Raw genomic sequence first — 115,343 nt, forward strand, 5'->3', positions numbered from 1 at the left:
CATAAAAAAATGCCACTGAAATTCAGTGGCATTTTTATTGTTTTAAACTTATATTATTCTTCCCATTTAACACTTTCCATAATATGCTTTATGTCTTTTTTTAAATACTCAGAAGCCGGATAAATAGAATCGTAATTCGGTTTAGCATAGAAGTACAGTGAACCACTTAAGAAGTGCTTAGTGCTATCGGTAACATAGAATTGAGATTGCGAAGCAGCATTACCTCCAATTTCGTATAACATGCCGTAAACTTTGTTTTCTTTATTTTCAAAATCTTTATAAGAGATTTCATCAGCCTTAATCGTGTGTTTTTGTGTGAGGTTTTGAGCATCACGCAATAAACTGTCTAAGTTTCCATTTTTTATAGCTTTATACGTTAAATATATTGTGGCTTTAAGAGCAGGATATTTAATATTTACACCATTAAAGGTCGCATTGGTTTGTACTGGAGTTATAGGATTGGCAAGTTCATTTTTTTCAAAAGAGAACGGTAGCGGAACGGTTGCTTTTTTATATTCAGCATTAGGATACTCTAATCTTAAATAACCCTTAGGTTTAGGTAATGGATCATCGCCACAACTTAACATTAGTAAGCTTAAAATAGGTATTGCTAATCGTTTCATTGGTTTGTGTTTTATTTTTTACATAATATGATTTCTAAATATTTAAATATTAGAAAAAATGTTATGAGTGTTTGCCTTATTATTGGTCATCTAATAAGGTAAGTTTAATCTGTTTTATTCGTTTGCGTTCTAAGGATTCAATAGTAAAAACATAATTATTAAAATTAACTTTACTACCTATTCTAGGAAAACCTCCTGATAGTTCTAATACAAAACCAGCTAGAGTTTCTGCTTCACCTTTTTGAGATTCAAATAAGTCTATGTCAGAATCTATTCCTATTATTTTATATACATCTTTTAAAGGTGTTTTGCCTTCAAAACTATAATTTTTATCATCAAGTTTAGTATATATTAAATCATCATCATCATATTCATCACTAATATCACCCACAATTTCTTCAATAATATCTTCGAGAGAAACTAAGCCAGACGTACCACCATATTCATCTACTACAACGGCTAAATGTACTTTCTTGGTTTGAAACTCAACCATTAAATCATCTAATTTCTTGTTGGCTGGTACAAAAAAGGGTTCGCGTAAAAGGGTAGTCCAATTAAAATTCTTTTTGTTAATATGTGGTAATAAGTCTTTTACATAGAGTACACCTTTAATAGAATCAATACTTTCTTCATACACAGGGATTCTAGAATAACCGTTATCTATAATCTCTTTAATAATGGTTGCAAAAGGCGTTTCTATATTTAGCGCAAATAAATCCATTCTAGGACGCATTACTTGTTTTGTGTCTGTGTTTCCAAAGGATACAATACCTTGTAATATTTTTTGCTCTTCTTTTGTTGTATCGTCGTCATTAGTGAGTTCTAAAGCATGTGATAATTGATCTACACTTAGATTAGAACGTTGTTTGCCAAATTTATTTTGAATTTTTATGGTTACAAAACGCATAGGTAAACTTATTGGCGAAAATATAACATCTAAGACTCTTAGTGGTCTAGACATAAATGAAGAAAACTTCACACTATTTCTACTGGCATAAATTTTTGGAATAATTTCACCAAATAGTAATATTAAAAATGTAGCAGAAACGACCTCAATTAAGAACCTAAAAAGGGCATTTTTTATATCATTAAAAAGCGTTTCACCAATAAAGGCAAACAAAATAACAACCGCAATATTTATAAAATTATTCGCAACTAAAATTGTGGCTAGCAGTTTTTTAGGACGTTCTAATAGTTTTGAAATAATTTGCATTGCAGGCGATTCGTTTTCTAATCCGTCATTAATTTCAGATTTTGTGAGTGAAAACAATGCTACTTCAGCGCCAGATATTAATGCTGAGCAAATTAATAAAACAACAAGCAACAGTATACTTGAAATAAATGAAGTATTATAAGCTATTAGATTTATTAGTAAAACCGTGGGTTCTGGGTCCAAGATAAAGTGAAATTAAAAATTAAAAAGGTAAATCGTCATTACCTTCTGCAATATCCGTGTTTTTCGTTGGTTGCTCTGATTGAGGTTTTGCTGGTGAGGTATTTGATCTTTGTGGTTGATCATTTTTTGGCGTTAAAAACGTAAATTCATCACAGATAATTTCGGTAGAATAACGTTCCATACCTTTATCATCAGTCCATTTTCTAGTTTTTATTTTACCTTCAATATATACTTTATCTCCTTTAGATAAGTATTTTTCGCAAATTTCTGCAGCTTTGTTTCTTACTACAATATTATGCCATTCTGTGTTTGTTATGCGTTCATTAGTTTGCTTACTAACATAAGATTCGCTAGTGGCAATAGGGAAGCGACCAACACAATTTTTATCATCAAAATAATGCATTTTTACTTCATCCCCTAAGTTGCCTATTAGCATTACTTTATTTAATGATCCCGCCATAATATTTTAGTTTTAAGTTGCAAAGTTACTCAATTGAACAATCACTACTTTAAAAGTAATAAAAAAATGTGATTTCTTTAAGGTTCTAAAAATTGAAACGTTCAATAAATTGACTGATGAGTACAGGTGTTGGGTATTTAGATAAAGAATTAATTGGGATAGCTTCCTTTGGTAAGGTTGTTAATTCTAAAATCCAAAATTTTGTATAGAGATGTTGATGCGAAAGTTTATGGATAATGTCTTCGTTATTATATAAGGTGTAGTCAAGGTCCTTTGTATGAAGAAATGGATAGGGTAAATCTAAAAGTTCAAATTGATTGGCATTCAGACTTTTTTTGGTCTCTATCAACGGAAATTGATATAAGTTTTGCCAAATTCCTTTTTTTGTGCGTTTTTCAAAAATAGTTTGTCCCTGTTTATCAATGCATACCAAAAAGTTAAAATACTTAATGGTTACTTTGGTTTTCTTCAATTTTACAGGTAGTACATCTACCTTTTTATTCTGGAGAGCAACACAGGCATCATTAAAAGGGCACGTATCGCAATCTGGATTTTTCGGTTTGCATTGCAAAGCACCAAACTCCATAATAGCTTGGTTATAAATGTCTGGGTTTTTAGAATCTATTAAAGTAGAGGCTAAAGTTTTAAATTCTTTAATTCCTGTGCTTGAGTTTATAGGTGTGTCAATACCAAAATAACGAGATAAAACTCTGTATACATTGCCATCTACAACAGCAGTAACTTCTTTAAAAGCAAAAGATGCTATAGCGCTGGCGGTGTAATCGCCAACACCTTTTAATTTTAATAACGCTTTATAGGTGTTTGGAAAAACACCATTAAAGGTCGCTACAATATGTTTTGCGGTACTATGTAGGTTTCGCGCTCTAGAGTAATACCCTAAACCTTGCCATAATTTTAGAACTTCAGTTTCTGATGCTGAAGCGAGATCAAAAATTGTAGGGTATTTTGCGACGAAATTTTCATAATATGGAAGACCTTGTTTTACTTGAGTTTGTTGTAAAATGATTTCTGAAAGCCAAATATAATATGGATTCTTAGTCTCTCGCCATGGCATTTGTCGCTTGTTGTCTGAGTACCAGCTAATTAATTTATATTTAAAATCCATTTTACATTTTAAGTGTTAAAGCAAAATTAAATGTTTATCATCTTAAATTTTAATTAATTACGTTTGAAATATTGAAATTAAATTACATATATTTGCAATCCCTTAGAATTTAATAGTAACCCTAAAACTAATAGTAATGACAAAAGCCGATTTGGTAGCAAAAATATCTGACAAGTTAGGTATCGAGAAAGGAGACGTTCAAGCAACAGTTGAAACGTTTATGGAAGAAGTAAAAACATCTTTAGAAAGCGGAGATAACGTTTATTTAAGAGGTTTTGGAAGTTTCATCATTAAAACAAGAGCTGAAAAAACAGGTCGTAATATTTCAAAAAATACTACAATAAAAATTCCAGCTCACAACATACCAGCATTTAAGCCGGCTAAAGTATTTTTAGAAGGCGTTAAATCTAATGTTGAGGTTAACTAAAGAAAACATTAAACTAAATATTAATTTAAAAAGCATTATTTATTATGCCAAGTGGTAAAAAAAGAAAAAGACACAAGGTAGCGACGCATAAGCGTAAAAAACGTAGACGCGCTAATCGTCATAAAAAGAAATAAATTGTTAAAAGTAGTTTTATAACTACTTTTTTCAGTTTTAAAGAAACGTTCTTTGATATAGAATTAACAGCATTTAATAGAGTGCTGTATAATTTGTTGGATATTAATCCTGTGTCAAATAATTTAGTAAAATCCATCTATCTCAATGAAGAGTTAGATATAAATTAACATTATGAACAAAGAGTTAATCGTAAGATCGAGTTCAGATATTGTTGATTTTGCCTTATTAAAAGATGGAAAACTTATTGAATTACATAAAGACGAAGAGGATAATGACTTTGCAGTTGGTGATATTTTTATTGCCAAAATTAGGAAAGTTATGTCTGGTTTAAATGCTGCGTTTGTTAACGTTGGCTATGAGAAAGATGGTTTTTTACACTATCATGATCTCGGACCACAATTGCCTTCTCTTTTAAAATTCATTAAACGTGTAAGCACAGGTAAATTAAGGGATTATACCCTTAAAGATTTTCCTATGGAGAAAGATTTAGATAAAAATGGCACCATTGCACATGCCATAAAATCTAATCAATCCATATTAGTACAAGTAGTAAAAGAACCAATCTCTACAAAAGGACCTCGCATTAGTTCAGAATTGTCTATTGCAGGCAGATACATTGTCTTAGTGCCTTTTTCTAACCGTATATCAATTTCTCAAAAAATTGAATCGCAAGAAGAAAAAGATCGCTTAAAAAGACTTGTTAAAAGTATTACACCTAAGGGGTTTGGCGTTATTATACGTACTGTAGCTGAAGGCAAGAAAGTTGCCGAGCTCGATAGTGATTTACAGAATTTGCTGGATCGATGGACAGCAATGTGTAAAAAATTGTACAAAGCACATCACCCAACTAAAGTATTGGGAGAAATGAATAAAGCGTCCTCTATTTTGAGAGATATTTTTAATGATTCATTCTCTGGTATAGTGGTCGATGATGAAGCGTTGTACTTACAAGTAAAAGATTATGTGCAACAAATTGCACCAAACAAAGAGTCTATAGTAAAATACTATAAAAATGGTGTTCCTATTTTCGAAAAATTTGGCATTGAACGCCAAATAAAAACATCATTCGGACGAACCGTATCTATGGCAAAAGGCGCCTATTTGGTTATTGAACATACCGAAGCCCTACATGTTGTAGATGTAAACAGTGGTAATCGCTCTAACAAAGAGAAGAACCAAGAAGATACTGCTTTAGAAGTCAATATGATTTCTGCCCAAGAAATTGCTCGCCAATTACGATTACGTGATATGGGAGGCATAATTGTAATCGACTTTATAGATATGGGTAAAGCAGAGAACAGAAAAAAGCTTTTCAATTATCTTAGAGATGAGATGAAAGATGACAAAGCAAAGCATAAAATATTACCGCCGAGTAAGTTTGGTTTAGTGCAAATAACCAGACAGCGCGTTAGGCCAGAACGTAATATTAAAACGAAAGAAGAAAACCCAAACCTTGTAGGAGGTGATGAAATCGAAGCGCCAATTAAAGTGGTAGAACGAATCAATCAAGACCTAGAGCGTGTTTTCAAAAAAGACTATAAAAAGGTTACACTTAATACACATCCTTTTATAGCAGCCTTTTTAACCAAAGGGTTTCCATCAGTACGTTCAAAGTGGTTTGTTGAACACAAAAAATGGGTAAAAGTTTTACCTAGAGATGCTTACACTTATCTTGAATACCATTTTTATGATAAAGATGGTAACAAAATCAAATAATATCTATTAAAAAAAGCCCAATTGAATTTTCAATTGGGCTTTTTGTATTTAAAGTAAATGCTATACTTATTTGAAACGACGTTTTGTATTCCACACCAATGAACTGGCATTTCCAAATTTTAATGTCTTTGTTCCAACTTTACTTTCTACTACAATTCTGTTATTTGTTTTCATAATCTAACTATTTATTCCTTTTGTTTGGGGTTTTATAAATGGGGTGCAAATGTATGTGCAATGTTAGCTATAGAAAACAATAGAATTAATAACATTGTGTTCTATATTACCCTTAAAGCGTATTTAGAACTTGTTTTTGGTTAAAATTAAATATGTAGCACTAAAAAAAGCCTAACACATACTTTGTGTTAGGCTTTTTTTTGCTAGAAGTAAACTGTTTTTAATCTCTAGACATAAATATTCTTAATATATACCAGAATAATAGCATTAATGATGCGAACAATCCTAAAGCTGCTGGTATATAATCTTCAACACCATAGGTTTTTACTAGGTTAGAGGTTTGGTATAATATAGAGCCTCCTGCGAGTAAACACATACCAACTGAAAACCATAATCCTAAATTAAATCCAAAGAGCGCACCAGCTATAATTAAGCCTATGGCAATAAAGAAGCCAATGGTTAGTCCTGTTTTTAAAAATGAAAAATCGGTCTTTGTTAATAACACTGCGGCAGATAAACCTGTAAATAACGCTAAAGTAACTATGGCTGCTTGTTGAAGAATTTCTGGTCCAGAATCCATATACATTGCTGCTATGGCTATCATAGGTATAAAAATTAAAGCTTCAAAAAAGATGTATATCCCATAAGCTAGGTATTGCATGTTTTTGTCTGAAGTTTTCAATGCCATACTTTCAGCATAGTTTGTTGCTAGCATAAATCCTCCTAACAATAATAGCCATTTATAACCTTGCGTCATAGAGAGCATAAAGTTAACTATAGTATCACTTTGAAATAATAAGTACTCAAACAATACAAATACAAGTACACCTCCTGCCACATGTGTATACGTCTTTTTGTAGAAGGCAACACGATCTGCTTCCGATAGATTTCCGATCAATATTTTTTGAGGTGATTGGTTTGGGATTTGATTTTCCATAGTATTTTAATAAGATTAGTTATATAAATGTAGGTGTTTTCAAAATTGAAAACAAAATAAAAGCTTTGAAAATCAAAGCTTTTAAAGATATTTTATTAAGAAAGTGAACTAAATTTAACGTCGGTTTAAAAAGATACTTACAAAGTAAAGCAAAGTGGCTAATGAACCTAATGCCGCAACTAAATACGTTCTTGCAGCCCATTTAAGCGCATCTTCAGAACCTTTATATTCTTCAGGCGTTACCATGTTTTTGTTTTTTAACCAAGCTAAAGCTCTATTACTTGCGTCGTATTCAACAGGTAAAGTAATAAAAGTAAACAAGGTGGTAATGCCAAAAAGAACAATACCAGCTAAGAAAACGGTATTGCCAAAAACAGTACCAGAAGCTGATAAAAATAAACCAGCCATAATCACTATGTTAGAGAATTTACTACTGATACCAACAGCTGGCACAATAGCAGATCTCATTTTTAACCAGCTATAGGCCGTTGCATGTTGTACAGCGTGCCCAACTTCGTGCGCAGCAACTGCTGCAGCAGAAGCGTTACGTTGATTGTATACAACTTCACTTAGGTTTACGGTTTTATTTGCAGGATTGTAATGATCTGTAAGTTGGCCTGGTGTTGATATGACTTCGACATCATAGATACCATTATCAGCTAACATTTTCTCTGCAATTTCTCTACCACTGAGTCCATTTCTAAGACTTACCTTAGAATAATACTCAAATTTGCTTTTTAATTTTCTGCTTACAAATGTACTTACTAAAAAGATCGCACCTGCAATGATATAATAACCCATCATAATTTTAATCGAATTTTGAATTTACAATTGTAAATATAACAAATAGTAAGCCAAAAATGAGTTAGGAAATATTGTCAGTTAAAATTATGACAGGATTTAATATTATATAGCGTCTACCGACCAGTTGAAAGCTTCAGCGATTTCTTCGTAAACTATTTTACCATCTACAATGTTTAATCCTTTAGCTAGCATTGGGTCTTTTTCACAGGCTTTTTCCCATCCTTGGTTTGCTAAACGTAATACATATGGTAATGTCACGTTTGTTAATGCTAAAGTTGACGTGTAAGGTACAGCACCTGGCATATTGGCCACGCAATAATGAACAACATCGTCTATGATATACGTTGGATCCTCATGCGTAGTTGCTTTTGTTGTTTCCATACAACCACCTTGATCTACAGCAACATCGACCAATACAGTACCTGGTCGCATGTCTTTAAGCATATCTCTCGATATTAGTTTAGGCGCTTTTGCTCCTTTTAGTAAAACACCACCAACAATTAAATCATGATCTTTAATACGTTTTCTAATGTTGTATTCGCTAGAGAATTCTGTTACCACATGGCTAGGCATAACATCGTTTACATAACGTAATTGTTTCATGTTAATATCCATAATGGTAACATGCGCTCCTAAACCAGCTGCCATTTTCGCGGCTTGTATACCAACGACTCCAGCTCCTAATACTAAAACGCGTCCAGGAGGAACACCTGGCACACCTCCTAATAATACACCACGTCCTTTAATTGGTTTTTCTAAGTATTTAGCACCTTGCTGAATTGCCATTCGTCCTGCAACCTCAGACATTGGTGTTAATAATGGTAAAGAACCGTCTTTGTCTTCTACAGTTTCATAAGCTATGCAAACGGCTTTACTTTTTAGCATTGCTTTGGTTAAAGGCTCACTAGAGGCAAAATGAAAATAAGTAAACACTACATGATGCGATTGTATTAAAGGATACTCTTCAGCAATAGGTTCTTTTACTTTTACAATCATATCACTTGATGCATAAACTTCTTCAATTGTATCGAGTACAATTGCTCCTGCATCTATATAATCTAAGTCAGAAAAACCACTGCCAAAACCAGCACTTTTTTGTACATAAACTACATGTTTGTTTTTTGTTAATTCAAAAACACCTGCTGGTGTCATACCAACTCTGTTTTCATTGTTCTTGATTTCCTTTGGGACTCCGATTTTCATTTGTTACGTTTTTTTTAGTTTAATAAATCTAAAAAATGAAATTTGTAATTCATAGACGGATCGCAAACCATCATGCTATGTTAACGCGTTTCCTTTTTGAAGATTATTAGATTAATAGCTTTCGAAAATTACTATTAAAAAATCTGTTGTTCCAAATTTCGACCCTATTTTGAAATCATTTTTACGGAATTAATATATTTATGTTAATATTTTAAAAACTTCTAAAAAGTGTATTCGTTTTCAGTGCAATATGATATTCGACCAAAGTTAAAAAGCTTCGATTACCGTAAAATACCTCATATTGAGTTAGTTAGATTTAGGAAGTAACATAACTTTAGTGACCTTGTTATTTTCAAAAAAGACACTAAGCATTGCCGTTTTGTTAGAATTTACGGTGAGACCTGTGCCTATGTAATAATTATATTGGTCATTTGTAGATGTGCCTAGAATTTTGGGTGTACCCAATTTAGAAATTACCTCTTGTCTAGAGTTGTTTTTTAATAGCTCACGATCAATTAAATCCTCTACGAGTCGGTAACGCTGCATTGGATTTTGTTTCCAAGCGTTTGTCGTAAAACGATTTTCAAAAACATAAATTAATGAGGAGCTTATTACAAAGGATATAAATAGTATAAGACCCACTTGGTTCACTTGATTATTTTTAAAATCAAAAAAATCAATTACCCTTTTACGGTCTTTTTTTGTTGAGGTTTCTTTTTCCGAAGGTTGGTCTAAATACATAAGATCACGCTTTGGTTAGTTCAGCGTAACTCAGAAAATAGAGGTCTTCGCAAGGTGTCATAGCATGTGGATAATTAGGAATTAGTAGTACACCTTCTGAGGTTAAATTCCATGTTTTGTATTGCCAATAACTATCATTGACAAAAGTTTCACATTCTTCATCTGCAACATCATTTTCGGTATTTTGATATTTTTCCTTTAATTTCTGAAAGAAATCAACCTCTGGGAATAGTGATTCTATATCCACAACAACCTCTAATGTTTCAAGATTAAATGTATAACCAACGTTGCCATACGAAGGATGTGCGCCACCACAATACACGCTGTAATGTTTTAAATAGCTTATAAAACTAGTATTAACCAAATTGATGTCATAAGACATCTCAAACCATGTATTGCAATCTAATTTGTCCTTAGCATCTGATAAGTGAATAGCATCTAAAATAGGATTGAACGTATCTCGTTGTGCTTTTGTAAAGCCGTTGCCTAATCTAAACAAAGGCAATTTAGAATAGTGTTCTGTAAACCAAATTAATTGTTTACCCTTATATTTAACAACACTATCTTTTACAAAGTTTAGTTTGGGGTTTCTAAAGTCTTCTAAGGGTTCTTGGCTGGTTTCGGTTAGAACAACTTTGAAAGATTCTTCTTTTATTTTTAAAGTGCCAATGAGTTGGTTTTTCTTTTTCTTTAACTCGAAAACTTCGTTGGCATCAAACACTTTTTCTGGTGTAAAATAGTAATCATCAATTAACGTGATGCTTTCTTTGTTATAACTACCAGAAACAGGAATGCTAATTAATTTAGAATCGTAAAAATAGAAACCTTCTAATTCGCCTGAAGTTGTGTCGTTTGCGTTTGGATAAACTGTAACTTCTAGATGAATAGGATAATTGCCAACAGTACCAACATAACTTTGAGACCAACCTATAATTGGAAGCAAAGTTATGATGATATGTTTTAAAAGTTTACCCAACAATATTTACAATTTTGCCAGGAACCACAATTATCTTTTTAGGTGTTCTACCATCTAATTGTGCTATGGTTTTCTCATGAGCCATAACGGTTTTTTCAATTTCGTCTTTAGGCATGTCCATTGGTAGTTCTAAGGTAAAACGCATTTTACCGTTAAACGAAATGGGATATTTTTTACTACTTTCTACCAAATGACTGGCTTCAAATTTTGGAAAATCAACCGTTGATATAGAACCTTCATGTCCTAGTTGACTCCATAATTCTTCTGCAATATGTGGTGCGTAAGGCGAAATTAAAACCAATAATGGTTCTAATATTTCTTTACTTGTACACTTTTGAGAAGTTAACTCGTTTACAGCAATCATAAAGGTAGAAACAGAGGTGTTAAAAGAGAAATTCTCAATGTCTTCTTCTACTTTCTTTATGGTTTTGTGTAATGTTTTTAAGTTGTCTTTGCTTGGCTCAGTATCCGTTACTTTTAAACCGTTTTCATTGACAAACAGCTTCCAAAGTTTTTTAAGAAAACCATGAACACCAGTAATACCAGCAGTATTCCAAGGTTTGTATTGCTCTAATGGTCCTAAGAACATTTCGTATAAACGTAAACTGTCTGCGCCATAATCTGCTACAATATCATCAGGATTAACAACATTGTATTTTGATTTGGACATTTTTTCGACATCTCTTGAAACTTTAATAGTACCATCATCGTCCGTTATAAATTCTGCATTTTGAAAATCAGTCCTCCAATTTTTAAATCCTTCAATGTCTAACTCATCTGATGAATTAATTAGAGATACGTCTACATGTAATGCACGAGTATCTCTCTTAGGAAATTTGATTGAATCTTTACACTTATCAAATTGTTCTTGACTGATTATTGAAAGAAATTTGTTTTTAAGTTTTGAGTCAATATATATTTCTCTCTCTTCAAGAGGTAGGGATTCAATCTTTTGAATTATTCTATGAGAAATGAATATACTCTTGTTGAAACCAGAAGTTATAGTTGTTGATATGTCAATTTTTTCTTTTATAAATTCATAAACAAAAGCACTAGTTCCCAAAATCATGCCTTGGTTAATTAGCTTTTTAAAAGGTTCTTCAATATTAACAAAACCTCTATCTTTTAATAATTTTACCCAAAAACGAGAGTATAATAAATGACCAGTTGCATGTTCACTACCTCCAATGTATAAATCTACATTTTCCCAATAGTTTAAGGCTTCTTCACTTGCAAAAACACCATCTCTATTGGCTGCATCTTCCATATAACGGAAGAAATACCAAGAACTTCCTGCCCAACCTGGCATGGTGTTGAGTTCTAAAGGAAATATTGTTTTGTGGTCTATCAACTCATTACTAACAACTAAAGACTGAGTGGTGTCCCAAGCCCAAACATCTGCACGTCCTAAAGGTGGTTCGCCTTCTTCGGTTGGTAAATATTTTTCTACTTCGGGTAATTTAATTGGTAAATGTTCAGCCTCTATCATTTGAGGCATGCCATTTACATAATACACTGGGAAAGGTTCGCCCCAATAACGTTGACGAGAAAACACAGCGTCTCGTAATCTGTAATTGGTTTTTCCTTCGCCTTGACCTAATTGCTCAAGTTCGTAGATGGCACGTTTGCTTGCTTTTTTGTAGTTCATGCCGTTAAGGAAATCACTATTGACAATTTTTACGTTGTCTTTAGAGGTAAATGCCTCTTCTAACTCCTCCGAAAGCGGAGAATTCTCACTAGTACCTTTAATATTTGATAAATCAAAAATATTAGGAATTGGAATTCCGAAGTGTTTTGCAAAATCAAAATCACGTTGGTCGCCACAAGGTACAGCCATAACTGCGCCTGTTCCGTAGCTCGCTAGTACATAATCGCCTATCCAGATAGGAATCGGTTCTTTAGAAAACGGATGTTCTGCATAAGCACCTGTAAATACACCAGAAATGGTTTTTACATCTGCCATACGATCGCGTTCGCTTCGTTTTGCTGTAGCTTCTATGTACGCTTCAACGTCTGCTTTTTGTTCTGCTGTTGTGATTTGTGATACTAACTCATGTTCTGGTGCAAGGGTCATAAACGACACGCCGAAAATAGTATCTGGTCTTGTTGTAAATACGTCTATTTTTTCATTGTGTCCATTCACATTAAATGTTACAGAAGCACCAACCGATTTCCCAATCCAGTTTTTTTGAATATCCTTTAATGCATCTGTCCAGTCAATAGTATCTAAGCCTTGTAGCAAACGTTCTGCGTAAGCTGAAATTCGCATGCTCCATTGTGTCATTTTTTTACGCACCACAGGATGGCTTCCACGTTCAGAAACGCCATTTACAATTTCGTCGTTAGCTAAAACGGTTCCTAAAGCTGGGCACCAGTTGACTTCGGTTTCTGCTAAATAAGTTAATCTGTATTTTAAGAGGACTTCTTGTTTTTCAACTTCAGAAAAAGCGTTCCATTCTGCTGCAGTAAAAGGTTCAATATTTTCATCGCAAGCTGCATTTACGGTTGCATTGCCTTCAGCTTCAAATTTTGAAACTAAAATTTTTATGTCTTCGGCTTTATTTGATTCATTGTTGTACCAAGATTCAAATAATTGAATAAAAATCCACTGTGTCCATTTGTAATATTCAGGATTACTAGTTCTTACTTTTCGACTCCAATCAAAAGAAAACCCAATTTGGTCTAACTGTCTTCTGTAGGTTGCAATATTGGTTTCGGTTGTAATTGCAGGATGCTGACCCGTTTGTATAGCGTACTGTTCTGCTGGCAAACCAAAGCTATCGTAACCTTGAGGATGTAAGACGTTAAAACCTTTATGACGCTTATAACGTGCATAGATATCACTAGCAATGTAACCTAAAGGGTGACCAACATGTAAACCTGCACCAGAAGGATAAGGAAACATATCTAATACGTAGTATTTTGGTTTGTCACTGTTGTTTGAGGCTTTAAATGTATGGTTGTCTTTCCAATATTTTTGCCAGTTTTTCTCTATGTTCTTAAAATCGTACATCATTATTTTTTCGCCTTGTATTGAAGTGGCAAATTTAAACTTATTGACTGATAATTAAAGGGAGAAGCGCAAAAAATATACGATCATTTTCGTTCAAAAATCTAGAAATAATTACGTGTGTCGCTGTAATATTTATTAATTTCGTGGTACCGAACTTTAGAGATAAAAAATGAGCGAAAAATTTGAAGCTATTCTATTAGAGCATGAAACTTTAAATAAACTTATAAAGGAAAAAGACCTTAATACGTTTGTTAAGTTTCCATCTATTGATACGTTTAGTGCAGAATTCATAGATTGGTTAAGTCCGCAGTACTACGATGCTTTTGTTGAAATTTACACAACACATTTGGGCTCAAAAAAAGAATCTAAAGTAGTGAAATTGATAAATTCTACTTGGTTTTGTAATGCTGAAACTACAGATCGTATTGTAGCATTTTTGTCTGAGCGTTTAGACACAACTGCAGAATTATCTAAACAATTGAATAAAAAAATCACAGGAAATAAAAATCTCGAAGACATTCTTAATGTCAGTGGATCAATGGTAAATGATGTTTTAAATTACGTTAACAAAGCCATTTTTGAAAAAGAACATCCTGTGATTATAGAAAAGAAGAATGAGATTTTGAACAATAGTTTAGGCGTTTGTGAAGCATTAAAACACTTTAAGGCGTCTAGTGAAATAGAGTTTCAGATGTTTAATGGCATTTTAGATCGATTAAAAAATATTAAACTAAATACAGAGCAACAAGCACGTTATGACGCATGTATTTCTAAATCGAAATCATCATCTAATAAATATGCTATTGTTACCGTTATTATTGCAATCATTGTAATCATAAGAATGATAGCTAGATTTGCGAATTAAAAAATAAAATTTTACAGAATTTATATATGGCATCATCCTTTGACAAATATCAAAAACGTAAACTAATATCTTCTTACATATCTGTAGTGATTAGTATCGCCTTGGTGTTGTTTCTATTAGGCTGTTTAGGTCTTTTAGTTATTAACTCTAAAAAAGTAGCTGATCACTTTAAAGAACAGGTTGTAATGACCATTTATCTTAACGATACGGCAAAAGAGGTTGAAGTAAATCAGCTAAAAAAGAGTTTAGCAATGGCAGATTATACTAAGGATGCTCTGTATATTTCTAAAGAAGAAGCTGCTGATTTTATGAAAGCCGAAACTGGTGAGGATTTTATGGATTTTGTTGGGTATAACCCTTTGAAGAATTCTATAGATGTGCATTTAAAGGCTGATTTTGTAACTACAGAACAATTATCTGAAATTACTGAAAGCCTATCTAATAAAGCGTTTATTGAAGAGATTAGATATGATAATGATTTGGTAGAACTGATGAATGATAACGTTAAGAAAATTACATTTTGGGTATTACTCATTAGTGCAATTTTTACCTTAATTGCGGTATTATTAATTAATAGTTCTATTCGTTTAGCTGTGTATTCTAAACGTTTTATTATTAAAACCATGCAAATGGTTGGCGCAACAAAACGCTTTATTCGTAAGCCTTTTGTATGGAAAAGTGTACAGTTAGGAATAATAGGAGCATTGGTGGCTTTAGCTGGTATGGCAGTTGTTTTATATTACTTAGATATTTCGTTTCCAGAATTAGAATTACTTAAAAACACTGTTTTAATTGTGGCTCTTTTTGTTGGCATCTTCTTGTTAGGTATTCTTATCACTTGGATTAGTACGTTTATTGCCACACAACGATTCTTAAATTTAAAGACCGATCAGTTGTATTATTAAGTCCAAAAAATAAAGCGTTGTGCTTTTCGTTATAACTGAAAACCAACAACAATGAACTCGTCAGTTAGAAATGCCATTATTATTGTTTTGCCTTTAGTTTTGGTGCCAGTTCTGTTTTTTAAATCATGTATAATTCAAAATACACAACCTTCAGACTGTAAGGTGGTTTCTGCAAAAATAGTTGCGCTTAAAGCATATCCAAGTTTAGATATAGGGTTTAGAGGTGACCAAGGTGAACGCTTTTATATCAATAGAGGTGTGGAGTTTGGTTTAAATTTAGATTCTCTTAACGCAAAAGTTTTAAATAAAACCGTTACTTTGCATCTACCAAAGCTGTTATTTGGAGTAACGCGACATATAGCACATTTGGAGATAGATGGTCAAATCCTTTATTCAGAATTTAAAAACTAATGGGAGAGCAAAAAAGAAAAGTAGACTCTAAAACCGAATTTATCTTCGGAAAGAAAAATTATAAATTTTTATTTATAGGCTTAGCATGTATCGTTATAGGATTTGTTCTTATGTCTGGAGGAGGAAGCGATGATCCCAACGTTTTTGATGAATCTATCTACAGTTGGCGACGTATTCGTCTAGCACCAACTTTGGTGCTTATTGGTTTTGGTATTCAGGTTTATGCTATTCTTTTAAATCCCAATAAAGATTCCAAAAAATAACATTCATTTTGTTTACTTTTGCCATGTATCTTCCCTTAATTGATACTTTAGTCCCATGGAAATTATAGATGCTATTATTTTAGGAATTATCCAAGGACTAACTGAGTTTTTACCAGTGTCTTCTAGTGGTCATTTAGAGCTAGGGAAAGCCATTTTAGGCAGTGATGCTATACCAGAAGAAAGTTTAATGTTTACTGTAGTTCTTCATTTTGCTACAGCTTTAAGTACTATGGTTATCTTTAGAAAAGATATTCTAGAGATTATTAAAGGCATCATTACAAGTATTACGACATTAAAATGGACAGAAGAATCTAAGTTTTCTTTAAAAATTCTCATTTCAATGATTCCGGCAGTCATTATTGGTTATAAATACGAACGTGTTTTTGAACAGCTTTTTGGTAATAACATTCTCTTAGTTGGTGCTATGTTAATCGTTACATCATTGTTGTTGTTTTTGGCAGATAGAGCAAAGAAAACACACAAAAAAGTATCCTTAGCCGATGGTTTTATTATTGGTATAGCACAAGGAATTGCGATGTTACCTGGTATTTCTAGATCAGGAGCAACCATATCAACCTCTGTTCTCTTAGGAATTGATAAAACTAAAGCCGCTCGATTTTCATTTTTAATGGTTGTGCCTTTAATATTTGGTAAAATTGCTAAAGATGTCTTATCTGGAGAACTTACCTTTAGTAGTACTAGTTTTAGCTATTTAAGCATTGGGTTTGTCGCTGCATTTGTTTCTGGTTTATTTGCTTGTACATGGATGATAGCACTAGTAAAGAAAAGTAAATTAACCTATTTTGCTATATATTGTGTGCTTGTTGGATTTTTAGCAATAATTTGGACTCAAATCTAATGCAAACAAAAGAGGACTTTTTAAACGGACACGTCTTACTAATAGATAAACCATTGACCTGGACTTCTTTTCAGGCCGTAAATAAACTGCGTTGGGAAATAAGGCATGCCTTCAATATTAAAAAAATAAAAGTAGGTCATGCAGGTACTTTAGATCCATTAGCAACAGGATTGTTGGTGATCTGTACAGGTAAAATGACCAAACAGATTAATACCTTTCAAGGGCAAGAAAAAGAATATACAGGAACTTTTGTTTTAGGTGGCACAACACCATCTTATGATTTAGAAACAGAGGTCACAGAAACCTTCCCAACAGAACATATTACAGACGAATTAATTCATAATGCTACGCATCAATTTATAGGAAAGATAGATCAATATCCTCCAGTGTTTTCAGCGCTTAAAAAGGATGGAAAGCGATTGTATGAGTTTGCTAGAGCAGGCGAGGCGGTTGATATTAAATCGAGACAAGTAGAAATTTCTGAATTTGAAATTACTAAAATTGATGGTTTAGAACTCCATTTTAGAGTGGTTTGTAGCAAAGGGACTTACATTAGATCTTTGGCAAATGACTTTGGCAAAGCCTTAAATTCTGGTGCGCACTTATCTGCTTTACGTCGCACAAGAATTGGCGATTTTAACGTTGATGATGGGTTAACGCCAGAAGAATTTATTGCAAGTTTACCCTCTAACAATTGATTTAACAAGGGTTTAATATTGGTATTTAAACTATTTCGTTATTATATTCGTATATATTTTAAAAATCGCTTACTCCGCTGAACTTACTAGATAAACATAAGGCATTAATCATTACAATTCTTCTTTCAGGCATTGTAGTGCTTGTATTGTTTAGTGCACAATTAAAACTGAAGGGAGATCTTATAAGCGAAAGCTATTATCTGCTAGAACCCGAACCAGAAAAAACAGAAGAAGACATTAAAAAGCTTGAAGATTTAAATGCGGAGTCAACAAATAAGGCATTTAATGAAGATCAAGAATACAAAGACATGATGCGTAACTTTAAATCGGTTAGTGCAAATGATTTTGAGCGTACAACGAAGGCTATAGAAGAGGCAAGAGAAAGCGAAGACGCTGTAGAAGAAACGAAAAGTGTTAGTAAATCGTATACAAATACAGGCGACTATGCTTTAAATACGGATGAAACAAATTCATACAAAAAGCTTCAAGAAGAATTACAACAGCGTTTAAAAAATAAAAAGCAAGCCGATGAGCATGCTAAAAACAAAGGCACCTTAACCTATTCTTTAAAAGGACGAACATTGGCATATTATAAAATACCACGTTACCTCTGCGAAGTAGGTGGTAAAATTGTGGTTAACATTAAAGTTAATGGCTCTGGTAACGTTTATGATGCCTATGTAAATGGTTCTTCTAACTCTAGTAATAAATGTTTAGTAGACCATGCAATTGCGTATGCAAAATCAGTAGAATTTGATCGTTCTGAGCGCAAAGACCAATTAGGTACAATTACCTTTTTATTTAAAGGTAAATAAAGTGTTAGCTCAATAAGTTTACTAAATCACTTACTGTAGATTGCCCTTTGTCTTTATTATACCAGCGTTGTAAATCTTCCTTAAATTCAGCAGTTACTGAACCATGTTCTGCTTTATATGCGTTTACTAAATCTGTTGCAACTGTTGGTCTTGGTCCAAAAGTGTTTAAGACTTCATGTGTTTCAGAATCTAGCATTATTAACTTTGGTATAGCTTGGCCTCCATTTGTTAAAAACTGATTCATTAAAGCTTCATTTTCATCTCTAAGGACCACTTTGTAATCAATAGTATCATTAAGCTCTGCGACTTTATTAATCACAGGCATTATATGTGCAGCATCACCACACCAACTTTCGGTAAGCACTAACCAAGTTATTTTTTTATCAAAGGATGAAATAAAAGATGACGCGTCTTCTGTTATTTTGGTCGTTTTATCCCAACGTTTCATACGTCTGTCATTTAGCATGGTGTATGTTACTAAATTCTCGGTTTTATTTGGTCCAGTAGTTGATTTTTCTTCTACTAAAGTTGAAACTAAATCTCTATATTCAGCATAAGTCATACTATTTTTTAGACTTTCTGAAATAATTGTGTTTATTGCGAGTGTATCTGTGTTCATATAACAAAAATAAAATTAAGATGCATTTATTTGTGCAACTGTTGTTACATTAGTAGTATAAAACATAATTCCTTACAAAATGAATAAAAACAGATGTGGTTGGTGCCTAGGTAATGATTTGTATGAAGCCTATCATGATGAAGAATGGGGAACACCTGTTTATGATGATGATACGTTGTTTGAGTTTTTAATGTTAGAAACGTTTCAAGCTGGTTTAAGTTGGATTACTGTTTTAAAAAAGCGAGAGAATTTTAGAAAAGCTTTTGATGAATTTAACTATAAAAAAATTGCCAAGTACAATACTGATAAAGTTGAAGCTCTATTACAAGATACTGGTATAATTAGAAATAAATTAAAGGTAAAAGCGACGGTAACTAATGCTCAGGCATTCATTAAAATTCAAGAAGAATTTGGTTCGTTTTCAAAATATATTTGGGGTTTTGTAGATGGACAGCCCATTAAAAATGCAGTAGAGAATTATAAAAATGCACCTGCCAACACACCATTAAGTGATGCGATAAGTAAAGATTTAAAAAAGAGAGGCTTTAAGTTTGTTGGTTCTACAGTTATATATGCACACATGCAAGCTACAGGCATGGTAAATGATCATGAAGTTTCTTGTTTTAGGTATCATGAAGTGTAGCAAACAATTATAGATAGTTTACAAACTCAGCTCTAGAAATATGTTGCGCTCCTAAACTTTCTAAATGTTTGGTGTGTAATTGACAATCAATAATTTTGTACTGAGAATTTTGGATAAACGTTATAAAGCCAACTTTGCTAGCGTTACTTACTTTTGCAAACATACTTTCACCACAGAACACGGAATCATTGGTTTCAATACCATATAAACCACCAACTAATTTATTGTTTTGCCAAACCTCTATAGATTTTGCATAGCCAAGCTTGTGCAATTTAAGATAAGCATTAATCATCTCTTTTGTAATCCATGTGCCATATTGATTTTTGCGTTTGGCTTGGGCACAATTTTCTATGACATCTTTAAATGCTTTGTTAATAGTGACTTTAAAAGATGATTTTTTTAATATTTGTTTCATGCTTTTAGAGACCTTTAAGTCTTTCGGGAATAAAACAAATCGAGGGTCTGGTGACCACCAAAGTATGGGTTCTGCAGGATCAAACCATGGAAAAATTCCCTTATTATAGGCATGTAATAAGCGCTCTGTAGATAAATCGCCACCTACGGCTAAAAGCCCATCTGCTGCAGCTTCTGAAATGTCAGGAAATTCTATGTTTTTCGTAAGAATGTGCATGTCTCTTGTTGAAATTCAGCTTATAACAGTGAAATTAAGGCTTTTTTAGCTTTGAAACTAAAAGAATTTTCTGCATATTTGGTAAGATCTTAATAAATTAAATTTTTGTTCATCATTGCTTTTTTTTTAATTTATTTATTGGGATCAAACCTAAAACCAAATTATTAAGTCCTGACTAACCATCAGGACTTTTTATGTTTAAAGCGCAAAAAAAGACCTGCTTTTTCTTAAAGCAGGTCTTTTTTAAGTGAAATTTTTTATAATTAAAAAGGTAAATCGTCGTTATCGCCTTCGTTTAGATCACTTACAGGTTCAAAAGCTTCTGCAGGTGCTACAGGAGGCATCTCTCCACTTGCTGCAGGTTGTAATGCTTCAATTCTCCAACCTTGAATAGAATTAAAATATTTTGTTTCACCTTGAGGGTTTACCCATTCTCTTCCTCTTAAATTGATGTTTATTTTAACTTGCTGTCCTTCCTTGTAGTTGTTTAATAAATCACATTTATCCTGAACAAATTCTACCATAATATGCTGAGGGTACTGCTCTTCTGTAGTGACTACAACTTCTCTTTTTCTAAACCCATTGCTACCAAAAGTCTGAGTCTCTCCAACCAATTTAATACGTCCTTGTACTTCCATTTTTGCTTAATCTATAATTTAAATAATTCTTTTTTATTTCAGGCTACGAAAGTAATAACTTCCAAGCACTTTTTACGTCTCCAAAGCTCAAATAATTTCGAGCCAATTTATGTTTTTCTCTATGCGATCTTGTTTTGATATCTGGATAACGTTCACTAATATCACTCACAAATTGATCAACTTCTTCTTTACTTGGTAATGCTTCAACATTGGCAAGCATTCCAAGATTATTGCCTGTTAAAATCATGCTATTTTTTACGTGATCTGGCATATTATCTACACCTATTCCCATTTTTTGTAAAGGTTTTGGGATTTCAAAAAAGCCTTTTTTTGCTCTACTGTAATAACTTCCGCCTGCTCTAGCTACTAAATCTAAAGCTTCTTGGTTCACTGTTTGGTCAGTATTTAAAACGTCTTCAGAAATATGAAGTTTTACGACTTCACAGATCACTAAGTTTCCGGCGCCTCCTTCCGTTCCTAATTTTACAATTTCATTGACTTTACATTCTAATTGAATAGGAGATTCTGCCACCCTAAATGGTTTAACTATGTCTGAGGCTACCATGGTTAAACCTGCTTTTTCAAACTCATTAGTGCCTTTAGGATACTCTGTACTAGTTAATGACATTTGCTGAACAATATCGTAATTAACCACATTGATAACCACTTCTTTTGTGGCTTCAACATTTTCTAAAGTATGCTTAATAGTATTATCTCTTACACGTCTGGCAGGAGAAAATATTAATATAGGCGGATTTGCACTGAATACATTAAAAAAGCTAAATGGCGATAAATTAGGAAGTCCATTTGTATCCATTGTACTTGCAAAAGCAATTGGTCTTGGTGCTACAGCACTCAATAGGTAACTATGCAAAAGGCTAGTAGAAAGATCCTTTGGATTGTATGATGCCATGTATTTATCTGAGTTTCAACAAATATAATTATATTGAATTGTCAACGAAAGTATTTTATAAACATTAGCATACAATATTATTAACAGTTTTGCATTATATTTAAATTTGAATAAAACTGACTAATGACTTTTAGCATCAACCGAAATATTATCCGCTGGATTATTATTGCCTCCTCATTTATAATCATATCACTCATTCTTTGGAATACTTATACGTTTTTTCAAAATTTTAAGATTGAGGAACGCTCTAAAATGAAAACCTGGTCTGTAGCGCAAATTGACCTTAATAGTATGGATAACCTAAATACAGATGTTAATCCCGTAACATCTCATGTTGTTACCCAAACTATTATTAGTACACCTGTTATTGTGTTAGATGAAAATGGAGATGTCAATAGATATAGAAATATAGATAGTTTAACACTAGAAAACCCTAAAGAACTGAAAGCCCTTGTTGATAAGTTTAAAAATGAAAATCAGCCTATTCCTGTTGTCATGGGAAAAAAGGTAAAACAAACAATTTACTATGGAAATTCACCATTATTGAACAAATTAAAATATTATCCATTAGCGTTGCTACTCATTATTTTTCTTTTTGCAGCTGTGGTGTATTTCTTTTATCGCAGTTCTAAAAATGCAGAACAAAATAAACTGTGGACAGGTATGGCCAAGGAAACAGCACACCAAATTGGGACACCATTATCATCTTTAGTGGGTTGGACGGAGATTTTAAAAACCGAACATGTAAATCCAGAATATATTGTAGAAATAGAAAAAGATATAGATAGACTACAAACTATAACAGAACGCTTTAGTAAAATAGGGTCTGCGCCAACATTAGATAGTATGGATATTGTTGAAGTGACTAAATCCTCTTATGCGTATTTAAAGTCGCGCTCTTCTAAGCTAATTAATTTTGAAATTATAATTCCTGATCGCGAAATACTAGTCAGTTTAAATGAACAACTTTACAGTTGGACTATTGAAAATTTAGTAAAAAATGCAATTGATGCCATGAAGGGAAAAGGTGATTTAAAGTTAGAATTAAAACAGGTAGAACGACAAGTTTTTATAAATATTTCTGATACAGGAAAAGGTATTCCGAAATCATCTTACACTAAAATTTTTGAACCAGGTTATACCACTAAAAAAAGAGGTTGGGGACTTGGGTTGTCTTTGGCAAAACGCATTATTGAGGATTATCATAATGGAAAGATAAAAGTATTAACGTCAGAAATTGATAAAGGATCTACCATACAAATAATGTTAAAGCAGGTTTAAGTTGTTATAAATCAGATTATAGACTTTAAAAATTTTTAACGTTATTTCGAAAAATTAAGTAAATTTGAACATGAATGCGTTCAATTTTTTCACATTAAAGGAAGCCAGAATTAATAACAATTGCCCAGAGTGTTATTCTAATGATAGTTTAGAGCTTATTTTTGAGCAAAAGTTAACAGAGACTAATTTTTATAAGGCAATTACAAATGAGACACGTAGTGAAATAAGATGTCTTAACTGTGAGGTTCAAATTTTTCCTGTAATGTGGACAAATGATATAGAACAAGTCGTAGATTACCACAAAAGAGGTCTTCATATTAAACCTAAATCACTAAAATTAAAACCAATTTCTTGGGCAATAATCACGTTTGTCTTGGTTGTACTAATTGCAATTGTTTTATTGGTAACTGGCGTAATGTCTATTTAAATTACAAGTGAGATGCTATCGCTTTTGCAATGGTCTCAAACTCTTGAGGGTCTAATTTCTGTTTGTGAGAAAAACGCGCATCATCCATACTGTGTAATGGAATTAAATGAACATGAGCATGTGGGACTTCTAGTCCAATGACTGACATGCCAACGCGTTCACAAGGCACTGCTTTTTCTAATGCAATAGCAACTTTTCTTGAAAATTGCATTAATCCATTATACGTGTTTGCATCGAGATCAAAAATTTTATCCACTTCTTTTTTAGGAATACAAAGGGTATGGCCTTTAGAGTTTGGGTTGATATCTAAAAAAGCAAAAAAATCTTCCGTTTCTGCAACTTTGTAAGATGGTATTTCTCCAGAAATTATTTTTGTAAAAAGTGTAGCCATAATTCTATTGTATTGCGTCTTTTATAAATATAAAAAGATTCCTTTAAACCGGAATCTTTTTATGATCTATCTATTTAGATAAGTAAATTAAAATTGAATATTATCGTGATATTTCTAAAATATCAAACTTCATTGTACCACTAGGTACTTGTATTTCTGCAACATCACCAACAGATTTTCCTAATAAACCTTTTCCGATAGGTGAGTTAATAGAAATTTTTCCAGATGCTAAATCTGCTTCACTTTCAGCCACCAAAGTATAGGTCATTTCCATACCATTCATTTGGTTTTTAATTTTTACTATTGATAATGCTAAAACTTTAGAAGTATCTAATTGCGACTCGTCAATCACTCTTGCGCCAGATAAAATTTCTTCCATTTTAGAAATTTTCATTTCTAACATTCCTTGAGCTTCTTTGGCCGCATCATATTCTGCATTTTCACTTAAATCCCCTTTGTCTCTTGCCTCTGCAATAGCTTGTGATGCCTTAGGACGTTCAACATCCTTTAGTTGGTTTAATTCATCTCTTAATTTTTTTAAACCTTCAGCTGTGTAATAAGATACTTTACTCATAATTCCTTCGTTTATTGTCATAAGATGCTGAAATACAATCAGCATAAAAAAAATCTCGCGCTGACGAGATTACTATACAAATATATAAAATATTTACGGCAATGTTCAAATAATTGTAAATTGCCTTATAAATTAGAATATGAAAAAAACACTCTTTGCGCTCAGTTGTTTAGTATTTTTTACGTGCAACAATACAGATGATATAAACAACTGTAATTTCTTGTTTGATGCTAATGTTAATCTCACTGTGAATACTAATTTTCCGCAGTATAGTCAATTACAATTTAACGGCAATGCAGTATATGTTGCTGGGCATGGCAATAAAGGTATATGGTTGTATAGAGCGAGTTCTAATATTCTTTATGCTTGGGATGCATCAGATCCTGGTCATGTACCATCTTCTTGCTCTACATTAACAGATTCTGGTATAGGAGATATTGTTGTTTGTGGTTGTGAAGATGCTAACCAATACAGTTTAGCCACAGGTTTGGGATTAAGTGAAAACTCTCAATCCTGTACGTTACAACCGTACAGTGTTGAGAGTCTTGGGAATAATACTTATTTGGTAAGCGATTAAAATTTTAAAGTTACACCTGCCAAAAAGTTTCTTGTAGCTTGAGGGTAGAAACCTGCGCCTTCAATAGTTGTTGTAGCATTTGGGTCTGACCATGTGTCATCATACGTGTAGTAATATCCATTAGAAATGTATTCGACATTAAAAATGTTATTTACTAAACCAGAGAATACAATTTCTTTAAAAATAGAGTTTGTTTTTAAGGTGTAATTAATGTTAAAGTCATTGATAAAAAAACTATCTAATTTAGAAGAAGTAGCTTCTGTGTTGCTCATAAATTGTTCTCCTACAAATTTGCTTAATACAGCCATCTGAAGATGGTCTATTGGTCTAAAAACAATGGCATTGGCGGCTACTATATCTGGTGAAAATGAAATGTCTGTTTTTCCTAAATTCTGTAATTCGCCATCAAAATTAATGATAGTTTCCTTGTTCTTATTGCTGCTTAATGTTACATTAGGTTGTAATGTTAATTGAGACGTAATTGGTATAATTGCTTCAAGTTCTAAACCTAAACGGTAACTTTTTCCGCTATTGGTTCTAATTGGGTTTCCAACGTCATCTAAACTTCCCGTTAATACAAGCTGTTCGTTATAACCCATGTAGTATGCATTAGCATTAAATGTAAAGTTACCTTTTTGGTGTCTCCAACCAAGTTCAAAATCATTTAATTGTTCTGCTTCTATAGTCGCGTTGCTTTCAAAATCAGTTCTGTTTGGTTCTCTATTTGCCCTAGCATATGAGAAATATAGATTGTTAGCACTGTTTAATTCGTAAGTTATCCCAGCTTTAGGATTAAAAAACGTAAAGTTTTTATCTACAGCAAATTCTACTAAATCTGAAGTTGTACCTGTTGTTTTATAGGTTACGTTTCTCACTTGTAAGTCACCATATAAACTCAGTTTTTCATTTAGTTTATAATTTGCTTTTGTAAAAAGAGATAAGTCATTCTTTTTACTATTTCCATCGTAATAACGGTCTCTAATTTGAGATTGACTCGCATATTCTGCCCAAATCACTTCGCCAAAATGATCACCGTTGTAATGGCTGTAAGATCCACCAAATATTAGATTGATGTTATCATTTTTATAGTTTGCATTAGCATTAAATACATAAAAATCATTATCTAACCATCGTCTTCTAATTAAATCGGTTTCGTCAATGATTTCACCATTAAAATCTAAAGGTTCAAAACCATAATCTGCAAAGTCTTCCCCTTCTTTATATTGTTCAAAATAACCGTTTCCTTTTGTATAGTTAAGCCCAATGGTTGTAGACCAATTGTTAGTGTATCGTTGATTCCAGTGTAATTGATAGTGGTCTTGGCCGTAGTTATCAACTTCGTTATCGTAGGTGTAATAGTTGTATCTTCTGTCTGAATTTCTAAGATTTTCTGCTTCGGCTTCGCTTAAATAATTTTCTGCAATAAAGGCTTCGATACCAGCTTGGTCGCCATTAATCCTAGCTAATGGAGTGCCATACCACGCTTGGTATGTGATCTCTTCTCCTCCAAAGGTTATGGCTTTAATTAAAGTATTATCATCTACATAAGACCCTTGTAAAAAGTAAGATTTTAAGTCTGAAGATGCACGATCTATATAACCATCTGATGCAATGTTTGATAAACGTCCTGCTATTTCAAAATGGTTATTCATTAAACCAGTACTAAATTTAATGGTATGTTTTCTTGTGTTATAACTTCCAAATGAATTAGAAATTTCTCCAGAGGACACTTTAGATACAGCATCAGTTAAGACATTAATACTCGCGCCAAAGGCACCAGAACCGTTGGTAGATGTCCCAACACCACGTTGTAATTGTAAGCTCTCTGTAGATGATGCAAAGTCGCCAAGGTTAACCCAAAAGGTACCTAAAGATTCGGCATCATTATACGGAATTCCGTTAATAGTAACGTTGGTAGATTGTGAACTCACACCTCTAACTCTAATACTGGTATAACCAACACCAGCACCAGCATCTGTAGTTGTAACTACTGAGGGTAAAAAATTAAGTAAAACTGGGATGTCTTGTCCTAAGTTGCGTTTAGCTAAGTCTTCTTTACTGACGTTACTGTGTGTAATTGGAGATTTTGCATCTACTCGAACTGCTTTAACTAAAACTTCGTCTAATTTTTCTACTTTACTAGAGTCTTGTTTTGTTTGGTTTTGCTGCGCTGCTGCGCTGACTGATAACACTAAAAGTGTTAAAAAAAGAAATAAATTTTTCATTACGATTGTTTAAAATCGAATAAAAAGAGGTAATTATTCTTTATAATTAATAATTAAATGTTTTGAGCTACAGGTATAAACAAAGCTAAAAAATGTCTTTTTCTTTTAGAATTTATTCGTTGCATACGAAACAAGAATAAACCAGAAGTAGAAAAATAAACATTGATAACTGTTGCGTCTACCAAAAACAATATACGATTGTTTTCTTTACGCTCGTTTCCTAAACAGCATTACCTGTTCTAGGTTCAATGGGTATGATCTCAGCCGTTTTAGTAGGCAGTGAGCAGTAGCAGTGTGCAGAAAAAACTGTGGACTGAATACTGAGAACTAAATACTAAAAAAAGCACCCCTTTTTTGAGAACGCGGCAAAGATAAGGTAGATTTTAGAATTACAAATTATGAATTGCGTTTTTTTTAAATGGAAAAATAACCATCAGTTATTATGGAATTCTTTATTAGAGTTTTGTACAGAGAACACTTTGAAAATTAATGTATTCATACATCTCGAGACAATGCTTTATGCTGATGAATTACTTGAAGTGAGGTACATTGTTATTCAATTGTTGGTGGTTTGCGATTCGCCTTTTTATCTGCATTAATACGTTTGTCTTTTAAGCGTTTCTTCTTTACACTGCGAGGTACTCTAGTGGCAATACGTATTTTGTCTTCTTTTAGACCATCTTTTATTAGTTCTAAAAAACGTTGAGTTACCAATGCTTTATTTCTAAATTGACTACGACTCTCGTCGCATGTTAAAATTAGAACAGCGTCTCTATTTAATCGGGTTTTAAAATATTCTAATAGTTTTTGTTTCTCTATATCATTAAAAGCCAATGAGTTCTCAAGGTTAAAGTATAATTCGGCCTTAGAAGACACTTTGTTAACATGTTGTCCGCCACTGCCAGAGCTTCTAACATATTTATAGATTACTTCAGATTTTAATATGTTGCTGTCCACTAAAATTTAGTTTGATGAGGTGCTTTTAGTAAATCATTCACAGTTTTTACAGGATTAAAAGTTATGATAGGAACTTCTACAAAAATAGTTGTCCAATTGGCCATACTTCCATTCCATAATCCAGGAAGTTCTAGAGCTTTTAATTCTTTTCCGTTTTTGGTTTTTTGTGAAATAAAAGCTGTGTCAAAATCAACATATTTTTCTAAATCAAATTTTTCGCCTTTATAATTTTTAACACCACAAACTAAATCTACAGGATTAAAGTGCGTTGCATTTTTAAGGATTTCAGCTTGTTTTAAATCATTTAGATTGATTTGTGCAGACTCCACAATTTGTAGAGATTGATTAGATTTAAAATCTTTAACCCAAAAAGGACCACCACCTGGCTCACCTTCATTTTTTACCATTCCACAAATGCGGATTGGTCGGTTTAATTTTTCTTGTAAATATTCGATTTTATAATGATCTGTGTATTTTTTATACTCATCAGAAATTTTTATGTTTAAGTCTGATGTTAAAAACGTTTCAATGGTTTTAAAGGTCGTTTCTGATATTGTTTTGGTGTCTAACGTGTGTAAATATTCAAAAGTTTTGGCTTGTAATTTTAAAAGTATGCCAGCTAATACTTTTTTATATTTCGCGATGTCTTCTTTGTATTTGTTGACAACAACATTGTCAATGTTTTTTACAAAAATAATATCTGCATCGAGTGTATTTAGGTTTTTTAATAAAGCACCATGGCCTGAAGGTCTAAAAAGTATTGAGCCATCTGATAATCTAAATGGCTTATTCTTTGGTGTTACGGCAATTGTATCTGTAGATTGCTGCTGGTATGAAAATGAAATATCAAATGTAACACCCGTGTTTTGTTCTATGTTTTGTTGAATATTTTTAAATTCTTTAGAGAATTTATCCTTATAAATTTCTGAAATTGTGAAATGTAATTTGGCCAAACCATTACTTGAGGCGTACAAAGCGGCTTCATATAAATGTTCTTCAAAAGCTGTAGATATTTGATCGTTTTTGTATTTGTGAAATGGTAATAATCCTTTTGGTTGATTACCAAAATTTAGTTGATCTTCATCTAACATGGCTTTAGCAAAATGCCATACTTTTTCGTTGGTAGTTAGTGTTTCAAAATTAATATTCTTGGCTTTAAGTGATTTAAGAACAAGTTTATAAAATGGAAATTTTTCCATACCAACCATAAAAAGAGATAACTCTCGTAAGTTGTTTTTGTTTATAAACGAGTTTAGGGATTGTTCTTTAGAATTGAATTCACTCACAAACCTAAATAAGAATTTAAACATACGTGATGCGGCTCCAGATGCTGGGACAAACTTTAATAACGATGTTGCGTTCTTTTTAGATTCAAAAAAGTCAATATATGATTTAATACTAGTGTCGTCTAGAGCTAATATTCCGTTATTAATGGTAGCTGCTTTAGAAATATTGGTAAATGGAATACCGGTTTCAAAAAGTTCTATTTGCTTTTTTACGTCATTTAAGTTTAGACTTTTAGATTCTATTTGTGTAATGTCTTCTGTTGTAAATTTCATAATTTGTTTGCTAGTAGGTTATCAATATGTTGCACTGCAGTCTTAAGGCGTTGTTCTTTATTACCCTTTAATAAAACATATGGTTTGTTGTAGGTTTTTAAAGTGGTCTCAAATGCGTTAAACATGCGTTCTCTTTCATTGGGTTTATCTCTTAGGTCATCTGCTTCCCAAGGCGTGTCAATATAAGTTAAAAAGTAAAGGTCGTAAGAATTTTTTAGAGCATATGTATTTAAAATAGGGTTACATGTTCCTAAATAATAGGCTTCACTATATACTTTAGTTTCAAGTAGATCGGTGTCGCATATTAATACGGAATCCGTTTTTTGTGCTAAACTGTTTTCAAGTTTCATTTGCCCTATGGCAATAGGTAAAAGATCATTGGGTTCGCAGGTTTTTCGTTCGTTATTCCATTTGTTTTGCAGGTATTCTCTTGCGTATTCTGGTACCCAAACAGAATGGTAGTGTCTCGCCAATTGTCGTGATAATGTTGTTTTTCCGGTAGATTCAGGACCAAACAATACTACTTTTATACAGTTGCTTGGTTCTTGTCTAAGTGCGTCTTCCATTCTCTATAACCTTGAATTGCTAATATTGTAAAGATAAGGTATTGCAAAGATAACATTCCTAAGCCTCTATAAGCGTAAAGTGGAATTGTAATAAGATCACCAATGATCCAAAGTGTCCAATTTTCTAATTTTTTGGTTGCCATATACCACATTGCAGTAAAGAAAATACCAGAAGTAACAATATCTATATAGTTTGGGATTTTTAATTCATAGTCATATGACTTATAGACTATAAATGTCGCTATCATGGTTAAGAAGAATAAACCTATACCAATTTGCTTTTCTTTTGTTGTTGTTCTCGATATTGGAACAACGGTAGTATTGTTTTTTTTTCGAGACCAATTCCACCAGCCATAAATACTCATAATAGAATAGTAAAAATTCATCATCATATCTCCTAAATATTTATTGATATATAAAAGATAAACCGTGATTACAGTACAAATAATACCAGTTGGGTAAACTAAGATGTTTTCTTGTTTTGCATACCAAACACTCATAATACCAAAAATAAAAGCAATAGCTTCTAGTAGTATCTGATTGGTGGGTGTACTTTGATAAGCGTTTAGGAAAAAATCAAAAATGTGGTTCATAATCACTTCTATTAGTTTTAACCAATTTTATGGTTAATACAGAAATATCAACATCTTCAAATGAGCGCTTTATTTCTTTGGTTAAAAATGGCATTAGATCGTCGTAAGCTCCAAATATTTGAGTGCTTAAGGGATTTTCTAAAACTTTAAATTTTGAAGCTCTTAAGGCTTTTATAAAGTTAATGACATGGTCTTCGTAGTCATTTTGTAAGGGTGAGAGTGTTAAATCTACAGATATGTCCATTTATTATTTTTTTAGTTCAGTTAAGAATGATTCATTGTGTTCAAACGCAGTGCCTATGACTATCATATCTGCACCTGCATTGTAGGTTGTTTCTATTGTTTTTTTATTTCTAATGCCACCACCAACTATTAGAGGAATATTAAGCTCTTGCGCGACTTGCGAAATAATATGAGCATCGATTGGTTGGGTTGCTCCACTGCCTGCTTCTAAGTAAATGAGTTGTTTGCCCAGCAACTCACCAGCTTTAGCTGTGTGAACTATAGATGTTACGTGATTTCGTTTTAATGGTTGGGTTTTACTGACGCGCTGTACAGCAGTTTCCTTTCCGTTTTCAATTAAAATGTAGCCGGTTGGTATAACTTCAAGTTGAGAGTGCTTTAGCCTTGAAATGGCCTTAACATGTTGGCCAATTAGATATTCTGGATTACGACCAGATATTAAAGATAGAAACAAAATTGCATCGGCTTTATGCGTTATTTGAATAACGTCACCAGGAAATAAGACTACTGGTAATGCAGTGTGCTTTTTTATTTCTATTACTAAGGTTTCTGTAAGGCCTTCATTGACCTCGCTACCTCCAACAAAGACATGTGTTATTATAGATGCATTGACTTTAGATATAAAACCAGAAACGTGTTGAGGTTTCATCTTATCTGGATCAATTAATACAGCTAAGAGTTTTTTGCCTTTTGCCTTTGCAGCAACTATATTTTGGTAAATTGTATTCATTAAGGAATAACGTAGGCACAGGTAAACCCTTCAAACTCTAAAAATGCCGTATTGTATCTGTATTTTTTATTTTTGTAATCTATCCAAGCAACTGTGTTTCCGTCTTTCATCATAAACGGAATGACTAAAAAATGTTCTTTAAATAACATGCCAGGTGTAGCAAATAATTTATAAAGCGATTCTTTAATTCCCCAAATCACAGTTAGTTTATTTATGTAATCGTCTTCTGTTGCGCTTAAATAATTGTATTCATAATCAATAAACTTATGCGCAATGACTCCAATTTTATCACGTTGTTTTTCGATATCAATACCAACTTCAGCATCACTTATTATAACACCAGAAAAGGTAAACGAATGTGTAATAGAAATATGTTTACCATCGTTGAGATGAGGTTTTCCATTTTCATCGTAGTACAAATCTTGATCGGTATAGCCAAACGCATGCAGCAAATGCCTAACACTCAAAAATCCACGCTGATGCAATTCGCTTTTCATGTCTAAAACACGATCTAAGCTTTGAGGTTTTAATTCTAAAGGTTGTAATAAGTCGGTATAAGATTCTTCAATCTTCCAGATTTTAACAGTAGTTTGTGAATTTACACTAATAGTTTTGTATAGTGGCATTTAAAATTCTTAATGTTATTGATTATCTTTGCGGTGCCTAAGGTAAATTTGGTGTTTTTAGATAAGCGAATTTAACTATTTAAGCGCTAAACCCAAAGGTGTTTCAAAATATAAAATAAAGAAAATAATATGAGTACAAAAACTGTTGCTTACGTACCAAATAAGGTAAAAGACATGTCGCTTGCGGCTTGGGGAAGAAAAGAAATTAATTTGGCTGAAGCAGAAATGCCAGGTTTAATGAGTTTACGTGAAGAATATAAAAACGAGCAACCATTAAAAGGTGCACGTATTGCAGGATGTTTACACATGACGATACAAACGGCTGTTTTAATTGAAACATTACAAGCTTTAGGAGCAGAAGTGACTTGGAGTTCTTGTAATATCTTTTCTACACAAGATCAGGCTGCTGCTGCCATTGCAGATGCTGGTACTGCTGTGTATGCTTGGAAAGATATGACAGAAGAAGAGTTTGACTGGTGTATTGAGCAAACCCTTTTCTTTGGTGAAGACAGAAAACCATTAAACATGATTTTAGATGATGGTGGCGATTTAACAAACATGGTTTTAGATAAATATCCAGAATTAGCGGCTGGAATCAACGGTTTATCTGAAGAAACTACAACTGGTGTTCACAGACTTTACGAGCGTGTAAAGAACGGAACATTACCTATGCCAGCGATTAATGTAAACGATTCGGTTACGAAATCGAAATTCGATAATAAATATGGTTGTAAAGAATCTGCAGTAGATGCCATTCGTAGAGCAACAGATATTATGTTAGCTGGAAAACGTGTAACGGTTTGTGGTTATGGTGATGTTGGTAAAGGAACAGCAGCTTCTTTTAAAGGTGCTGGTTCTATTGTAACAGTTACTGAAATTGACCCAATTTGTGCATTACAAGCAGCAATGGATGGTTTTGAAGTGAAGAAATTAGAAACTGTAGTTGGAAATAGCGATATTGTTATTACAACAACAGGAAACAAAGATATCGTTAGATCTGAACATTTTGAAGCGATGAAGGATAAGACTATTGTTTGTAACATTGGGCACTTTGATAACGAAATACAAATGGCTTGGTTAAATGAAAACTTTGGAGATACTAAAGATACTATTAAGCCACAAGTAGATAAGTATACAGTTAACGGAAAGGAAATTATTATTCTTGCTGAAGGTCGTTTAGTTAACTTAGGTTGTGCAACTGGTCATCCAAGTTTTGTAATGTCTAACTCATTTACTAACCAAACGTTAGCACAGATTGAACTTTGGAATAACAAAGAAGCCTACGGAAACGATGTGTATATGTTACCAAAACATTTAGATGAAAAAGTAGCGAAATTACATTTAGAAAAAATTGGTGTTGAATTAACAGAACTTAAAGACTACCAAGCAGAATATATTGGTGTAACCGTTGAAGGGCCTTATAAGCCTGAGCACTATCGTTATTAATGTCATTCCTGCGAAGGCAGGAATCTTATTAAAGAAAATGTAATATTAAATTAAACCCTTGCAGAAATGTGAGGGTTTTTTGTTGGTAATCTTGAAACCTAAAAAGGAACAAGAACGTCACTTCGAGTGACCTAAGTACATTAAAAAGAATGATTTTATTTTGGAAATTTAATAATAACTTATTTTTCTTGTAATTTTTTCCTTGATTACTCCATTTTGTAAAGTTATTTTTTCAATATAATTACCGTTGTTGTCATACTTATAATTTATTTGTCTTAACGAATTGTTTCTTAAATCTCTGTATTCGATTAAATGTTTCTTCATGTTATAAAGTTGTGTTCTGTCAATTTTATTATCGCGATAAGAGTTTAATATATAACTTCCATCTGAATTATAAATATATTTAGAAATAAGTCTTTTTTCGAACTTTTCATCTCCTACTTTTCCTTTTAAATACCATGATTTGTGTAGTAAAGTATCTTTGTTAATTATTTTATACTCGTATAATCTACCAGAAATGTACCCATTTTTATTTTTGCTAATAGTTTTTAGCTCTTTACTTCCCCAATACTCATAAAAATTTTCATTTTCAGATAATGGGTAATTAGAATTATGCTTTATTTTTTTCGAAGAAAGTAATCTGCCTTCTATATTATGTTGAAAATTTTCTTCAATTTCTAACTCAAAACCTGAAAAGTCTTTATCAGCATCCTTTCTAATTATGGGGATTTTTACTTTATAATTATTTAAAATTGTATCTGGCAAATGTACAGTTATTATAGTGTCTCGGTAACGAACAGATGTGTCAATATATGTTTCAGTCCTAATTAAAACATCATTGTTATAATCATATTTTGTTATAAAGTCATTTAGAGAGTAGCCATCGCCTTTGCACATTACGAATCCATAGATACTTGTCTCAATATGATTATTTAAATCTTCCTTATTTAGAAGTTTTCCATCTTTATATGTATTCCTTTGAGAAATATAAAAATCTTTCTGTTTATTTGTTTTTTGATATTTAGTGAGTAATTTATTTTCAGAATTATAAGTGTATTTTTCTTGATAGCTATTTACGTCATTAGTGGATATTACACTGTCTTTGGTTCGTTTCCATTGTTTTGCATATTGAGATTTCAATAGTAGATTATCTTTAGCATCAAAAATGTTTTCCTCTTTCAGAAACAGTGAGCTATCCTTTTGAACCCTATATTCTTTCAATAAATAACCATTTTTATTAAATATTCTTTTAACCTTGGATGAAACAACCTCGAACGAAGAGTCTATCTTTATTGTTAATTCATTAATAACTTCAGTTTCTTTAACTTTACCAACCAAAGCAAAATAAGTTTTGTACCCATAACCTTTTGAATAATCTTCATTTGGTTTATTTCCATTGTTATCAAGAATTTGAGAGTAGCTAAGGCAAAAACGAAGCAAGAAAAAAAAGAATAATATTTTTTTCATAATCATAAAACGTCAAGAACTATATTTATCGTATGCTTTCCAAAAAAATCGCTTTTTATTTCTAAAATCCAAAAACTGCTACCTTAAGACTAAAATACTACGACTTTATTTCTTTCGCTTCTTACTTTTCTTCTTTTTCTTAGAACTAGAATCATCCTTTTTAGGATGCACTAAAGTCATTTCATCAATTAAATGGGTTGCACCAGCGTATTTATCAACAATAAAAAGCACGTAGCGTAAATCTACCATAATGTTTCGGCAGATTTCTGGGTCGTAATTCATGTCGCTCATTGTGCCTTCCCAAACACGGTCGAAGTTTAAGCCGACTAAATTTCCTTCGGCATCAATTGCAGGACTTCCAGAGTTTCCACCTGTGGTGTGGTTGGTTCCTAAAAAGCAAACTGGGACTTTTCCATTCTTATCTGCATACTGTCCATAATCTTTAGCGTTGTATAAATCTCTTAATTTTTGTGGCACATCAAACTCATAATCGCCAGGAATGTATTTTTCAATAACACCATCTAAATAACTCACAGGATTGTAATAAACCGCATCTCTTGGCGAATAGCCTCTCACTTGTCCGTAAGTGACACGAAGTGTACTATTAGCATCTGGGAAATAACGTGTATTTGGTAAGGCTTCCATTAATGCTGTCATATATTTAGTTTGTAATGCTGTAATTGGTTCGTTTTTTTGTTGGTATTCCGGATTTAGGCTGTTAAAAAACTCGTCAATAATTGGTTTTGCATACGCAAAGGCAGCATCATTATTTAGGTTTTTTATAACGGTTGCTGCATCGCCTTCAAGCAAACTTAAAGCAGAATCTAAATTAGTAAAGGCTGTTTTGTCGTAGATAGAAGCATCAACGTCTTTGCCATATAAAGGCATCACATTGAGGTAAACCCCTTTATCTAATTCAGCGTTGTAATTTTTATGAATACCTTGTAATTGACCCGTTAAAACTTCCTTACCTCTTTCTAAATTAGCAGGATTAGCAACAAGAGCTTGTTCCACTTGGTAAGCTCTAAAGGTCATTTGCATTAATTCATTAGTTATTAAAAAGACTTCAATAAAGTTTCTACGTTTAATATTTATTGGCGCGAAGTCTTTGTATAGTCTATCAAATTCCGGAAGAATGTTTCCATATTTATCTTCAAGTCCTTTTTCTTTTAAGGCTTTAGTAAATGTAGCTTCAAACGCTTTTCGTTTTTCAACCGCATTACTTTTTTCAATTCCTAAATTTTCGCCAATCCATTTTTTCCAAGCATTCGCAATTCGTGCTTGTTTAGAAGCATATTTAATTCTTACAGCATCACTTTCTTTCATTTTTTGGTCAATGACTTTTAAAGCCGCTTCTCGTATAGCAATATTTGTAGGATTAAATTCTTTTGTAATATGCTCAATGGCAACAGCAGGTAGATACTCGCTTGTTGTGCCTGGAAAACCAAAAACCATTGTAAAATCGCCTTCTTCAACACCATCTAAAGATACTGGTAAGTAATGTTTTGGTTTGTATGGCTTGTTGTCTTTGCTGTATTTTGCAGGTCTATTATTTGCATCAGCATATATACGAAACATAGAAAAATCGCCAGTGTGTCTCGGGAAAACCCAGTTGTCTGTATCGCTTCCAAATTTACCAATACTGCTTGGTGGTGCACCAACTAAACGAATATCTTCAAATCGTTCTGTTACAAAAAGGAAGTATTGATTGCCTTCATAAAACGCCTTTGTTTTTACATCTTGCCAAGCTTCTTTCGGCCACGTTTTTAAAACTGCATTTGTATTTTTTGAGATTATTGATTGTTTCTCAGTTTCAGTCATGCTATCTGTGATACCTTTTAAAGCCACTTCTGTAACATCGTGAATACTGACAATAAACTCAATAAATAAGCCTTCGTTTGGTAATTCGTCCTCAAGAGACATTGCCCAAAACCCATCTTTTAAATAATCGTTTTCTAAAGATGAATGTGATTGAATTTGTCCAAAACCACAGTGATGATTGGTTAACACCAAACCTTGGTCTGAAATGACCTCACTTGTACAGCCACCATTAAAATGGCCAATGGCATCCTTTAAGCTAGAGTTGTTAACATCGTAAATATCTTGAGCTGTTAATTTACTGCCCAAACTTTGCATTTCAGTTTCGTTCATACCTTCTAAAAGTGAAGGAATCCACATGCCACCTTGTTGGGCAGACACTTGAAAAACAAAGCATAATAATAGAATTTTTATAAAGCGCATAGTCTAAATTTTATGAGTTTTTGTAAAGATAGAGAATAAGGGAAATGTTACCTAATGGCTTGGTACAATAAGTGCTGAATTTTGAATCCAGTTAGTAACTAATTTTTTGTTGGTGGTAATTTCTGCGAAAACATAAATATTAGACCTAAAACAGGCTGAAGTTTCGGCTAATTCTATAACCACTTTATCATCGCAGTAACTAGAATGTAAGAAGTAAAGTGTTTTATTTTTAATAAGTATATAACCAACATGATTATCTAGACCAACAAAATAAATACCATCAGAATAAACTGAGTTAACTTTTGTCTCTAATGTAGCAAATGTTAGGTTAGAATAAATTTTTAAGTCAGATTTAGGTTGAAGCATTCGTGCTTCAATTAAACCAGCTTGTTGTGCCATTTTATAACGATTGAGATTAAAATCTAAATGTTTTAAAGTGGTTGAAACAAAATAACCACAGGCAATTAATCCGTCATTTGGTGTGTTGGTGTATCCATTAAAATCCCATTCTGTTCCATACCAATGCGGAACAATTTCATTGATTAAATTTTCATATAAATAGGTTGATGCACTATCAATGGCTTTAGTTGGATTTGTTTGATATAAAGATTTAAAATAAAACCTATCTGTTTTTATTTTATGCAATAGTGATGTGTAATTTCCTTTAGGTTTAAAATTGATATTCAGCTTTATTGAATCTAAACCAGTTTGCGTTTCAATTTCAGCAGGAATATCTATGTCTTGGTCTATTTTTTGAGAAGAAACTATAGGTTTTTCAATTGGTTCATTACACGAGAAAAGAAAAATAACTATAAGTAGAATGGTAGATTTGATGACAAGGTGGATTGATTGATACTTATATAACTCATTTTTTTAGATATTATTATCTTTAGCCAATGCAACATCAATCAAAATTACCAAACGTTGGCACCACCATTTTTACTGTAATGAGTGCTTTGGCAAACGAGTATAATGCTATTAACTTATCGCAAGGGTTTCCTAATTATCCGAGTTCTCAAAAATTGAATGATTTGGTAACCAACGCTATGAATAATGGTTACAATCAATATGCACCAATGGCAGGTAATTTAGATTTGCGTTTGGCGATTGCTCATAAATATGAATTGTTATACAAGAGCACCTATCATCCAGAAAAAGAAATCACAGTAACAGCAGGTGCAACGCAAGCTATTTATACCATAATTTCTGCATTTGTAAGACCAAATGACGAAGTCATTATTTTTAAACCAGCTTACGATTGTTACCAACCAGCTATAGAATTAAATGGAGGAAAAACCATTCCTGTTCAATTATCTGCGCCAAATTATAGCGTTAATTGGGATGAGGTGGCTTCAAAAGTGTCCTCTAATACAAAAATGATCATTATAAACTCGCCTCATAATCCTAGTGGCACCATTTGGTCTCAAGACGATATGCTTCAATTTCAAAAAATAACCGAAAACACCAATATTATTGTATTAAGCGATGAGGTTTATGAACATATTGTTTTTGATAATGGGCAACACCAAAGCGCATGTTTATTTGCAGATTTAAAGCAACGTAGTTTTATAACCGCTTCTTTCGGAAAGACATTTCACAACACAGGATGGAAAATTGGGTATTGCTGTGCACCAGATTATTTAATGTCTGAGTTTAGAAAAGTGCATCAGTTTAATGTGTTTTCCGTGAACCATCCTGCGCAAAAAGGCATTGCAGATTATATGCAAGATGCATCTACGTATTTAGGTTTGAATACCTTTTTTCAGCGAAAACGCGATTTGTTTTTAAGCTTAATCTCAGAATCTCGTTTTAAGTTTCAACCTTCAAAAGGGACGTATTTTCAAGTTTTAGATTATTCTGAAATCACAGATGAATATGATGTAGATTTTGCCAAACGCCTCACTAAAGAATTCAAAATTGCAGCTATTCCGCTTTCCGTTTTTAATGAACAAGATAAAGACGATAAGGTTTTACGTTTTTGTTTTGCTAAAACAGATGACACCCTAAAACAAGCCGCAAACGTATTAAAGCACATATAAATCGTATTTACGTTAACATAGTTTTGCATCATCATTTATATTGATATCAAATTAATAAAAATGGAAACTATGTATATTTTAAAAAAATCAATATTTATAACAACAATTTTATGTTTAGTCGCTTGTAGTAGTAGCCAACGCGTTATTACGGACAATGGAAACGTCTATGAAGTAAAAGGAAAAACGATTAAAAACAATGGTGTAAAGGTTACCGATGATTTAACCAATTCAGAAAAGGAAGCCATTAATAGACAATTAGAGCAAAAAGAAGCTGCCAAAAAAGCATATAATAAAGAGCATGAAACTATAGAAGCTGCTATTGAAAAACAAGAAAACATTCAAAAGGAAGCAAAAAATAAACAGAATGAACTAGAAGAAAAATTAAAAGCCTTAGAAGATAATCTTGAAGAAAAGCAAGACAGCAGAGATCATTATGCTACAGCAAAGGAACGTTATAACGCCAAAAAAGCAAAATTCAAAAAACTAAAAAAAGAAGGTAAATTGTCGCCTAATGATATTGAAGATTGGAAAGAAAAATTAAAAGATTTAAAAGAAGAGGTAAATGACGCAAAAAACAACATAAATTATTAAAATAAGCTGTTACCTTTTGTAATTTTGTGTGTCATATATTATGAACAATAAAAATACAATTACAATGAAATATTATATCATCTTATTATTCTTAGGTTTATCACTGACATCATTTGCTCAAGAGGTACCTAAAGAAGGAAAAATTTATGAAGTTAAAAATGAAAAAATCTTTTTAGAAGGGATTGAGGTTACAGAAACTTTAAGTTTAGAGGAAAGAACGTTAATTTTTAAAGAGGCTGCTTTAATTAGAGAGAAAATACAAGCTGCTGATGACGCTAAAAAAGCCGAAGCGAAAGCAAGAATGGAAGCAGAAGTAGCAAAGAAAGAATTAGAAGCAGCAAAGCAAACTGAAGAGAAAGCGAAGATTGAAGCTGAGAAAGTAAAAAAAGAAGAAGAGAGAGTCCAAAAAGAAGCAGAAATGCTTAAGAAAGAGGAAGAAAAAGCGCTTAAAGAAAAAGAGGAATTAGCTAAAAAGTTAGAAAAAGAAACTGAAAAGGCAGAAAAAGCTCAGAAAAAAGCAGAAAAAGAACAGAAAAAGGCAGAAAAGGCTATAAAGAAGAAAGAAAAGCTTCAGAGTAATTTTGAGAAGGCAGAAAAAAACCTTGAAAAAGGTCAGAAAAAATACGAGAAGTTAAAAAGGAATGGAAAATTATCACCAGTAGATGATTTAAAATGGCAAGATAAATTAGAAAAGCTAAACGATAAAGTAGCGAAAGCTAAAGGAAAGCTGTAATCTAAAAGAAGCGTTTTATAACTTATTAAGCAAGCTAAATTGTAAGCACCAATAGCGTTTACAGTTTAGCTTGTTTTTTTTATGCCATATTTAGATTTCAAATTTGTAATTTTAAACTATGAATTCAGATTTAAAAGTAGCTCTTATTCAAACGGATTTGGTTTGGGAAAACCCTTCAGAAAACAGACGTCTATTAAATAAAAAAATAGACGCGCTGTCAACAACTGCAGATCTTATTGTATTGCCAGAAATGTTTACATCTGGTTTTACCATGAATCCTGAGGCTGTGGCAGAGCCTATGACAGGTAAAACTATAGTTTGGCTTAAAGAAAAGGCAAATGAGCAACAAGCGGTAATTCTAGGGAGTTTAGTAATAGCAGAACATAACAACTATTATAATCGCATGGTTGTTGTAAAACCTTCTGGTCAAATTATTACTTACGATAAACGCCATACCTTTACTTTAGCAGGTGAACATAAGGTCTATACAGCTGGCAATGAAAAAGTGGTTTTTGAATACAAAGGCTGGAAAATTTGTCCGCTTGTATGTTATGACTTACGTTTCCCAGTTTGGGCAAGAAACGCGGAAAATTATGATCTTTTAATCTATGTAGCGAATTGGCCAAAAATTAGAATAGAGGCTTGGGATGCATTGTTAAAAGCAAGAGCCATTGAAAACATGACCTATTGCATTGGTGTTAATAGAGTAGGACGAGATGGCAATAATTTTGAATATTCTGGTCATTCTGCAGCTTATAATGTTTTAGGGCAAAGAATAGATCATCTATCTGAAAATGAAGACGCAACAGAATTAGTTTCCTTGGACAAAGAAGCCGTAAATCGATATAGAGAAAAACTTAATTTTCTAAATGATAGAGATGATTTTAGTCTGAGAACGTAAAATCAATAATCCAATCAAAACTGGCTCTGACTTCTTCAATTGGTTCGGAATAGGTTACTTTTTCGGGTTGAATACCTAATAAATAGTTTCCGGTATCATACTTTTTGTTGTGATTTTCGTCAAAAATTACGCGCAGTTGGTATTTGCTAGGAATCAAATTAAAAAAATCAACGACAGGAGAATCACTGGCATATTCTTCATATTTAACCTCTCCAGAACTATTTATTAATTGTACAATTAAAGGCAGTTTTGCATTTCTCAAATTAACTCTTATGTTACCATAATCTGATTTCAGTTTGGTTTTAAAAGAATAATTAAGCGTGTCTTTGTTTGTTTCACCATAGAAATCGGTAATGGTGTTTGGTAACATTTTAAAATTGTAATTCTGAGCTTCTTGTTTGTTTATCAAAAACTTATACCTGTTGTAAATAGAATCATATTTTATGGTATAAGGAACAGCTAAAGAATCTTTATCAATGATAGTGATTTTTGTGGTGTCAATTTTTGAAAGCGGAATGTTTCCTTCTATAGTGAAGTGGTCTTGAAAACTTAATGTTCCGGTTGTTGATGATTTTAGTTTTAGTGAATCTTGTTTTAAGTTTCTAAAACGATGTTTAAAAGTGTCTATTTTTACGCCATTAGTAACTATGAAAAAAGTGGTATCTACTTCAAATTTAGGTGTGTACCAATAGTATAAAGTGTCGGTTTTTTCGTCCTTAACTTTTCGGGTTTTATAGCCTTCGGGTTTATCACCTAAAACACTTATTCTAATGTCTTCATAGTTGCCTTCATAGGGAAAAATAATTCTAGATTCGCCATCTTGTATCGGTTTAATAGCCTTGAAATTAACCTTCTCTTTAAAGAGTTTCAATTTATACGTTGTGTCTGTTGGTACTGTAATAAAGTCTTCGTGAAATCCTATTTTTTCGTCTTTTTGATTGAATAAGTAATTGGAGTTTTGGTCCTTTAGTGCTATTAATTTATAGGTGCCAGCTTTTATATTGTCTATACTAAACGTGGTTAAGCTATCTAACGTGTTAGTGATATATCTTGGCTTTTCTTTATACACTATAGAATCTGAATAGGTAGAATCTTTTTCATAAAGCATTACTGAAATAAAAGTGTCTGGTTCATTTAATAAGGCATCTTCAACATAGCCTTTTACAGACAGTGAATCTATTACACTTCCTGTTGAAAACACATAGCGATAATACGGAAATGGGTTACTTTCATTATTATCTACAATACTTTCTCCAAAATTAAAAGCATACGTTGTATTGGCTTTTAAGGTATCTACAATTTGTATAGTGATAGTCTTACTAGCTCCAGAGGCTGGTGTTACAATAGGTGTATTGTCCATTGGAGGCGAAATAATAAGTTGTTTTCTCAGATCCTTTATTTTTACATATTCGTTAAAATTTATAATGATTTCATTGCCATTAAAATTTGTAGAATAATTTTCAGGTTGAGATTTTGTGATGATTGGCGGTTCTTCATCTTTTTCACCTCCAGAAGGAGTACCACGATTAGCACAACTTGCAATTGTAATTGCAATTAAAAAAAGACTTAAAATTCGCATTAGGTGACCACGCATCTATTCAAAAATATTTAGCACAAAGAAACAATATTATTACTCAATTTCAATAGGAATTAAATAATGAAACGAAAAAATTAATCAGCAATTGCCATAGTAGCAACACTTAACTTAATATTATTAATATTTAACAAAACTCTAGCACAAGATTCAATGGTAGAGCCACTAGTAATTATGTCATCGACTAACAAGATATGTTTACCTGCTAAGGATTCTTTTTCTGAAATGTTAAAAATGGCACCATCGTCAGTCCAACGTTTATAACGACCTTTAAAAACTTGTGTTGTAGTAGATTTGGTTTTTATTAATACAGAGTCGTTAAAATCTGCATTTAACGCTTTTGCAATTTCTTGACCAAATTTAGTCACTTGGTTATAACCTCTTGAGCGCAGTTTTGTTTTATATAATGGTACTGGTACAATGACATCAATATCTTTGTAATTATTTAAAGTTGCTAGTTCTGAACCTAACCATTTGCCAAAAAATGAACTAATCTCTTCATGACCTCTGTACTTTAAATTATGAAGAATTTGTTGTACGATACCTTTTTTAGAAAAGTGTAATAAAGCCGATGCGTTTTCTAATTTTACTCTACCATATAGTATCTTTTTTACGGCTTCTTCGTTTTCAAAATGATAATTAGTAATAGGTAAATGATGTCTACAAGATGTGCATAAAAGAACTTCATTATCCGATAATGCCAAGTTACAAGCTTCGCAAACCTTAGGAAAAATCAAGTTTAACAAGTATTTCATCACTTATGTCGATAAAAATAAAAAGTAGATTTATTTAATTTTAGTTTTGCATTAAATTAAGAAAATTAATAATGATAGTTAACCCTCAATTATTTAACTACAGATTAATTATAAGTTCTTTACTAGTCGTTTTAACTGTTTTAGGTATATATAGCTATAGCAAATATAAGTCTAATGAATCCTACGAAGCATTTTTAAAACAAGAAAAAGTTTTGATAGAAAATGAATTATCAGAATTATTATCGAGTTACGACGATTTGAGCAAAGATTATAATCTTATGGCTACACAGCTCCAAAAAGCCAAATTAGAAACTAGGATTGCCTTAGATTCATTGAGATTATTAAATAGTGATTTGTCAATTATCACTAGGTTTAAAGATCAACTTATAGTTTTAAAGTCTAAAAGTAAAGTGCTATTAAGTACAATAGACTCACTGAATTCTGCAAATTCTAAATTGCAGACAGAAAATCAATATGCCTTAAAGACTATAAAACAAAATAATGTAGAGATCCATGATTTAGTGGAGCTAAATGATGATTTAGCTGCGGCAAACGATTCGCTACATGTATCAATTGATAAAGCAGCCATCTTAAAGGCAAGTAATCTTATCGCTAAATCTTATAAATTAAGATCGGGTAAAAAACGGTTAACAGAACGCGCTAAGCGTGCTAATGCTATAGATGTTTGTATCACTTTAAATGAAAACCCTTTAACTTCAGAAGGTAAAAAAGACATTTATATTCAAATAGTTGGTCCTGATGGTAATGTGGTTTCGGATAAAGGCGAAGTTACCTTTGGTAATACTTCTTTAATTTACAGTAAAAAAGAAGCCATAAACTATAAAAATGAAAACTTAGAAATCTGTACGGAAATTGTAGCAGACTCTGACGATGAGCCATTTCAAAAAGGGTTTTATTTTATCAGTGTTTTTCATAGAAACCATAAGTTAGGAGGTACAAGTATAGAGCTCAATTAAAAAAAGAAGAAAATAATAAACGATAACGATATAATTTTTTAAAAACCGTTCTGTTAATCAGAGCGGTTTTCTATTTTTGCAGTATTATGGCAAACGACGATCAATTTAAAAAAGTAATCTCTCACGCAAAGGAGTATGGTTACGTGTTTCAGAGTAGTGAAATCTACGATGGACTAAGTGCAGTATACGATTACGCACAAAATGGAGCAGAATTAAAGAAAAATATACGCGACTATTGGTGGAAAGCCATGGTGCAAATGCATGATAATATTGTAGGTATAGATGCTGCAATTTTTATGCATCCTACAACATGGAAAGCTTCTGGTCACGTAGATGCGTTTAATGATCCTTTAATTGATAACAAAGACTCTAAAAAAAGATATAGAGCTGATGTATTGGTAGAAGATTATTGCGCAAAAATTGAGACAAAAATAAATAAGGAAGTAGCCAAAGCAGCGAAGCGATTTGGAGATGCTTTTAATAAAGAAGAATTTGTTTCTACTAACGGACGCGTTGTTGGTTATCAAGAAAAAATAAATTCAATTTTAAAACGATTAGGTCAATCCTTAGAGAAAGAAGACTTAGCTGATGTTAAGGCTTTAATAGAAGAATTAGAAATAGCTTGTCCTTTAAGCGGAAGTAGAAATTGGACAGACGTTAAGCAATTTAACTTAATGTTTGGAACAAAATTAGGTGCTTCTGCAGAATCTGCTATGGATTTATACTTAAGACCAGAAACAGCTCAAGGAATTTTTGTAAACTTCTTAAACGTTCAGAAAACCGGACGAATGAAGATCCCTTTTGGTATTGCACAAACTGGTAAGGCGTTTAGAAATGAGATTGTAGCAAGACAATTTATCTTTAGAATGCGTGAATTTGAGCAAATGGAAATGCAGTTTTTTATTAAACCAGGTACGCAAAAGGAGTGGTTTGATTATTGGAAGGACGCACGATTAAAATGGCATAAATCACTAGGTTTAGGTGAAGATAATTACCGTTTTCATGATCATGAAAAATTAGCGCACTATGCAGATGCTGCTACAGATATTGAGTTTAATTTTCCATTTGGTTTTAAAGAATTAGAAGGGATACACTCACGTACAGACTTTGATTTAAAACAACACGAAGAATATTCTGGTAAAAAATTACAGTATTTTGACCATGAAGATAACGCAAGTTATACACCTTACGTTTTAGAAACTTCTATTGGTTTAGATAGAATGTTCTTAGCGGTGTTTTCTAAGGCCTTAATAGAGGAAGAATTAGAAAACAATACCACAAGAACCGTTTTAAAATTACCTGCTGTATTAGCACCAACAAAAGCGGCTATTTTACCATTGGTTAAAAAAGATGGCTTACCAGATGTTGCTAAGAAAATTGTTGAAGATTTAAAATGGGATTTTAACGTAACTTACGATGAAAAAGACGCTGTAGGAAGACGTTACAGAAGGCAAGATGCTAACGGAACACCATTTTGTATTACTGTAGATCATGACACTTTAGAAGATAATTCTGTTACCATACGTCATAGAGATACTATGGAACAAAAACGTGTAAAGATTGAAGATTTAAAAGAGCTTATAAAAGCTGAGGTAGATGTAAAGCATTGGCTTCAGAAAATGTAACACAAATTACTGCGAAAGCAGGAATCTCATTATAAAAACGCCCAAACAATTACGTTTGGGCGTTTTTTAGTTATTAAAAATATGCCTTTAACTGAACGGTTCCTGTATGAATGGTTTTTGAGGTTTCAGATTTTCTTCCAAAGTAATTTAAGTTAAGGTCTAGATATTTAGTTAGTTTTTTTTGAGTCAATAAATTCCACGTATAATTGTTTCCAGGTTGCAAGCCTTCGAGGATTTGGTAACCAACAGGCGAATTTGAATTACCATCAAATGCATTTTTAAAATAATTGAACTCACCTGTTAATGCTATTTTTTGTGCCTTATTGTACGTAAAAGATAAGCCATAGTTGTGCTGCGTTAAAGCTTCCAAACTGCCAATGCTATTTTCTTTAGAGGCGTATTGGTAAAAGACATCAAACTGTGCATTTTCACTGAATAAATAACTTAATTTGGGTTTAAATTGGTAGTTGTCTATTTCGTAATTTCTGCTCACAAAATTTTGACTACTACTTTCATCTTTACCCAAACTGCCTAAGGCATTTATTAACCAATTAGCTTTAAATTTATGCGTAAAATTTACCTGATGACTTCTGGTTTTGTTTTGCTGAAATCCTATAGAAAGTAAATTACGACTTTTATTATCTAGAAAAGTATAAGACGTGGTAAAGTGTTGTTTTCCTCTGTTAAAAAATAATACATTTCTTAAGCTATAATTTAAGGCGACAAAATCTTCTGTGTTGGCATCATTCTTTAAAGCTTCAAAAGGATTTAAATTAAATGAAGTTTCATTTTTAAAGGTTTTACTATCTACAATAAATGACGCTTGGTCATAAAAATGCGACCAAAATTGTTTCGATTTGTCTTTAGAAACACTCCAGCTTTGCGGATTTATAGTAACCGTTTGCCCAAATCGATTTTGATGGGTTTGCACATAAACTTGATTTGGTAACAAAACTCTTATGTAGCTACCTTGGTCTGCAAATTGCGCGATTTCAAATTCGTCTAATTCTTGTATGTTGTTTTCATTGTAATCTATCCAAGTATATGCGCCTTGACCAGCTTCTACTTCAACATAGGTAAAATCTTGTTGTGCTAAGGTGCCAGAATTGGTTTCAAAATTAGTGTTAAGGACAATAAGGTTTTTAAATAATTTCTGATTATACGTTAAGCGACTGTTTAAACTTTGTTCGTCGTCAATACTATCGTCTTGAGACTTTAAATCTCTATAATTTGCATACAATTGAAGTGTGGTATTTTTATTCTGAATCAATCTCGATTTTAAATAATAGGTGTCGGAGCTGTTAACACGCTCTATATTATTACTACGTAAACTATCGTTAAAACGTTTTATATAGCCTACTTCAGCAAAGACTTTGGTGCTATCTCCAATCCCAATAAAAGCTTCATACGCTTTAAATTTTTGACTTAATGCGGTAAGGGAATCTGTTACGATTGCACGTTGTTCATTAGCTTCTGTTGAGAATTTGATACCTGCCCATTTGTTCTCTTTTCCATACACTAAACTATTAAATGACCGTAAAAATGTAGATGTATTAATAGTGCTTTCATTAGTTAAAACACTAGAATTTGAAAATAGTTTAAAATTTCCTAATCGTAAATTGGTTAATACATTATGTCGGTTTCCATTGAAGTTTTCAGCATAATTTAGATGTTCAAAATTGTAAGATGCAGATCCTTTTTTAGCATGTGAAAGTTGTAAACCTGTTGTAAATAATAGTTGATTGCCAAACACCGTGTTGTCCGCTGTGTTTTCGGATGTATCAAGATTCCAATCTCTATTAAATTCTGCTCTATACAACCGTTGTATGGTATTAAAGTTTTTTTCAATAAAATCAGTATCAACACGTGCAGAAAGATTCCAAAGGCTATCTGATGTGATTAATTTTTGTTTCAATGTAAATTTTCCAGCATAACCATCATTGTTAGCATCATCTAAACTTGAAAATAAATTCTCATCCTTTTTGCTTCCTGCTAATTCAAAATAAACATCTGTTTTTTCACTTGGTTTATACTGTCCATTTATAACGGCAATTTGCAAACGTTCTGGAGCGATGAGTTGTGTAATGGGTTCGTAATTTCCTTGTGGAACACCTGCTAATGGAGCAATATATTCGTAAATATTACTAATGGCATTTGTGTTACTTAAAATATAATTTCCTTGATTTGCGCCAACCAACGTGAATTGTACACTGTATAGTTCGTCCTCAGGTGTATTAGAGAACACAAAAATTTCTTCAGCACCAATGAGTTCTTTTTTATATAAAATACGGTTTTCGGAGTACGATGTCAATGTGGCTGAAGGTGCAGTCATTAAATCTAAATCATCGCCTGCGGCCGCTAAAATCTGAGTTTGTTCTGTAGATAAATTTTGTTGTAACGGTTGGTTTTTGGCATCACTTTCAGAATAGACAGAGACATTGAGTTTTAAAGTTTCGGTATTATAATTAGCACCTCCAAAAACGGTAAATCTAGAATAATTACGTTCGCTAAATTGGTAATCAACAGTAATACGCATTTCAGATGTAATGGGAAATGTAGAGTTAAAAACAATTTCACCAGCATTATAATCTATAATATAATCATTGTTTTCGCCACGTTCTAATGGCACACCGTTAACGTATACGGTTTCACTTCCAGAAACCACCAATACATAGAGTTCGTTATTAGTGCCTCTTAATTTATAAGGGCCTTGGTTGCCTTCTTGTGCTGTAAATTGTGTGGTTGTAAATTGGCCTCTCACTAAGGCTCCAGAGGCAAATACAGAAGTGTTTTCGCTTAAATTAGCATTGACTAACAAACCTTGAACGCGTTTAGAAAAATTAGCAAAATAACTCTTGGTGTTAACTAAATCAATGTCTCCTGCTCTAATGTTCCAATCGTCACTAAATAATTCAATAAAAACTTGGTCAAATTCATCTAAACGTTGGGAATAGCCACTTTCCTGTAACGGAATATTGGCATCTTGTATAGAGGCTCTTAATGATACTTTATCATTTAATTTGCCCGAAATTTGTAAATCTAATTCACTATTTAATACGGAGTTTTGATTATTGCCAATGGTAACACCTCTTGATATACTACCTGAGGTGCTCAGTCCATCAAAAGGAATAAAGTTACTTGGGTTAGGCTGCTTTTGTAACGTATATAATTGCTGCTTTTGTGAAGAGCGGTCTACAATGACGCCATCATCTAATTGTTTATAAACTTTAGTGAGAAATTTAGGATAGCGTAAATATTCTATTTGTACACTGTCTATCGTAGTCGGCTGCTTAAAACGCATAGTGGCCTTGACAAAATCTACACTATACAATGAAGAGTCAATGAGTATATTGTCTTTTGTTTTTACTTTAAATCGCGAAGGGTTAATACTAACCGAGTCAATAGTGATAGTATCTGTTACCACTACTTTTTTTAGTCTAAAAACAGGGTCTTGTTCTTGGGAAAAGCCCCAAAAAGCAGAAAGTAATACTAGAAAAAGTAACGATTTTTTCATTTAGAATAATAACTGTTTTAAGCCTAAAATATTTTATCGTTAAAAGCAGTATAAAATTATAGGGTAAAAGTACAGTATTATTTAATTTAGCAGTTCATTGAATGTTTAACTAAAATGAGATTCTCGTTTTTTCGAGAAATGCCTATGAAAATTGTTTCTTATAACGTAAATGGTATTAGAGCGGCTCTAAAAAAGGGCTTTATAGAATGGTTAATTGCAACAGATGCAGATGTGGTTTGTCTACAAGAAATAAAAGCCATGGAAGATCAACTCGATATAAGTTTATTTACAGAAGCTGGTTATACATACAATTATTGGTTTAGCGCACAGAAAAAAGGCTACAGTGGTGTAGCAGTATTGTGTAAAACCAAACCTAACCATATAGAATTTGGTACAGGTATAGAATCTATGGATTTTGAGGGTAGAAATATCCGAGTAGATTATGATGATGTTTCTGTAATGAGTATGTATTTGCCTTCAGGTACAAATGCAGCGCGATTATCTCATAAATTTGAATACATGGATTTAATTCATGAGTATTTAAATAATTTGCAAAAAGAAAAGCCACATCTAGTGGTATGTGGCGATTATAATATTTGTCATGAAGCTATAGATATTCACAATCCAAAAATGAAGGGTGTTTCTGGGTTTTTACCAGAAGAGCGAGAATGGCTTGGAAATTTTATAGACAGCGGCTTTGTAGATAGTTTTAGATACTTACATCCAGAACGTCAAGAATATTCTTGGTGGAGTTACAGGGCTAATTCTAGAGCAAACAACAAAGGCTGGCGATTAGATTATGCCATGGTAAGCAAGCCATTACAAGAAAAAATAAAGCGAAGCGTTATACTTACAGAAGCGGTACATAGTGACCATTGTCCTATTTTATTAGAATTAGATCTTTAAAAATACATAGCACGTACTTTAATTTGAAATTAATTACATACATATTATGATTAAAAAACTTTCAATACTAACATTAACGATTACTCTATTTACATCTTGTGTCTCCAAACAGATTTACACTGATCTTGAAGATAAATATGCAAACCTTAAAAAGGAAAATCGAGGTTTAACAGATGAAGTAGAACATCTTTCTAAAGATAAAACGCAATTAAATAATGATTTAGAAAAACTACAGATGGCTTATGATCAGGCAATAGAACAGCGAGATAAGCTACAGTCAGATTATGCGGCATCTCAATCAAATCTAGAAACTTTAAAAGCATCATACAAAGCATTAGAAGAAAATAGTTCGGCTTCAATCGCTAAAAATTCTCAAAAAAACAGAGAGCTATTGGCGCAATTAGAAGCTAAGGAACTTGCCTTGGCGGCAGAAAACGAACGTTTAAATTCTTTAAAACAAGAGTTAGAAAGCCGTTCACAACGTGTTGCAGAGTTAGAGAATGTAATAGCATCAAAAGACGCGGCTATGAATACACTAAAAGACGCTATTTCTAAAGCATTAACCAACTTTGAAGGCAAAGGTTTAACTGTAGAGCAACGAAACGGAAAGGTTTACATTTCTATGGAAAATAAGTTGTTGTTTGAGTCTGGGAGTTGGTATGTTGGATCGCAAGGAAAACAAGCCGTTAATCAATTAGGAAATGTTTTAGCAGAAAACCCAGAGATTTCGGTATTAATTGAAGGCCATACAGATAATGTGCCTTATAAAGGGAATGAGCAATTGAGTGGTAATTGGGATTTGTCTGCAAAACGCGCAACAGCTATTGTGAACATACTTAGAGAGAATAATGCTATAAAACCAGAGAATTTAACAGCAGCAGGTCGTGGTGAATATGCGCCAATAGCGTCAAATGACACCTCAGAAGGAAAAGCAAAAAACAGACGAATAGAAGTTATTTTAACGCCTAAGTTAGATGAGATTTCTAAACTTTTGAATGATATATAATCTTTTGCGATAATCACAAGAGATCTCTATTTAATTAAGAATTAGACCTTTTAGGTTTTCAAATCCTTATAGGTCTTCTTATTTTTACGGTAATAGATACGTTTAACTAAAAAAGATTTCTGCTTTTGCAGAAAGTGATATGAAATATACAACACTACCTCATACAGACATAAAAGTAAGTAAAATTTGCCTTGGGACGATGACTTGGGGCAACCAAAATACCCAAGAAGAAGGGTTTGAACAGATGGATTTTGCACTAGATAAAGGTGTTAATTTTTTTGACTGTGCAGAGTTGTATCCTGTGCCTGCTACTAAGGAAACGTATGCAGAAACCGAACGTATTATTGGTAATTGGTTTAATAAAACAGGCAACAGAGATAAGGTTGTTTTGGCATCTAAAATAGCCGGAACAGGTGATTATACAGCACACATAAGAACCAATGGCTTTTGTAAGGAGGCGTTAAATGAAGCCGTAGATAATAGCTTAAAACGTTTACAAACAGATTACATTGATTTGTATCAATTACATTGGCCAGAACGAAACACAAAAATGTTTGGCACAAGAGATTATGTACATAACGTTAATGATCCATGGGTAGATAATTTTAATGAGGTATTGCACAGCTTAGATGAGATTGTTAAATCTGGTAAAATTAGACACGTTGGTATATCTAATGAAGGTGCTTGGGGAACCATGCGTTATTTGCAAGAATCTCAACTACATAATTTACCGAGAGCAATCACAATACAGAATGCCTATTCATTAATCAATAGAGTTTTTGAGGTTGATTTAGCAGAGGTTTCACATAGAGAAGAAATCGGTTTATTAGCATATTCGCCAATGGCTTTTGGCGTATTGTCTGGTAAATACATTAAAGGTACAGCTGCAGATAATGCAAGGTTAAAATTGTTTCCAAGATTTGCGCGTTACAGTGGAGAAAAAGCTACAGAAGCAACCAAGCGTTATCTCAAAATAGCAGAAGACAACAATATGTCTTTAGCGCAAATGGCTTTGGCTTTTGTAAATGAAAGACCTTTTGTGACTAGCAATATTATTGGAGCAACTACGATTTCACAGTTAGAAGAAAACATTGATAGTATTACTATTTCTTTATCAGAAGATGTAATGAAGGCTATTAATGCTGTGCATGCCGAGATTCCTAATCCTGCGCCTTAATATTATGCCTCAATGGGTTTGATTGAAACCAAAAATAGGCTATATAGAATAGTAGCGCTCGTCTTTGACGAGTGTTTTTTTTATAAAAACTTAAATCTTAATCTGTCGATTAATCTGTTCTTGTAACGAAATAAAAGTCTCTGTTCTAGAAACGCCTTTTATACTTTGTATTTCAGAATTAAGAACGTGCATTAAATGTTCGTTATCTTTAGATAGAATTTTAATAAAAATAGACCAGTTTCCTGTGGTATAATGGCACTCAATAACTTCAGGGATTTTTTGAAGTTGTTTCACAGCTTCAGGATTGCTGATGGCCTTATCTAAATACACACCAACAAAAGCCATGGTTGTATAGCCTAGTGCTTTTGGGTTTATTATAAATTTTGAGCCTGCTAAAAGGCCAGATTTTTCTAATTTTTTTAAACGCTGATGAATCGCTGCTCCCGAAATACCGACGTTTCGAGCAATTTCTAAAATAGGTGTCCTGGCATCTTCCATTAATGCACGAAGAATTTTCTTGTCAATCCCATCAATGTAAATTCCGTTGTCGTTGCTCTTCATTTTGTATTGTTTAAATCTGAAAGTCTAAAATAAGAAAATGATGTTAAACTGAAACTATTAATAGTCTAACTTATTCCTTTTGTTAATGAAGTGGTCTTAGTTTTCAATTGTTAACATTACAGATTCAAAGGGTTATAACCTAAATAAGGCACTTCATGTTCCTTAAAAATAATATCATAAGCTTCTAAGGCTTTTAAAATGGGCGTATAGACTTCTTTCGTTATAGGAATTTGTACACCAGGAGTTTTTATTTTACCATTTAGTATAGCTAAGGTGGCAATAGCAACGGGTAAACCTACGGTTTTTGCCATAGCAGTGTAGGTTTGGTCTTGGCCTAATGTGACCATGGTTGCATCAATTTGATGTTTTTTACCATTAAGTTCGTAACCAAATTTGTGATACATCACAATCATATCCTTATCCTCTTGACTCAGCGTCCAACTATCCATTAGTATTTTTTGAAGGATTTGTGCAGGTGTTCCTTTATCTATGGCAACCATTTTTTCTGAATTAAAGATGTCTAATTCTAAAAATTTATCCCAAACAATATCATCTTGATCTATTTTTAAGGCATGTCTAAATTTAAGTTCAACAGAATCTGTTGGACTATAGGGTAAAAACGAATTGACAAAATCTCTATAACTCATGTTAATACTGTCGTCAATAGTATAACTATCATCAGTCATTCCTAATTGTACAAAAACGTTCCATGCTCTGCTGTAGCCAACACGTCTCATGGTGCCACGGTAAAGTGTTTTTATGTGGTCTAAGCCATATACAGATTGGTATTTTAATGAGTCTCTGTTCGCATAAGCTTCAAAACGTCCAAAACCTTCAACATCTAAGAATTCGGTACGTCTAAATAATCTGTGATATGGAATGTATTTAAATTGATCTTCTTGTAAAAATTTTGCAGCACCACCTTGTCCTGCGACAACAACATTTCTAGGATTCCATGTAAACTTGTAGTTCCAAAGATTGTTGTCACTTTCAGGAGCAACGAGTCCTCCAGTAAAAGATTCAAACAAAATCATTTTGCCACCTTTATCGCGTATTCGGTCTATGACTTGCATTGCACTCATATGATCTATACCAGGATCTACGCCAATTTCATTCATAAAGATGAGATTATTAGCAATAGCATCTTCGTTTAAAGCATGCATTTCTGGACTGACATAAGAAGCAGTTACCATATGTTTTTTATATGTAATACAATCTTTGGCGACTTCAATATGAAAGCGTGCAGGTAGCATAGAAACTACGATATCGGCATTTTTAACGGCTGCAATTCTAGATGAAGCATCAAATACATCTAAATGAATAATACTTGTGTTTGGATGGTGGCCAACTAGTTTATTAGCATTTTCTACATTTAGATCTCCTACAGTTATTTGAAGTTGCTCGGATTCTGATTTGTCTAGTAAATATTTTATAAGATAAGAACAGGATTTACCTGCTCCTATGATTAAAATTTTGCGCATTATAACTAATTTTGTTCGTACGAATGTAACAAATAGAACAGCGACTTTAAACCAAAATTGAGATTTAATATGAACAAAAAACTATTAATTGCCGGATCTTTTTTAGGAATAATTGGGATTATTTTAGGAGCTTGGGCGGCACATGGATTAGAAAAATTGGTAGATGAAAATGCTGTTAAATCCTTTGAAACCGGAGTGCGATACCAAATGTATCATGCGTTTTTATTATTGTTATTAGGAGGCACAACTTTTATCAATTTAAAGGTTAAAAAAGTGGTGTTTTATTTAGTGCTTTTAGGTGTTTTTTTATTTTCCGGATCGATTTATGGATTATCAACTAACACAATTTATAGCTTTAATTTTGAGATTTTCGCAATTTTAACACCTTTTGGTGGTTTATCGTTAATAATCGCATGGATTGTTATGTTAATCGGAATATTAAAGACAAAGGACGATAATTGAAAAACTGCGATGTAGTTTTAAAATAAAATCATAGTTTTGTGTTCTAAATCAATTCAATAATTATGGTAAACCATACACAATTTTCGAAAACGATTTCGTTAGATCAATATGGAATAAAAAATGCAAAGGTAAATTTTCAATTATCTTCAGAAGAACTTCATGCTGAAACCATTGCAAAAGGACAAGGTGTAGAATCTTCGTCTGGTGCTATCGCTGTTAATACTGGTGAGTTTACGGGTCGTTCTCCAATGGATCGTTTTATTGTTAAAGATGCTATTACCGAAGACAAAATTTGGTGGGGAAATATTAATATTCCTTTTGATAGCGATAAGTTTCAGAAGCTTTATGATAAAGTAACGAATTACTTGTCTGATAAAGAACTCTACGTAAGAGACAGTTATGCATGTGCAGACGAGAATTACAAGTTGAATATTAGGGTGATTAATGAATACCCTTGGAGCAATATGTTTGCTTATAATATGTTTTTAAGACCTACAGAAGCAGAGTTAGAGAACTTTTCTCCAGAATGGACTATTGTAAATGCACCTGGTTTTATGGCAGATCCTGAAGCGGATGGTACACGTCAACACAACTTTGCGATTTTAGATTTTACACGAAAAATTGCTTTAATAGGAGGAACGGGTTATACAGGTGAAATTAAAAAAGGTATTTTTTCTGCTCTCAACTTTATTCTTCCGGTGTTTAAAGACACGTTACCAATGCACTGTAGTGCTAATGTGGGTAAAGATGGTGATACTGCAATTTTCTTTGGATTATCTGGTACAGGAAAAACAACACTTTCTACTGATCCTAATCGTAGTTTAATTGGCGATGATGAGCATGGTTGGACTAAAGAAAACACTGTGTTTAATTTTGAAGGCGGTTGTTATGCCAAAGTGATTAATTTATCGCAAGAGCAAGAGCCAGAAATTTTTGCGGCTATTAAAAAAGGAGCAATCCTTGAAAATGTAATTATGGACGATAAAGGCAATGTAGATTTTGCCGATACGTCTATTACTCAAAACACAAGAGTAAGTTACCCAATTTATCATATCGACAATATTAGAAAGCCATCAGTTGGTGAAAACCCAAAGCATATCTTTTTCTTAACAGCAGATGCTTTTGGTGTCTTGCCTCCAATTTCTAAATTAACACCTAATCAGTCAGCATATCATTTTATTTCTGGTTATACAGCTAAAGTTGCTGGTACAGAAGCAGGTGTTGTAGAACCTGTACCTAGTTTTTCTGCTTGTTTTGGTGCGCCATTCATGCCATTGCACCCAACAAAGTATGCCGAAATGTTGAGTAAAAAAATGAAAGAAGCAGGTGTTAATGTTTGGTTAGTTAATACAGGATGGACAGGTGGTCCTTACGGTGTTGGTACACGTATGAAATTAAAGTATACACGTGCTATGATTAATGCCGTACTCAATGGTGATTTAGGTGCTTATACATACGAAGATTACCATATTCATTCCGTATTTGGAGTGGCGCAACCAAGAACGTGTCCTGGAGTACCAACAGAAGTATTAAGCCCAAGAGCTACTTGGAATGATGATGAAGCGTATTATAAAATGGCGTTTAAATTATCTAACGCTTTTAGAGAAAACTTTAAGAAGTTTCAAGACGATGCTAATGAGGATATACGTAGAGGAGGACCTCAGCGTTATGCGTTTTAAATTAAGGAATTTGAATGTAACATAAAAAAAGCGATTCTAATTTTAGAATCGCTTTTTTTATATGCTAAATTATGTTTTACTTGCCTTTATTAACGGAGTCAATATATTTCTGTAAAGCCATAGTCATTGATGGTGTTTCTGGTGTTGGTGCAGAAATATCTACACGTAAGCCTTTTTCCTTCACAGCCTTTACTGTGGTATTACCAAATACAGCAATACGCGTTTCATTTTGTTTAAAATCTGGAAAATTATGAAATAATGATTCTATGCCAGAAGGGCTAAAGAATACTAATATATCATAAGTTACATTAGATAAATCGGATAAATCACTAATTACGGTTTTGTAAAACGTAGCTTGTTTCCATTTTACACCTAAATTGTCTAAGATTTCAGGAATGATAGGTTTTACTTTATCCGTTGTAGGTAATAAAAAGGATTCGTCTTTATATTTTTTTATCAACGGAATTAAATCTTCAAAGGTTCGTTTACCAACATAGATTTTACGCTTTCTATACACTACATACTTCTGTAAATAATAAGCTACAGCTTCAGATTGACAGAAATACTTCATAGAATCTGGTACCTTAAAGCGCATTTCATCTGCAACTCTAAAAAAGTGATCTACAGAATTTCTACTTGTAAGAATGATGGCCGTGATTTTACTAAGATCAACCTTTTGTTGTCTAATATCCTTTGAGGAAACGCCTTCGACGTGAATAAAGGGTCTAAAGTCCACCTTAACTTTTTGCTTCTCTTGCAAATCAAAGTATGGAGAGTTCTCTATTTTAGGCTCTGGTTGTGATACTAAAATTGTTTTCACTTTCATACGTAAACCTTGTGTTTTAACCGTTATACTCCCTAATAACCTTATATAAAAGTACATAAGGTCCAATTTCGAGAGCGCAAAGATACAACAAAAAATAGAAAAAATTAAGATTAATTATTTTTTGATAGGTTTTAAAGGAAGTCAAAAAGCCAATAATGTTAATTATACAAACCAAAGAAAACGCTATTATGATTGTAATTTCTATATCAATCTTGGTATATAATAAAAATAGGTTAGCCACCAAAAACACTATACCAGATAGGTTTTTAAATGTTGTTTTCTGAAATACATAATGATCAATGATACTATCTATTTCAAATAAGCTACCAATTAATCGTTCTATTAAAGTTTTAATAATTGCAATGGTAGAGATTGCAAACAGTAATTTTAAAAACGTTACTAGGTCAAAAGTTAAAGGAGATACATAAGTAGAGTAGACAAAGTAAATGAAAATACTAAGTGATACACTTAAGTTTATAAAGAGAAAACTATCAAATTGATCTATAAATTTTTGATCCTTAGAATATATTTTTAAATATTTAGAATTGCCAATGACATACATAAAATCATTAAACCGCAGCGTGTTTAAATATTTAGCCAAAACTATAGTGCACAATCCTATAATTGTAAAAATAGTAAACCAATCAAAAGTTATATAGTCACGCATTTGGCTAAAATAAAAAGAATAGACAGCATTTTCACTATCGCCTTGATAGAAAAGAAAATCATGAATTAAAATTTATATGCAAAATTAAGGAATATTATAAATTTATCTTAATTCTAAAGGTAGGCCTAAAACGGTTCTATCTAAAACGTTAATTTCAACTAATAATCCATTAAAAACTTTACTTTTGTTAAAATTCTAAAACTGCTAAATAGCCTATTTTAAAGTTGATTTGATGTCTGACGCCATAGTAATAATCCCTACATATAATGAGATTGAAAATGTAGAATCAATCATTAGAGCAGTGTTTTCGCAACACAAGGCTTTTGATGTGCTCATTGTAGATGATAATTCTCCAGACCAAACAGCAATACGTGTAAAAGAGTTACAAGATGAATTTAAAAATCAATTGTTTCTACTTGAGCGTAAAGAGAAAAGTGGTTTAGGGACGGCTTATATAGCCGGTTTTGAATGGGTTTTAGATAAAAACTATCAATTCGTTTTTGAAATGGATGCGGATTTTTCTCATAATCCGGACGATTTAAAAAGATTATATGAAGCTTGCGCAAACCATGGCGCAGATATTTCCGTTGGTTCGAGGTATGTTAAAGGGATAACAGTTGTGAACTGGCCAATGTCTCGTATCTTATTGTCTTATGGTGCATCGCGTTATGTGAGATTTATTACACGTATGAAAGTTAAGGATTCTACAGCTGGTTTTGTATGTTATAAAAGAAAAGTGCTAGAGGCCATTAATTTAAAAAAAGTAAAGTTTGTGGGTTATGCTTTTCAGATTGAAATGAAATTTAAAGCGCACAAAAAAGGTTTTAAAATTGTAGAAATACCCGTTATATTTAAGGATAGAACAAAAGGTAACTCTAAAATGAGTGGAAGTATTATTACGGAAGCTATATTTGGAGTGATTAGTTTAAAATTAAAAAGTTTATTTGCTAAATAAAAGATTATGAACAGGCAGACTCTTATAAAGAATGCAAAAATTGTTAATGAAGGTAAAATTGTTGAAAGTGATATTCTTATAGAAGGCCATTTTATTAAAGAAATAGACTTATCTATTAGTGTTAAGTCTGCAGACATGACTGTGATAGATGCCGAAGGCAATTATGTAATACCAGGCATGATTGATGATCAAGTACATTTTAGAGAACCTGGATTAACGCATAAAGCCAATATTGGGTCAGAGTCTAAAGCTGCATTAGCAGGCGGAATTACATCGTTTATAGAAATGCCCAATACCAACCCTCAAACCACAACGGTTGAAAAGTTAGAAGAAAAGTTTGCCATTGCAGCAAATAGCTCACATGCCAACTATTCATTTATGTTTGGAGGCACTAATGATAACTTAGAAGAAATCCTAAAAGTAGATCCTAAAACTGTTGCAGGATTAAAGTTATTTCTAGGCTCTTCTACAGGAAACATGCTAGTTGATGATCCAAAAGTAATTGAGAAAATATTTTCGAGTACAGACATGGTAATTTCCGTTCATTGCGAAGATGAAGCCACTATAAAAACAAATTTAGCGACGTATAAAGCAGAATATGGTGACGATATTCCTATGGAAAAGCATCCAATAATTAGAAGTGAGGAAGCCTGTTATTTATCATCGTCTAGAGCTATAGAATTAGCGAAAAAAACGGGAGCAAGATTGCATGTTTTTCATTTATCTACAGGAAAAGAAACGCAACTGTTTTCAAATAAAATACCTTTAAAGGATAAGAAAATTACAGCAGAAGTATGCATACATCATTTGTGGTTTTCTGATGAAGATTATGCTAAAAAAGGGAGTTTTATAAAATGGAATCCGGCAGTTAAAACCTCAAAAGATAGAGATCAACTTTGGAAAGCCTTATTAGATGACAGAATCGATGTTATTGCTACAGACCATGCACCACATACACTCGAAGAAAAAAACAATCCATATACAAAAGCACCTTCTGGAGGTCCTTTAGTACAACATGCATTAGTTGCATTGTTTGAAGCGCATCATCAAGGGAAAATCTCAGTCGAAAAAATTGTAGAGAAAGCCTGCCATAATCCAGCTATTTTATTTGATGTCGAAAAACGTGGCTACGTAAAAGAAGGTTATTTTGCAGATCTTGTCATTGTAGATCCACAAAGCCCTTGGACCGTAAATAAAAGCAACATCTTATATAAATGTGGTTGGTCACCGTTTGAAGGGAATACGTTTAAAAGTAGAATAACGCATACGTTTGTTAATGGCGAATTAGCTTATAACAATTTTAAAGTTTTAGACGTTAAAGCAGGACAACGATTAACTTTTAATAGATAAAATGTTTAAAATTCTCAGCGTAATAATAATATTAAGCCTTTTGGTAATCTCATGTAATAGTGTTGATAAACCTAAAAAGCCAAATAATTTAATTTCAGAAGCTCAAATGTCTGAACTTTTATATGACGTGTACGTGGTTAATGCGGCAAAAGGTATTAATAGAAAATTACTAGAAAAAAATGGTATTGTACCAGAAACATATATTTTAGAAAAACATAATATTGATAGTTTGCAATTTGCTGAAAGCAATTTATATTATAGTTTTAATACGGAAGTTTATAAAGGTATCATTGAAAAAATTAAGAAAAGAATAGAGACAGAGAAAGAGGCTTATGAAGCCATTAGAAATATTGAAAATAAAAAAGACAAACGCAATTCAGACTCCATAAAACAAAAGGCTAGAAGACATAAAGATTCAATTAAAAGAGTTATTGATAGTGTTGGTTTTAAAGGGCTTAACTCTTAAGGTCTCTGAGATACATCTTACCAATATTTTTTATGGTTGTATCCATAGGAATAAATTGAAAATCAAATAAAGTTTTAAATTTCGTATTATCATATTTCTTAACGCTAAGTATAGATTTAGCGGTAAGTTTAGTTAAACGCCTAGGCTGACGTAACACCATACTTTTTAACCAATCTAATCGCCATACAATATTTATTAACCAGGACTTAGCCTCTTTTTTAGGAGGATTAACATCTAAAGCATTGGCCGTTTTAGTAAAAAAGGATTTATAACTTAAGTTTTCAGAAACAACAATAAAGTTTTCATTTTTAGTGTTGCTATTCATTAATAAAAGCATGGATTTTACGACATCAATTACATCTATAAATCCAGTAATGCCTAGCGTGTAATACGGAAGTCCTTTGTGAATTCTATGAAATAAGCTACTACTTCCTTTGCTATGCCAATAACCAGGTCCTAATATAATACCAGGATTTACAATAACAGCATTTAAACCTTCTTGTGTTGCTCGCCAGACTTCTAATTCAGCACCATATTTTGTAATGGCATATATACTGTTGTCGTAATCGGCATTCCATTCTGTTTTTTCGTTTATAAGCAGTTCCGGATTAGCATGATGACCAATTGTTGCAATTGAGCTAACATAGCACAATTTTTCTACATTAAAACTAATACATAAGTTCACAATGTTGGCCGTGCCTTTAATATTAATTTTGCGTAACAATTTATAATCACTTGGTTCAAAAGATACAAATGCCGCACAATGATACACATGTGTGATATCTTTAAAAGCAGACTGAAGTTGTGGAATATCATTTATGTCTGCTTTAATCCATTCAATTTTATTAAACATTATCTCAGCAGTGTCCGTATAGTAAGAAAAGACCTGTTTTACTTTAGAAAGCGTTTTTTCAGTTCTATAAATTGCTCTTACAGAAGCATTGCTCTGCAACAGCTGAAAAAGTAAATGCGAGCCAACTAAACCTGTACCTCCTGTAACTAATATCATTAAGCGAAGGTACTAAATCTTATGCTTAACCCAATGTTAGAACTTTGTTAATAAGGACAAGCCTAATTGCGTTGCGGATTGTAAATTGAATTAAAATTGTCTTTTGTCTTTAACATCGGAAACATATCTTTGTGCAATTAAAATTTGAAACTAAATAAGCAATGGCAAACAAGTTTGTAGACGAATTACGTTGGAGAGGTATGGTACATGATATCATGCCTGGGACTGAAGAACAATTAGATAAGGAGATGACAACTGCGTATATCGGTTTTGATCCTACTTCAGATGCCTTGCATATAGGGAGTTTAGTGCCTATTATTTTGTTAGTTCATTTAGAGAGAGCTGGTCATAAGCCAGTGGCTTTAGTTGGTGGTGCAACAGGAATGATTGGAGATCCATCAGGTAAAAGTGATGAAAGAAACTTGTTAGACGAAGCAACACTAGCGCATAATGTTGCTGGTATAAAAAATGTATTATCACGTTTTTTAGATTTTAATTCTACTAATGAAAATGCGCCAGTTTTAGTGAATAATTATGATTGGATGAAAGACTTTAGTTTCATTGATTTTGCTAGAGACGTAGGTAAGCGTATCACTGTAAATTACATGATGGCTAAAGATTCTGTAAAAAAACGTCTTAGTGGAGACGAAGGAAATGTTGGGATGTCATTTACGGAGTTTACATATCAATTAATACAAGGTTATGATTTTCATCATTTGTATAAAACAATAGGTTGTAAATTACAAATGGGCGGAAGTGATCAATGGGGAAATATCACAACAGGTACAGAATTGGTTAGACGAATGCATGATGGTGAGGATCAAGCAAAAGCTTTTGCTATGACTTGCCCTTTAATTACCAAAGCTGATGGGTCTAAATTTGGAAAGTCTGAAGGCGGAAACGTTTGGTTAAATGCAGATAAGACTTCGGTATTTAAATTCTACCAGTTCTGGTTAAACACCACAGATGAAGATGCAGAAAAATATATAAAAATATTTACATTTTTAGATAGAGAAACCATTGAAGCACTAATTGTTGAACATAAAGAAACACCCCATTTGCGTTTGTTGCAAAAACGATTAGCAGAAGAAGTTACTGTTTTTGTGCACAGCCAAGATGATTATGATAATGCTGTGAAAGCCTCTAAAATATTATTTAGTAAAGATTTTAAAAATGAAATTAAGCAACTACCAGAATCTTTATTTTTAGACGTGTTTGAAGGCGTAAAACAAGCTGAAATAGCTGAGTCAGAATTTAAAGAAGGTATAGATATGATTGGTGCATTAGCTGCAAAAACTAATTTTTTAAATTCTAATGGTGATGCAAGACGTGCATTAAAAGAAAATGCAGTTGCAGTAAATAAAGAAAAAGTAAAGGAAGATTACATATTGTCTTCTGAAGATTTAATCCATGATAAATACATTATTATAAGTAGAGGAAAGAAAACGAATTTCCTTTTAAAAGTGGTTTAATTAAATATAAACTAACGCATAAGGACCTCACTGTTTTGTAGCAAGTGAGGTCTTTTTTTATCGTTAAATTCTGAAGTATTAGTTAAGAAATTAATTTTTAGGTTTAATAAAGGTTATAAATAAAAAAAGTGCCCAATATAATATTGAGCACTTTCTAACCAATCAATCAACTATTGAAAATCTTTCTTTTTCATAGCACTTAATAAGTCGTTAGTATGTTTTTGTCCTTACAAAAAATTTAAAATAATTTTAAAGTGCCATTAAATTACAGCCTCTAATGTCAGAGTTATCAAACCTTCCAATGATTCCAAAATGACCGTTATTGTAGACTTTTCCTAGATCTTGAGTAGCAATAAACGAGCAAGAATTAATATTTGCTAAATCAATAACATTGATGCCGCCTGTTTTGTTTGGTTGTTGTATGGTAAGTGCGTCTTCAGTATCTCGCGTTAAAATTTTCATCCATGGCGGACATTCAAAAACACCATTTCCATTAGAGTACGCTTGGCTTAACAATTCTGTCATGCCGTATTCACTATGTATATGGTTAACATTAAACCCATTCTGAAGAATTTGATGTAACTCTTGTCTTATAATTTCTTTTCGTCTGCCTTTCATGCCACCAGTTTCCATAACTGTGGTGTGTTTTAAATTAAGTTGGTAGGCTTCAACTAAATCTAATAAGGCAAAGGAGACACCAATAAGTAATGTTTTCTGCTGTTTACCTTCTAAGGATTTTAAAGTATTGGCTAAATCATCAAGATTATTGAGATAAAAGCCACTTTCTGTTTGATTAGATTTTTCAATTAAATCATTTACCATATAGATTAAAGAAGAACCGTCACGTTCTAAATAAGACGGTAATAAAGCTAAAACAACGTAGTCTTCAATTTCTCCATAGAAGTGTTTAAACGCTTTTAAATAACTCGTTTCGTATAGTTTTAAATCTGTAACTAAATGTTTACTTGTTATGCTTCCCGTTGTTCCAGAACTTGAAAACGTTTTTTCAATAGTATTAGACGTACTAAGAACGTCCTTTGTTTTAAAAAACTGAATGGGTAAAAATGGAATATCTGAGACCGCTTTAATATCAGATGGATGTTTGTAGAGTAGGTCGCAAAAAGAGCGGTATACTGGATTGTTTTCAAATTGAAATTGAAACACTTTTAATGCCAACGCTTCAAATTCTACATCAGTTTTTATATTAAAAATGTCCTCTTTAATGATCATTGTGCAAAAATAGACAAAGAAGTGATTTAAACTTTTCTTTTAGCCATAATTTAAAGTTGCCTAATCCATAACGCATAAAAAAAGCGTAACTCTATTCATTGAGTTACGCTTTTTGTTTTATTACAATATAGCTTAGTTAATTACTAATTTCTTAGTAGTAGAAGCATTGTTTTGAGTGATTTTTACGATGTAAACACCAGATATTAAGTTAGAAACATTTAACGTATTGTTTGTTAAAGTTTGGTTTTTAACTTCTTTACCTAAAATATCAAATACCTGTACAGCTATGACTTCGTTATTCGTTGAAGAAATAGAAACAGAACCTGTATTCGTTGGGTTAGGATATAAGCTAAACGTATTTGCGTTGAAGTTGTTAACACTCAATGGAGCAGCAATATCACTAGCATATCTTGGGAAAATTTGGTAAACACCATTAAATTCACCACCTAAACCTGTGATGCTAGAAACTGTAGTTGGGATTGCAGTACCAATAATATCTTCATCACCAAAAGCAACTCTAGCTACTGTGACATCAGCACCATCTGCTACGTCGTAATTTGTGTTGTCAGTAAAAGAACCTGTATCTGAAAACGTTACATTGTTTAATGTAATTAATCTACTTTCATAGACTTCACCATTGTTAATTAATTCTGAAGCACTAACTACTATAGGTGTTAAAACAGTACCAGTAGAAGAAGCGGCAGCAATGTTTTCACTAGGTACAAACTGAAGTGTACCAGCATATTCAGTAAGCTCTCCAGTTAAACCTGTGATACCATCACCGATATTAAAAACTGTAGATAATGTACCTGCAGTATCATCTATTAAGATACCAGCTCCACCATCTTGAATGTACTTTTGGTTTCTAGTACCTTCAGTGACGATATAAGAGATAATAGCTTCACCAGTTAATTCGTAAAAACTACCAACAGTTCCAGCACGTAATGCGGTTATATCAGCGACTTGATTTTCTGAAGCCACAGAAAAAGTTATTGTTGTATTTACAGCAGGACTAATAGGTGTATGACTATTGTCAACTAATTCCATATATACTACATAAGTTCCACCGTTTGCTACAGCAATAGTCTCATCATTAGTATCGTATTTCATAGGTTGTGCAGCACCATTTACTGTCCAATGAATATGTCCATCAAAACCACCAGATGTTGCTCCAACACTAAAGTTTAATACGCTTACAGATAAATTTACACTAGTTGTACCAGGATCAATAATGTCACCATCAGCAGGTGATGTAATTGTTAAAGTAGGTGTAGTAACAGCTTGCTCTACAAATGAGAAATCATCCCAATATACAACTGCAGATCCATAAGATCTTACTTCAAAATAAAAAGCAGCCGCAGTAGCAGGTGCCGTTAAAGTTACAGTATATTCTGCCCATTGATTTCCGTTAGTGTCAAAATATCCGTTATCTGGACCTCTTAATTCAGCCGCATTATCAGTTATGTTAGTATCAGAAGCATCTCTCCAATAACTCCAAATTCTTGCATCAGTATCATCACCAGATTCAACTTTATACCATAAAGAAATAGTATACATGTTTCCTGGAGTAATACCTGAAACAGTTTGGCTTAAATCTTTTGTTCCATCTGCTGTATGTTTAGCAGCATTAGCACCTCCATGAAATTCTGTAGTTTCTTGAGTGATATTCTCAGCTTTTGTCCAACCGTTTGGAGTCGTTGTATCCGTCCAAGTTTCAAAATCTCCGTTTACTAATAAATTCTGTCCAAATGAAATGGAAGATATTAAAACGGCAATAAATAGAAAGTAAATTTTCTTCATAATTGAATTTTTATAAAAGTTTAGATTACAAATATAACAACAAATCTCGTTTTTTAAGAATCTGAATAGTTAATACTTATCAAGTTTACATTAACTTAATATGGTAAAAATCAGGTGCTTTTGAAATACAATGAGTTAAGATAGCAATGTTAGGTAATTGTTATCAATTTAGTATCTTTAGATGGTATACAGAGATATATTTTATATTTACCATTCTTAAAATACAAAACAGAGCTTTGAAAAAGAAAGATATTAAAATACTATTAGTAGATGATGAACCAGATATTTTAGAAATAGTTGGTTACAATTTGTCTTCAGAAGGTTATCAAGTTATTAAAGGTGAAAATGGTCTTGAAGCTATTGAATTGGCGAAGAAAAATAAGCCGCATTTAATTATTTTAGATGTAATGATGCCAAAAATGGATGGTATTGAGGCTTGTGAGCGTTTAAGAGAATTACCAGAATTAAGTGAAACTATCATTACGTTTTTAACAGCAAGAGGAGAAGATTATTCTCAAGTTGCTGGTTTTGATGCTGGTGCAGATGATTACATTGCTAAACCTATTACGCCAAAAGTATTAATCAGTAAAGTGAAGTCGTTGTTGAGACGATTAAAAAATACTGAGGAAATAGCAGAATCAATTGTGAAAATTGGCGACTTGGTAATTTATAAAGAAGAGTATAAAATAACTTTAAACGGTAAGGAAATAACGTTGCCTAGAAAGGAGTTTGAATTGTTATCTTTGTTAGCAACCAAACCGGGAAAAGTTTTTAAGCGCGATGAGATTTTAGATAAAGTCTGGGGAAATGAAGTCGTTGTTGGCGGAAGAACCATAGATGTACATATTAGAAAACTTCGTGAAAAAATTGGCGATAAATCGTTTAAAACTGTCAAAGGTGTTGGTTACAAGTTTGTAGACTAATGCAGAATACTACCATAAAGAAATCTTATAAGTTTGCACTGAGAACAGCGTTTTATATCACGTTGTTTTCAACGGTGTTAATGACCTTTTATGTATATTACTTTCATACCATTACTTGGCAAGTTGCTTTTTATCCTTTAATTTGTTTTCCCTTATGTATGTTAATTATACAATATAGAGTAGAACGCTTTATTTACAAACGGGTTAAAAAAATATACGACGACTTAACACTTCTAGAATCTACAAGCCTACGGCAACAACCCATAACGACAGATATGGGAACCTTAACTAAAGAAATTGATAAATACGCTAAGAACAAAAAGATTGAAATAGAGACCCTAAAGGTTAGGGAAGAATACAGGAAAGAATTTATTGGAAATGTCTCACACGAGCTTAAAACTCCATTGTTTACAGTTCAGAGTTATTTACTCACCTTGTTAGATGGCGCCATTGATGATGAAAAGGTCAAAAAAAAGTACCTCACTAGAGCAAGTAAAGGTGTAGAACGACTTACCTATATTATTAAAGATTTAGATATGATCACGAAGCTAGAAGTTGGTGATCTCAGTCTTAAAAAGGAAAATTTTAATATCGTTCAATTAGTTCAAAATGTTTTTGACCTGTTTGAAATGAAAGCTGCAAAAAAGGACATAACGTTAACTTTTGATATTGATTATAATGAACCAATTATGGTCTATGCAGATAAAGAAAGAATTCAGCAAGTGTTAACAAACCTCATTGTAAATTCTATAAAATACGGACAAGAAAAAGGGACAACAGAGGTAAGTATTGAAAATCTTATAAAAAACAAAGCAATTATTAGGGTTACAGATAATGGAGAAGGTATTGCAAAAGCGAATCTTCAACGCTTGTTTGAGCGTTTTTATAGAGTAGATAAAAGTGGGTCTAGAAAAGAAGGAGGTTCTGGTTTAGGGCTATCTATTGTAAAGCATATTATTGAAGCGCATGAAGAAAAGATATATATAGAAAGCGAACTTGGTGTCGGTAGTGAGTTTTCTTTTACCTTAGAAAAGTCCAAATAAATTGTTGTGGTTGAGTTCAAAATCTTCAAACTTAAACCCTGTGTAATCTTCAATATTAGATAATAGTTCTATGCGAAATTCGTGCTGTTGGCAATAAGGAGCGATGCCTTCATTTTGAAACTTTTTTGCTAAATACTCTTGTTCAAATTGCCCTGGTGTTGGTATAAAAAACGCTTTCTTTTCTAATTTTGCCAAATCCATTATTGTTGTGTAGCCTGATCGGCTTAGTATAATTTTACTTTGGTTAATAGCCATTTCAAGCGCTTGGCTTGTCATAAAATTATAAACCTCAATATTTCCAATAATTTCTTTTTTCTGCGTCGCTTCTACTTTACCTTTTACAAAAAGAACCTTGCCGCTAAATGTAGTTAATTCTGTTAATAGTTTTTCTTCTAGAAATGTACGTTGCGGTTCAGGACCAGATAATAGAACTAATAAATCATAACGGGTTTCGATATCTATTTTTTTAAATCGCGATAATGGTCCTAAGTATTTTAAGGCAGCATTAAAATGATTTACATGCCCTAATTTGCCACTTAAATTGTGGATGCCAATATGATCAGGAACCCAACATTCGTTAAATTTCAGAATTATTTTTTGATGGAGTTTGCTACTTATCCATGTAGTGTTACCACTTAGTACGCGTAGCTGATGCGTCATAAAAACAGATGGAATGGATTTGTGTCTTACCCCAAATCTATTATCTGAAATAATACCAGAAATTCCCTCCGTTTTTACCAATTCGTCTACACGTTTTTTTTCTTTTTTTATGGTTTTTAATACATGCGGAGAATCTTTTAATAATTTGGTTTTAAAACCTTTTGCCTTTTTAGAGTAAGTTATATTATACGACGGAAGCTCAAAAGTAGTAAGCTCAGGGAATTCTTTTTTTAATAACTCAAGCGCAATACCATCACTTGCAATAATGGGATCAAAATTATGTTTTATCAACGCTTTTATTATAGGAATACACCTGGTAGAATGTCCTAATCCCCAATTTAAAGGTGCAACTAAAATTCTTTTTTTTAAATTCAACAGACGTTAGTGTTTATAATTTTGGATTAGATGGTATTTAACAAAGATAAACCTAAAATGTTTGCTTAATTTTACCAAAATATTAATAAATCTATAACTAGTGGGAAGTAAAAATAAACAGAAACGCTTTAGAGAAAATGAAACCTTTCATAATGTATATCAGCCAACTCGCGAGGAATTAGTTGATGCCACCTATAAACTAAAAGGAAAATGGAGATCAGATGTGTTTAAAAACAATAATCCGTTAGTTTTAGAGCTTGGATGTGGTAAAGGAGAATATACGGTAGGTTTAGCCAAACGATACCCAACAAAAAACTTTATTGGTATAGATATCAAAGGTGCGCGTTTTTGGAGAGGCGCAAAAACAGCGATAGAAGAAGAGATTCCTAATGCCGCCTTTATAAGAACTCAAATAGAATTAATTGAATCTGTTTTTGAAGAAAACGAAGTAGATGAGATATGGATTACATTTCCAGATCCTCAAATAAAATACCAACGTACTAAACACAGAATGACCAATTTACAGTTTTTAGAGCGTTACAAAAAAGTACTAAAACCTGGTGGATTGATGCACTTAAAAACCGATAGTGAGTTTATGCATGGCTACACATTAGGACTGTTACACGGATCTGGTGATGAGGTATTATATGCTAATCATAATGTTTATAAATTAGAGGGTAGTCCGGAGGATGTTACAGAAATTCAGACTTTTTACGAAAATCAGTATTTAGAAAAAGACAAAGCAATTACGTATATTAGATTTAAAATAAACTAATCTTGAGCATTACCGTTATTTTCTTTCTAGGGCTTCTTGTGGCAATAATTGGTGTTGTGCCACCAGGACTGCTAAACATGACAGCAGCACGAATTAGTTTAAAAGAAGGCGCAGGCCGAGGTATTATGTTTTCAACAGGTGTGTGTATTGTTGTGTTTATTCAAACTTATTTGGCTGCGATTTTCGCGAGGTATTTATCAAAAAATCAAGATATTGTAGAGATACTTCAGCGTGTAGCATTTGTGATTTTTGTATTAATTACCATTTATTTTCTAGTATTAGCATCAAAACAAAAACCAGCCAAAAAAGAAACGGAAATTAAAAGTAAACATGGCAGATTATTACATGGTATGTTGTTGTCTGCGCTTAATGTTTTTCCTATTCCGTATCAAGCCTATATGACCATTACTTTAGTTTCTTTTGGGTGGATGAATTTTGAAAGACTAAGTATTGTTACATATGTCACGGGAGCGGCAACAGGTACATTTGTGACGTTGTATTTTTATATTTTCTTTTTTGATAAAATTAAAGATCGCAATTTTACGTCTCAAAAAAGTATGAATTTAAGTATAGGAATCATTACTGGTATTGTAGCCTTAATAACATTTATAAACATTATAAGAGAATTATAAATGAAGCCTGAAACTTTAGGATTTTTTGAAAAAGTGTACGAAGTTGCCAAGCAAATCCCTGTCGGTAGAGTTACATCTTATGGTGCCATAGCTAAATATTTAGGTGCCAGTAAAAGTGCGCGAATTGTAGGATACGCAATGAATGGTTCTCACGGAAAAGACGTGCCTGCACACCGAGTTGTAAATAGAAAAGGACTATTAACAGGTAAGCATCATTTTGAAGGTACCAATCTTATGCAACAGTTATTAGAAAGTGAAGGAATTGAAGTCATAGAAAACCAAATTCAAAATTTAGAATCAGTGTATTGGGATCCGGTTAAGGAACTTAAATAGTTGACGTCTTACTCATGTTTTTTATGCATAGAATTAAAGAGGGTATTTAATATTCATAAACTAAATCCATCTATTATACAATTCAATTTAACTACTTCAAAATCTAGATTTTTAGCAGTATCTTTGCGTTTAGAATTAATCTTAATAAGAAAATAGAATCTTTACGTAAAGCTCTAATTTTCATGTCTTATTCGTTAATATGAAATTAAATAAACAAGATATACTTAACGCACTAAAAACGATCACAGCACCAGGTGAAGGTGAAAATATGGTAGATAGTGGTGCAGTAACTAATGTTGTCACCTTTGCAGATGAAGTCATTGTAGATATTACTATAAAAAATCCAAGTCTACAAGCAAGAAAAAAGACCGAAGTAGAAATTTTGCAAACCATTCATAAATTGGTTTATGAAAAGGCTAAAATTAAAGTCAACGTTAAAGTTGAAGCCGCTGCAACGCAACCTAAAAATGAGATAAAAGGAAAGGCAATACCTGGAATTAAAAATATTGTCGCCGTAGCTTCAGGAAAAGGTGGTGTTGGTAAATCTACAGTCACAGCGAATTTGGCAGTTTCCTTGGCGAAAATGGGATTTAAGGTTGGTGTACTAGATGCAGACATTTACGGTCCTTCAATTCCAATTATGTTTGATGTCGCCAATGAACGACCATTGTCAGTCAACGTGGATGGAAAATCTAAAATGAAGCCAATAGAAAATTATGGTGTAAAAGTGTTATCTATCGGTTTTTTTACAAAACCAGATCAGGCTGTTATTTGGAGAGGACCAATGGCATCTAAGGCTTTAAATCAAATGATTTTTGATGCTGCTTGGGGTGAATTAGACTTTTTACTTATTGATTTGCCACCAGGAACAGGTGATATTCATTTAAGTATCATGCAGGCCTTGCCGATTACAGGAGCGGTTGTGGTAAGTACACCACAAAATGTAGCTTTGGCAGATGCTAAAAAAGGTGTCGCAATGTTTCAGCAAGATAGTATTAATGTGCCAGTATTAGGTATCATTGAAAACATGGCTTATTTTACACCTGAAGAGTTGCCTGAAAACAAATATTATATCTTTGGAAAAGAGGGAGCTAAACACTTGTCAGAAGATTTAAAAGTGCCATTTATTGGAGAAGTACCAATAGTACAAAGTATCAGAGAGGCAGGAGATATAGGGAGACCAGCTGCTTTGCAAACAGCAACTCCAATAGAGGAAGCCTTTGAAGCTATCACTAGAAATGTAGTGGAACAAGTGGTCTATAGAAATGAAGACTTACCTGCTACAGAAGTAATAAAAATCACAACAATGGCAGGTTGCTCTGCAGTAAAAAAGAATTAAATGAACTCAGAAGATCTAAAATTAAATGTTGAAAAAGCCTTAGATGAAATCCGTCCGTTTTTACAGAGTGATGGAGGAGATATTAATTTAATATCTATTGATGAAGGTAAGTTGGTAACGGTTCAGTTAGTCGGTGCATGCACATCTTGTAGTGTTAACCAGATGACCTTAAAGTCTGGTGTAGAAATGACCATTAAAAAGTACGCACCTCAAATAGAAAAAGTTGTTAATGTAGAGTAGTTGTGTAATGTTAGTCACATTCTAATTGCATATACATTGTTAACTTAGTATTCAATTTTATTTTCATGATTAAAACAGATATACTTATTATTGGTGCAGGACCTACTGGCCTTTTTACGGTATTTGAAGCCGGACTGTTAAAACTAAAATGTCATCTTATAGATGCTTTGCCACAAGCAGGCGGACAATGTTCAGAAATATATCCTAAAAAACCAATTTACGACATACCTGCTTATCCAGAAATATTAGCGGGTGATTTAACTGATAAATTGTTAGAACAATGTCAACAATTTGAGCCTGGTTTTACATTAGGCGAACGCGCAGAAACAATTGAGAAACAAGAAGACGGTACTTTTATTGTTACTACAAATAAAGGGACGAAACATGCAGCACCAGTAGTTGCTATTGCAGGCGGATTAGGTAGCTTTGAACCTCGTAAACCTTTAATACATAATATTTCTGATTTTGAAGATAAAGGTGTTGAATACATTATTAAGGATCCCGAAATTTATAGAGATAAAAAAGTAGTCATAGCAGGTGGTGGAGATTCGGCTTTAGATTGGAGTATTTTTTTAAGTGACGTGGCCTCAGAGGTAACTTTAATCCACCGACGTAACGAATTCAGAGGGCATTTAGATTCCGTAGAAAAAGTACAAGAGCTAAAAAATTCAGGTAAAATAAATTTAATTACACCAGCCGAAGTTGTAGGTATTGTTGGTGATCAAAAAGTGAAAGCTGTTGTTGTTAAACAAGCACAACATATTGAAAAAGAATTTGAACTTAACTGTGATCATTTTATCCCTTTATTTGGTTTATCTCCCAAGTTAGGTCCTATTGCTAATTGGGGTCTAGAGATTGAAAAAAATGCAATTAAAGTAAATAACGCACTCGATTATCAAACTAATATTCCTGGTATTTATGCTATTGGTGATGTAAATACGTATCCTGGGAAATTAAAATTAATCTTATGTGGATTTCACGAAGCGACTTTAATGTGTCAATCGGCTTATCAAATTATTAATCCTGGTAAACGCTTTGTTTTAAAGTATACAACGGTTTCTGGTGTAGATGGTTTTGATGGTACACGTAAAGAAGCTCCTAAAGCCGTTGTTAAAGCAATTAAGTAATGGAAGACTTAGATGTAAATATTACTATTATTGATCGGGCAGGTGTAGAGCATCAAATTGCAGCACCAACTGATATGGCAATGAACCTTATGGAAGTTGTGAGGTCTTATGAATTGGCAGAAGAAGGAACTATTGGTGTTTGTGGAGGTATGGCTATGTGTGCATCTTGTCAGTGCTACGTATTAAGTGAAACAGACTTGCCAGAAATGCAAGATGATGAGGAGGCTATGCTTTCTGAAGCCTTTGATGTTAAGGATAATTCGCGTTTAGGTTGTCAAATTCAAATAACTGCAGAAATGGAAGGTTTGGTTGTGGAGTTGGCTCCTGAAAGTTAGAGGTTCATCATTCTGTTATGTAATCGGTTAACTTGGTAGGTCCTTCAAGTAAAAAGCGATCTATTTTTAAATTGCCATCTTCTGTTGTTACAATTTGCCATTTAATTAATGAAATCGTTCCATTTTCTATTTCAATACCTGTAATGCTTCTTGGGTGAACGCAACTACCATCATTAAAATAAGCAATATCTCCTGGTTCAGGAAATCGTGGTCTGTGTGTATGGCCAACGATGGTAATGAGGTTGTTGTTTTCTGTAATCCAACGTTTGGTTCGTCGTTCTATTTTAATGAGTTCTTTATAATTTTTTGCAGGACTTGTAGGATCTGCAATACCCATTACATTTAACGGTTTCCATAAAATACGAACCATAAATCGGCTCCATTTCCAAAATAAAAAATTCCACCAATCTGCCTGATGACCATGTGATAAGAAAATGTTTTGTTTTGTTTCGGAATGTTCTAAAACGATACCTTCATGGTAGTTGATACCACAAAACAAATCTTCATCATTTCCAGTTTTTGGATCAAAAAAAGTAGATAAATGTTTCTCAACATATTTTGGGTCGCGATACACCATATCATGGTTGCCCCAAATCATGTGTAAACGGCCTTCATCATGAAATTGTTTCATGAGCATATAAACATTTTTATGCGCGTAGAAAATAGATTCAAATGATAGATTTTCCCATAACTCATCACCATCACCAAGTTCACAGTAATCAAAACCTTCAGAATAATAGTGTCTTAAGGCATGAAAATAGATATTTCTATTATTCGCAAAATCATCAGCAAAACTATTGTCTCCACGATGACAGTCACTAAATAATATAAATTTTGAAGAATCGTTAAACGATATACGTTTGGCATTTTTATAAGCACGATCTAACCTGGTTTTTGATGACATGGATTTACTTTTAACTAAAATAGGAAGAAAATAGAAATGGCAATGCTATTGTATTCGCTTTTTTAATAAACAGTCCTGTAAACAAAGTTTATACTATTAAATCTATGATTAGCAATGATACGTTAACCTTTATCATTGTTGAGTCTTATTATTTAAAAGCATTCAAGCCTGTAATGTCTAAACCAGTAATTAGTAAATGAATATCGTGGGTGCCTTCATAAGTGATTACACTTTCAAGGTTCATTGAATGACGCATAATGCTATATTCACCAGATATTCCCATACCGCCTAACATTTGCCGAGCTTCACGAGCTATGTTAATGGCCATTTCAACATTATTTCGTTTTGCCATTGAAATTTGTGCTGAGGTAGCCGTACCTTTTTCACGCATTACACCAAGACGCCAAGCTAATAATTGGGCTTTAGTGATTTCCGTAATCATTTCTGCAAGTTTCTTTTGTTGTAGTTGAAATTGTCCAATTGGTTTTCCAAATTGCAATCGTTCTTTGCTATATCTCAATGCGGTGTCATAACAATCCATTGCGGCACCAATTGCGCCCCAAGCAATTCCAAAACGAGCAGAATCTAAACAGCCTAATGGTGCGCCTAGTCCAGATTTATTAGGTAATATGTTTTCTTTAGGCACTTTTACATTGTCAAAAATAAGTTCACCTGTTGCACTAGCTCTGAGCGACCATTTATTATGGGTTTCTGGTGTGGTAAAACCTTCCATACCGCGTTCCACGATAAGCCCATGGATTCTTCCCTCTTCATTTTTAGCCCAAACTACCGCAACATTACAGAATGGCGCGTTAGAAATCCACATTTTGGCACCATTTAGAAGGTAATGATCTCCCATATCTTTAAAATTAGTCACCATGCCACCTGGATTAGAACCATGGTCTGGTTCTGTTAGGCCAAACGAACCTATCCATTCTCCAGAAGCTAATTTAGGTAAGTATTTTTGACGTTGTGCTTCGTTTCCATACTTCCAAATAGGATACATAACTAAAGAAGATTGCACAGACGCCGTACTGCGAACACCAGAATCACCACGTTCAATTTCTTGCATAATTAATCCATAAGAAATTTGATCTAGGCCAGCGCCTCCATATTCTACAGGAATATAGGGTCCGAAAGCACCAATTTCAGCTAAACCATTTACAATTTGTTTTGGGAATTCTGCATTTTGTGCATAGTCTTCTATTATAGGAGAGACATCGCGCTTTACCCATTCTCTTGCAGCATCTCTTACTAATTTATGCTCTTCTGTAAGTAATTCATCAAGATTATAATAATCTGGTGCTTCGAATAAATCTGGTTTCATTCTTGTGTTAATATTTATGGCTTCTTATTTTGAGGATTTATCAAAATTGAAGGTGTTATTTTATGACTTTAACAAAAGTAACGAAATCGTGAGCATTGCCCAACAATAGACTTACATTTTCAAATAAAAATCTTGAGTTAATTGTATGTATTGCTCTGTATAGTGATGTCGATTCGTTTCTATAGTTAAAGCTGACCGTTCAATGTCTCGATGTTTAAATGAAAATTCAATCAAACTGCGTTTTATGTCAGATTTTGGATTGCCTCTAACCTGAAGAATACGGTTTGCGTATAAGCCAGATTTTAAGGCTAATTCAATAAAATTTGCTTCTTCTTTTACTGGTATTATGACTGAAAATATACCAGTTGGCGATAGTAAATTTGCGACGGCAAAGATGATATGCTCAAAAGGCATCGCGTCATTAAAACGGGCTAAATCTCTTGAAGTATTGTCGGTTTTATAATTTTCTGAATAAAATGGAGGATTGCAAATAATAAGGTCAAACGTATCGTCTACTTCTTCTACAAATTCTAACAGTGAGGCATGATAGCAAAATACACGATCAGCCCATGGTGAGTTTTCAAAATTTTCGGCACATTGCTCAAAAGCATCACTATCAATTTCTATAGCTTCTATGGATTCGGCAAAACAGCGTTGTGCTATCATTAAAGACAAAACACCAGTACCTGCTCCAATATCTAGAACGGTATTTGGGTTGTGATCTACTGTAGTCCATGCGCCAAGTAAAACACCATCTGTACCAATTTTCATTGCACATTGATCTTGGTTTATGGTAAACTGCTTAAATTTAAAAACCTGATTCATGGATACGTAAACCTGTATTTAATATGTATAAATGGGTGTGTTTGGTTATTTTATGCTTCGAGATATAAGTCTATTAAACCTTCAGGCGTATTTACATTAATGGTTTTATGGGCTCTATCTACCTTAACAATAAATTCGTCATTCATAGGTATTAAAATTTCAATACCGTCGCGATCAATTTCAAATAAGGATTGCGCTGTGGTATCATTAATTCCTGTAATGGTGCCCACCAATCCGAAGTTTTGGTCGTGAATGGTAAACCCTATGACTTCATGAAAATAAAATTTATTGCCTTCTAATTTAGGTAATAATTCTAGTGGTAGAAATAATTCTGTTTTTATTAAGGCATCCGCATCTGCTTCTGAGTTAACATCTTCAAATTTTAAGCGTAATAAATCCGATTTGTGTAATTGAGAAGACTCAATAAAAAAAGGCACTAAATTTCCTCTCAGATCTATAAAAATAGCTTCTAAATTATCATACAAATCAGGTTCGTCAGTGTCTAGTTTTGCTAACAGTTCGCCTTTAAAGCTGTACTTTTTTACGATTTTGCCTAAATAAAAACAATCTTCTTTTTTCATTACAAATCTTGGATTTGTTGTTTCCCAATATTAACGGGAATCTTATAATGGTTATTACAATTCTTTAAGGAATCCTCATTTTTATGAGGTTAACTATATAACAGCACTATAGCGTTTATATAATAAAAAAACCCAGACTAGTTTAGTCTGGGTTTAAAAGTATAAAAAATATTTTTTTATTCTTCTTCATTAGAAGCTGATGCTTCTTCTGTAGCAGCTTCTTCAGCTACTTCTTCAACAACAGGCGCTGCTGCTGCGATACGTGCTTCATTTACTGCTTTTTCTGCTTCTAATGCTTTAGCTTTTGCTTCAGCATCTGCTTTAGATAAACCATCAGTTTTAGCTGCGATTTTAGCTGTTTTTTCTTCTAACCAAGCGTTGAATTTTTCTTCAGCTTGCTCTTCCGTTAAAGCTCCTTTTCTAACACCACCAGCTAAATGATTTTTCAACATAGCGCCTTTATAAGATAAAATTGCTTTTGCTGTGTCAGTTGGTTGTGCACCATTTTGTAACCAAGTTACGGCACCATCAACGTCTAATTCAATAGTTGCAGGATTAGTGTTAGGATTGTAAGCACCTAATTTTTCTAGGTATTTACCATCTCTTTTAGCGCGTGAATCCGCGGCTACGATCCAGTAATAAGGTTTTCCTTTTTTACCGTGTCTTTGTAATCTAATTTTTACAGGCATAATAATTAATTAGTGAGGTTCTCGACCTCTGTTATTAATGAGGGCGCAAAGATAATATAATTTTTTAATATACAGCCATTTATTGCGTTTTAGCGAAAAGAAAAATTCAACATGCTAGTATTTTAAAAAAAATTATACTTTTGACATTCTTGTTTCGTTATATTTGAGGCATAGATAAAAGACCAATTTACACATGAAGAAACTAATCCTCTTATCTCTTGTTTTTTTAACAGTATTTAGTTGTGGTGATGAAGTGCAATTTAATTCCCCTGCTTTTCAAGGTGATCGTGAAAATGCACTATGGAGAGCTAGTGCTTTTTCTGCCAGTATTGATGCTAATGGATTCTTAACAATTATAGGGACTAATAATTACGAAGTCGTTAAACTAATGGTGCCTTCTGCTATTGAAACACCAGAAGATGATCCTTTTATAGTTGGCGATGTAAGCGCTGTTGAGGCACAATATATAGATGCTTTTGGAACGATTTATTCCACAAGCAACAGGCCAGATGAAAGCGTTTCAATTTATCCAGAACTAGGCGAGATTTTTATAAGCGATATCGATCTGGTAAACAAAACGTTTACAGGTTCTTATAGATTCTTAGCTTTTGATGATGAGGGCTTAAATTCTGTAGGGTTTACTAATGGGATTTTTTACAAAGTGCCTTTAGTATCAGGAGAGATACCTGCAAATCCAATTACTTGTGCTGATATAGAGCTGTCAGTAGACGCTGCGTTATTAGCCTATGAGGCAACAACAGCATCAACCTTAACGTTTATATCTAGTGATGATTTTACTGCGGCTTGTAATAATTATATTGAAGCATTAATTAGTCAACAAAATTATTGTGGTGATCAAAATGATGTGATACAGACCCAAATAGAAAGTTTAGGTGATTGTACCATAACGTGTGACCATGCTACAGCAAATGTAGAGGAGGCAAATATCCAATATTCAAATGCTGTTATTGGTAACTTTAATGAAAAGTGTGCTCAATACGAATTTTATTTATTAGAGCAAATTGAGATTTGTGGTGATGAAGATGGAAGTATACAAGCTGAAATAGATGCTTTAGATTGTGGTGATGATGACAATGATGGTGTGCCAAACGTATTTGAAGATTTTAATGGTAATGATGATTTTGAAGATGATGATACCGATGGTGATGGTGTGCCAAATTATTTAGACAATGATGACGATGGTGATGGTGTATTAACACAATACGAAGCTGTTGATGCTGATGGAAACCCATTGGATACAGATGGTGATGGAGATGTGGATTACCTTGATAATGATGATGATGGTGATGGCGTTCTAACAATTAACGAAGACGCAGATCCAAATGCAGATGGAAATCCTGATGATGCTGTAGATACTGACGCCAACGGAATACCAGATTATTTACAGCCACTTTAGAAGCGCAATTAAACTAATTTTATAAAAGTGTTATTGTAAAAAATAACACTTTTTTTTGTTTACAAATATTGACAACTTCGCTTTTAAAAAGTACAAATTCTATGTAATTTTATAGACTAACTTTTTCGAGTTATTCCAAAATACGTAACCGGTTTCAGTGGCTGTATACAAAGTATAGACCTTACGCTGAAACAGATTTTTTAAGACCATAACTAAAACAACGAAATACTAAATGTATTTAATATTCGATACCGAAACTACAGGATTGCCAAAACGTTGGGATGCACCAATTACAGATACAGATAATTGGCCTAGATGTATACAAATTGCATGGCAATTGCATGATGGTTTGGGAAACTGTATTGAACATCAAGATTATTTGGTACAACCAGAAGGTTTTAATATTCCATATGATGCTGAGAAAATTCATGGTATTTCTACAGAATTAGCGCAAGAGCAAGGTGTACCTTTGGCTGAAGTTTTAGAGAAATTTAATGTTGCTTTATCTAAAACTAAATTTGTTGTTGGGCAGAATGTTAAATTCGATTTAAATATTATGGGTGCCGAATTTGTTCGTGAAAACGTTACAAATCCATTGCAAGAGTTACCCGTTTTAGATACCTGTACAGAACATACAGCAGAATTATGTCAGTTGCCAGGTGGACGCTATGGTAAATTTAAATTACCAACCTTAACAGAGTTACACGAGTATTTATTTAATCAGCCATTTGCAGAAGCACATAATGCCACAGCCGATGTTGAAGCGACTACACGTTGTTTTTTAGAATTAATAAGACGTAAGCAATACACCAAAGAACAGTTAGATGTTGAGCCAGATTATTTTGAAAAGTACACACAAGAGAATCCTGCTGAGATTCAACTGATAGGCTTAAAACATGTTAATCTTAAGCGAGAAAGTGCTAAAATTAATGCTCGACTTCAAAAAGAACAAGCCGATACAACACCAACCGTTGTAGATAAAGAAACGGCATCGCAAATCAAAGATGTTGATTTTGCGCATCTGCATAACCACTCGCAGTATTCCATTTTGCAATCTACTATCAGTGTTAAGGATTTAGTAGCTGCAGCAGCTAGAGAAAATATGCCAGCCGTTGCCATGACGGATCATGGTAATATGATGGGGGCATTTCACTTTGTTAGTGCCGTTTCGGGTCATAACAAAAAAGTAAAAGCACAACATAAGGAAGCAGTAGAAGCTGGTTTAGAGAAGAAAGGCAAACTTATAAAACCTATTATAGGTTGTGAGTTTTTTGTCTGTGAAAACCATGCAGATAAGACCAGAAAGGACAATGGGTATCAAATTGTACTCATGGCCAAAAATAAAAAGGGCTATCATAATTTGGCAAAATTATCGTCTGCAGCGTTTACAGATGGTTTTTATTATGTGCCTAGAGTAGATAAAAAACTCATTGAGAAATACAAAGAAGATTTAATTTGTTTAACAGGAAATCTTTATGGTGAAGTACCAAGTAAGGTCTTAAATGTTGGGGAAAACCAAGCCGAAGAAGCATTGTTGTGGTGGAAAGAGACCTTTCAAGACGATCTGTATTTAGAGATCATGCGTCACAATCAGGAAGATGAAAACCGTGTGAATCCTGTGCTAATTCAGTTTTCAAAAAAGCATAACGTTAAGTTGGTGGCGACAAATAACACCTATTATGTTGATCAAGAAAATGCCAATGCTCACGATATTTTACTCTGTGTAAAAGATGGAGAAAAGCAAGCCACACCAATTGGTCGTGGACGTGGTTACCGTTACGGTTTACCTAATCAGGAATACTATTTTAAGTCTTCAGAAGAAATGAAGGCTTTGTTTAGAGATGTACCTGAAGCGATTGTAAATATTCAAGAAGTCGTTGATAAAATTGAACCGTACGAGTTAGCAAGAGATGTACTATTACCTGCGTTTGATATTCCGGAAGAATTTAAGCACGAAGAAGATGAAGTCGATGGCGGAAAACGAGGCGAAAATGCATTTTTAAGACATTTAACTTACAAAGGTGCCAAAATTAGATATGGTGATATTACACCAGAAATCGAAGAACGTCTCGATTTTGAGTTAAACGTTATTGAAAAAACAGGGTATCCAGGTTACTTTTTAATTGTTGAAGATTTTATTCGCGAAGCCAGAAATATGGATGTTTCCGTTGGTCCTGGTCGTGGTTCTGCAGCAGGTTCTGTGGTGGCTTATTGTTTATGGATTACGAATATTGACCCAATTAAATACGATTTACTTTTTGAGCGTTTCTTAAATCCAGATCGTGTAAGTATGCCAGATATCGATATCGATTTTGATGATGAAGGTCGTGGTCGAGTTATGGATTATGTTATTGAAAAATATGGTGCTAACCAAGTTGCTCAGATTATTACTTACGGAACAATGGCTGCAAAATCATCGATTAGAGATACAGCCAGAGTTTTAGATTTACCTTTAAATGAAGCGGATCACATTGCAAAACTAATTCCGTTAATGTCTAAACTCGGAAAGATTTTTGGTTTAGATGAAAAAGAACTCGCTAAAAAATTTAGAGCCGAGGATCTAGAAAAAATTAATGAGTTATTAAATATTTCAGATGGTGACGATTTACAAGCCGAAACCATCAACCAAGCCAGAATCCTAGAAGGTTCAGTAAGAAATACTGGTATCCATGCATGTGGTGTAATTATTACGCCAGGTGATATTACCAATTATGTTCCGGTATCGTTAGCAAAGGATTCCGATTTATATGTGACCCAATTTGATAACTCAGTAGTAGAAAGTGCTGGTTTATTGAAAATGGATTTCTTAGGATTAAAAACCCTAACCTTAATTAAAGATACGGTTAAGATTGTAAAAGCCAGACATGATATCACCTTAGACCCAGAGAATTTTCCGTTAGATGATGTAAAAACGTATGAGTTATTCCAACGTGGAGAAACGGTTGGTGTGTTTCAGTATGAATCGCCAGGCATGCAAAAACACATGAAGAATCTTAAACCAACGGTTTTCGATGATTTAATTGCCATGAATGCCTTGTATCGTCCTGGTCCAATGGAATATATTCCAAGTTTTATTGCGCGTAAACATGGTGATGAGGAGATTGTGTACGATTTACCAGAGATGGAAGAGTACCTCAAGGAAACCTACGGCATTACTGTTTACCAAGAGCAAGTAATGTTATTGTCTCAAAAGTTAGCCGATTTTACTAAAGGTGAAGCCGATGTTTTGAGAAAAGCGATGGGTAAAAAGCAGATTGCGGTTTTGGATAAAATGAAACCCAAATTTATTGAGCAAGCAGGTGCAAAAGGTTTAGATAAATCGAAGTTAGAAAAAATCTGGAAGGATTGGGAAGCCTTTGCAAGTTACGCCTTTAACAAATCACACTCAACGTGTTATGCCTGGATTGCGTATCAAACAGCTTACTTAAAAGCCCATTATCCTGCAGAATATATGGCTGCGGTATTATCTAATAATATGAATGATATTAAATCTGTTACCTTCTTTATGGAAGAATGTAAACGGATGCGATTACCTGTTTTAGGACCAAGTGTAAATGAAAGTTTTTATAAGTTTTCTGTAAACAAAGATAATGCGGTTCGTTTTGGGATGGGAGCCATAAAAGGCGTTGGTCATGGCGCTGTACAAACCATTGTAGATAACCGAAAAGAAGGTGGAAATTACAAATCTATATTCGATTTGGCCAAGCGTATTGATTTAAGAGCCGCAAATAAAAAAGCTTTTGAAGGCTTAGCAAATGCAGGTGGATTTGATTGTTGGCCAGAAACCCATAGAGCACAATATTTCGCGCACGATGGTGATGGCATAACCTTTTTAGAGAAAGCTGTAAAATACGGAGCTAAACATCAAGAGAATGAAAATTCTGCACAAGTGAGTTTGTTTGGAGAAGCTAGTGATGTGCAAATAGCTGAACCAGTAGTTCCGCCTTGCGACGATTGGGGCACTATGGAAAAACTATCGCGCGAACGTGAAGTGGTAGGTATTTATATTTCTGGGCATCCTTTAGATGATTTTTCCATAGAAATGAAAAACTTTTGCAATGGCGTGGTAGCGCATTTTAATGATTTAGAAGCTATTGTCAATAAGGAAGTTACCTTTGGAGGTGTGGTTACTGATGTACAGCATCGCGTGAGCAAACAAGGTAAAGGTTGGGCGATTTTTACGATTGAGGATTATACCGATAGTCATGAATTCAGAATTTTTGGTGAAGATTATTTAAAGTTCAGACACTTTTTTGTCATTAATTCATTTGTCTATGTAAGAGCCTTTGTAAGAGAGGGCTGGGTGAATAGAGACACTGGTAAAAAAGGAGATCCAAGAATTCAATTTAATAGTTTTCAATTGCTGCATGATGTCATGGATACATATGCCAAGAAACTTTCCATACAACTTAATATTAGAGAGCTAGAAAAGGATACTATTACGGTTCTGTATGATTTAATAAAGTTTCACGAAGGCAATCAAACCTTAAATTTTATAGTTTACGATAATTCTGAAAAAATAAAGGTGGTTATGCCAAGTCGTAAAAATAAAATTAAGATTTCTCAGGAGTTATTAAATGGTTTGAAGGAGCATGATGTTGTTTATAAGTTGAATTAAATTTTTATTCTCATTTCTAATTTATGTCATTAATTATCTATTTTGAAAGTGAATCGAATAAAAATAGACAGACCTGTCTGTTTTTAAAAATAATTTATATATTTGCATTATGAAACATGCCGAAGTTAAAAATAGAATTACCGAAACGGCCTCATTTTTATTTTATAAGAATGGGTATAATTCTACAGGTATTAATCAAATTATTGCAGAAGCAGGTATAGCTAAGGCTACGCTTTATAATCATTTTAAATCTAAAGAAGAGATTTGCCTGGCTTATCTTCAGCATAAGAATATCAATTTTTTAAAAGATTTTGAAGCGTTCACAGCGTCAAAACCGAAAGGGAAAGCACAGATTTTGGCGATATTCGATTTTTTACAATTGTTTTATCAAGATAAAGATTTTAACGGCTGTTGGTGTATAAAAACCGTTTCAGAAATTCCAAAAGATGACGAGCGTATTAGAAACGAAATACAAGCGCAAAAGAATAGTTTTATTACCCTTATTGCAAAGCTTATTGCATTCAATTTGGAGGATGTTAATGAACATCAAGTTCAAACGTTAGCACGACAAGTATATCTATTGTATGAAAGTGCGGTAGGAGAGAGTCACTTACATCAAGAAGATTGGCCAATTGTAGAATCTAAAAATTTATGTGAAAAAATAATAATTTAAAAAAATTTACAAAAACAAAGACAGACTTGTCTGTCTAATTTAACAATTAAATAAAAATAGAATGAAAGAATTTGAAAACAAAGTAGCCTTAGTTATAGGCGGAACAAGTGGAATAGGTGCGGCGACAACAAATGTACTTTTAGAAGGAGGAGCAACTGTACATATTGTAGGTAGAAATACGGCAAAAGTAACTGATGCACCCAACTTAGTAAAGCATACGGCCAATATTTCTATTGTCTCAGATGTTGATGCATTGGTAGAAAAAATCGAAGGCTTAGATAATTTAGATTACTTAGTAAATGCGTCAGGTATTTTTGGACCTAAGCCTTTCTTAGATCATACGATGGAAGATTATAATTCGTATTTAGACTTAAATAGAGGTTTCTTTTTTCTTACTCAAAGTGCAGCAAAAAAGATGAAAGCTACCAACGGTGGCTCTATTGTTAATGTTGGGTCTATGTGGGCAAAACAAGCGGTAAAAGCGACGCCATCGTCTGCATATTCTATGCAGAAGGCAGGTTTACATTCGCTAACACAACATTTAGCTATGGAATTGGCAGACGCAAATATTCGTGTTAATGCAGTATCGCCAGCTTTAGTAAATACACCAGTTTATCATGGTGTTTTTGGAGGCGAAGAAGCAGCTAAAGAGGCCTTAGTTGGTTTTAACGGTTTTCATCCTATAGGTCGTTTTGGAGAATCTGAGGATATTGCGAATAGCATTGTCTTTTTATTGTCAGATAAAGCTGCTTGGGTAACAGGTGCTATTTGGGATACCGATGGTGGTGTTATGGCAGGTAGAAACTAAAAACTAAAATTATAAGTAAGGAGCCATAACCTCAGTTGCTTAGGTTATGGCTTTTCTGTTTTACAAGTATCACAAAATCTTGATGCTTTAAATAAAATTAAACTATGAAAAAGTTATTATTAATAAGTAGTATGTTGTTACTTTCTGTCTCATGTAATGATCAAGAAGTTCCAAAAGAAAGTCAGTTGTCTCCTTCTGTAAAGATAGAAGAGACGAACAAAACATCAAGGCTTAAATATAAAACTCGTGAGGTTAATGGAATAAATATCGCATATAGAGAAGCTGGTCATCCTAAAAATCCAACCATTGTTTTGTTACATGGTTTTCCGGCATCCTCGTATCAGTATCGTAAAGTATTAGCACAACTTTCTGATGCGTATCACTTAATAGCGCCAGATTATCCTGGATTCGGCAATAGTGATTTTCCCGATCCTAAAACTTTTAAGTATACCTTTGACCATATCGCTGAAACAGTTGATGCCTTTTTGGAGCAGATAAATGTAAATTCTTATGCGATAATGATGCAAGATTATGGAGCGCCAATTGGGTTTCGTTTAGCGACGGCTCATCCCGAACGTATTACTGCTATTATTAATCAAAATGGTAATGCTTATGAGGAAGGTTTAGGTGAAGCTTGGGCTGGTATTAGAGCGCTTTGGAAAGACAGAACCAAAGCCAATGAAGACGCATTGCTACCTGCTTTTTCATTAGAAGGATTGAAATGGCAATACACACATGGTGTTAGAGATATTGAAACCGTAGATCCTGATACTTATAATTTAGATTTCTTGCGGTTGTCTAGACCAAACGCACATGCCGTGAATTTAGATTTGTTTTATGATTATCAGAATAACGTGAAATTGTATCCCAAGTGGCAAAAATATTTAAGAGATTATCAACCTTCACTACTAATTGTTTGGGGTAAGAATGATGCGTTTTTTCCTGAAAGAGGTGCTGAAGCATTTAAAAAAGACGTAAAACATATAGATTACAATATATATGATACAGGTCATTTTGCGCTTGAAGAAGAAGGTGATGCTATTATTGAAAACATTAGAACTTTTATGAACGCTCAAAATAAATAGATTTTAAGAATGAAATATTTAATTATACTTCTTGCAGCTTGTTTTAGTTTTTATGGTTGTGAGACGGCTACTAAAACAACTGAAAAACAATTTTTTTTACCACCTGTTACAACTTATAACTATGTAGATATAGATGGTGTCAAATTATTTTATAGAGCGGCAGGTGATAAAAATAATCCAACTATAGTATTATTACATGGTTATCCGTCCTCATCACATTCGTATAGGCATCTAATTCCTATGTTAGCAACTCATTATTATGTCATTGCACCCGATAATTTGGGTTCGGGTTATAGTACGCATTTGGACCCAACTGTCACTACATATACCTTTGATCTATTAGCTGATTATACCCAAAAGCTAATCGATACCTTACAAATTGACACTTACGTAATGTATATGCAAGATTTCGGTGCTCCTGTAGGCTACAGAATGATGATGAAAGATCCCACTCGGATAACCGCATTAATTGTGCAAAATGCCAACGCTTATTTAGATGGTTTAACACCAAAACGACAAGAGTTTTTTAGAACAGCACAGAGTGATACTTCGCAAACCAAGCACGATTTCTTATACAATCTTACAGGTAAAGAGGCTATTATTAATCAACAATATTTATTTGATTTAGACAGTACTAATATTAATATACAAAGTCCTGATGCATGGACACATGATTTGGCGTTTCTGAGATCTGAGAAAGATAGAGAAATACAAGTACAGTTGTTTCAAGATTATAATACGAACTTAATTCGTTATCCTAAATGGCAAAATATGTTGAGAACCTACCAACCTAAAACTTTAATTGCTTGGGGCAAAAAGGATATAAAATTTAATGCTAATGGTGCAAAGGCTTATTTAAGAGATTTGCCAAATGCAGAAATACATCTATTGGATGCAGGTCATTTTGCTGCTGAAGAAAAAACAAGAGATATTGGGCAATTAATTTTAGAATTTTTAGCTAAATATAATATTGAATAATACGACTAAACGAGTATAATGAACCACAAGTTTCTTATAAACAACATAAGTAAATCGTCTAAATTTTACAGTAATATACGCAATAGCAGTTTACTATCTCTATTATATATAGTGGAACTAAATATTGGTTGTAAACTACTTGGAGATAGCTAGTTCATTACAGAACTTCACTAAATCGTCTATGTTATTTTTAAAACCATTAGCATTCACTTTTTCTATTAATTCTGGATGTCCTTCTGCAAGTTTTACTAGGTTTTGATTAAACCCAAATGCAAAAGAATTAGATAAGGTTGATGTGCCATGATTACTGTCTGGAGATACAATTACGGGTTCCTCATTATTAAAGAGATATAAGTTTATTTTATCTGATTCTAACAAAACTTTACATAGTTTTTCTTGAGTTCCATTAACAGCTTCTTGGTTTAAGTTCGAGGATTTAAAATCAATGTTTTTATAACGTGTGCCATCGACTATTAAAATTTCTCTTAGTTCATTTGCGCTTCTTACTTCGGTACCAATTGGTGTGCCGTTATCTGCATATCTTACAGTATTTAATTTGTAGGCTATGTTTTTAATATCTTTTGTGTCCATATCAACTAAAGTGGTATCATTGGTTTTAGTGATTAAATAGACCTTTATTAATTCAAGATTTAAGGATGAAGATTCTTCTTCTGCTTCTTCTACAATAGGTTCTTCTATGATATTGCTTAAATCTTCAGTCAATACTTCAAAGTGTCTTGTGTTAGATTGGTTAGCGTTAAACTTTGCTATTAAATCATCAGCGATACGTATAAAATATTTGCCATCCGATTTATCGTAGTCATTGTCAATTAATTTTTGAGCATATACTTTAGTTTCATTTGGCATGTCTAGATAGTAGTACATTTTAGCAATGTTATAATAACTAGCATATCTCATTTTTACATCTTTCTTTTTAGAACCTGTGTATTTTGAAATTAAACTATTAAAGTAGTCTATAGTTGGCGCTAATTCATTTTTTAGTTGATCTATGGGTTCGTTAGATTTCATTTTAGAAAAAGCGACTTTCATGGCTTCAAAAGCATCCATATGTTTATTGTATTCTGGGTGTTTTTTTTTGCCTAAAATCCAAAAATGGTCACTTTTCGCATTCAAAGGTTGATAGCCATAAATGTTGTTGAGTTGCCCATTGATATCATGTATAATTTGTTGTTGATGGTCTGAAGAATGACGCTTTCTAATAGTATTACGGTTGTTGTTATAATAATCTTCTGCGGCTTTATAAGAATTGAATTTTTTACTTTTATAGTTTTCTTTTTCTGAAAATTCATTCTCATAATCATTGCTCATATTTTCAGAATTACTAACCGCAACTCTTGCAGATGAAGTATAAGTAACATGTATTCTGTAAGAATAGGTTGTAGAGATCACATTACCATCGTCATCTTTTTTTTCGTGTTTGGTCTTTTTTATTTCTACTTCTCCAACATTTGTACCATGAAATCTGTAGTTAATATCTAAAGTTCCATTTTCTCTAACTCTAGAAAATCCAGATAAAGAAATGGCTCTTTTATTTGTGGAAAAGGTTCTATTAATATCATTTAAAACAGGGTCAGTAGGTAGCTTAACATAAGATACTGTAAAGTATTCTCTGTCTAAATTTGCATTTTGACTAAAGGCAAAGGAAAAAGTGAATAATAGAACCAGGAGCGTAATTGTACTTTTCATGAGTAAGATGTTGGTTATAAAATATATAACAAATATAAATATATTAGTAAAAGTTATGTTATCAATTTGAAGAGATACAACTAACTGATGTATCTACTACTATGTTTTAAAGATAAATTTAGTTGAGAAAGCTCATTTTTATAGGTTAATAAGTCTAGAAAATACATCTATAGTCAAATCCTATGTAGCCAGTGTAAGGTATGCCAATTATTTTGACTAATTTTGTACCTCTATCGGAAGACTGATAGAAAAAAATAAAGTAGAATACAATAAAAATAAATATTATGGCATTAGAAATAACAGATGCAAATTTTGACGAAACCGTATTAAAGAGTGATAAGCCAGTGATGGTTGATTTTTGGGCAGCATGGTGTGGACCATGTCGAATGGTTGGGCCTATCATTGACGAAATCAGTACAGAATACGAAGGTAAAGCTGTAGTTGGTAAGGTAGATGTTGATGCAAACCAAGAATTTGCGGCTAAGTATGGTGTGAGAAATATTCCTACAGTTTTGATTTTTCAAAATGGAGAAGTTGTAGGTCGCCAAGTTGGTGTTGCGCCAAAAACGGCATATTCAGACGCCATTGATGCGCTATTATAGTCAGAAGATAAAATAAGTTTCTAAAAGAAATGATAAAAGGTTTGCCAATATGGTGAACCTTTTTTAGTTTCGGTAACTGATGGATTTACAAAAAGAACTTAATCAAACCGGCAGTTTTAAGAACCTCGGATTATTGGCCAAACAGGTAGTGGAAGGCTTTATTGCCGGAATGCATAAAAGTCCATTTCATGGATTTTCTGCAGAGTTTGCGGAGCATAAGGTGTATAATCCTGGCGAAAGCACAAAACACATTGATTGGAAATTGTATGCCAGAACTGATCGTTTGTATACTAAGCGGTATGATGATGAAACCAATTTGCGTTGTCATATTATTTTAGACAATAGTCGATCTATGCATTATCCAGTAAAAACCAATGTCACACTAAATGATTTAAATAAAATAGCGTTTTCAGCCTTAGCAAGTGCCTCATTAATGCATATATTAAAAAAGCAACGCGATGCTGTTGGACTAAGTATATATAGTGATCAGTATGACTTTTATGCTCCAGAGAAAGGAAGTGAAAGGCACCATCAAATGCTGTTAACTAAATTAAGTGAAGCAGTAAGTTCTAACGCAGCAACTAAGTCTACAGAAACGTATAAGTATTTACATCAGATTGCGGAGAAAATTCATCGTAGATCATTAATTTTTGTGTTTACAGATATGTTTCAAACTTCGGAAGACGATGAAAAACTTTTTGAAGCCTTAAGGCATTTAAAACATAATAAACATGAAGTTGTATTGTTTCATGTTATAGATAAAGACAGAGAAGAAGCATTTAATTTTGATAATAGACCAAAGCGATTTATAGATGTAGAAACAGGTGATTATATAAACTTATATGCAGATAATGTAAAAATAAATTACGAAAAAGCAGTAAAGGCCTACTTTAATGACCTAAAATTAAAGTGTGGACAATATAGAATTAAGTATGTTGAGGCTGATATAAATGCTGGTTTTAATAGTGTATTAACCACCTACATGATAGAACGGCAAAAATTTGTTTAGATAATTATTTATTTTTTTTGTTTTTTGTTTGTCAAATTAAAAATGCGATGTATATTTGCCATCGCAATTAAGCAACGGTCTGGTAGTTCAGTTGGTTAGAATGTCGCCCTGTCACGGCGAAGGTCGCGGGTTCGAGTCCCGTCCAGACCGCAAAAATTGCAAGAAGCTTCAAGAAATTGAAGCTTTTTTTTAGCAATGTAAAGACGTTGTGTTGTCTCAGAGAAATCTGAGAAGTAGTTTACCATAGTAATTTGGTATTCCAATGAGAAGCTTTCCTTTTTTCTGAATAAGAAAATCGGGATGCTTTTTTGTTTTTAGGTACCTTCAATTTAAGTTTTGTGCGCAAACAATAGCTTATATATTTTTTTAATTTTTTTTGATAATATTAAGTTGTTGAATGTCAGTTTGTTTTGTGTATATCGCATGAAAAATTTACTATATGTTTATCAAAATATGTGACTCTTCTTACAAAGTAGTGTCTTATAAGTGCTATTAATCATTAGGGAAATTGGATTACAAGAAATTGTAGTCCTTTTTTATTTTATAAAAAAAAATTATATAGCATCATTAAATTAGCATAATCATCATATTTGTAGCGATTTAGGTTAATTTTATATTGTTTTTAATCGGTAAAAAAACGCTCTTTATCGGTGTTAAATTAGGAAAATATAAAAAAATGCTTATATTTGTACTCCTTCGTAAGACCTCAAATCGCTTATTTAGGAAATTTTTAATCCATTTTACTAGTTAGACCAATCGTCTAGAAAACATCCCTCGTTTTTAATTTAGTATCGTTTTAGTGTTTTAACTAAAACCGTTAATAGTCCATTCCCTTCCCTCATTGTATCGCTTTGCGTTACACATTATAGTATTGATTAAACTTTAACCCTAAATTAAATATTTATGAAAACCCTAAAAATTGTTTTTGCTGTAGCAGCCGTGTCATTATTAACTGTATCTGGAGTACAATCAGAGAATGTAGTTACAACAACTGCTGAAAACCAAGACATTAAGCAACCTACAAAAATTGAATTAATCGCACACGTAAAAACTAAAATAAAGAAACCAACTCATAGTTAATTATAAAGATATTAAATCGATTAAAAGGTCCTTATCATTATGATGAGGACTTTTTTTGTTTGTTATTTTTAGTTTAGCGTAAAAAGAGAAGATTTTATTTTAACTTTGAGAGACATATTAAAATCTAAATATTGAGATTAAGTGTATTAATGATTCTACAATTGGTGTTTTTCGTTACTTTGGGTAGCGCTCAAACAACAGCTAAAAAAACGTTATCAGATAGTGTTTTTGAATTGATAAGAAATTCCAAAAACGAAAATATTTCCGAAGAAGATAGGTTTGCTTTTGCGAAAAGTGCTAATGCGCTTGCAAAGAAAGTTAATGAAGATTCACTTGCGTTAATAACAAATAAAAATTTGCTTGGTTTCTATTTTGACAACGAACCAATGGCGTATATTCAAACGAACCAAAGGATTGTTAAGCTATCTAAAACTTTAAAAGATTCTCTTTCTCTAGGCAACGCAAATTATGCACTTGGCTATTCCTACCATGTAAAGCAATTAAATGATAGTGCCTATTATTACTATTCTAATGCAGTTAAAATTTTTGCTGGCTTGAGTAATATGAAACAACTTTCTTATAGTTTAGGTAGTTTGTCTGCGTTACAGTTTGAAAGTAAAGATTATTATGGTGCCGAGGAAAATACAGTTAGAGCTATTAAAGCCTTAGATGATGTAGAAGAAACCAATGATATTCTAGATCAAAAATGGATCTTAAAAACGAATTTAGGAAGCATTGCAGGCTCCTTAAATAATTATGATAAATCTTTAGAATATCATGAGGATGCTGTAGAGATAGCAAATCGCATGGATGAGGATTTTAACAATGGTCTTTATAGTCTAAATAACATTGCATTTGTTAAAAGAGAGCAAGGGCATTATAATGAAGCGAAGGAAATATTTGCCAACGTTTTAGAAAGCAAAAATTTACAGCAAGAAGACCCTTCATTTTATGCACTAATACTCGAGAATTTAGCATTTACAATGTACTTAACTGGGACTTATAATAAAGACAATGTCATTGCACTTTTTGATAAATCTATTAAAATAAGTGATAGTATTAATGATAGAATTACAAAAACTGGCGCTGTTGTTAGTATGTCAAAATTTTATGAAGGTATTGGAAATACTGATAAGGCAAAACTATATGCGAAGGAAGCTTACGATTTAGCAAAAGAAACAGTGTCTAATGAAATTTATTTAGAGTCAATGACCATTCTTTCTAAGTTAAACGAAGGAGAGGAAGGGAAACATTATCTATACGAGTATATAAATGTTAGTGATAGTCTATTGCAAGTAGAACGAAACGTAAGAAATAAATTTGCAAGAATTGAGCTAGAAACAGATCAGTTAGAAGCAGAAAACGAGCAAATTTCAAAAAAAAATGTATATCTCATCTTTATCTCCTTTGGTTTATTCATTACGGCCATTTTAACGTACCTATTTATTTCTCAGCGTGCTAAAAATAGAAAGTTAAAACTGATTCAAGTGCAGCAAAAGGCCAATGAAGATATCTATAATTTAATGTTGGTGCAACAAGATAAGGTAGACGAAGCTAGAGCTAAAGAAAAAATTAGAGTATCTGAAGAACTTCACGATGGTGTTTTAGGACGACTTTTTGGCGTTCGGTTGAGCCTAGACAGCATTAACTTTAATGAAGGTAAAGATGCTATGATGACGCGTGCAAAATACATAAGTCAATTACAAGACATTGAGCAAGACATTAGAAAGATATCTCACGATTTAAGCGTCGATTTTGAATCTGGCTCTAGTTTTATAGATATTGTTACAGAACTTATTGATACCCAAACACAAGCGTATGGATTAGAACACGAGTTTAATTATGCAGAAACAATTAATTGGGATTTGGTACCTAATAAAACTAAAATAGATATCTACAGAATTATACAAGAATCCATGCAAAACATCTATAAACACGCTAATGCAAAAACTATTAAAATTAGTATTTCATTAGAAAAAGCATTAATTTGCTTGTGCATTATTGATGATGGCGAAGGGTTTGATACCACAAAAAGTAAAAAAGGCATTGGATTGAAAAACATGAGGTCTCGTGTAGAAGATTTAGATGGCGAAATTACATGGACGTCACAATCTGGTAATGGAACAGAAGTTAATGTTAAGATTCCCTATACAAATCAATCAACTTAAAACATGAATCACATCAGCATTTTAATGGTAGACGATCACCCAATAATAATTGAGGGCTATCAAAATGTACTAATGGCAACTAAAAAGGAGGATCAAGAACTCCATATAGACACAGCAAATAATTGCGACGAAGCAGTTGCTATGATAGAACGAGCTTCAAAAAAATACCCTTATAACATCTGCTTTTTTGATATTAGTTTACCAGGATCTAAGGATGGGAAATACGCATCTGGTGAAGATTTAGCATTATTGGCAAAAGAATTAATGCCTAGAGCAAAAATTGTAATTCTAACGATGTTTAATGAAACGTTTAGAATTCATAATATTATAAAAGAAATAGATCCTGATGGGTTTTTAATTAAAAGTGATTTGACCTCAATGGAGTTAGCCGATGGTTTTCAGCAAATATTAAAATCGCCTCCTTATTACAGTTCTACCGTTAATAATTACCTTAAGAAAACAATTTCTAGTGATATTTATGTAGATGATATTAACCGAAAAATTTTGCATTTATTATCTCAAGGTGTAAAGACAATTAACCTAAGTGAGTATATTGGTATTTCTAAAAGTGCCATTGAAAAGCGCAAAAAACACCTCAAATTATTGTTTGCAATAGAAGATGGTAAGGACGAATCTTTGTTAAAAGAAGCGCGAGAAATGGGTTATTTGTAATAAATACGCTATTTCTGAGTAAAAAAAACAAGCTTCAAAGTACCGTAAAATAAGGAAAGTACGGTTTTACCACAGCAAGTGTGCGGTTTTACCACAGCAAAAAAAGATTCTACTTACATATATTTACCGCATCAACAAGAATTAATTGATCCCTCATTAAGTATTTGTTGAATTAATAGCAAGAAGATTAAACCTAGTTACAGCAATGTAATTAGGTTTTTTTCTTTTACACGTTTTGTGCCTCTTTGGTTAATACCATGCCGCATTATGTTGCGAAAGTTTTACAATAAAAAATCCTAAGTAAACGATAGCGACAATAAATTTCATAAATGTTGAAGCAATAAAGCCTAGAAAAGAACCAAAAGCAGCTCTAAGTGCTTTGTCTATATCGTTTCTATGAATCATTTCTCCAATAAGAGCACCAAAAAAAGGGCCAATGATTATACCAAAGGGTATTGGCGAAAACAGGCCAACAATTAAGCCAAGCGTTGTGCCAATCATTCCGGCTTTACTACCACCAAAACGTTTGGTGCCTATGGCAGGAATGATATAGTCTAAAACATATATAAATATGGCAAAGATGAGCGTAGCGATTAAAAACGTATCGCTCATGTCTACACCGTCAGTAAAATGTAATACTAGTAGACCAGCCCAACTCGTTAGTGGTCCAGGTAAAATGGGTAAAAAACTACCAACTATACCTAAGACGATTAAAATAAGTGATACGAGCACTAAAAATATTTCCATATAATGTATTAATTAAATTCATTTATATGACGCAAAAAGTAGACCAAAGTTACAATTTTGTAACTAAGAAATTAGTTTAAACTAAATTTTTAGTTATATTTGAAAAAGATAAAGAACAAATTATGAAGCAATTAACAAAAGCAGAAGAGGAAATTATGCAAATCTTATGGCAATTGCAAAAGGCCAATGTTAAAACTATTATTGAAAAATTACCCGAAACAAAACCAGCATATAATACGGTTTCTACAATAGTTAGGATTCTAGAAAGTAAAGGGTTTGTGGATTATGAAAAGCAAGGTAAAGGGCATGTGTATTTTCCAATAGTAGCTAAAGAATCCTATAGCAATCAATCTTTAAATAAATTAGTAGATAATTACTTTCAAGGCTCTTTTAAAAGTATGGTGTCATTTTTTGTAAAAAAGAACGATGTAGATGTAAAGGATATTGAAACATTATTAAATGAAATTAATAAAAACAAGTAATTATGCTGTATACAATTCTTCAAGTTAGTGCTTTTCAGGCCTTGTTTTTATTGGTGTATGATATTTTTCTTAAGCGAGAAACCTTCTTTAATTACAATAGAGCATATCTCATCCTAACCGCAATATTATCTTTAGTATTGCCTTTTGTTAAATTTCCAGAATTAAAGACTATGACTACTAAAGATGTAGTTATAAGATTACCAGAAGTTTTTATTGGTACAAAAACACCATCAAATTACGATATACAAATTGCCGAGCATGCAGGCATTATTATAGAGCAGCCGCAAACACCAATTTGGCAAATAGTAGCCATTGTAGGTATGGTCATTACCGCGCTAATTTTTCTAGTAAAAATTACAAAGATTTATAGGTTAAAACACCAAAATCCAAAACGTTGGAATGGCAATATTCTCGTCGTAAACCTAATAAAAAGTAGTGCTGCATTTTCGTTTTTTAACACCATATTTTTAGGCGATCATATTTCTGCAACTGAAAAACCTACTATATATAAGCACGAGATGGTTCATATTAAAGAATTACATACGGTAGATTTATTATTCTTTGAGTTGTTAAGAATAGTGTTTTGGTTCAATCCTTTAGTTTATATGTATCAAAAAAGAATAAAGGAATTACACGAGTATATCGCAGATGCCAAAGCCGTAAAGCAAACCGGAAAATCTGAATATTACACCAGTTTACTCAATCAAGTATTAGACGTTAATCATGTTTCATTTACAAATTCATTTTTCAACAAATCATTAATCAAAAAACGAATTACCATGTTGCAAAAATCAAAATCAAAACAACTCAATCTTATAAAATACGCTTTATTACTGCCTTTGGTTTTTGGGATGTTAATTTATACATCAACTGAAGTTAGAGCGCAAAAGAATGATACTCCAAAGCAAGAATTATCTCAAGAATTAACAGATGCTGAGTTAATTAAAAAATATTATGATGAATATGTAGCCATGGAGAAAAATGGCTCTACGTTTTTTGAAATTACAGAGCATGCAGGATTTAGTAATAGAGATAATGTGAAATATTTAAGCTCAAGAACTGAATTCTTAAAGTTGAAAGCATATATGGAATATATAGCAGATGGTATATTAAAACATAAATCAATTAAAGGCACTTTAACTCGAAAAGACCTGGAGACCACTGACCTTATGAGGCTATCAAAATTTGAAACTTATAATGACTATAAGACTTACAAAAACACAAAAGAAGCGAAAGAACGTTGGGAAGCTAATGCAAGAGATGGTATTTTAAGATTATTTGTAGAAGAATTAGGTAACCAAACAACCAAAGATAAAGCCCGTTTAGATGGTTTCTTAAAGCAGTTAGAAAATGGTGATTATGAAAAAATTGTAATGACAGATGGTGCGTCTACATTTATAATTGAAGATTACCAAAGTCCTAAAGGATATAAGGAAGAAAAAGTAGAAATTGAAGTGCCATTTTCAATAGTAGATGAAACACCAACCACCATAGATTGTAAAGATTTAGAAAGCAATGCAGATAGAAAAAACTGCATGAATATGTTTGTAAACAAGCATATTGCTAAACATTTTAATACAAGTATTGGAGATAGTTTGCCTTCTGGAAGAAAGCGCATTTTTGTACAGTTTAAAATAGGTAAAGATGGTATCGTTAAAGATGTAAAGGCAAGAGGACCAAGTGAAGCACTAGAAGTAGAGGCGAAACGTGTTATTGCAACGTTACCGCAGTTTATTCCTGGTAAACAAAGAGGAAAAGTGGTTACAGTTCCTTTTTCTATTCCTATTGTTTTTCAGGTTAATGGTAATGATAAAATTAGTCAAGAAACCAAAACTTACAGAGAACTTGTTGCTAAGAGAGATCGCATTTTGCAAACTTCAGAAGATGGAAATCCTGTTGTAATTCAATTAAATAAACAGATTTCAGAATTAGAGCAAAATTTAGAACGCGATATGGATAGTACCTATTTAGAAACCTTAAGAAAGCGTGAAGAAAAATTAATTGAAAGAAGCCTAAAAGATGGCTCTGTAGATATTCCTTTTAGTGAGGTAGAAATCGCTCCAATGCATCCAGATTGTGATGCAATGGTCTTAGAAGAAGACAAAAGAAATTGTTTTGCAACAGCCATTAATAAACATGTTGGACAGAATTTTAACATGAAACTCGCAGATTCGCTAGGTTTAACGCATGGAAAAAAACGTATCTATACCTATTTTACAGTTAACAAAAAGGGAGTTGTAGACCATATCGTTGCCAAAGGGCCACATCTAAAATTAGAAGAAGAAACGGTTAGAGTTTTAAAATTACTGCCACAATTTAAGCCAGGGAAACAAGATGGTAATGCGGTAGATGTGCGTTATTCATTGCCAATTGTCTTTCAAATTAATGATATTAAAAACGATTAATTTAGTTAGGTATGAGATTACTTGGGTTGTTATTCAGCTTGGTTTTTGCTTTTAGTATAAATGCACAAAACCTAAAAGACAAAGCCGATCATTTATATGCAAGCGGAAATTTTTCTAAAGCTATAGAGACGTACAAATCGATGCGTAATTTAGATGATGTTTATGATGAAATAGCTAAGGCATATATAGCTATTGGAAACTATGGCAAGGCTTTAGAGTTCTATGAAAAAGCAAACAAAGCCAATGAAGATAACCTTCTCATTCAGTATGAATATGCTAAACTATTAGCCAAAACTAAAAAGTATGATCTCGCTAATGAGATGTTTTTAAACTTAATAAAATCAGATAGTATTAACCCTAATTATTATTACGAATTGGGTGTTGTTTTAGAAAAACAAAAAGATACAACAGCGTTGCGGCAATTTATTAAAACCTATGACTTAGATAATACACATCAAAAAGCAATCTTTAAAATTGCAAAGCATCATTTGCGAAAACGAAATTTTACAGAAGTTCATGGTTATGTAGATAAAGGTCTTGAGCGTTATGAGCATAATGTAGAACTTATAAGTTTAAAGGCTCAAACGTATTATCATCAAGAATTTTATACACATGCTATAGATTGGTTTAAAAAATTACTAGCCTTAGGAGAGAAATCAGAATTTATTCACGAAAAATTAAGTTTGAGTTATGCTCAAAATTCAGATTATCAAGACGCTATTTACCACAGAAAACAAGCTTTAAAATATAACCCTTACGATGCTAATGCCATGTATGTAATTGGTACATATTACGAGAGTTTAAAGCAATTTGAAACCGCTGAAGATTACGTTAAAAAATCACTATTTATTAAAGATCAACCACTTGGTAGAGAATATCAAAAGCTAGGAATACTATTAAATAGGCAAAAAAAATACGACGAGGCTATAAAAGCGTTTCAAAAATCTTTAAAAGAAGATCCGACTAATACTATGGTTGAGTTTTATATTCTGAGAACAAAAGATGAATATTATGCCGATTTAGATAGCAAAATTAAACTCTATGAGCAATTTATAGTCAAGCATAAAAAAAGCTTCTTTGTTAAATATGCAGAAGCGCGCTTGCAAGAATTAAAACGCGAAAAACTCTTAGAGGAAAATTAAATTAAGGCATATAATTACGGAAACATAGTTGTCTAAGTGATTGATTCTAAAAGCGAAGCGATCTAGCACGTTTTAAATAAAATATTCGTACTTTTCGGCATCAGAATTCTATAAATGAACCGAATTGTTTGTCTTTTAATCTTACTTTTTGCAACCTCTTGCAATTACTTTGAAAAGAAGAAAGTCTATCCTGAAGATTTAATTGAGGAGGAACTGCAGGCAATTAATTGGACTGAAGTAGATACCTACCCAACCTTTGCGAGTTGTGATTCTATAACCGTAAAAGAAGAGAGTAAAGTATGTTTTCAAAATACACTTATTACGAGTGTAAATCAGTATTTAGCAGAACAAAATATTGTAGTAACTAATGATGTTTTTGATACTATAAAACTGAATATTATTATTGACAAGCATGGATTATTAGAGATAGAATCTATAAAAATACATCCGGAAACAGTTGTAGAAATTCCGGAAATAGATAGTCTTTTAAGACAAAGTTTAAAACATATTCCTAAAATCTATCCTGCAATAAAGAGAGGACAGCAAGTTACTACAGCTTTTCAATTGCCAGTAATTGTACAAATCAATTAATGTGTCATTAAAACCGAACGGCAAACTTCTGCAATAGTCTAAGGACTTCGATATATAACCAAATAAGGGTGGCTAAAAGTCCCCAAGTTGCAATCCATTCCTTGTATTTAGGCGCTTTATTTTTGTAGCGTTCTATATAATCAAAGTCGAGTAACAATGCAAAGGAAGCAACAATGGCAGCCAAAACATTAAAAATGATAGCCAACCAAGACGTGCCCCAAATATAAGTTTTGATACCAAAAAAACTTAGAATCCAGGATATTAAATAGACAAGCATAATACTAACGGTTGCTGTAATCACAACACTTCTTAGCTTTTTAGTAACAACAATAATTCTAAGTTGATATAGAAACAACATCACAAAAAACGTCACGATAGTTACACCAATAGCTTGGTAAGGCAATTCGGGATAATGACGATGCCCATAAGCAGAAAAGCCACCAAGAAAGCAGCCTTTTGCAATAATATAAAACGGAACCAAAATAGGCGACCAATGTTGTCTTACAGAAATTAACACGCTAATAATAGCGGCTGCAAGCATACCTCCTAATGTAAACCATTGCATAGAAATGCCAGCTTCATTGAGCTTCCATAAATATGTAGTAATAGCAGCAATGACAATTATCCCGAAAATAGACTTAAAAAAAATACCAGAAACGGTCATTTTTTTGGTAGTCGATTTTCTGTCATCCCAGAAATAACGATTAAATACAGGATTAGAAGTTTTTAAATTGCGTAATGCCATTCATTATAAATTAAACTTATAACCTATAGATAAATCAGTAGAAAAATTACCCTGATTTTTTAGGAACGCAGCAAATAATTCACCATAAGTTATGGTAAGGTAGCTATTTTTTCCAACTTTTATATCAGAGCCAATACCAAAAATAAAAGGGACATCTAAAGACGTTGCGCTATTGTCTACATCGTTATTATTAGCATCTTTTAGCGTAGAGTTAAACATATTAACGGTCACTAATTTCACTTGTCCATAAACTGAAAAACAAGATTTATTAACCAATCTATAGCGATAGCCCAATGCAAATTCTGTAGTGCTATAATTAAATTCATCTGTATCAAAAGCATGTCTTGCTTGTAAAATTCCGGAATGTCTTGGTAAAGAATCAGCTTCAAAAAATTCTAATTCTCCTCCCAATAGAAGGCCTAACGCGTTTTCCGGGTTTTCAACAAACGGACTGTTTGTAAAACCTCCAAAAGCGCCTAATCGTAACCCAATTTTACCTTTTTTAACGGCACTATTATAGGCATTGTCTTCAGATAAATTATAGGCATCGATTAAAGATTTTATATCGTATAATCTAAACTTTAAAGATTCAGTTTCTTTACCATTTGTAAGATTACTCAACGTAGTTTTGTATTCTGCAAGATAATTTTTGTCTTTACCTTTAGAGTTAATTAACTCGGTAATAGTATTGTTTTTTTTAACAAAGTATCTAAAACCACCGTTTTCACTGGTCCATAGTAAACTTAGTTTTCCTTTTACTTCAGTGTTGAGTTCTAATGTTTCACCATTAATAGTGTAGTTTTCTTGGGAGAAATTAAATTGAAAAGTAAAAAGCAATAAAATAAAAAAGTAAAACGTTTTCATGCGTTACGAGATTTGGTTATCGTAAAACTATATGAAATCGACATAGTGACATTATTTTTTCGATGTTCTACCTTTCCAACGGTATGATTTAAAGAATGATAGGATAAAGATACCAATATTAAAGACAGGATAGAGTAGGCTAGATATTATAAATGAAGGTAAAATAGCTTCTTGTTTAAAGAATCGCAACGTTTTAAATACTAATAAAAAGTCGATACTAAATTTAATAATCAGTAAAGCTAGCACTGATTTTATGGAAATAAGGCCTAGAAAATAAGTTGGTAATAACGAAAGACACATTACATTTTCTAATATTACCAAAGCACCTATTATTTTTGTCGTCTTTTGAGCTAAGCTGCTGGTTTTAGAAGCCCATCGTATACGCTGATGTAGTAATGCATCTAAATTTTTGGCAGCATGTGTGGTTACAATTGCTTGCTTACATTTTAAATAATGGACGTTTTTCTTATTCTTTTTTACTAATTTTTCTAAAAGAAATACATCGTCACCACTCGCTATAGTGGTATTACCATCAAAACCACTGACATGGTAAAATGCTGTTTTTAAATATGCAAAATTAGCACCATTGCAAAGCATTGGTTTTTGTATGCCAAAACTACCAATAGTTACACCTTGTAGACTTAAGAAATCTAAGGTTTGAAAGCGATTAAAAAAGGAAGATACGCCTTTGTAAGTCACAGGTGCGACTATTGCTTGTGTTTCATGGTGTTGAATAAATTCATCAAAACTATCTAACCAATATTTTGGTAAAATACAATCTGCATCTGTGGTTACAATCCACTCGTTTTTTGATAAAGAAACACCTAAGGTAATAGCATCTTTTTTTGCAGCATTAGACCTTCTTTGATTGTCTATAATTTGAAGATTTAGACTAGAGAATGATTTTTTAGATATTATTTTCTCAATAATTTCTACTGACTTATCTTCAGATTTATCGTTGATTAAAACAACTTCAAAATAAGAAGGCGGATAATTAAGTTGTTCTATAGACTTTAATAAGTTAGTAAGATTCTCGGCTTCATTTCTAAACGGAATAATTAATGAAAATTTAGTGCGAGCAGGTACATCTTGAAGATTAAATTCTTCGACCTTATCAAAACCTAGTAGAATTACACCAATAACGACTAAGTAACTAATACTAATAACAATAAATAAAGTTAGCATTGCGATATAGGTTTAGGAAATTTAAAGTTAAGTACAAAATAACTACCAATAACACTAGGTAATACAAAATTTAAGAGCCACATTAAGGTGGTTATTGATAAAATGGTCAATTCATCAATACCAAGATAACCAAATAAATAAACGGCAATACCACCTTTAACAATAACATCGAAAATAGCTATTGTTGGGATGATTGAAGATAATAAATAGAAACTAGAGATAACAATCATAGCGTTCATGTAGCTGATATCTACACTAAAAATTCTTAATAAAACGAAAAACTGAAATGAGAAAATCGCATAACGAAGTAGAGACAATAATAGAGTTAAGCGCTTCGTTGTTATAGAAATTGATTTGGTAAATGCTACAATGGTAGCCATTGAAAATCCTTTTATTTTAAAGTGTTTTTGCTTTGTGCCTAAAAAGGTAAACAAAATCACGATTATAAAGAATAGAGTGATTTTGGCGATTTTAAAATAATTAAGGTCAATATGATATCGATTGGTAAAGAGCAAAAAGCAAATAGAACCAGTTATCATCGTAATAGACATTTGAGACAAATTGCCAATGAGGTTTAGCAGTATTATTTTTGTTCTTAAAGGTTTTGAATAGTACATAGCTTTAGCGCCATAATCACCAATTCGGTTTGGTGTAATTAGGGATGTTGTAAGTGCTGCGAAACTTTGAACAAAAGCAGAATTAAAGGAAATGGAGTTTATTGTTTTAACTAAATGTTGCCATTTTAAAATTTCGAAAAACCAATTAAAAAAGCTTAAAAAGATTAAAAAAATGATGTTTTGAACCGAAAAAGTGTCGTTTTGCTTTAAAAATGAGATAAAATCGAGAAATTTTAAATTCTCATTTGCAATAACTTTAGAATAAATAAAATAAAATGCACCAACTACAATGCTTATCTTAATAAGGACAAAGAAGAATTGTTTAGCTTTGTAATGCAAGGATACATTCATAAGTACAAATAAAATCAAAAACTTAGAGATGCGATACAATTTTAAACAATACCTTTTCTTTTTTATCATCGTTTTTATAACCTTTGGTAGTGCGGCACAATTAAGAGATACTGCAAAATGGAAGGCACTTTTTGCACTTGGTGTTAATTACCCAACTACAGATGGTTTTGTAAATGGTTCTTATGCACAGGCAGTAAATTTTCCAACGGTAAATTTAGGCGTTCAGCATATGTTAAAAAGGGAATATGGTGTAAAATTAGATTTTGGATTTAATCGGTTTAAAAGCCACGAAGACACGCCAGAATTTAAGATTAATTATTCAAGAATTAACGCTCAGTTTGTATTTGATCCTTCTAATTATATAGGGTTTTTACCTTCGCGATTACGAACAGTTTTGCATGCAGGACCAGGAGTGTCTTTTGCCAAACCATTAGGTACATTGAAAGAAAATAAACAAACCTATTTAAATCTGCTTGGTGGTTTAGAAATTCATTATGCTATTAATGAAAAGGTGTCTGTGTTTACTGATGTAGCATATATTTACGGATTTACAAGCTTAGAAGATTATAATCCTGCATTGCCAAATGGTTTAGGAGCCTTTAATGGTAGTGTTTTTAACCTTACCTTTGGTTTGGCAGTTTCGTTAAGTGGTTGTCAATATTGTGACTAACCTATAGCAAAAATGAGTAAAGAAAAAATTATTTTAGGCATTGATCCAGGTACAACCATTATGGGTTTTGGGCTCATAAAAGTGGTTGGTAAAAAAATGGAATTTATGCAACTTAATGAGCTAATACTCAAAAAGTACGATGATCATTATCTAAAATTAAAACTCATTTTTGAACGGACTGTAGAGCTTATTGATACGTATCATCCAGATGAAATAGCAATTGAAGCACCATTCTTTGGGAAAAACGTACAAAGTATGCTTAAGTTAGGACGCGCACAAGGTGTTGCTATGGCAGCAGGTTTATCTCGCGAAGTACCAATTACGGAATATGCGCCTAAGAAAATTAAAATGGCCATAACGGGAAACGGAAATGCAAGTAAAGAACAAGTAGCTAAAATGTTACAAAGCATGTTGGGACTAAAAACAATTCCTAAAAACCTCGATTCTATGGATGGTTTAGCTGCTGCAGTTTGTCATTTTTATAACCAAGGTAGAGTAGAGGTTGGTAAAAGTTATTCTGGTTGGGCTTCTTTTGTAAAGCAGAATGAAGGACGTGTAAAAAAAGCCCCTTAATCCCCAAAGGGGAAAATAATACGTAATGATAAATGAACCAAAACGTATGAGTAAGAATTCTTCCCTTTTGGGGAAGTTAGAAGGGGCTTCTGGTGGCATCTACATTCACATACCATTTTGCAAACAAGCATGTCATTATTGCGATTTTCATTTTTCAACATCACTGAAGAAAAAAGATGAACTCATAAATGCATTAGCAAAAGAGATGCAGCTTAGAAAAACTGAGTTTAAAAATACAACGGTTGAAACCATTTATTTTGGAGGCGGCACACCTTCATTATTAACCAATGAGGAGTTGCAATTTTTAATCGATGAGGTTTATAACAACTATCAAGTTTCAGAGGATCCAGAAATCACTTTAGAGGCCAACCCAGATGATTTATCTGTAGATAGAATCGTCAAACTATCTAAAAGTAAAATCAATCGTTTATCTATAGGTATTCAATCTTTTTTTGAAGCCGATTTAAAACTGATGAATCGTGCGCACAATGCAAGCGAAGCAAAAGCCTGTTTAGAGGAAGCTACGAAACATTTTAGTAATATTTCTTTAGATTTAATTTACGGCATTCCAGGCGCATCAAACGCGCAATGGATTCAAAATATAGAAACAGCTTTACGTTTTGGTGTGCCTCATATTTCTAGTTATGCGCTAACGGTTGAGCCCAAAACAGCATTAGCGTCGTTTATAGAAAAAGGTGTCATAAAAGATGTAAATGATGAGCAAGCACATGAGCAATTTCATATATTAAAAGAAAAGTTAGAAGCTTCAGGTTTTATGCATTATGAGTTGTCTAATTTTGGTAAAGATGGTTATTTTAGTAAAAACAATTCGGCATATTGGCAAGGGAAATCTTATATCGGTATTGGACCTTCAGCACATTCTTTTAACGGAACGCAACGTGGCTGGAATGTGAGGAATAATTCAAAATATATAAAAGCATTAGACCTAAATGAGCTACCCATAGAAATTGAAACGTTAACAAAAACAGATCAATATAATGAGTATATAATGACAGGTTTACGAACTATTTGGGGCGTTTCTATTGAAAAGGTAGAAAGCGATTTTGGCTTAGATGATAAAGATTATTTAATTGAGCAGGCAGAAGTTTTTATAAATCAACAATTATTGTATATTGAAGATAAGCACATACGTGTCACTAAAAAAGGACAATTTTTATGTGATGGTATTGCATCAGAATTATTTAAAATCAACGCGACGTGTTAACAACCATACAATACAATTCAAGAAAATTAAAGATAGATTTATCTCAACCTTTAGACATTTCCATAGCTATAAAAAATGGAGTGTCTAATGTAAATGCGTGGTATTTAGGACCTCCTAAAATTGAGCCAGAAGTAATGGATGGCGAAACCATTAGTGTAGAAAAAGGTGCTGTTGTTAATTTTAATACCATAAATTTTAATCCACATTCTCATGGTACACATACAGAAACCGTAGGTCATATAACAGAGAAAGTCTATTCTATAAATAAACATTTAACCCAATTTTTCTTTTTAGCGGAAGTAATTACAGTTGCACCAGAAAAGTTAGGCGATGATTATGTGATTTCTAAAAAGCAATTGCAATTTGCCTTAGGTAATAAAAAACGCGACGCTGTAGTAATAAGAACAATCCCAAATACAAGGGAAAAATTAACTAAGCAATATTCTCACACCAATCCTACGTACTTAAAAGTAGAAGCGGCAGAATATTTAAAAACAAAAGGTGTAAAGCATTTACTCATAGATTTGCCAAGTGTAGATAAAGAACAAGACGAAGGCGAATTATTAGCACATAACGCGTTTTGGAATACGCGTGGGAAATTGAGATTGGACGCAACAATTACAGAATTTATCTATGTGTCTAACAAAATAGATGACGGTTGCTATATGCTTAATTTACAGATAGCACCTTTTGAGAACGATGCTAGTCCAAGTAAACCTATATTATATAAAATCATTGCTTAATCTATTGGTTATGAAAACGTTATTGAAATTAGAAGAACTTATGATGTTCGCATTAGGCCTTTATCTTTTTAGCTTATTAGATTTTAATTGGTGGTGGTTTGTAGGTTTGTTGTTAGCGCCAGATATAGGCGCCTTAGGTTATTTGGTTAACCCTAAAATTGGAGGTATTGGTTATAATGTTTTTCATCATAAAGGGTTAGCAATATTAATTTATCTTATTGGTATATATTATAACTTGGAAGTCTTAAAACTTATAGGTGTTATATTATTTTCGCACGCCTCAATAGACAGAGTATTTGGTTATGGATTTAAGTATTTAGATAACTTTAAACGTACACATTTAGAAAAATTAGGCGATTAATACAACAATGTTAATATGTGACAATACACAGAGCTCAGTGTCATATAGTAAAGTGAAATAAAATTTATTACATGGAAACTTTCTTTATCATCATCATTAGTATTCTTGTGACTTTGGGTATTGTTACTATCTATAAACAATGGAAAACAAAAAAAGTAACGAATGAACAGTCTATTCTAATTTTAGATAAAATTAAGCGTGTGTGTAAATTTGTAACTGTAGAAGGTGATTTTGCAGAAATTTACCATTATGAAGACGTAAAAGAGAAATTCTTAAAACTTATTTCAAGCCGAAAAAAAGCTTTGGTTGTTATCAATGCTAAAGCGCATGTTGGTTTTGATTTGGGTAAAGTGCAGATGGCTTCAAACCCTAAAACAAAAACTGTTAGTTTAACTCATTTTCCCCAACCCGAAGTCTTATCAATAGAGAGCAATATTAATTATTACGACAAACAAGATGGTATGTTTAATAAGTTTGAAGCTTCAGATTTAACAGATCTTCATACAAAAGCTAAAGCCCATATTATGGAGAAAATACCAGAAAGTGGTTTGTATAATGTGGCAAAGCAAGAAGCCTTGGAAGCGATTCATCTTATAGAAAATTTAGTCGAAACCATTGGTTGGCGATTAGATTACACAGCATTAAAAATAGAAGATGGTGAAGACCAAAAACTATTGAAAAAAGAGCATTAGTCTACAATACAGCAGTTATGAATATAGAAGACTTTAGAAACTATTGCATGAAAAAAAAGAAAGTAACCGAGCACTTTCCTTTTGATAATGATACGTTAGTTTTTAAAGTCTGTGATAAAATGTTTGCTTTAGCATCTTTAAAGCGTTGGGAAAACGGTGAAGCCTTTATAAATTTAAAATGCGACCCAGAATACGCTCAAGAACTCAGAGCTGAGTATCATAGTATAAAACCAGGCTATCATATGCACAAAAAGCTATGGAATAGTGTGTATGTGCTAACAGGAGAACTCTCACCAACACTAATTACCGAATTAATCGATCATTCTTATGGCATGGTTATCAGAGGTTTACCTAAAAAGCTCAGAGCGCAATTGTAAAATATATTCGCTTATTTTCACTTATGGAAAGAAATTGACCACGCAACACACGAAATGGTCCACTCGTCGAAAAACACAGAAAAGCATGCATGTAAACTTTAATTTTGTAGTAGTTAATTTATTTATCCCTCAAATTAAAAACTAAAACGATGATGTACAATCAATTGAAATTTTAAAATTAAAATGAATTAAAGAAAATAAGACGTAAAATTCTCACTGATAGGGTTAGAAACGAAAATTGTTAGGTAATGCCTAATACTATTGTGTTGGAATACCATAAGAATTGAATGCGTTGAATAATGCAATTACCGCTTAAGTTGTTTGTTTTTAATAAACTACTGTAAAAAGATTGCAAGCCTCAACAAATGTAGAATTTTACCGTTTATCGACGATATTCTTAAAATATCGATTAGTGAGCTTAAAATATCCGTGTAGCCCACGTAAATACAACAATTTTACCGTTCGTCGATAGTAAATTGCCATCCACCTAAACTAAAGTACGCTCAAACGAAATCTACTAAGATTATAGAGATTTCTGAATAATTTTGACCTTGATAAATAAACAACGCAATTATGAGTAACTTAAATATTTTATTAATTGAAGATGATATGATAGAAGTTATGAAGCTGAATAGAGCAGTTTCATCATTAAAACTTCAGCATAATATTGTAGAAGCAAATAATGGAGAAGAAGCTTTAAAAGTTTTAGAGCAAAAAGATAAATTACCAGACGTTATTTTATTGGATTTAAATATGCCTAAAATTAACGGTATTGAGTTTTTAAAAATATTAAAGAGTGACGAACGATTAAAGTATATACCTACCATTATTTTAACAACATCTAGTAATAAAAGAGATTTATTGGCCTGTTTTGAGATAGGAATAGCAGGTTATGTATTAAAACCGTTAAAATATGAAGATTATGTTTTTAAAATTGAAAAATTATTGTCATATTGGAGCATCAATGAGTTAATCACGGCATAGTGAAAGGAATAATATTTACAGAATTCTTAGATTTAGTAGAAGAAAAATTTGGTTTAGCCATGGTTGATGAGATCATCAATCAATCAAATTTAGAGTCAAATGGTGTCTACACTTCAGTAGGCACTTACGAGTTTTCTGAAATGTTACAATTAATATCGCATCTTAGTGAAAACACCAGTATTTCTGTAGATGATTTATTGTTGGTGTATTCAGAACACTTATTTAAAGCCTTAATAAAATCTCATCCTAATTTAGTGGAGCACTACAAAGACCCATTAAATTTATTGGCTTCAATAGAAAATCATATTCATATAGAAGTTCAAAAAATTTACCCAGAAGCACAATTACCAACATTTGTTTTAGAAGAAAAAACTAACGACAAATTGGTTATGGTATACAAATCCGAAAAGGCCTTGTATATGTTAGGCAAAGGGTTAATGTTAGAAACCTTTAAACTCTTTAAAACACCAGTAGATATAAAGTTTGAAAAACTGAATGATGCAGGTAGTGAAGTAAGATTCTTTATAGAAAAGATATAATGAAACAAACCCTTAAGGACGAAATAGAAATCTACAAAAGAGCCTTAAAAAGGGAAAAAGCTGCTAGAAAAGCTGCCGAAGAAATTCTAGAGCAAAAATCTACAGAGTTATTTGATATAACTCAAGAGTTAAAAAAAGCAAATTCTAAACTTCAAAAAACAGTTAAAGAACAGAATACAGAACTGCAAGGTGTATTCGAAAATATTATTGACGCCTATATTGTAATGGATTTATGGGGCAACGTTCTAAAAATGAACGAAGCCGCTATTAGTCTTTTGGGTTATAATCACAGTAACAACGATTTTAATTTATTTGCAATTGCAGATAAAGACGAAATAGATAATGTCATGAGTACCTTTGAAGTGCTAATGTCAGAAGGTTCGGTTACAGATTTTAAAGTAAAATTAAACACAAAATCCGGAAAACAAATCATAGCTCAAGTCAATGCAAGTGTCATTTTAGACGAAAACAATAAAGCAATTGCAGCGCAAGGTATAATTAGAGATGTCACTTATGAAAATAAGTACAGACAAGCCATAGAAGCAGAAAAGCAAAAATACAGCCGTATTATAGCAAACATGCATTTAGGTTTGGTTGAGTTAGATAAGGACGAAAAAATAATGATGGCCAACCAAAGCTTTTGTAAGATGACAGGTTTTACAGAAGAAGAATTAATTGGTATTGTCGCAAAAGAAATATTACCAGCAGAAGAAGACAAGGACTTAGTTCACGAAAAAACAATAGAACGAAAAAGTGGTAAAAGTAACGCGTATGAAGCGCGCGTTAAAATGAAAAATGGCGACTTAAGATATTGGTTAATTAGTGGTGCACCTAATTACGATTTAAACGGCAACATTATTGGATCTATAGGTATAAGCTTTGATATCACAGATTTAAAAAATCTTCAACTTCAAAAAGAAGGGTTGTTAAAAACTTTAGAAACCAGAAACAATGAGTTGCATGAGTACGCACATATTGTATCACACGATTTAAAATCACCTTTAAGAAGTATCAACGCATTAGTAAGTTGGCTAAAAGAAGATAATAAGTCTATTTTAGATGAGGTTAGTATGCAAAATTTTGCACACATAGAAACGACCTTAGAAAAAATGGAGCAACTCATCACAGATATTTTAGCCTACTCTAGCGCTGGCTCTGAAGATAAAGAAAAGGCAGATGTAGACTTAGATGTCTTAGTCAATGATTTGGTTAAAATTTTATACGTGCCAGAACATGTTGAGGTTGTAATACCACATAAATTACCAGTAGTAAAGGGAGATCAAACAAAGTTGCAGCAACTCTTTCAAAATCTTATCAGTAATGCCGTAAAATTTATAGATAAGCCAGAAGGACTTATACGTATAAAAGTTAAAGAATTACCTAGTTATTATGAATTTTCGGTTTCAGATAATGGCATCGGAATTGATAAAAAATATCACGATAAAATATTTAAGATTTTTCACTCATTAAAGAAAAGTAAAGACTCAACAGGCATCGGTTTATCAATAGTTAAAAAAATTGTTGATCTCCATGAAGGGGAAATATGGTTAGATAGCCAAGTTGATTTAGGTACTACATTTTACTTCACAATAAAAAAATAGCTATGAAAACAGTTCAATTAATTAAGCGCAAAAATGAAAATTGGAAGTACTTATCTAAAAAAATGAACTTAAAAGAACCGTTAATATTAGTTTTTGGAAATCGTTATCTGCTAGAAGAAGAAAATGTATATACAGATTTAAAGGCAAAGTTTCCAGATGCTCATATTGTATTTGGTTCTACTAGTGGAGATATTACCGCTTATTTTGTAACTGATGATAGCATGGTTGCCACTGCAATTGAATTTGAAAAAACGAAATTTGAGATAAAAACGAGTAATGTTATCAATTCAGATTTAGACAGTTTTGTTACAGGCAAAAATTTAATAAATCAGTTTACAAAGGAAGGCTTAAAACATGTTTTTGTCATTTCAGAAGGCAGTTTTATAAACGGAAGTGAACTAACCAAAGGAATGAATGCTGCGGCCGAAAATAAAGTGTTAATAACAGGAGGTCTTTGTGGTGATGCAGCACGTTTTGAGAAAACATTAGCCGCTTACAATGAGAATCCAAAACAAGGTGAAATTGTGGCCATTGGGTTTTATGGAGCAACTTTTGAAGCCTCTTTTGCCATATATGGTGGTTGGTCGCCTTTTGGACCAGAACGTGTGGTTACCAAATCAAAATCAAATGTTTTGTATGAGCTCGACGGGCAACCAGCACTAGACTTATATAAAAAGTATTTAGGAGACAAATCTAAAGAGTTACCAAGCGCAGCATTATTGTATCCATTAAATGTAAAATCAGAAGAAGAAAAACAGTCTTTTGTACGTACAATTTTAAACATTGAAGAAGATACAAATGCCATGATCTTGGCTGGAGATATACCAGAAAATTCCAAGGTTCAATTAATGATGACCAACATTGATAATATTGCCAATGCATCAGAATTAGCAGCGACTCAAGCCTCAGAAAAAAGAAAAAACAAACCGCAATTGGCTATTTTAGTGAGTTGTATTGGTCGTAAACTTGTATTAGATCAGCGCATAGAAGAAGAAATAGAAGAAGTGGTGTCTGTTGTAGGCGATGATGTGGTGATATGTGGATTGTATTCTTACGGTGAAATAGCACCATTTAATACAGAGATCAATTGCCAGTTGCATAACCAAACCATGACAATAACCTTAATTAGCGAATAATGTCTTCATTATTAAAACGACAAATAAAAAAATTTTTAAGCAAAGATATCGCCGAAAGTAAGTTATTGGTAGATTTTTTAGATGCTGTGAAGCGCTCATATACTAATTTTGAAGATCAGTATAAAATGCAACAACGAGCAATGTCTATTAGTTCTGAAGAATTATTTGCCGCAAATAAGCAACTAAGAGAAGAAGCCGATTCTCAGAAGAAAATTATAGATAAACTAAGACGAGTAGTTGACACCATAACAGATTCTAATTCTAAAGATGGTAATGCCTTAACTCTAGAAAAAGATTTAGATGAATTAAAACTTATTGAGTTAATTGACAACCAAACTAAGGAGATAGTAAAAATTAATAAACAACGCGAAACACTTTTATCAGAATTAGAGCATCAAAACCAGGAGTTAAGTGATTATGCACATATGGTTTCACATGATTTAAAGTCGCCTCTACGCAGTATTGAAACCTTAACAACATGGCTAAGTGAAGACTATAGAGGTTCATTTGATGATAATGGCAATAAAACACTAAATCTCATAAAGTCTAATGTCGAAAAAATGGATGGCCTCATTACAGGCATCCTAGAATATTCAACAATAGGCAAAAACAATATAGAATTTTACGATGTTGATTTAAATAACTTGCTAGACAATATTTTAACGATTATCCATATACCAGATCATATCACTGTGAAGCGGTCAGAATTACCAACCGT

General features: G+C 32.7%; 114 protein-coding genes and 1 tRNA gene (1 of these 115 cut by a window edge). 66 read left to right on the forward strand and 49 right to left on the reverse strand.

The features are described 5' to 3' along the window. Positions 1-53: 53 nt before the first annotated feature. The 4 genes from gldD to mutY form a co-directional block, all read right to left on the reverse strand. Positions 54-623 carry a gliding motility lipoprotein GldD gene (gene gldD, locus HNV08_RS03440; protein WP_173279754.1) on the reverse strand — a complete coding sequence of 190 codons (570 nt, stop codon included), beginning with the start codon at positions 621-623 and terminating at the stop codon, positions 54-56. Positions 624-702: 79 nt separating this feature from the next. Further along, positions 703-2,019: a gliding motility-associated protein GldE gene (locus tag HNV08_RS03445; RefSeq protein WP_173279756.1), complete on the reverse strand. Its 1,317-nt coding sequence runs from the start codon at positions 2,017-2,019 to the stop codon at positions 703-705. A 19-nt stretch (positions 2,020-2,038) separates the two neighbouring features. After that, entirely contained in the window at positions 2,039-2,479 is a 441-nt protein-coding gene (locus HNV08_RS03450; protein ID WP_173279757.1) for a single-stranded DNA-binding protein, read from the reverse strand. An 85-nt stretch (positions 2,480-2,564) separates the two neighbouring features. Next, positions 2,565-3,605: an A/G-specific adenine glycosylase gene (mutY, locus tag HNV08_RS03455; protein ID WP_173279758.1), complete on the reverse strand. Its 1,041-nt coding sequence runs from the start codon at positions 3,603-3,605 to the stop codon at positions 2,565-2,567. Between the two features lie 136 nt (positions 3,606-3,741). Between mutY and HNV08_RS03460 the strand changes: the two genes are divergently transcribed. Both HNV08_RS03460 and HNV08_RS03465 read left to right on the forward strand, forming a co-directional pair. Continuing rightward, positions 3,742-4,032 carry an HU family DNA-binding protein gene (locus tag HNV08_RS03460; RefSeq protein WP_008270198.1) on the forward strand — a complete coding sequence of 97 codons (291 nt, stop codon included), beginning with the start codon at positions 3,742-3,744 and terminating at the stop codon, positions 4,030-4,032. 306 nt (positions 4,033-4,338) lie between these two features. Next, the gene (locus HNV08_RS03465; RefSeq protein ID WP_173279761.1) at positions 4,339-5,883 is read left to right on the forward strand and encodes an Rne/Rng family ribonuclease; all 1,545 of its coding nucleotides are present in this window, start codon (positions 4,339-4,341) and stop codon (positions 5,881-5,883) included. Positions 5,884-6,277: 394 nt separating this feature from the next. On the opposite strand, the gene HNV08_RS03470 is transcribed toward HNV08_RS03465, so the two are convergent. The 6 genes from HNV08_RS03470 to HNV08_RS03495 form a co-directional block, all read right to left on the reverse strand. Beyond that, positions 6,278-6,994 (reverse strand): Bax inhibitor-1/YccA family protein, encoded by a 717-nt coding sequence (locus HNV08_RS03470; RefSeq protein WP_173279763.1) that lies wholly within the window; start codon positions 6,992-6,994, stop codon positions 6,278-6,280. Positions 6,995-7,108: 114 nt separating this feature from the next. Next, positions 7,109-7,798, reverse strand: coding sequence for a zinc metallopeptidase (locus HNV08_RS03475; protein WP_173279765.1), 690 nt, complete (start codon positions 7,796-7,798; stop codon positions 7,109-7,111). Between the two features lie 102 nt (positions 7,799-7,900). Then, the gene (ald, locus tag HNV08_RS03480; protein WP_173279767.1) at positions 7,901-9,001 is read right to left on the reverse strand and encodes an alanine dehydrogenase; all 1,101 of its coding nucleotides are present in this window, start codon (positions 8,999-9,001) and stop codon (positions 7,901-7,903) included. 306 nt (positions 9,002-9,307) lie between these two features. Continuing rightward, positions 9,308-9,742 (reverse strand): hypothetical protein, encoded by a 435-nt coding sequence (locus HNV08_RS03485; RefSeq protein WP_173279769.1) that lies wholly within the window; start codon positions 9,740-9,742, stop codon positions 9,308-9,310. 4 nt (positions 9,743-9,746) lie between these two features. Beyond that, positions 9,747-10,685: a hypothetical protein gene (locus tag HNV08_RS03490; RefSeq protein WP_173279770.1), complete on the reverse strand. Its 939-nt coding sequence runs from the start codon at positions 10,683-10,685 to the stop codon at positions 9,747-9,749. 25 nt (positions 10,686-10,710) lie between these two features. Next, positions 10,711-13,734: a leucine--tRNA ligase gene (locus HNV08_RS03495; protein WP_173279772.1), complete on the reverse strand. Its 3,024-nt coding sequence runs from the start codon at positions 13,732-13,734 to the stop codon at positions 10,711-10,713. Between the two features lie 166 nt (positions 13,735-13,900). Here HNV08_RS03495 and HNV08_RS03500 point away from each other — a divergent pair, with 166 nt between their 5' ends. From HNV08_RS03500 to HNV08_RS03530, 7 genes are all read left to right on the forward strand, one after another. Continuing rightward, entirely contained in the window at positions 13,901-14,596 is a 696-nt protein-coding gene (locus HNV08_RS03500) for a hypothetical protein (RefSeq protein ID WP_173279774.1), read from the forward strand. A gap of 26 nt (positions 14,597-14,622) precedes the next feature. Then, entirely contained in the window at positions 14,623-15,501 is an 879-nt protein-coding gene (locus HNV08_RS03505) for a cell division protein FtsX (protein WP_173279776.1), read from the forward strand. 51 nt (positions 15,502-15,552) lie between these two features. After that, positions 15,553-15,912, forward strand: coding sequence for a hypothetical protein (locus HNV08_RS03510; RefSeq protein ID WP_173279778.1), 360 nt, complete (start codon positions 15,553-15,555; stop codon positions 15,910-15,912). Further along, the gene (locus tag HNV08_RS03515) at positions 15,912-16,175 is read left to right on the forward strand and encodes a DUF3098 domain-containing protein (RefSeq protein WP_173279780.1); all 264 of its coding nucleotides are present in this window, start codon (positions 15,912-15,914) and stop codon (positions 16,173-16,175) included. Before HNV08_RS03510 ends, HNV08_RS03515 begins: the two co-directional genes overlap by 1 nt. A gap of 55 nt (positions 16,176-16,230) precedes the next feature. After that, positions 16,231-17,034 (forward strand): undecaprenyl-diphosphate phosphatase, encoded by an 804-nt coding sequence (locus HNV08_RS03520; RefSeq protein WP_173279781.1) that lies wholly within the window; start codon positions 16,231-16,233, stop codon positions 17,032-17,034. Beyond that, on the forward strand, positions 17,034-17,732 hold the full coding sequence (truB, locus tag HNV08_RS03525) for a tRNA pseudouridine(55) synthase TruB (protein ID WP_173279783.1): 699 nt from the start codon (positions 17,034-17,036) through the stop codon (positions 17,730-17,732). The genes HNV08_RS03520 and truB overlap by 1 nt, the downstream gene beginning before the upstream one ends. 146 nt (positions 17,733-17,878) lie before the next feature. Continuing rightward, entirely contained in the window at positions 17,879-18,547 is a 669-nt protein-coding gene (locus HNV08_RS03530; protein ID WP_173279785.1) for a hypothetical protein, read from the forward strand. A gap of 4 nt (positions 18,548-18,551) precedes the next feature. On the opposite strand, the gene HNV08_RS03535 is transcribed toward HNV08_RS03530, so the two are convergent. Further along, positions 18,552-19,166 (reverse strand): thioredoxin family protein, encoded by a 615-nt coding sequence (locus HNV08_RS03535; protein ID WP_173279786.1) that lies wholly within the window; start codon positions 19,164-19,166, stop codon positions 18,552-18,554. Between the two features lie 79 nt (positions 19,167-19,245). Between HNV08_RS03535 and HNV08_RS03540 the strand changes: the two genes are divergently transcribed. Beyond that, positions 19,246-19,809, forward strand: coding sequence for a DNA-3-methyladenine glycosylase I (locus tag HNV08_RS03540; RefSeq protein WP_173279788.1), 564 nt, complete (start codon positions 19,246-19,248; stop codon positions 19,807-19,809). Between the two features lie 7 nt (positions 19,810-19,816). Here HNV08_RS03540 and aat read toward each other — a convergent pair whose 3' ends face one another. The 3 genes from aat to HNV08_RS03555 form a co-directional block, all read right to left on the reverse strand. After that, on the reverse strand, positions 19,817-20,440 hold the full coding sequence (aat, locus tag HNV08_RS03545; RefSeq protein ID WP_173279790.1) for a leucyl/phenylalanyl-tRNA--protein transferase: 624 nt from the start codon (positions 20,438-20,440) through the stop codon (positions 19,817-19,819). Positions 20,441-20,703: 263 nt separating this feature from the next. Then, entirely contained in the window at positions 20,704-21,078 is a 375-nt protein-coding gene (locus HNV08_RS03550; protein ID WP_173279792.1) for a DUF3127 domain-containing protein, read from the reverse strand. Between the two features lie 43 nt (positions 21,079-21,121). Continuing rightward, positions 21,122-21,991: a flavin reductase family protein gene (locus HNV08_RS03555; RefSeq protein ID WP_173279794.1), complete on the reverse strand. Its 870-nt coding sequence runs from the start codon at positions 21,989-21,991 to the stop codon at positions 21,122-21,124. Positions 21,992-22,114: 123 nt separating this feature from the next. On the opposite strand from HNV08_RS03555, the gene HNV08_RS03560 reads away from it, so the two are divergent. Both HNV08_RS03560 and HNV08_RS03565 read left to right on the forward strand, forming a co-directional pair. Further along, a complete protein-coding gene (locus tag HNV08_RS03560) occupies positions 22,115-23,272 on the forward strand; it encodes a sensor histidine kinase (protein ID WP_173279795.1) in 1,158 nt (385 codons plus the stop codon). Positions 23,273-23,342: 70 nt separating this feature from the next. Then, entirely contained in the window at positions 23,343-23,699 is a 357-nt protein-coding gene (locus HNV08_RS03565; protein ID WP_173279797.1) for a hypothetical protein, read from the forward strand. A gap of 1 nt (position 23,700) precedes the next feature. Here HNV08_RS03565 and HNV08_RS03570 read toward each other — a convergent pair whose 3' ends face one another. Further along, complete coding sequence (locus tag HNV08_RS03570; protein ID WP_173279799.1) at positions 23,701-24,090, reverse strand: HIT family protein; 390 nt, start codon at positions 24,088-24,090, stop codon at positions 23,701-23,703. A 100-nt stretch (positions 24,091-24,190) separates the two neighbouring features. After that, a complete protein-coding gene (greA, locus tag HNV08_RS03575) occupies positions 24,191-24,664 on the reverse strand; it encodes a transcription elongation factor GreA (protein WP_173279800.1) in 474 nt (157 codons plus the stop codon). Between the two features lie 139 nt (positions 24,665-24,803). Here greA and HNV08_RS03580 point away from each other — a divergent pair, with 139 nt between their 5' ends. Beyond that, on the forward strand, positions 24,804-25,241 hold the full coding sequence (locus tag HNV08_RS03580) for a hypothetical protein (RefSeq protein ID WP_173279801.1): 438 nt from the start codon (positions 24,804-24,806) through the stop codon (positions 25,239-25,241). Here the strand turns inward: HNV08_RS03580 and HNV08_RS03585 are convergent. From HNV08_RS03585 to HNV08_RS03620, 8 genes are all read right to left on the reverse strand, one after another. Next, a complete protein-coding gene (locus HNV08_RS03585; RefSeq protein ID WP_173279802.1) occupies positions 25,238-27,466 on the reverse strand; it encodes a TonB-dependent receptor in 2,229 nt (742 codons plus the stop codon). The genes HNV08_RS03580 and HNV08_RS03585 overlap by 4 nt on opposite strands. A gap of 552 nt (positions 27,467-28,018) precedes the next feature. Beyond that, positions 28,019-28,423, reverse strand: coding sequence for an alternative ribosome rescue aminoacyl-tRNA hydrolase ArfB (arfB, locus tag HNV08_RS03590; RefSeq protein WP_173279803.1), 405 nt, complete (start codon positions 28,421-28,423; stop codon positions 28,019-28,021). Then, positions 28,423-29,982 carry a DUF4301 family protein gene (locus HNV08_RS03595; protein WP_173279804.1) on the reverse strand — a complete coding sequence of 520 codons (1,560 nt, stop codon included), beginning with the start codon at positions 29,980-29,982 and terminating at the stop codon, positions 28,423-28,425. The genes arfB and HNV08_RS03595 overlap by 1 nt, the downstream gene beginning before the upstream one ends. Continuing rightward, the gene (locus HNV08_RS03600; protein WP_173279805.1) at positions 29,979-30,548 is read right to left on the reverse strand and encodes an AAA family ATPase; all 570 of its coding nucleotides are present in this window, start codon (positions 30,546-30,548) and stop codon (positions 29,979-29,981) included. Before HNV08_RS03600 ends, HNV08_RS03595 begins: the two co-directional genes overlap by 4 nt. Continuing rightward, positions 30,509-31,141, reverse strand: a complete 633-nt coding sequence (gene pnuC, locus HNV08_RS03605) for a nicotinamide riboside transporter PnuC (protein ID WP_173279806.1) — start codon at positions 31,139-31,141, stop codon at positions 30,509-30,511. Before pnuC ends, HNV08_RS03600 begins: the two co-directional genes overlap by 40 nt. Further along, positions 31,125-31,385 (reverse strand): hypothetical protein, encoded by a 261-nt coding sequence (locus HNV08_RS03610; RefSeq protein WP_173279807.1) that lies wholly within the window; start codon positions 31,383-31,385, stop codon positions 31,125-31,127. The genes pnuC and HNV08_RS03610 overlap by 17 nt, the downstream gene beginning before the upstream one ends. A gap of 3 nt (positions 31,386-31,388) precedes the next feature. Further along, a complete protein-coding gene (locus HNV08_RS03615; RefSeq protein ID WP_173279808.1) occupies positions 31,389-32,114 on the reverse strand; it encodes a geranylgeranylglyceryl/heptaprenylglyceryl phosphate synthase in 726 nt (241 codons plus the stop codon). Continuing rightward, entirely contained in the window at positions 32,114-32,740 is a 627-nt protein-coding gene (locus HNV08_RS03620) for a 4'-phosphopantetheinyl transferase family protein (protein ID WP_173279809.1), read from the reverse strand. Before HNV08_RS03620 ends, HNV08_RS03615 begins: the two co-directional genes overlap by 1 nt. A 129-nt stretch (positions 32,741-32,869) precedes the next feature. On the opposite strand from HNV08_RS03620, the gene ahcY reads away from it, so the two are divergent. Beyond that, the gene (gene ahcY / locus HNV08_RS03625; RefSeq protein ID WP_173279810.1) at positions 32,870-34,186 is read left to right on the forward strand and encodes an adenosylhomocysteinase; all 1,317 of its coding nucleotides are present in this window, start codon (positions 32,870-32,872) and stop codon (positions 34,184-34,186) included. Positions 34,187-34,354: 168 nt separating this feature from the next. On the opposite strand, the gene HNV08_RS03630 is transcribed toward ahcY, so the two are convergent. From HNV08_RS03630 to HNV08_RS03640, 3 genes are all read right to left on the reverse strand, one after another. Then, positions 34,355-35,653 carry a hypothetical protein gene (locus tag HNV08_RS03630; RefSeq protein WP_173279811.1) on the reverse strand — a complete coding sequence of 433 codons (1,299 nt, stop codon included), beginning with the start codon at positions 35,651-35,653 and terminating at the stop codon, positions 34,355-34,357. A 105-nt stretch (positions 35,654-35,758) separates the two neighbouring features. Next, positions 35,759-37,894 carry a S46 family peptidase gene (locus tag HNV08_RS03635; RefSeq protein WP_173279812.1) on the reverse strand — a complete coding sequence of 712 codons (2,136 nt, stop codon included), beginning with the start codon at positions 37,892-37,894 and terminating at the stop codon, positions 35,759-35,761. Between the two features lie 51 nt (positions 37,895-37,945). Then, positions 37,946-38,539, reverse strand: a complete 594-nt coding sequence (locus HNV08_RS03640) for a hypothetical protein (RefSeq protein ID WP_173279813.1) — start codon at positions 38,537-38,539, stop codon at positions 37,946-37,948. Between the two features lie 251 nt (positions 38,540-38,790). Between HNV08_RS03640 and HNV08_RS03645 the strand changes: the two genes are divergently transcribed. The 4 genes from HNV08_RS03645 (at position 38,791) to HNV08_RS03660 (ending at position 42,158) form a co-directional block, all read left to right on the forward strand. Next, positions 38,791-39,933 (forward strand): methionine aminotransferase, encoded by a 1,143-nt coding sequence (locus tag HNV08_RS03645; protein WP_173279814.1) that lies wholly within the window; start codon positions 38,791-38,793, stop codon positions 39,931-39,933. 69 nt (positions 39,934-40,002) lie between these two features. Beyond that, on the forward strand, positions 40,003-40,524 hold the full coding sequence (locus HNV08_RS03650; RefSeq protein WP_173279815.1) for a hypothetical protein: 522 nt from the start codon (positions 40,003-40,005) through the stop codon (positions 40,522-40,524). A gap of 64 nt (positions 40,525-40,588) precedes the next feature. Then, entirely contained in the window at positions 40,589-41,257 is a 669-nt protein-coding gene (locus HNV08_RS03655; protein WP_173279816.1) for a hypothetical protein, read from the forward strand. Positions 41,258-41,375: 118 nt separating this feature from the next. Then, complete coding sequence (locus tag HNV08_RS03660; RefSeq protein ID WP_173279817.1) at positions 41,376-42,158, forward strand: amidohydrolase; 783 nt, start codon at positions 41,376-41,378, stop codon at positions 42,156-42,158. Here the strand turns inward: HNV08_RS03660 and HNV08_RS03665 are convergent. Together HNV08_RS03665 and HNV08_RS03670 are read right to left on the reverse strand one after the other, a co-directional pair. Continuing rightward, positions 42,142-43,752, reverse strand: coding sequence for an Ig-like domain-containing protein (locus tag HNV08_RS03665; protein WP_173279818.1), 1,611 nt, complete (start codon positions 43,750-43,752; stop codon positions 42,142-42,144). The genes HNV08_RS03660 and HNV08_RS03665 overlap by 17 nt on opposite strands. A 77-nt stretch (positions 43,753-43,829) precedes the next feature. Continuing rightward, positions 43,830-44,489 (reverse strand): ComF family protein, encoded by a 660-nt coding sequence (locus tag HNV08_RS03670; RefSeq protein ID WP_241697171.1) that lies wholly within the window; start codon positions 44,487-44,489, stop codon positions 43,830-43,832. Between the two features lie 89 nt (positions 44,490-44,578). On the opposite strand from HNV08_RS03670, the gene HNV08_RS03675 reads away from it, so the two are divergent. Further along, positions 44,579-45,484 (forward strand): hypothetical protein, encoded by a 906-nt coding sequence (locus HNV08_RS03675; RefSeq protein WP_173279820.1) that lies wholly within the window; start codon positions 44,579-44,581, stop codon positions 45,482-45,484. A gap of 86 nt (positions 45,485-45,570) precedes the next feature. Further along, complete coding sequence (locus tag HNV08_RS03680) at positions 45,571-47,109, forward strand: glycine--tRNA ligase (RefSeq protein WP_173279821.1); 1,539 nt, start codon at positions 45,571-45,573, stop codon at positions 47,107-47,109. 73 nt (positions 47,110-47,182) lie between these two features. Here the strand turns inward: HNV08_RS03680 and HNV08_RS03685 are convergent, their stop codons facing one another. Beyond that, positions 47,183-50,623: a hypothetical protein gene (locus HNV08_RS03685; RefSeq protein WP_173279822.1), complete on the reverse strand. Its 3,441-nt coding sequence runs from the start codon at positions 50,621-50,623 to the stop codon at positions 47,183-47,185. 144 nt (positions 50,624-50,767) lie between these two features. On the opposite strand from HNV08_RS03685, the gene HNV08_RS03690 reads away from it, so the two are divergent. The 3 genes from HNV08_RS03690 to HNV08_RS03700 all read left to right on the forward strand — a co-directional run bounded on the left by HNV08_RS03690 (position 50,768) and on the right by HNV08_RS03700 (position 53,712). Continuing rightward, positions 50,768-51,529: an exodeoxyribonuclease III gene (locus HNV08_RS03690; protein WP_173280128.1), complete on the forward strand. Its 762-nt coding sequence runs from the start codon at positions 50,768-50,770 to the stop codon at positions 51,527-51,529. 46 nt (positions 51,530-51,575) lie between these two features. After that, positions 51,576-52,535 (forward strand): OmpA family protein, encoded by a 960-nt coding sequence (locus tag HNV08_RS03695; RefSeq protein WP_173279823.1) that lies wholly within the window; start codon positions 51,576-51,578, stop codon positions 52,533-52,535. A 139-nt stretch (positions 52,536-52,674) separates the two neighbouring features. After that, entirely contained in the window at positions 52,675-53,712 is a 1,038-nt protein-coding gene (locus tag HNV08_RS03700; protein ID WP_173279824.1) for an aldo/keto reductase, read from the forward strand. A gap of 90 nt (positions 53,713-53,802) precedes the next feature. On the opposite strand, the gene HNV08_RS03705 is transcribed toward HNV08_RS03700, so the two are convergent. Both HNV08_RS03705 and HNV08_RS03710 read right to left on the reverse strand, forming a co-directional pair. Then, positions 53,803-54,273: an Lrp/AsnC ligand binding domain-containing protein gene (locus HNV08_RS03705; protein ID WP_173279825.1), complete on the reverse strand. Its 471-nt coding sequence runs from the start codon at positions 54,271-54,273 to the stop codon at positions 53,803-53,805. A gap of 116 nt (positions 54,274-54,389) precedes the next feature. Beyond that, positions 54,390-55,754, reverse strand: coding sequence for a saccharopine dehydrogenase family protein (locus HNV08_RS03710; RefSeq protein ID WP_173279826.1), 1,365 nt, complete (start codon positions 55,752-55,754; stop codon positions 54,390-54,392). Between the two features lie 69 nt (positions 55,755-55,823). Between HNV08_RS03710 and HNV08_RS03715 the strand changes: the two genes are divergently transcribed. Beyond that, on the forward strand, positions 55,824-56,216 hold the full coding sequence (locus HNV08_RS03715) for a DUF423 domain-containing protein (RefSeq protein WP_173279827.1): 393 nt from the start codon (positions 55,824-55,826) through the stop codon (positions 56,214-56,216). 62 nt (positions 56,217-56,278) lie between these two features. Then, positions 56,279-57,895 (forward strand): phosphoenolpyruvate carboxykinase (ATP), encoded by a 1,617-nt coding sequence (gene pckA, locus HNV08_RS03720; protein ID WP_173279828.1) that lies wholly within the window; start codon positions 56,279-56,281, stop codon positions 57,893-57,895. Positions 57,896-57,971: 76 nt separating this feature from the next. Here the strand turns inward: pckA and HNV08_RS03725 are convergent, their stop codons facing one another. Both HNV08_RS03725 and HNV08_RS03730 read right to left on the reverse strand, forming a co-directional pair. After that, positions 57,972-58,721, reverse strand: a complete 750-nt coding sequence (locus tag HNV08_RS03725; protein ID WP_173279829.1) for a uroporphyrinogen-III synthase — start codon at positions 58,719-58,721, stop codon at positions 57,972-57,974. Positions 58,722-58,737: 16 nt separating this feature from the next. Further along, positions 58,738-59,388, reverse strand: coding sequence for a DUF4271 domain-containing protein (locus HNV08_RS03730; RefSeq protein ID WP_173279830.1), 651 nt, complete (start codon positions 59,386-59,388; stop codon positions 58,738-58,740). A 232-nt stretch (positions 59,389-59,620) separates the two neighbouring features. On the opposite strand from HNV08_RS03730, the gene HNV08_RS03735 reads away from it, so the two are divergent. The 3 genes from HNV08_RS03735 to HNV08_RS03745 are packed head-to-tail and all read left to right on the forward strand — an operon-like array spanning position 59,621 to position 62,159. Next, positions 59,621-60,343: a polyprenol monophosphomannose synthase gene (locus tag HNV08_RS03735; protein ID WP_173279831.1), complete on the forward strand. Its 723-nt coding sequence runs from the start codon at positions 59,621-59,623 to the stop codon at positions 60,341-60,343. A gap of 6 nt (positions 60,344-60,349) precedes the next feature. Next, positions 60,350-61,693, forward strand: coding sequence for a dihydroorotase (locus HNV08_RS03740; protein ID WP_173279832.1), 1,344 nt, complete (start codon positions 60,350-60,352; stop codon positions 61,691-61,693). 1 nt (position 61,694) lies between these two features. Continuing rightward, positions 61,695-62,159 (forward strand): DUF4296 domain-containing protein, encoded by a 465-nt coding sequence (locus HNV08_RS03745; RefSeq protein WP_173279833.1) that lies wholly within the window; start codon positions 61,695-61,697, stop codon positions 62,157-62,159. Here the strand turns inward: HNV08_RS03745 and HNV08_RS03750 are convergent. Further along, positions 62,149-63,168, reverse strand: a complete 1,020-nt coding sequence (locus tag HNV08_RS03750) for an NAD-dependent epimerase/dehydratase family protein (protein ID WP_173279834.1) — start codon at positions 63,166-63,168, stop codon at positions 62,149-62,151. The two genes, HNV08_RS03745 and HNV08_RS03750, sit on opposite strands and share 11 nt — an antisense overlap. A gap of 161 nt (positions 63,169-63,329) precedes the next feature. Between HNV08_RS03750 and tyrS the strand changes: the two genes are divergently transcribed. Then, positions 63,330-64,640, forward strand: coding sequence for a tyrosine--tRNA ligase (tyrS, locus tag HNV08_RS03755; protein ID WP_173279835.1), 1,311 nt, complete (start codon positions 63,330-63,332; stop codon positions 64,638-64,640). 249 nt (positions 64,641-64,889) lie between these two features. Here the strand turns inward: tyrS and HNV08_RS03760 are convergent, their stop codons facing one another. Next, a complete protein-coding gene (locus HNV08_RS03760) occupies positions 64,890-65,870 on the reverse strand; it encodes a LuxE/PaaK family acyltransferase (RefSeq protein WP_173279836.1) in 981 nt (326 codons plus the stop codon). 132 nt (positions 65,871-66,002) lie between these two features. Further along, entirely contained in the window at positions 66,003-67,670 is a 1,668-nt protein-coding gene (locus tag HNV08_RS03765; RefSeq protein ID WP_173279837.1) for a T9SS type A sorting domain-containing protein, read from the reverse strand. A 236-nt stretch (positions 67,671-67,906) separates the two neighbouring features. Here HNV08_RS03765 and HNV08_RS03770 point away from each other — a divergent pair, with 236 nt between their 5' ends. Both HNV08_RS03770 and HNV08_RS03775 read left to right on the forward strand, forming a co-directional pair. Next, positions 67,907-68,593: a response regulator transcription factor gene (locus tag HNV08_RS03770; RefSeq protein WP_173279838.1), complete on the forward strand. Its 687-nt coding sequence runs from the start codon at positions 67,907-67,909 to the stop codon at positions 68,591-68,593. 158 nt (positions 68,594-68,751) lie between these two features. Continuing rightward, the gene (locus HNV08_RS03775) at positions 68,752-69,636 is read left to right on the forward strand and encodes a sensor histidine kinase (protein WP_394353392.1); all 885 of its coding nucleotides are present in this window, start codon (positions 68,752-68,754) and stop codon (positions 69,634-69,636) included. On the opposite strand, the gene HNV08_RS03780 is transcribed toward HNV08_RS03775, so the two are convergent. Further along, positions 69,619-70,671 carry a glycosyltransferase gene (locus HNV08_RS03780; RefSeq protein WP_173279840.1) on the reverse strand — a complete coding sequence of 351 codons (1,053 nt, stop codon included), beginning with the start codon at positions 70,669-70,671 and terminating at the stop codon, positions 69,619-69,621. The genes HNV08_RS03775 and HNV08_RS03780 overlap by 18 nt on opposite strands. Before the next feature lie 100 nt (positions 70,672-70,771). Between HNV08_RS03780 and trmB the strand changes: the two genes are divergently transcribed. The 7 genes from trmB (at position 70,772) to HNV08_RS03815 (ending at position 75,452) form a co-directional block, all read left to right on the forward strand. Continuing rightward, entirely contained in the window at positions 70,772-71,446 is a 675-nt protein-coding gene (trmB, locus tag HNV08_RS03785; protein WP_173279841.1) for a tRNA (guanosine(46)-N7)-methyltransferase TrmB, read from the forward strand. Between the two features lie 2 nt (positions 71,447-71,448). After that, positions 71,449-72,078, forward strand: a complete 630-nt coding sequence (locus HNV08_RS03790; protein WP_173279842.1) for a LysE family transporter — start codon at positions 71,449-71,451, stop codon at positions 72,076-72,078. Next, positions 72,079-72,411 (forward strand): MGMT family protein, encoded by a 333-nt coding sequence (locus tag HNV08_RS03795; RefSeq protein WP_173279843.1) that lies wholly within the window; start codon positions 72,079-72,081, stop codon positions 72,409-72,411. 199 nt (positions 72,412-72,610) lie between these two features. Next, positions 72,611-73,750, forward strand: coding sequence for an Mrp/NBP35 family ATP-binding protein (locus tag HNV08_RS03800; RefSeq protein ID WP_173279844.1), 1,140 nt, complete (start codon positions 72,611-72,613; stop codon positions 73,748-73,750). Further along, on the forward strand, positions 73,751-73,990 hold the full coding sequence (locus HNV08_RS03805) for a NifU family protein (RefSeq protein WP_173279845.1): 240 nt from the start codon (positions 73,751-73,753) through the stop codon (positions 73,988-73,990). A 65-nt stretch (positions 73,991-74,055) separates the two neighbouring features. After that, complete coding sequence (locus HNV08_RS03810) at positions 74,056-75,117, forward strand: NAD(P)/FAD-dependent oxidoreductase (RefSeq protein WP_173279846.1); 1,062 nt, start codon at positions 74,056-74,058, stop codon at positions 75,115-75,117. Continuing rightward, entirely contained in the window at positions 75,117-75,452 is a 336-nt protein-coding gene (locus HNV08_RS03815) for a 2Fe-2S iron-sulfur cluster-binding family protein (protein WP_173279847.1), read from the forward strand. The genes HNV08_RS03810 and HNV08_RS03815 overlap by 1 nt, the downstream gene beginning before the upstream one ends. A gap of 7 nt (positions 75,453-75,459) precedes the next feature. On the opposite strand, the gene HNV08_RS03820 is transcribed toward HNV08_RS03815, so the two are convergent. From HNV08_RS03820 to HNV08_RS03840, 5 genes are all read right to left on the reverse strand, one after another. Next, positions 75,460-76,356 (reverse strand): metallophosphoesterase family protein, encoded by an 897-nt coding sequence (locus HNV08_RS03820; protein ID WP_173279848.1) that lies wholly within the window; start codon positions 76,354-76,356, stop codon positions 75,460-75,462. Positions 76,357-76,504: 148 nt separating this feature from the next. Continuing rightward, positions 76,505-77,683, reverse strand: coding sequence for an acyl-CoA dehydrogenase family protein (locus tag HNV08_RS03825; RefSeq protein ID WP_173279849.1), 1,179 nt, complete (start codon positions 77,681-77,683; stop codon positions 76,505-76,507). A 111-nt stretch (positions 77,684-77,794) separates the two neighbouring features. Beyond that, positions 77,795-78,508: a tRNA1(Val) (adenine(37)-N6)-methyltransferase gene (locus tag HNV08_RS03830; RefSeq protein ID WP_173279850.1), complete on the reverse strand. Its 714-nt coding sequence runs from the start codon at positions 78,506-78,508 to the stop codon at positions 77,795-77,797. A gap of 50 nt (positions 78,509-78,558) precedes the next feature. Next, the gene (gene rimM / locus HNV08_RS03835; protein WP_173279851.1) at positions 78,559-79,089 is read right to left on the reverse strand and encodes a ribosome maturation factor RimM; all 531 of its coding nucleotides are present in this window, start codon (positions 79,087-79,089) and stop codon (positions 78,559-78,561) included. 176 nt (positions 79,090-79,265) lie between these two features. Further along, positions 79,266-79,778 (reverse strand): 30S ribosomal protein S16, encoded by a 513-nt coding sequence (locus tag HNV08_RS03840; RefSeq protein WP_173279852.1) that lies wholly within the window; start codon positions 79,776-79,778, stop codon positions 79,266-79,268. Between the two features lie 193 nt (positions 79,779-79,971). On the opposite strand from HNV08_RS03840, the gene HNV08_RS03845 reads away from it, so the two are divergent. From HNV08_RS03845 to HNV08_RS03870, 6 genes are all read left to right on the forward strand, one after another. Next, positions 79,972-81,195, forward strand: a complete 1,224-nt coding sequence (locus HNV08_RS03845; protein ID WP_173279853.1) for a DUF6252 family protein — start codon at positions 79,972-79,974, stop codon at positions 81,193-81,195. Between the two features lie 232 nt (positions 81,196-81,427). After that, positions 81,428-85,813, forward strand: a complete 4,386-nt coding sequence (gene dnaE, locus HNV08_RS03850) for a DNA polymerase III subunit alpha (protein ID WP_173279854.1) — start codon at positions 81,428-81,430, stop codon at positions 85,811-85,813. 109 nt (positions 85,814-85,922) lie between these two features. Further along, entirely contained in the window at positions 85,923-86,486 is a 564-nt protein-coding gene (locus tag HNV08_RS03855) for a TetR/AcrR family transcriptional regulator (RefSeq protein ID WP_173279855.1), read from the forward strand. 61 nt (positions 86,487-86,547) lie between these two features. Beyond that, the gene (locus HNV08_RS03860; RefSeq protein WP_173279856.1) at positions 86,548-87,294 is read left to right on the forward strand and encodes an SDR family NAD(P)-dependent oxidoreductase; all 747 of its coding nucleotides are present in this window, start codon (positions 86,548-86,550) and stop codon (positions 87,292-87,294) included. 104 nt (positions 87,295-87,398) lie between these two features. Continuing rightward, on the forward strand, positions 87,399-88,379 hold the full coding sequence (locus tag HNV08_RS03865; protein WP_173279857.1) for an alpha/beta fold hydrolase: 981 nt from the start codon (positions 87,399-87,401) through the stop codon (positions 88,377-88,379). A gap of 9 nt (positions 88,380-88,388) precedes the next feature. Beyond that, positions 88,389-89,357 carry an alpha/beta fold hydrolase gene (locus HNV08_RS03870; RefSeq protein WP_173279858.1) on the forward strand — a complete coding sequence of 323 codons (969 nt, stop codon included), beginning with the start codon at positions 88,389-88,391 and terminating at the stop codon, positions 89,355-89,357. Between the two features lie 135 nt (positions 89,358-89,492). Here HNV08_RS03870 and HNV08_RS03875 read toward each other — a convergent pair whose 3' ends face one another. Further along, positions 89,493-91,064 carry a hypothetical protein gene (locus HNV08_RS03875; protein WP_173279859.1) on the reverse strand — a complete coding sequence of 524 codons (1,572 nt, stop codon included), beginning with the start codon at positions 91,062-91,064 and terminating at the stop codon, positions 89,493-89,495. 284 nt (positions 91,065-91,348) lie between these two features. Between HNV08_RS03875 and trxA the strand changes: the two genes are divergently transcribed. From trxA to HNV08_RS03905, 6 genes are all read left to right on the forward strand, one after another. Then, positions 91,349-91,666: a thioredoxin gene (gene trxA, locus HNV08_RS03880; RefSeq protein ID WP_173279860.1), complete on the forward strand. Its 318-nt coding sequence runs from the start codon at positions 91,349-91,351 to the stop codon at positions 91,664-91,666. Between the two features lie 79 nt (positions 91,667-91,745). Then, the gene (locus HNV08_RS03885; protein ID WP_173279861.1) at positions 91,746-92,675 is read left to right on the forward strand and encodes a DUF58 domain-containing protein; all 930 of its coding nucleotides are present in this window, start codon (positions 91,746-91,748) and stop codon (positions 92,673-92,675) included. Positions 92,676-92,751: 76 nt separating this feature from the next. Then, positions 92,752-92,825 (forward strand) — tRNA-Asp (locus HNV08_RS03890). A gap of 753 nt (positions 92,826-93,578) precedes the next feature. Further along, positions 93,579-93,755: a hypothetical protein gene (locus HNV08_RS03895; protein WP_173279862.1), complete on the forward strand. Its 177-nt coding sequence runs from the start codon at positions 93,579-93,581 to the stop codon at positions 93,753-93,755. A gap of 131 nt (positions 93,756-93,886) precedes the next feature. Further along, a complete protein-coding gene (locus HNV08_RS03900) occupies positions 93,887-95,923 on the forward strand; it encodes an ATP-binding protein (RefSeq protein WP_173279863.1) in 2,037 nt (678 codons plus the stop codon). A 3-nt stretch (positions 95,924-95,926) separates the two neighbouring features. Further along, a complete protein-coding gene (locus tag HNV08_RS03905) occupies positions 95,927-96,595 on the forward strand; it encodes a response regulator (RefSeq protein ID WP_173279864.1) in 669 nt (222 codons plus the stop codon). 249 nt (positions 96,596-96,844) lie between these two features. Here the strand turns inward: HNV08_RS03905 and HNV08_RS03910 are convergent, their stop codons facing one another. Continuing rightward, complete coding sequence (locus HNV08_RS03910) at positions 96,845-97,342, reverse strand: DUF456 domain-containing protein (protein WP_173279865.1); 498 nt, start codon at positions 97,340-97,342, stop codon at positions 96,845-96,847. 122 nt (positions 97,343-97,464) lie between these two features. Here HNV08_RS03910 and HNV08_RS03915 point away from each other — a divergent pair, with 122 nt between their 5' ends. From HNV08_RS03915 to HNV08_RS03930, 4 genes are all read left to right on the forward strand, one after another. Beyond that, on the forward strand, positions 97,465-97,824 hold the full coding sequence (locus tag HNV08_RS03915) for a BlaI/MecI/CopY family transcriptional regulator (RefSeq protein WP_173279866.1): 360 nt from the start codon (positions 97,465-97,467) through the stop codon (positions 97,822-97,824). A gap of 2 nt (positions 97,825-97,826) precedes the next feature. Beyond that, positions 97,827-100,229: a M56 family metallopeptidase gene (locus tag HNV08_RS03920; protein WP_173279867.1), complete on the forward strand. Its 2,403-nt coding sequence runs from the start codon at positions 97,827-97,829 to the stop codon at positions 100,227-100,229. 11 nt (positions 100,230-100,240) lie between these two features. Next, positions 100,241-101,371, forward strand: coding sequence for a tetratricopeptide repeat protein (locus tag HNV08_RS03925; protein ID WP_173279868.1), 1,131 nt, complete (start codon positions 100,241-100,243; stop codon positions 101,369-101,371). Between the two features lie 114 nt (positions 101,372-101,485). Then, complete coding sequence (locus tag HNV08_RS03930) at positions 101,486-101,962, forward strand: hypothetical protein (protein ID WP_173279869.1); 477 nt, start codon at positions 101,486-101,488, stop codon at positions 101,960-101,962. A 7-nt stretch (positions 101,963-101,969) separates the two neighbouring features. Here the strand turns inward: HNV08_RS03930 and HNV08_RS03935 are convergent, their stop codons facing one another. Genes HNV08_RS03935 through HNV08_RS03950 form a run of 4 tightly spaced genes read right to left on the reverse strand, consistent with a single transcriptional unit; the run spans position 101,970 to position 105,724 of the window. Next, entirely contained in the window at positions 101,970-102,707 is a 738-nt protein-coding gene (locus tag HNV08_RS03935) for a Bax inhibitor-1/YccA family protein (RefSeq protein WP_173279870.1), read from the reverse strand. A 3-nt stretch (positions 102,708-102,710) separates the two neighbouring features. Further along, positions 102,711-103,571, reverse strand: a complete 861-nt coding sequence (locus HNV08_RS03940; protein ID WP_173279871.1) for a hypothetical protein — start codon at positions 103,569-103,571, stop codon at positions 102,711-102,713. A 51-nt stretch (positions 103,572-103,622) separates the two neighbouring features. Further along, a complete protein-coding gene (locus HNV08_RS03945) occupies positions 103,623-104,756 on the reverse strand; it encodes a glycosyltransferase family 2 protein (RefSeq protein ID WP_173279872.1) in 1,134 nt (377 codons plus the stop codon). Further along, positions 104,750-105,724, reverse strand: coding sequence for a lysylphosphatidylglycerol synthase domain-containing protein (locus HNV08_RS03950; RefSeq protein WP_173279873.1), 975 nt, complete (start codon positions 105,722-105,724; stop codon positions 104,750-104,752). The genes HNV08_RS03945 and HNV08_RS03950 overlap by 7 nt, the downstream gene beginning before the upstream one ends. Positions 105,725-105,752: 28 nt before the next feature. On the opposite strand from HNV08_RS03950, the gene HNV08_RS03955 reads away from it, so the two are divergent. The 12 genes from HNV08_RS03955 to HNV08_RS04010 all read left to right on the forward strand — a co-directional run. Then, positions 105,753-106,394, forward strand: a complete 642-nt coding sequence (locus HNV08_RS03955) for a cell envelope biogenesis protein OmpA (protein ID WP_173279874.1) — start codon at positions 105,753-105,755, stop codon at positions 106,392-106,394. Between the two features lie 12 nt (positions 106,395-106,406). Beyond that, positions 106,407-106,967: a crossover junction endodeoxyribonuclease RuvC gene (gene ruvC / locus HNV08_RS03960; RefSeq protein WP_173279875.1), complete on the forward strand. Its 561-nt coding sequence runs from the start codon at positions 106,407-106,409 to the stop codon at positions 106,965-106,967. Positions 106,968-107,013: 46 nt separating this feature from the next. Continuing rightward, entirely contained in the window at positions 107,014-108,192 is a 1,179-nt protein-coding gene (gene hemW, locus HNV08_RS03965; protein WP_173280129.1) for a radical SAM family heme chaperone HemW, read from the forward strand. Next, positions 108,186-108,935, forward strand: a complete 750-nt coding sequence (locus HNV08_RS03970) for a cyclase family protein (RefSeq protein WP_173279876.1) — start codon at positions 108,186-108,188, stop codon at positions 108,933-108,935. Before hemW ends, HNV08_RS03970 begins: the two co-directional genes overlap by 7 nt. A 10-nt stretch (positions 108,936-108,945) precedes the next feature. Further along, a complete protein-coding gene (locus tag HNV08_RS03975; RefSeq protein WP_173279877.1) occupies positions 108,946-109,296 on the forward strand; it encodes a DUF4260 domain-containing protein in 351 nt (116 codons plus the stop codon). A 71-nt stretch (positions 109,297-109,367) separates the two neighbouring features. Further along, entirely contained in the window at positions 109,368-109,988 is a 621-nt protein-coding gene (locus HNV08_RS03980; RefSeq protein WP_173279878.1) for a DUF4230 domain-containing protein, read from the forward strand. 17 nt (positions 109,989-110,005) lie between these two features. Then, complete coding sequence (locus HNV08_RS03985) at positions 110,006-110,365, forward strand: MmcQ/YjbR family DNA-binding protein (RefSeq protein WP_173279879.1); 360 nt, start codon at positions 110,006-110,008, stop codon at positions 110,363-110,365. 573 nt (positions 110,366-110,938) lie between these two features. Next, positions 110,939-111,349 carry a response regulator gene (locus tag HNV08_RS03990; protein ID WP_173279880.1) on the forward strand — a complete coding sequence of 137 codons (411 nt, stop codon included), beginning with the start codon at positions 110,939-110,941 and terminating at the stop codon, positions 111,347-111,349. Further along, positions 111,349-111,888 carry a heme NO-binding domain-containing protein gene (locus tag HNV08_RS03995; RefSeq protein ID WP_173279881.1) on the forward strand — a complete coding sequence of 180 codons (540 nt, stop codon included), beginning with the start codon at positions 111,349-111,351 and terminating at the stop codon, positions 111,886-111,888. The genes HNV08_RS03990 and HNV08_RS03995 overlap by 1 nt, the downstream gene beginning before the upstream one ends. Then, a complete protein-coding gene (locus HNV08_RS04000) occupies positions 111,888-113,489 on the forward strand; it encodes a PAS domain-containing sensor histidine kinase (protein WP_173279882.1) in 1,602 nt (533 codons plus the stop codon). The genes HNV08_RS03995 and HNV08_RS04000 overlap by 1 nt, the downstream gene beginning before the upstream one ends. Positions 113,490-113,491: 2 nt before the next feature. Further along, on the forward strand, positions 113,492-114,625 hold the full coding sequence (locus tag HNV08_RS04005) for an FIST signal transduction protein (protein ID WP_173279883.1): 1,134 nt from the start codon (positions 113,492-113,494) through the stop codon (positions 114,623-114,625). Then, a protein-coding gene (locus tag HNV08_RS04010; RefSeq protein WP_173279884.1) for a sensor histidine kinase crosses the window boundary here: on the forward strand, positions 114,625-115,343 show its 5' portion. 334 nt of this gene lie beyond the right edge of the window; only the first 719 of its 1,053 coding nucleotides appear in the window; its start codon is at positions 114,625-114,627; its stop codon lies off the right edge, out of view. Before HNV08_RS04005 ends, HNV08_RS04010 begins: the two co-directional genes overlap by 1 nt.

It is taken from the genome of Winogradskyella eckloniae (assembly GCF_013249045.1).
Classification (GTDB): domain Bacteria; phylum Bacteroidota; class Bacteroidia; order Flavobacteriales; family Flavobacteriaceae; genus Winogradskyella; species Winogradskyella eckloniae.

Bases quoted from the DNA above. Each gene is read 5' to 3' on its own strand.
- HNV08_RS03725 (WP_173279829.1), bottom strand. From the start codon at position 58,721: ATGAAAGTGAAAACAATTTTAGTATCACAACCAGAGCCTAAAATAGAG.
- HNV08_RS03870 (WP_173279858.1), top strand. From the start codon at position 88,389: ATGAAATATTTAATTATACTTCTTGCAGCTTGTTTTAGTTTTTATGGT.
- truB (WP_173279783.1), top strand. From the start codon at position 17,034: ATGCAAACAAAAGAGGACTTTTTAAACGGACACGTCTTACTAATAGAT.
- HNV08_RS03950 (WP_173279873.1), bottom strand. From the start codon at position 105,724: ATGAATGTATCCTTGCATTACAAAGCTAAACAATTCTTCTTTGTCCTT.
- HNV08_RS03990 (WP_173279880.1), top strand. From the start codon at position 110,939: ATGAGTAACTTAAATATTTTATTAATTGAAGATGATATGATAGAAGTT.
- HNV08_RS03645 (WP_173279814.1), top strand. From the start codon at position 38,791: ATGCAACATCAATCAAAATTACCAAACGTTGGCACCACCATTTTTACT.
- HNV08_RS03515 (WP_173279780.1), top strand. From the start codon at position 15,912: ATGGGAGAGCAAAAAAGAAAAGTAGACTCTAAAACCGAATTTATCTTC.
- HNV08_RS03665 (WP_173279818.1), bottom strand. From the start codon at position 43,752: ATGCGTGGTCACCTAATGCGAATTTTAAGTCTTTTTTTAATTGCAATT.
- HNV08_RS03815 (WP_173279847.1), top strand. From the start codon at position 75,117: ATGGAAGACTTAGATGTAAATATTACTATTATTGATCGGGCAGGTGTA.
- HNV08_RS03685 (WP_173279822.1), bottom strand. From the start codon at position 50,623: ATGAAAAAATCGTTACTTTTTCTAGTATTACTTTCTGCTTTTTGGGGC.
- HNV08_RS04005 (WP_173279883.1), top strand. From the start codon at position 113,492: ATGAAAACAGTTCAATTAATTAAGCGCAAAAATGAAAATTGGAAGTAC.
- HNV08_RS03760 (WP_173279836.1), bottom strand. From the start codon at position 65,870: ATGATCATTAAAGAGGACATTTTTAATATAAAAACTGATGTAGAATTT.
- ald (WP_173279767.1), bottom strand. From the start codon at position 9,001: ATGAAAATCGGAGTCCCAAAGGAAATCAAGAACAATGAAAACAGAGTT.
- HNV08_RS03560 (WP_173279795.1), top strand. From the start codon at position 22,115: ATGACTTTTAGCATCAACCGAAATATTATCCGCTGGATTATTATTGCC.
- HNV08_RS03825 (WP_173279849.1), bottom strand. From the start codon at position 77,683: ATGAAACCAGATTTATTCGAAGCACCAGATTATTATAATCTTGATGAA.
- HNV08_RS03460 (WP_008270198.1), top strand. From the start codon at position 3,742: ATGACAAAAGCCGATTTGGTAGCAAAAATATCTGACAAGTTAGGTATC.
- HNV08_RS03570 (WP_173279799.1), bottom strand. From the start codon at position 24,090: ATGGCTACACTTTTTACAAAAATAATTTCTGGAGAAATACCATCTTAC.
- HNV08_RS03500 (WP_173279774.1), top strand. From the start codon at position 13,901: ATGAGCGAAAAATTTGAAGCTATTCTATTAGAGCATGAAACTTTAAAT.
- HNV08_RS03860 (WP_173279856.1), top strand. From the start codon at position 86,548: ATGAAAGAATTTGAAAACAAAGTAGCCTTAGTTATAGGCGGAACAAGT.
- HNV08_RS03980 (WP_173279878.1), top strand. From the start codon at position 109,368: ATGGAAACTTTCTTTATCATCATCATTAGTATTCTTGTGACTTTGGGT.
- HNV08_RS03585 (WP_173279802.1), bottom strand. From the start codon at position 27,466: ATGAAAAATTTATTTCTTTTTTTAACACTTTTAGTGTTATCAGTCAGC.
- HNV08_RS03595 (WP_173279804.1), bottom strand. From the start codon at position 29,982: ATGAAATTTACAACAGAAGACATTACACAAATAGAATCTAAAAGTCTA.
- HNV08_RS03730 (WP_173279830.1), bottom strand. From the start codon at position 59,388: ATGCGTGACTATATAACTTTTGATTGGTTTACTATTTTTACAATTATA.
- HNV08_RS03855 (WP_173279855.1), top strand. From the start codon at position 85,923: ATGAAACATGCCGAAGTTAAAAATAGAATTACCGAAACGGCCTCATTT.
- HNV08_RS03655 (WP_173279816.1), top strand. From the start codon at position 40,589: ATGAAATATTATATCATCTTATTATTCTTAGGTTTATCACTGACATCA.
- HNV08_RS03465 (WP_173279761.1), top strand. From the start codon at position 4,339: ATGAACAAAGAGTTAATCGTAAGATCGAGTTCAGATATTGTTGATTTT.
- HNV08_RS03735 (WP_173279831.1), top strand. From the start codon at position 59,621: ATGTCTGACGCCATAGTAATAATCCCTACATATAATGAGATTGAAAAT.
- HNV08_RS03705 (WP_173279825.1), bottom strand. From the start codon at position 54,273: ATGAAGAGCAACGACAACGGAATTTACATTGATGGGATTGACAAGAAA.
- HNV08_RS03895 (WP_173279862.1), top strand. From the start codon at position 93,579: ATGAAAACCCTAAAAATTGTTTTTGCTGTAGCAGCCGTGTCATTATTA.
- hemW (WP_173280129.1), top strand. From the start codon at position 107,014: ATGAGTAAGAATTCTTCCCTTTTGGGGAAGTTAGAAGGGGCTTCTGGT.
- HNV08_RS03840 (WP_173279852.1), bottom strand. From the start codon at position 79,778: ATGCCTGTAAAAATTAGATTACAAAGACACGGTAAAAAAGGAAAACCT.
- rimM (WP_173279851.1), bottom strand. From the start codon at position 79,089: ATGAAAAAAGAAGATTGTTTTTATTTAGGCAAAATCGTAAAAAAGTAC.
- HNV08_RS03805 (WP_173279845.1), top strand. From the start codon at position 73,751: ATGAACTCAGAAGATCTAAAATTAAATGTTGAAAAAGCCTTAGATGAA.
- HNV08_RS03535 (WP_173279786.1), bottom strand. From the start codon at position 19,166: ATGAACACAGATACACTCGCAATAAACACAATTATTTCAGAAAGTCTA.
- HNV08_RS03635 (WP_173279812.1), bottom strand. From the start codon at position 37,894: ATGCGCTTTATAAAAATTCTATTATTATGCTTTGTTTTTCAAGTGTCT.
- HNV08_RS03810 (WP_173279846.1), top strand. From the start codon at position 74,056: ATGATTAAAACAGATATACTTATTATTGGTGCAGGACCTACTGGCCTT.
- HNV08_RS03740 (WP_173279832.1), top strand. From the start codon at position 60,350: ATGAACAGGCAGACTCTTATAAAGAATGCAAAAATTGTTAATGAAGGT.
- HNV08_RS03555 (WP_173279794.1), bottom strand. From the start codon at position 21,991: ATGGCATCATACAATCCAAAGGATCTTTCTACTAGCCTTTTGCATAGT.
- HNV08_RS03600 (WP_173279805.1), bottom strand. From the start codon at position 30,548: ATGGAAGACGCACTTAGACAAGAACCAAGCAACTGTATAAAAGTAGTA.
- aat (WP_173279790.1), bottom strand. From the start codon at position 20,440: ATGCACATTCTTACGAAAAACATAGAATTTCCTGACATTTCAGAAGCT.
- HNV08_RS03800 (WP_173279844.1), top strand. From the start codon at position 72,611: ATGAAATTAAATAAACAAGATATACTTAACGCACTAAAAACGATCACA.
- HNV08_RS04000 (WP_173279882.1), top strand. From the start codon at position 111,888: ATGAAACAAACCCTTAAGGACGAAATAGAAATCTACAAAAGAGCCTTA.
- pckA (WP_173279828.1), top strand. From the start codon at position 56,279: ATGGTAAACCATACACAATTTTCGAAAACGATTTCGTTAGATCAATAT.
- HNV08_RS03495 (WP_173279772.1), bottom strand. From the start codon at position 13,734: ATGATGTACGATTTTAAGAACATAGAGAAAAACTGGCAAAAATATTGG.
- HNV08_RS03565 (WP_173279797.1), top strand. From the start codon at position 23,343: ATGAATGCGTTCAATTTTTTCACATTAAAGGAAGCCAGAATTAATAAC.
- ahcY (WP_173279810.1), top strand. From the start codon at position 32,870: ATGAGTACAAAAACTGTTGCTTACGTACCAAATAAGGTAAAAGACATG.
- HNV08_RS03865 (WP_173279857.1), top strand. From the start codon at position 87,399: ATGAAAAAGTTATTATTAATAAGTAGTATGTTGTTACTTTCTGTCTCA.
- HNV08_RS03630 (WP_173279811.1), bottom strand. From the start codon at position 35,653: ATGAAAAAAATATTATTCTTTTTTTTCTTGCTTCGTTTTTGCCTTAGC.
- greA (WP_173279800.1), bottom strand. From the start codon at position 24,664: ATGAGTAAAGTATCTTATTACACAGCTGAAGGTTTAAAAAAATTAAGA.
- HNV08_RS03580 (WP_173279801.1), top strand. From the start codon at position 24,804: ATGAAAAAAACACTCTTTGCGCTCAGTTGTTTAGTATTTTTTACGTGC.
- HNV08_RS03940 (WP_173279871.1), bottom strand. From the start codon at position 103,571: ATGAAAACGTTTTACTTTTTTATTTTATTGCTTTTTACTTTTCAATTT.
- ruvC (WP_173279875.1), top strand. From the start codon at position 106,407: ATGAGTAAAGAAAAAATTATTTTAGGCATTGATCCAGGTACAACCATT.
- HNV08_RS03955 (WP_173279874.1), top strand. From the start codon at position 105,753: ATGCGATACAATTTTAAACAATACCTTTTCTTTTTTATCATCGTTTTT.
- trxA (WP_173279860.1), top strand. From the start codon at position 91,349: ATGGCATTAGAAATAACAGATGCAAATTTTGACGAAACCGTATTAAAG.
- HNV08_RS03470 (WP_173279763.1), bottom strand. From the start codon at position 6,994: ATGGAAAATCAAATCCCAAACCAATCACCTCAAAAAATATTGATCGGA.
- HNV08_RS03615 (WP_173279808.1), bottom strand. From the start codon at position 32,114: ATGAATACAATTTACCAAAATATAGTTGCTGCAAAGGCAAAAGGCAAA.
- HNV08_RS03975 (WP_173279877.1), top strand. From the start codon at position 108,946: ATGAAAACGTTATTGAAATTAGAAGAACTTATGATGTTCGCATTAGGC.
- HNV08_RS03710 (WP_173279826.1), bottom strand. From the start codon at position 55,754: ATGCGCAAAATTTTAATCATAGGAGCAGGTAAATCCTGTTCTTATCTT.
- HNV08_RS03985 (WP_173279879.1), top strand. From the start codon at position 110,006: ATGAATATAGAAGACTTTAGAAACTATTGCATGAAAAAAAAGAAAGTA.
- HNV08_RS03885 (WP_173279861.1), top strand. From the start codon at position 91,746: ATGGATTTACAAAAAGAACTTAATCAAACCGGCAGTTTTAAGAACCTC.
- mutY (WP_173279758.1), bottom strand. From the start codon at position 3,605: ATGGATTTTAAATATAAATTAATTAGCTGGTACTCAGACAACAAGCGA.
- HNV08_RS03680 (WP_173279821.1), top strand. From the start codon at position 45,571: ATGGCAAACGACGATCAATTTAAAAAAGTAATCTCTCACGCAAAGGAG.
- dnaE (WP_173279854.1), top strand. From the start codon at position 81,428: ATGTATTTAATATTCGATACCGAAACTACAGGATTGCCAAAACGTTGG.
- HNV08_RS03485 (WP_173279769.1), bottom strand. From the start codon at position 9,742: ATGTATTTAGACCAACCTTCGGAAAAAGAAACCTCAACAAAAAAAGAC.
- HNV08_RS03775 (WP_394353392.1), top strand. From the start codon at position 68,752: ATGTTAATTATACAATATAGAGTAGAACGCTTTATTTACAAACGGGTT.
- HNV08_RS03765 (WP_173279837.1), bottom strand. From the start codon at position 67,670: ATGAAGAAAATTTACTTTCTATTTATTGCCGTTTTAATATCTTCCATT.
- HNV08_RS03695 (WP_173279823.1), top strand. From the start codon at position 51,576: ATGATTAAAAAACTTTCAATACTAACATTAACGATTACTCTATTTACA.
- HNV08_RS03930 (WP_173279869.1), top strand. From the start codon at position 101,486: ATGAACCGAATTGTTTGTCTTTTAATCTTACTTTTTGCAACCTCTTGC.
- HNV08_RS03920 (WP_173279867.1), top strand. From the start codon at position 97,827: ATGCTGTATACAATTCTTCAAGTTAGTGCTTTTCAGGCCTTGTTTTTA.
- HNV08_RS03610 (WP_173279807.1), bottom strand. From the start codon at position 31,385: ATGGACATATCTGTAGATTTAACACTCTCACCCTTACAAAATGACTAC.
- HNV08_RS03620 (WP_173279809.1), bottom strand. From the start codon at position 32,740: ATGCCACTATACAAAACTATTAGTGTAAATTCACAAACTACTGTTAAA.
- HNV08_RS03915 (WP_173279866.1), top strand. From the start codon at position 97,465: ATGAAGCAATTAACAAAAGCAGAAGAGGAAATTATGCAAATCTTATGG.
- HNV08_RS03660 (WP_173279817.1), top strand. From the start codon at position 41,376: ATGAATTCAGATTTAAAAGTAGCTCTTATTCAAACGGATTTGGTTTGG.
- HNV08_RS03540 (WP_173279788.1), top strand. From the start codon at position 19,246: ATGAATAAAAACAGATGTGGTTGGTGCCTAGGTAATGATTTGTATGAA.
- HNV08_RS03925 (WP_173279868.1), top strand. From the start codon at position 100,241: ATGAGATTACTTGGGTTGTTATTCAGCTTGGTTTTTGCTTTTAGTATA.
- HNV08_RS03475 (WP_173279765.1), bottom strand. From the start codon at position 7,798: ATGATGGGTTATTATATCATTGCAGGTGCGATCTTTTTAGTAAGTACA.
- HNV08_RS03935 (WP_173279870.1), bottom strand. From the start codon at position 102,707: ATGGCATTACGCAATTTAAAAACTTCTAATCCTGTATTTAATCGTTAT.
- HNV08_RS03905 (WP_173279864.1), top strand. From the start codon at position 95,927: ATGAATCACATCAGCATTTTAATGGTAGACGATCACCCAATAATAATT.
- HNV08_RS03700 (WP_173279824.1), top strand. From the start codon at position 52,675: ATGAAATATACAACACTACCTCATACAGACATAAAAGTAAGTAAAATT.
- pnuC (WP_173279806.1), bottom strand. From the start codon at position 31,141: ATGAACCACATTTTTGATTTTTTCCTAAACGCTTATCAAAGTACACCC.
- HNV08_RS03675 (WP_173279820.1), top strand. From the start codon at position 44,579: ATGATAGTTAACCCTCAATTATTTAACTACAGATTAATTATAAGTTCT.
- HNV08_RS03450 (WP_173279757.1), bottom strand. From the start codon at position 2,479: ATGGCGGGATCATTAAATAAAGTAATGCTAATAGGCAACTTAGGGGAT.
- HNV08_RS03910 (WP_173279865.1), bottom strand. From the start codon at position 97,342: ATGGAAATATTTTTAGTGCTCGTATCACTTATTTTAATCGTCTTAGGT.
- gldD (WP_173279754.1), bottom strand. From the start codon at position 623: ATGAAACGATTAGCAATACCTATTTTAAGCTTACTAATGTTAAGTTGT.
- HNV08_RS03520 (WP_173279781.1), top strand. From the start codon at position 16,231: ATGGAAATTATAGATGCTATTATTTTAGGAATTATCCAAGGACTAACT.
- HNV08_RS03830 (WP_173279850.1), bottom strand. From the start codon at position 78,508: ATGAATCAGGTTTTTAAATTTAAGCAGTTTACCATAAACCAAGATCAA.
- HNV08_RS03715 (WP_173279827.1), top strand. From the start codon at position 55,824: ATGAACAAAAAACTATTAATTGCCGGATCTTTTTTAGGAATAATTGGG.
- HNV08_RS03505 (WP_173279776.1), top strand. From the start codon at position 14,623: ATGGCATCATCCTTTGACAAATATCAAAAACGTAAACTAATATCTTCT.
- tyrS (WP_173279835.1), top strand. From the start codon at position 63,330: ATGGCAAACAAGTTTGTAGACGAATTACGTTGGAGAGGTATGGTACAT.
- HNV08_RS03820 (WP_173279848.1), bottom strand. From the start codon at position 76,356: ATGTCATCAAAAACCAGGTTAGATCGTGCTTATAAAAATGCCAAACGT.
- HNV08_RS03795 (WP_173279843.1), top strand. From the start codon at position 72,079: ATGAAGCCTGAAACTTTAGGATTTTTTGAAAAAGTGTACGAAGTTGCC.
- HNV08_RS03945 (WP_173279872.1), bottom strand. From the start codon at position 104,756: ATGCTAACTTTATTTATTGTTATTAGTATTAGTTACTTAGTCGTTATT.
- HNV08_RS03845 (WP_173279853.1), top strand. From the start codon at position 79,972: ATGAAGAAACTAATCCTCTTATCTCTTGTTTTTTTAACAGTATTTAGT.
- HNV08_RS03550 (WP_173279792.1), bottom strand. From the start codon at position 21,078: ATGGAAGTACAAGGACGTATTAAATTGGTTGGAGAGACTCAGACTTTT.
- HNV08_RS03745 (WP_173279833.1), top strand. From the start codon at position 61,695: ATGTTTAAAATTCTCAGCGTAATAATAATATTAAGCCTTTTGGTAATC.
- HNV08_RS03750 (WP_173279834.1), bottom strand. From the start codon at position 63,168: ATGATATTAGTTACAGGAGGTACAGGTTTAGTTGGCTCGCATTTACTT.
- HNV08_RS03690 (WP_173280128.1), top strand. From the start codon at position 50,768: ATGAAAATTGTTTCTTATAACGTAAATGGTATTAGAGCGGCTCTAAAA.
- HNV08_RS03650 (WP_173279815.1), top strand. From the start codon at position 40,003: ATGTATATTTTAAAAAAATCAATATTTATAACAACAATTTTATGTTTA.
- HNV08_RS03510 (WP_173279778.1), top strand. From the start codon at position 15,553: ATGAACTCGTCAGTTAGAAATGCCATTATTATTGTTTTGCCTTTAGTT.
- HNV08_RS03875 (WP_173279859.1), bottom strand. From the start codon at position 91,064: ATGAAAAGTACAATTACGCTCCTGGTTCTATTATTCACTTTTTCCTTT.